The organism is Leadbetterella sp. DM7 (genome assembly GCF_040829825.2).
Classification (GTDB): domain Bacteria; phylum Bacteroidota; class Bacteroidia; order Cytophagales; family Spirosomataceae; genus Leadbetterella.
This window is the reverse complement of record NZ_JBFOLH020000010.1, coordinates 1-115343: the sequence shown is the minus strand read 5'-3', so window position 1 is coordinate 115343 and position 115343 is coordinate 1. Positions and strand designations below refer to the sequence as shown.

Annotated in this window: 88 protein-coding genes and 1 tRNA gene (1 of these 89 running past the window's edge); 52 read left to right on the top strand and 37 right to left on the bottom strand. The window is 50.5% G+C overall.

Translation table 11 applies throughout. From position 1 onward, the window contains the following. Together hemB and AB2U10_RS12580 are read left to right on the top strand one after the other, a co-directional pair. Positions 1-595, top strand: partial view of a porphobilinogen synthase gene (gene hemB / locus AB2U10_RS12585; RefSeq protein WP_367915240.1) — the 3' portion only. Its footprint begins 389 nt before the window's first position; 595 of the gene's 984 nt are visible here — the last part of the coding sequence; the start codon falls outside the window, past its left edge; it ends in the stop codon at positions 593-595. Positions 596-664: 69 nt separating this feature from the next. Continuing rightward, positions 665-1024: a VOC family protein gene (locus AB2U10_RS12580; RefSeq protein ID WP_367915241.1), complete on the top strand. Its 360-nt coding sequence runs from the start codon at positions 665-667 to the stop codon at positions 1022-1024. Positions 1025-1040: 16 nt separating this feature from the next. Here AB2U10_RS12580 and AB2U10_RS12575 read toward each other — a convergent pair whose 3' ends face one another. Next, complete coding sequence (locus AB2U10_RS12575) at positions 1041-1148, bottom strand: AraC family transcriptional regulator (RefSeq protein ID WP_493820568.1); 108 nt, start codon at positions 1146-1148, stop codon at positions 1041-1043. Positions 1149-1176: 28 nt separating this feature from the next. Further along, positions 1177-1365 (bottom strand): ATP-binding protein, encoded by a 189-nt coding sequence (locus AB2U10_RS12570; protein ID WP_367915242.1) that lies wholly within the window; start codon positions 1363-1365, stop codon positions 1177-1179. Positions 1366-1368: 3 nt separating this feature from the next. Between AB2U10_RS12570 and AB2U10_RS12565 the strand changes: the two genes are divergently transcribed. Continuing rightward, positions 1369-1698, top strand: coding sequence for a hypothetical protein (locus tag AB2U10_RS12565; protein ID WP_367915243.1), 330 nt, complete (start codon positions 1369-1371; stop codon positions 1696-1698). Positions 1699-1706: 8 nt separating this feature from the next. Here AB2U10_RS12565 and AB2U10_RS12560 read toward each other — a convergent pair whose 3' ends face one another. After that, complete coding sequence (locus AB2U10_RS12560) at positions 1707-2477, bottom strand: 3-keto-disaccharide hydrolase (protein ID WP_367915244.1); 771 nt, start codon at positions 2475-2477, stop codon at positions 1707-1709. 314 nt (positions 2478-2791) lie between these two features. Here AB2U10_RS12560 and AB2U10_RS12555 point away from each other — a divergent pair, with 314 nt between their 5' ends. From AB2U10_RS12555 to AB2U10_RS12540, 4 genes are all read left to right on the top strand, one after another. Beyond that, on the top strand, positions 2792-5077 hold the full coding sequence (locus tag AB2U10_RS12555; protein ID WP_367915245.1) for a PSD1 and planctomycete cytochrome C domain-containing protein: 2286 nt from the start codon (positions 2792-2794) through the stop codon (positions 5075-5077). A gap of 124 nt (positions 5078-5201) precedes the next feature. After that, positions 5202-6641, top strand: coding sequence for a DUF1501 domain-containing protein (locus AB2U10_RS12550; RefSeq protein ID WP_367915246.1), 1440 nt, complete (start codon positions 5202-5204; stop codon positions 6639-6641). A gap of 4 nt (positions 6642-6645) precedes the next feature. Then, entirely contained in the window at positions 6646-8727 is a 2082-nt protein-coding gene (locus AB2U10_RS12545) for a c-type cytochrome domain-containing protein (protein ID WP_367915247.1), read from the top strand. A 91-nt stretch (positions 8728-8818) separates the two neighbouring features. Then, on the top strand, positions 8819-9436 hold the full coding sequence (locus AB2U10_RS12540) for an alpha-ketoglutarate-dependent dioxygenase AlkB family protein (protein ID WP_367915248.1): 618 nt from the start codon (positions 8819-8821) through the stop codon (positions 9434-9436). 275 nt (positions 9437-9711) lie between these two features. Here AB2U10_RS12540 and AB2U10_RS12535 read toward each other — a convergent pair. From AB2U10_RS12535 to lgt, 3 genes are all read right to left on the bottom strand, one after another. Next, a tRNA-Arg gene (locus tag AB2U10_RS12535) sits at positions 9712-9783 on the bottom strand. A gap of 209 nt (positions 9784-9992) precedes the next feature. Then, on the bottom strand, positions 9993-11240 hold the full coding sequence (locus AB2U10_RS12530) for a glutamate-5-semialdehyde dehydrogenase (protein ID WP_367915249.1): 1248 nt from the start codon (positions 11238-11240) through the stop codon (positions 9993-9995). Between the two features lie 5 nt (positions 11241-11245). Further along, the gene (lgt, locus tag AB2U10_RS12525) at positions 11246-12064 is read right to left on the bottom strand and encodes a prolipoprotein diacylglyceryl transferase (RefSeq protein ID WP_367915250.1); all 819 of its coding nucleotides are present in this window, start codon (positions 12062-12064) and stop codon (positions 11246-11248) included. Positions 12065-12316: 252 nt separating this feature from the next. On the opposite strand from lgt, the gene argC reads away from it, so the two are divergent. After that, a complete protein-coding gene (argC, locus tag AB2U10_RS12520; protein ID WP_367915251.1) occupies positions 12317-13282 on the top strand; it encodes an N-acetyl-gamma-glutamyl-phosphate reductase in 966 nt (321 codons plus the stop codon). 2 nt (positions 13283-13284) lie between these two features. Further along, entirely contained in the window at positions 13285-14406 is a 1122-nt protein-coding gene (locus AB2U10_RS12515; RefSeq protein ID WP_367915252.1) for an aspartate aminotransferase family protein, read from the top strand. A gap of 221 nt (positions 14407-14627) precedes the next feature. Here the strand turns inward: AB2U10_RS12515 and AB2U10_RS12510 are convergent, their stop codons facing one another. Continuing rightward, positions 14628-15578, bottom strand: coding sequence for a sugar phosphate isomerase/epimerase family protein (locus tag AB2U10_RS12510; RefSeq protein WP_367915253.1), 951 nt, complete (start codon positions 15576-15578; stop codon positions 14628-14630). A gap of 197 nt (positions 15579-15775) precedes the next feature. Here AB2U10_RS12510 and AB2U10_RS12505 point away from each other — a divergent pair, with 197 nt between their 5' ends. Beyond that, on the top strand, positions 15776-16333 hold the full coding sequence (locus AB2U10_RS12505) for a YceI family protein (RefSeq protein ID WP_367915254.1): 558 nt from the start codon (positions 15776-15778) through the stop codon (positions 16331-16333). Positions 16334-16476: 143 nt separating this feature from the next. Here AB2U10_RS12505 and AB2U10_RS12500 read toward each other — a convergent pair whose 3' ends face one another. The 3 genes from AB2U10_RS12500 to AB2U10_RS12490 all read right to left on the bottom strand — a co-directional run bounded on the left by AB2U10_RS12500 (position 16477) and on the right by AB2U10_RS12490 (position 19936). Continuing rightward, positions 16477-17766, bottom strand: a complete 1290-nt coding sequence (locus tag AB2U10_RS12500) for an ATP-grasp domain-containing protein (RefSeq protein ID WP_367915255.1) — start codon at positions 17764-17766, stop codon at positions 16477-16479. Beyond that, positions 17750-18457, bottom strand: a complete 708-nt coding sequence (locus tag AB2U10_RS12495; RefSeq protein ID WP_367915256.1) for a WbqC family protein — start codon at positions 18455-18457, stop codon at positions 17750-17752. Before AB2U10_RS12495 ends, AB2U10_RS12500 begins: the two co-directional genes overlap by 17 nt. 207 nt (positions 18458-18664) lie before the next feature. Continuing rightward, positions 18665-19936 carry a DUF349 domain-containing protein gene (locus tag AB2U10_RS12490; RefSeq protein WP_367915257.1) on the bottom strand — a complete coding sequence of 424 codons (1272 nt, stop codon included), beginning with the start codon at positions 19934-19936 and terminating at the stop codon, positions 18665-18667. Between the two features lie 133 nt (positions 19937-20069). Between AB2U10_RS12490 and ettA the strand changes: the two genes are divergently transcribed. From ettA to AB2U10_RS12475, 3 genes are read left to right on the top strand one after another with little or no spacing between them, the layout of a single operon-like run. Continuing rightward, positions 20070-21731 carry an energy-dependent translational throttle protein EttA gene (gene ettA, locus AB2U10_RS12485; RefSeq protein WP_367915258.1) on the top strand — a complete coding sequence of 554 codons (1662 nt, stop codon included), beginning with the start codon at positions 20070-20072 and terminating at the stop codon, positions 21729-21731. Between the two features lie 3 nt (positions 21732-21734). Continuing rightward, positions 21735-22556, top strand: a complete 822-nt coding sequence (locus tag AB2U10_RS12480; RefSeq protein ID WP_367915259.1) for an aminotransferase class IV — start codon at positions 21735-21737, stop codon at positions 22554-22556. 47 nt (positions 22557-22603) lie between these two features. After that, complete coding sequence (locus tag AB2U10_RS12475) at positions 22604-23377, top strand: DUF3298 and DUF4163 domain-containing protein (RefSeq protein WP_367915260.1); 774 nt, start codon at positions 22604-22606, stop codon at positions 23375-23377. Here AB2U10_RS12475 and AB2U10_RS12470 read toward each other — a convergent pair. Beyond that, a complete protein-coding gene (locus tag AB2U10_RS12470) occupies positions 23350-24381 on the bottom strand; it encodes a hypothetical protein (protein ID WP_367915261.1) in 1032 nt (343 codons plus the stop codon). The genes AB2U10_RS12475 and AB2U10_RS12470 overlap by 28 nt on opposite strands. Positions 24382-24502: 121 nt before the next feature. Between AB2U10_RS12470 and dusB the strand changes: the two genes are divergently transcribed. The 10 genes from dusB to AB2U10_RS12420 all read left to right on the top strand — a co-directional run bounded on the left by dusB (position 24503) and on the right by AB2U10_RS12420 (position 36845). Further along, on the top strand, positions 24503-25531 hold the full coding sequence (gene dusB / locus AB2U10_RS12465; protein WP_367915262.1) for a tRNA dihydrouridine synthase DusB: 1029 nt from the start codon (positions 24503-24505) through the stop codon (positions 25529-25531). 159 nt (positions 25532-25690) lie between these two features. Continuing rightward, positions 25691-26950, top strand: a complete 1260-nt coding sequence (locus tag AB2U10_RS12460) for a TolC family protein (RefSeq protein WP_367915263.1) — start codon at positions 25691-25693, stop codon at positions 26948-26950. Beyond that, positions 26947-27954, top strand: a complete 1008-nt coding sequence (locus AB2U10_RS12455; protein ID WP_367915264.1) for an efflux RND transporter periplasmic adaptor subunit — start codon at positions 26947-26949, stop codon at positions 27952-27954. The genes AB2U10_RS12460 and AB2U10_RS12455 overlap by 4 nt, the downstream gene beginning before the upstream one ends. An 11-nt stretch (positions 27955-27965) precedes the next feature. Further along, positions 27966-28265, top strand: coding sequence for a DUF190 domain-containing protein (locus AB2U10_RS12450; protein ID WP_367915265.1), 300 nt, complete (start codon positions 27966-27968; stop codon positions 28263-28265). A gap of 3 nt (positions 28266-28268) precedes the next feature. Then, positions 28269-31400, top strand: coding sequence for an efflux RND transporter permease subunit (locus AB2U10_RS12445; RefSeq protein WP_367915266.1), 3132 nt, complete (start codon positions 28269-28271; stop codon positions 31398-31400). Positions 31401-31639: 239 nt separating this feature from the next. Further along, entirely contained in the window at positions 31640-33163 is a 1524-nt protein-coding gene (locus AB2U10_RS12440; RefSeq protein ID WP_367915267.1) for a M48 family metallopeptidase, read from the top strand. Between the two features lie 25 nt (positions 33164-33188). Next, on the top strand, positions 33189-34082 hold the full coding sequence (locus AB2U10_RS12435) for a hypothetical protein (protein WP_367915268.1): 894 nt from the start codon (positions 33189-33191) through the stop codon (positions 34080-34082). A 9-nt stretch (positions 34083-34091) separates the two neighbouring features. Then, positions 34092-34835 carry a caspase family protein gene (locus tag AB2U10_RS12430; RefSeq protein WP_367915269.1) on the top strand — a complete coding sequence of 248 codons (744 nt, stop codon included), beginning with the start codon at positions 34092-34094 and terminating at the stop codon, positions 34833-34835. Continuing rightward, positions 34810-35664, top strand: coding sequence for a hypothetical protein (locus AB2U10_RS12425; protein ID WP_367915270.1), 855 nt, complete (start codon positions 34810-34812; stop codon positions 35662-35664). Before AB2U10_RS12430 ends, AB2U10_RS12425 begins: the two co-directional genes overlap by 26 nt. Then, complete coding sequence (locus tag AB2U10_RS12420) at positions 35661-36845, top strand: caspase family protein (RefSeq protein WP_367915271.1); 1185 nt, start codon at positions 35661-35663, stop codon at positions 36843-36845. The genes AB2U10_RS12425 and AB2U10_RS12420 overlap by 4 nt, the downstream gene beginning before the upstream one ends. Before the next feature lie 46 nt (positions 36846-36891). On the opposite strand, the gene AB2U10_RS12415 is transcribed toward AB2U10_RS12420, so the two are convergent. From AB2U10_RS12415 to AB2U10_RS12400, 4 genes are all read right to left on the bottom strand, one after another. Then, a complete protein-coding gene (locus AB2U10_RS12415; RefSeq protein WP_367915272.1) occupies positions 36892-38112 on the bottom strand; it encodes a DUF2130 domain-containing protein in 1221 nt (406 codons plus the stop codon). Between the two features lie 125 nt (positions 38113-38237). Continuing rightward, entirely contained in the window at positions 38238-38591 is a 354-nt protein-coding gene (locus AB2U10_RS12410) for a four helix bundle protein (RefSeq protein ID WP_367915273.1), read from the bottom strand. Between the two features lie 65 nt (positions 38592-38656). Then, entirely contained in the window at positions 38657-39505 is an 849-nt protein-coding gene (locus AB2U10_RS12405) for a fumarylacetoacetate hydrolase family protein (RefSeq protein ID WP_367915274.1), read from the bottom strand. 12 nt (positions 39506-39517) lie between these two features. Beyond that, positions 39518-40291, bottom strand: a complete 774-nt coding sequence (locus AB2U10_RS12400) for an SDR family NAD(P)-dependent oxidoreductase (protein WP_367915275.1) — start codon at positions 40289-40291, stop codon at positions 39518-39520. Between the two features lie 207 nt (positions 40292-40498). Here AB2U10_RS12400 and rpsL point away from each other — a divergent pair, with 207 nt between their 5' ends. Then, complete coding sequence (gene rpsL, locus AB2U10_RS12395; RefSeq protein WP_367915276.1) at positions 40499-40912, top strand: 30S ribosomal protein S12; 414 nt, start codon at positions 40499-40501, stop codon at positions 40910-40912. Between the two features lie 109 nt (positions 40913-41021). Further along, entirely contained in the window at positions 41022-41489 is a 468-nt protein-coding gene (gene rpsG, locus AB2U10_RS12390) for a 30S ribosomal protein S7 (protein ID WP_367915277.1), read from the top strand. 127 nt (positions 41490-41616) lie between these two features. Here the strand turns inward: rpsG and AB2U10_RS12385 are convergent, their stop codons facing one another. Then, positions 41617-42252: a DedA family protein gene (locus AB2U10_RS12385; protein WP_367915278.1), complete on the bottom strand. Its 636-nt coding sequence runs from the start codon at positions 42250-42252 to the stop codon at positions 41617-41619. Between the two features lie 11 nt (positions 42253-42263). Continuing rightward, complete coding sequence (locus AB2U10_RS12380) at positions 42264-42767, bottom strand: phosphoribosyltransferase family protein (RefSeq protein ID WP_367915279.1); 504 nt, start codon at positions 42765-42767, stop codon at positions 42264-42266. A gap of 144 nt (positions 42768-42911) precedes the next feature. Between AB2U10_RS12380 and AB2U10_RS12375 the strand changes: the two genes are divergently transcribed. Continuing rightward, complete coding sequence (locus AB2U10_RS12375) at positions 42912-43406, top strand: YcxB family protein (protein ID WP_367915280.1); 495 nt, start codon at positions 42912-42914, stop codon at positions 43404-43406. A gap of 102 nt (positions 43407-43508) precedes the next feature. Here the strand turns inward: AB2U10_RS12375 and AB2U10_RS12370 are convergent, their stop codons facing one another. From AB2U10_RS12370 to aroB, 3 genes are all read right to left on the bottom strand, one after another. Then, a complete protein-coding gene (locus AB2U10_RS12370; protein WP_367915281.1) occupies positions 43509-45080 on the bottom strand; it encodes a SulP family inorganic anion transporter in 1572 nt (523 codons plus the stop codon). A 106-nt stretch (positions 45081-45186) separates the two neighbouring features. Beyond that, positions 45187-46551 (bottom strand): sensor histidine kinase, encoded by a 1365-nt coding sequence (locus AB2U10_RS12365; RefSeq protein ID WP_367915282.1) that lies wholly within the window; start codon positions 46549-46551, stop codon positions 45187-45189. A 23-nt stretch (positions 46552-46574) separates the two neighbouring features. Continuing rightward, a complete protein-coding gene (gene aroB, locus AB2U10_RS12360) occupies positions 46575-47600 on the bottom strand; it encodes a 3-dehydroquinate synthase (RefSeq protein WP_367915283.1) in 1026 nt (341 codons plus the stop codon). A gap of 89 nt (positions 47601-47689) precedes the next feature. Between aroB and rsmG the strand changes: the two genes are divergently transcribed. From rsmG to AB2U10_RS12345, 3 genes are all read left to right on the top strand, one after another. Continuing rightward, positions 47690-48316, top strand: coding sequence for a 16S rRNA (guanine(527)-N(7))-methyltransferase RsmG (gene rsmG / locus AB2U10_RS12355; RefSeq protein ID WP_367915284.1), 627 nt, complete (start codon positions 47690-47692; stop codon positions 48314-48316). 2 nt (positions 48317-48318) lie between these two features. Next, entirely contained in the window at positions 48319-48969 is a 651-nt protein-coding gene (locus AB2U10_RS12350) for a hypothetical protein (protein ID WP_367915285.1), read from the top strand. Positions 48970-49035: 66 nt separating this feature from the next. Next, on the top strand, positions 49036-49392 hold the full coding sequence (locus AB2U10_RS12345; protein ID WP_367915286.1) for a hypothetical protein: 357 nt from the start codon (positions 49036-49038) through the stop codon (positions 49390-49392). Here the strand turns inward: AB2U10_RS12345 and AB2U10_RS12340 are convergent, their stop codons facing one another. Further along, positions 49393-49722: an L-rhamnose mutarotase gene (locus AB2U10_RS12340; protein ID WP_367915287.1), complete on the bottom strand. Its 330-nt coding sequence runs from the start codon at positions 49720-49722 to the stop codon at positions 49393-49395. A gap of 37 nt (positions 49723-49759) precedes the next feature. After that, positions 49760-51007 (bottom strand): L-fucose:H+ symporter permease, encoded by a 1248-nt coding sequence (gene fucP / locus AB2U10_RS12335; protein ID WP_367915288.1) that lies wholly within the window; start codon positions 51005-51007, stop codon positions 49760-49762. Between the two features lie 279 nt (positions 51008-51286). Between fucP and AB2U10_RS12330 the strand changes: the two genes are divergently transcribed. From AB2U10_RS12330 to AB2U10_RS12315, 4 genes are all read left to right on the top strand, one after another. Next, entirely contained in the window at positions 51287-51862 is a 576-nt protein-coding gene (locus AB2U10_RS12330; RefSeq protein ID WP_367915289.1) for a hypothetical protein, read from the top strand. A 171-nt stretch (positions 51863-52033) separates the two neighbouring features. Beyond that, complete coding sequence (locus tag AB2U10_RS12325; RefSeq protein WP_493820546.1) at positions 52034-66727, top strand: T9SS type B sorting domain-containing protein; 14694 nt, start codon at positions 52034-52036, stop codon at positions 66725-66727. 100 nt (positions 66728-66827) lie between these two features. Beyond that, positions 66828-67871, top strand: a complete 1044-nt coding sequence (locus AB2U10_RS12320) for a 2Fe-2S iron-sulfur cluster-binding protein (protein WP_367915292.1) — start codon at positions 66828-66830, stop codon at positions 67869-67871. Positions 67872-67937: 66 nt separating this feature from the next. Further along, positions 67938-68402: a DinB family protein gene (locus tag AB2U10_RS12315; protein ID WP_367915293.1), complete on the top strand. Its 465-nt coding sequence runs from the start codon at positions 67938-67940 to the stop codon at positions 68400-68402. 7 nt (positions 68403-68409) lie between these two features. Here the strand turns inward: AB2U10_RS12315 and AB2U10_RS12310 are convergent, their stop codons facing one another. After that, a complete protein-coding gene (locus tag AB2U10_RS12310; protein WP_367915294.1) occupies positions 68410-69360 on the bottom strand; it encodes a helix-turn-helix transcriptional regulator in 951 nt (316 codons plus the stop codon). A 248-nt stretch (positions 69361-69608) separates the two neighbouring features. On the opposite strand from AB2U10_RS12310, the gene AB2U10_RS12305 reads away from it, so the two are divergent. After that, a complete protein-coding gene (locus AB2U10_RS12305) occupies positions 69609-74330 on the top strand; it encodes a T9SS type A sorting domain-containing protein (RefSeq protein WP_367915295.1) in 4722 nt (1573 codons plus the stop codon). A 42-nt stretch (positions 74331-74372) separates the two neighbouring features. On the opposite strand, the gene AB2U10_RS12300 is transcribed toward AB2U10_RS12305, so the two are convergent. The 3 genes from AB2U10_RS12300 to AB2U10_RS12290 form a co-directional block, all read right to left on the bottom strand. Then, positions 74373-74768 carry a barstar family protein gene (locus tag AB2U10_RS12300; protein WP_367915296.1) on the bottom strand — a complete coding sequence of 132 codons (396 nt, stop codon included), beginning with the start codon at positions 74766-74768 and terminating at the stop codon, positions 74373-74375. 109 nt (positions 74769-74877) lie between these two features. After that, a complete protein-coding gene (locus tag AB2U10_RS12295; RefSeq protein ID WP_367915297.1) occupies positions 74878-75288 on the bottom strand; it encodes a guanyl-specific ribonuclease in 411 nt (136 codons plus the stop codon). 129 nt (positions 75289-75417) lie between these two features. Further along, positions 75418-76233 carry a universal stress protein gene (locus tag AB2U10_RS12290; protein ID WP_367915298.1) on the bottom strand — a complete coding sequence of 272 codons (816 nt, stop codon included), beginning with the start codon at positions 76231-76233 and terminating at the stop codon, positions 75418-75420. Positions 76234-76449: 216 nt separating this feature from the next. Between AB2U10_RS12290 and carA the strand changes: the two genes are divergently transcribed. The 4 genes from carA to AB2U10_RS12270 all read left to right on the top strand — a co-directional run bounded on the left by carA (position 76450) and on the right by AB2U10_RS12270 (position 80179). Next, complete coding sequence (gene carA, locus AB2U10_RS12285) at positions 76450-77556, top strand: glutamine-hydrolyzing carbamoyl-phosphate synthase small subunit (RefSeq protein ID WP_367915299.1); 1107 nt, start codon at positions 76450-76452, stop codon at positions 77554-77556. Between the two features lie 108 nt (positions 77557-77664). Further along, complete coding sequence (gene thrC, locus AB2U10_RS12280) at positions 77665-78960, top strand: threonine synthase (RefSeq protein ID WP_367915300.1); 1296 nt, start codon at positions 77665-77667, stop codon at positions 78958-78960. 84 nt (positions 78961-79044) lie between these two features. Next, entirely contained in the window at positions 79045-79818 is a 774-nt protein-coding gene (locus AB2U10_RS12275) for a HipA family kinase (protein WP_367915301.1), read from the top strand. Further along, positions 79796-80179 carry a DUF3037 domain-containing protein gene (locus tag AB2U10_RS12270; RefSeq protein WP_367915302.1) on the top strand — a complete coding sequence of 128 codons (384 nt, stop codon included), beginning with the start codon at positions 79796-79798 and terminating at the stop codon, positions 80177-80179. The genes AB2U10_RS12275 and AB2U10_RS12270 overlap by 23 nt, the downstream gene beginning before the upstream one ends. A 750-nt stretch (positions 80180-80929) precedes the next feature. On the opposite strand, the gene AB2U10_RS12265 is transcribed toward AB2U10_RS12270, so the two are convergent. From AB2U10_RS12265 to AB2U10_RS12255, 3 genes are all read right to left on the bottom strand, one after another. After that, positions 80930-83770, bottom strand: coding sequence for a S9 family peptidase (locus AB2U10_RS12265; RefSeq protein ID WP_367915303.1), 2841 nt, complete (start codon positions 83768-83770; stop codon positions 80930-80932). A gap of 70 nt (positions 83771-83840) precedes the next feature. Further along, the gene (locus AB2U10_RS12260; protein ID WP_367915304.1) at positions 83841-85151 is read right to left on the bottom strand and encodes a M56 family metallopeptidase; all 1311 of its coding nucleotides are present in this window, start codon (positions 85149-85151) and stop codon (positions 83841-83843) included. Further along, positions 85148-85498 carry a BlaI/MecI/CopY family transcriptional regulator gene (locus tag AB2U10_RS12255; protein WP_367915305.1) on the bottom strand — a complete coding sequence of 117 codons (351 nt, stop codon included), beginning with the start codon at positions 85496-85498 and terminating at the stop codon, positions 85148-85150. Before AB2U10_RS12255 ends, AB2U10_RS12260 begins: the two co-directional genes overlap by 4 nt. 178 nt (positions 85499-85676) lie before the next feature. On the opposite strand from AB2U10_RS12255, the gene pheT reads away from it, so the two are divergent. The 4 genes from pheT to rny all read left to right on the top strand — a co-directional run bounded on the left by pheT (position 85677) and on the right by rny (position 90443). After that, positions 85677-88100, top strand: coding sequence for a phenylalanine--tRNA ligase subunit beta (gene pheT, locus AB2U10_RS12250; protein WP_367915306.1), 2424 nt, complete (start codon positions 85677-85679; stop codon positions 88098-88100). After that, a complete protein-coding gene (locus tag AB2U10_RS12245) occupies positions 88100-88486 on the top strand; it encodes a hypothetical protein (RefSeq protein ID WP_367915307.1) in 387 nt (128 codons plus the stop codon). The genes pheT and AB2U10_RS12245 overlap by 1 nt, the downstream gene beginning before the upstream one ends. 18 nt (positions 88487-88504) lie before the next feature. Continuing rightward, entirely contained in the window at positions 88505-88795 is a 291-nt protein-coding gene (zapA, locus tag AB2U10_RS12240; protein ID WP_367915308.1) for a cell division protein ZapA, read from the top strand. An 82-nt stretch (positions 88796-88877) separates the two neighbouring features. Then, positions 88878-90443 carry a ribonuclease Y gene (gene rny, locus AB2U10_RS12235; RefSeq protein ID WP_367915309.1) on the top strand — a complete coding sequence of 522 codons (1566 nt, stop codon included), beginning with the start codon at positions 88878-88880 and terminating at the stop codon, positions 90441-90443. A 98-nt stretch (positions 90444-90541) separates the two neighbouring features. Here rny and AB2U10_RS12230 read toward each other — a convergent pair whose 3' ends face one another. After that, on the bottom strand, positions 90542-92206 hold the full coding sequence (locus AB2U10_RS12230) for an N-acyl-D-amino-acid deacylase family protein (protein WP_367915310.1): 1665 nt from the start codon (positions 92204-92206) through the stop codon (positions 90542-90544). A gap of 260 nt (positions 92207-92466) precedes the next feature. Here AB2U10_RS12230 and AB2U10_RS12225 point away from each other — a divergent pair, with 260 nt between their 5' ends. The 4 genes from AB2U10_RS12225 (at position 92467) to AB2U10_RS12210 (ending at position 98949) form a co-directional block, all read left to right on the top strand. Then, positions 92467-95163 (top strand): DUF1553 domain-containing protein, encoded by a 2697-nt coding sequence (locus tag AB2U10_RS12225; protein WP_367915311.1) that lies wholly within the window; start codon positions 92467-92469, stop codon positions 95161-95163. Beyond that, positions 95163-96644, top strand: a complete 1482-nt coding sequence (locus AB2U10_RS12220; RefSeq protein ID WP_367915312.1) for a DUF1501 domain-containing protein — start codon at positions 95163-95165, stop codon at positions 96642-96644. The genes AB2U10_RS12225 and AB2U10_RS12220 overlap by 1 nt, the downstream gene beginning before the upstream one ends. A gap of 119 nt (positions 96645-96763) precedes the next feature. Next, complete coding sequence (locus tag AB2U10_RS12215; protein ID WP_367915313.1) at positions 96764-97651, top strand: sugar phosphate isomerase/epimerase family protein; 888 nt, start codon at positions 96764-96766, stop codon at positions 97649-97651. Beyond that, complete coding sequence (locus AB2U10_RS12210) at positions 97648-98949, top strand: c-type cytochrome domain-containing protein (RefSeq protein WP_367915314.1); 1302 nt, start codon at positions 97648-97650, stop codon at positions 98947-98949. Before AB2U10_RS12215 ends, AB2U10_RS12210 begins: the two co-directional genes overlap by 4 nt. A 78-nt stretch (positions 98950-99027) precedes the next feature. On the opposite strand, the gene AB2U10_RS12205 is transcribed toward AB2U10_RS12210, so the two are convergent. Further along, entirely contained in the window at positions 99028-99855 is an 828-nt protein-coding gene (locus AB2U10_RS12205; RefSeq protein ID WP_367915315.1) for an AAA family ATPase, read from the bottom strand. 131 nt (positions 99856-99986) lie between these two features. Between AB2U10_RS12205 and AB2U10_RS12200 the strand changes: the two genes are divergently transcribed. The 6 genes from AB2U10_RS12200 to AB2U10_RS12175 all read left to right on the top strand — a co-directional run bounded on the left by AB2U10_RS12200 (position 99987) and on the right by AB2U10_RS12175 (position 107430). After that, positions 99987-100865 (top strand): EamA family transporter, encoded by an 879-nt coding sequence (locus AB2U10_RS12200; protein WP_367915316.1) that lies wholly within the window; start codon positions 99987-99989, stop codon positions 100863-100865. A 138-nt stretch (positions 100866-101003) separates the two neighbouring features. Continuing rightward, a complete protein-coding gene (locus tag AB2U10_RS12195) occupies positions 101004-101573 on the top strand; it encodes a DapH/DapD/GlmU-related protein (RefSeq protein ID WP_367915317.1) in 570 nt (189 codons plus the stop codon). A gap of 97 nt (positions 101574-101670) precedes the next feature. Next, the gene (locus AB2U10_RS12190; protein ID WP_367915318.1) at positions 101671-102426 is read left to right on the top strand and encodes a type 1 glutamine amidotransferase; all 756 of its coding nucleotides are present in this window, start codon (positions 101671-101673) and stop codon (positions 102424-102426) included. Continuing rightward, positions 102423-102752, top strand: a complete 330-nt coding sequence (locus tag AB2U10_RS12185; RefSeq protein ID WP_367915319.1) for a DMT family transporter — start codon at positions 102423-102425, stop codon at positions 102750-102752. Before AB2U10_RS12190 ends, AB2U10_RS12185 begins: the two co-directional genes overlap by 4 nt. Before the next feature lie 41 nt (positions 102753-102793). Continuing rightward, positions 102794-106129, top strand: coding sequence for a DEAD/DEAH box helicase (locus tag AB2U10_RS12180; protein ID WP_367915320.1), 3336 nt, complete (start codon positions 102794-102796; stop codon positions 106127-106129). Between the two features lie 20 nt (positions 106130-106149). Then, positions 106150-107430: an NAD(P)/FAD-dependent oxidoreductase gene (locus tag AB2U10_RS12175; RefSeq protein WP_367915321.1), complete on the top strand. Its 1281-nt coding sequence runs from the start codon at positions 106150-106152 to the stop codon at positions 107428-107430. 3 nt (positions 107431-107433) lie between these two features. On the opposite strand, the gene dxs is transcribed toward AB2U10_RS12175, so the two are convergent. From dxs to AB2U10_RS12145, 6 genes are all read right to left on the bottom strand, one after another. Next, a complete protein-coding gene (gene dxs / locus AB2U10_RS12170) occupies positions 107434-109362 on the bottom strand; it encodes a 1-deoxy-D-xylulose-5-phosphate synthase (RefSeq protein ID WP_367915322.1) in 1929 nt (642 codons plus the stop codon). Positions 109363-109366: 4 nt separating this feature from the next. Next, on the bottom strand, positions 109367-110278 hold the full coding sequence (locus tag AB2U10_RS12165; protein ID WP_367915323.1) for a rhomboid family intramembrane serine protease: 912 nt from the start codon (positions 110276-110278) through the stop codon (positions 109367-109369). Between the two features lie 35 nt (positions 110279-110313). Then, positions 110314-110979, bottom strand: coding sequence for a rhomboid family intramembrane serine protease (locus AB2U10_RS12160; RefSeq protein ID WP_367915324.1), 666 nt, complete (start codon positions 110977-110979; stop codon positions 110314-110316). 6 nt (positions 110980-110985) lie between these two features. Further along, positions 110986-112800 carry a DNA mismatch repair endonuclease MutL gene (gene mutL / locus AB2U10_RS12155; RefSeq protein ID WP_367915325.1) on the bottom strand — a complete coding sequence of 605 codons (1815 nt, stop codon included), beginning with the start codon at positions 112798-112800 and terminating at the stop codon, positions 110986-110988. Positions 112801-112988: 188 nt separating this feature from the next. Then, on the bottom strand, positions 112989-113831 hold the full coding sequence (locus tag AB2U10_RS12150; protein WP_367915326.1) for a BRO family protein: 843 nt from the start codon (positions 113829-113831) through the stop codon (positions 112989-112991). 124 nt (positions 113832-113955) lie between these two features. Next, on the bottom strand, positions 113956-115209 hold the full coding sequence (locus AB2U10_RS12145) for a serine hydrolase (protein WP_367915327.1): 1254 nt from the start codon (positions 115207-115209) through the stop codon (positions 113956-113958). Positions 115210-115343: the final 134 nt, after the last annotated feature.

Below are 115343 nucleotides of genomic sequence, written 5' to 3'. Positions count from 1 at the left end.
ACACGACGGCATCGTGAAAGACGGGAAAATCCTGAACGATGAGTCGGTGGAAGTGCTGGTCAAAATGGCGGTAGCCCAGGCCAAAGCCGGTGCTGACATCATCGGGCCGTCTGACATGATGGACGGCCGGGTAGGAGCCATACGCCGGGCCCTGGACGAAGAAGGCTTCATCAACACCTCCATCATGGCCTACACGGCCAAATACGCTTCGGCCTTTTACGGGCCGTTCCGCGATGCCCTGGAATCTGCCCCTAAATTCGGCGACAAGAAAACCTACCAGATGAACCCGGCCAATGTGAAGGAAGCCCTGGTGGAAGCGGAGCTCGACTACGCGGAAGGCGCCGATATCCTGATGGTAAAACCGGCATTTTCTTACCTCGACGTAATCAAAACCCTGAAGGATAACTTTGATCTGCCCGTATCGGCTTACAACGTATCCGGTGAATACGCCATGATCAAAGCGGCCGCCCAAAACGGCTGGATCGACGGTGACAAAGCCATGATGGAAATGCTCATCAGCATGAAACGGGCGGGCGCCGATATTATTCTTAGCTACTTTGCGAAGGAGGCGGCAGCGCTGCTGAACCAGGCGTAATGTACAGGGAGCTCAGACCGTAGTTTCAGCCCGGGCAATTCCTTACTTTTGTTAAAAAAACAGGATACTATGACTACAATTGATTCGCAAAAGCTGAAGCACGAGCAGATACAATACATCGAATTTCTGTCAAAGGATATTAAGCAGGCCAAAGACTTTTATACGAAATGTTTTGGCTGGGAGTTCACAGATTACGGACCAGAATATACCGCATTTACGGGCGACTATGTGGATGGCGGCTTTACTCATGGAGAACCGGTTAACGGAACTATCCTGGTAGTGCTCTATACAAAAGATATAGAAGCAACGAAAAGTAAAGTAATAAATGCAGGAGGAATTATCGTTAAAGATACCTTCAGTTTTCCCGGGGGGAAACGTTTTCAATTTACGGATCCGGATGGTTATGAGCTGGCTGTTTGGTCAGAGTAATTGTTTTTTGTGAAGACTATCTCCCGGTTCTCCATTCCTGGGGCGTGACCCCGTATTCCTGCCTGAACACCCGTGCAAAATAACCCGGATCCTGGTAGCCGCACTCCAGCGCAGCGGTGGCAATGCTGTTTTCCGGGCCTAACAGCAGCGTTTTAGCCCTGTATGAGCTCAGGAACGGTGCCGTCCATTAGTTTAACCAGCTCTTTGGTCAGGGTCAGACCGATACCCGTACCTTCGGTTTTGCGGGTGTGGCTGTTATCGGCCCGGTAGAAACGGTCAAACACATAGGGCAGCTCTTCCGCAAGGCCATGTACGCCTGGGAAAGAGGAGATATTGATCAATACATGAGCTACTACGGCGAAAATGCCGAATTTTATGACATCAACACGGAATGGGGAAAAACACGCACAAAAGCGGAAGAAAGAGCCAATATCGGGCAATTCCGGGATCTTTTTGAAATCAAAAGCATAGACATGGTGGGTTACCCGGATTACCTGGAATATGAAATGGACAATGGCCGGGAAGTGCTCTCCTGGTGGAAAATGAACCTGGTACGGAAGTCGGATAAAAAGGCCATTACCCTGCCGGTACACCTGAGCATGGGTTTTGACGAAAACGGGAAGATCATTTCCGAATCAGCGTATTACAGCGAGAGCATGCTGATGAAGCAGTAGGTGATCTGTCATCTCTTTTTGCTCAGATCCCGGATCGTAATATTCCGGAAATCAATTTCCTGGCCTTCGCTCTGGAGCCCGATATAACCGGAGGTCAGCGGTTTTCCGGGGATAAAAATCTTCGGGTCGGCACCGTTCACTACGCCGCCGCCGATGGTGGGTTTCGTATATTCCAGCACCACTTCCCCGTTAATAAGGTGCTGCACCAGCGAATCGCCGTAAACGATCAGCTCGGCTCTGATCCATTCGTCGGGCTTATAGGTTTTTGAGCGGGAGTCGATGCAGTGGCGCGGGTCTTTCTGTCCCTGGTAAACCACATCGGTGCCCGGCGAGCACATGTTCCCGGTAGGGCGGGGTACGCCCGGCTTTTCTTCGGCCAGGAGCTGCATCTCCACCGAAATGGGCCAGTCCTGCTCTTTCAGGATAGTAGCCGGATCCTGGGAATGAAACATCACCCCTGAATTCAGGTGGGTGTACGAGGGGGCATCTTCCCGCCAGATGCCGTTGAACCGGTATTCCAGCGTCAGGTGAAAATGGGAATAGGGCGTCTTGTAAAACAGGTGACCGTAGCGTTCATTGAACTGATCGTAGCCGTCGTAGCGCACCTTGATGAGGTCGTCTTCCACCCGGAACGTGTTGGCATAATTGTCGCCATATTCATGGTGATGGATCTTGGGCGTCCAGCCGTCCAGGTTTTTACCGTTAAAAATCGATTTTTCTTTGGTGGTACTGCAGGAACACACCACTAGTGCAAGAATAAGTACACTCAATAATCGCATAAATCAGTTTTTTCAAGAGTAAAAATACCAGAAAATTATCGCCTTCTAAGTAAAATAAGAAGAAATGTACCTTATATCACAAAATAGTCCGTCTGTAAAATTTGATTTAGCTTAGGCATTTGAAAGTTTCTTAAATAGTTGGAAATCAAATTTTTCAGGAGGGCATTATTTTGTGAATGTTTTTTTGCTTACTTTTTTTTTATGAAAAAGTAAGTCCGTCTGAAAGACAAATTGCTTTTTACAAAGATTTTTTATAAATATCCCACGAATCCATAAAAATATTTACTAACTTTATTCCCAGGCATTTTCATTTCATGCGGATCAGGTATTTCTTACTCATCTTAACGGGTTGGGCAGCATGGGGCTGTCAGCACCGCGGAAGCCAACGGGCCGACAGCACCGCGGAGGTAGACTATAATTACCATATCCGCCCGATACTCTCGGATAAATGCTTCAAATGCCACGGTCCGGACGCCAATACCCGTGAAGCAGGCTTACGGCTGGACACACCGGAAGGAGCTTACGCCGCCTTGAAAGACAACCCCCATGGCCGGGCCCTGGTACCCGGTAATCCGGCTGCTTCAGAGATCTATTTACGGATCACGGCGAAAGACATTTCCCAACGTATGCCGCCGGCAGAGGCTAACCTCACCCTCACGGAAGAAGAGATCACGCTCATCAAAAAATGGATAGAGCAGGGCGGAAAATACAAGCCGCACTGGGCGTTTATCCCGCCCCGGAAAACCGGGCTGCCGGAGGCAGACAACGACTGGGTACGCAACGAAATTGATTATTTCACCTATTCAAAAATGCGGTCTGCCGGCTTGGAGCCGTCAGAAGAAGCCGGAAAAGAAGCTCTGTTGAAGCGGGTGAGCCTGGATCTCACCGGTTTACCGCCATCGGTAGAAATGCAGGACCGGTTTCTGAAAGACAAAAGCCCGGGGGCCTATGAAAAAATAGTAGATGAGCTGCTGCAAAGCCCGCATTACGGTGAGCAGATGGCCCTCGACTGGATGGATGTGGCGCGCTATGCCGACTCACACGGTTACCAGGACGACGGCCTGCGGACCATGTGGCCCTGGCGCGACTGGGTGATTCATGCCTTCAATGAGAATTATTCCTATGAAAAATTTGTGACTTACCAGCTGGCCGGAGACCTGATCAAAGACAGGAACGCCGAGAGCATACTGGCCACCGGCTTCAACCGGAACCATAAAATCACCCAGGAGGGCGGCGTTATAGATGAAGAATACCGTTCCGAATATGTGACTGACCGGACCAATACCTTCGGAAAAGCATTTCTTTCCCTGACGTTTGAATGCGCCAAATGCCACGACCACAAGTATGATCCCATCAGCCAGAAAGACTATTTCCGTACCTATGCCTTTTTTAACCAGGTACCTGAGAAAGGACTTTTCGGCACCATTGATGCCTCTTTTGCCGATCCACCTAACCTGAAGATCGGGCAGGACGAGATCAGGGGTATCTTGAACTTCATCCATAAGAAAGATACAGCTGACGTATACGTAATGGTCATGAAAGACTCGGTGGGATTGCGGAAAACCCACCTCCTGGAGCGGGGCAACTACGATACGCCCGGCGTGGAGGTAACGCCCGGCCTGCCGGAGAAAGTGTTGCCCTTTACGGCTTCTCGTTATGGCAATAACCGCGAAGGACTGGTGAAATGGATGTTTGATCCGAAAAATCCGCTGACCGACCGGGTGTGGGTGAACCGGCTCTGGGCCCGTTTTTTCGGACGGGGAATTGTGGCCACCACCGGTGATTTCGGCATGCAGGGCGACCTGCCCACGCACCCGGAGCTTCTCGACTGGCTGGCCGTAGATTTCCGGGAACATCATCGTGACGTTAAACGCCTCGTGAAAACCCTGGTCACCTCGGCCACGTACCGCCAGAGTTCAAAGGTAACCCGGCAGCACCTGGAAAAAGACCCGCTGAACCGCTACCTGGCCCGCAGCAGCCGCACCCGCCTGAAAGCCGAGCTGGTGCGCGACCTGGCCCTGTCTTCCTCGGGCCTGCTGAACCCGGAGATCGGCGGTCCCAGCATCAAACCCTACCAGCCCGAAGGCATCTGGGAGAAATCTACCTCCGGCCGCGGCAGCCTGGCCCGTTATGTGCAGGACGAAGGCAATGACCTTTACCGGCGCGGAATGTACGTCTTTATCAAGCGCACCGTTCCGCCACCCAATATGCTCATCTTTGATGCCAGTAACCGTGATCAGTGCGAAGTAAACCGCCTGGCTACCAACACCCCGCTCCAGGCGCTGGTCATGCTGAACGATCCCGTGATACAGGAGGCCTCACGGGTGCTGGCCCAGAAAATGGCCGGCCAGCCGGCCGACCAGGTGCTCAGGGAGGTATTCCGGAAGATCATTTGCCGGGAGCCGGACAGCCGGGAACTGAAAGTGCTGGCGGGCTTTTGGGACCAGGAGACCGCCCGTATCCGGAAGCTGAAAAAGCCGGACCTGCTGAAAGTAGGGGAGTATCGCGATATCCCGGTAAAAGAATATGAAAAAACAGTGGCGCTCATGTATACCGTTCAAATGATATACAACATGGAGGAGGCCATAGTACGGATATAGAATAGCCCTCAGCAATCAGCTGTCAGCAATCAGTTCTCAAAATGCTGATAAATAAAGCGAAGCGCCTCCCGGCGGTCCGCCGCGCGGCTGAAAGCTGATTACTGAAGGCTGAAAGCTTTTTACAATGAAAGAATTAATACAAAACCGGCTGAACATAAACCGCAGGCATTTCCTGGGGAAGGCCGCGGTAGGCATTGGCAGCCTGGCCCTGGGCTCGCTGCTGGTACCGGATCTCTTCTCCGGGAAAGCAGGTGAAGCCGGCCTGCCTCCGGGTTTACCCCACTTTGCCCCTAAAGCCAAACGTATAATCTATCTTTTCCAGAACGGGGCTCCCAGCCAGCTGGAATCATTTGATTACAAGCCGGCCCTCATCCGGATGGCCGGGCAGGACCTGCCGGAGAGTATCCGGGGCGGGCAGCGGCTCACGGGCATGACCAGCGGACAGAAATCTTTCCCCCTCGTAGGATCAAAATTTACCTTTCAGCAATACGGGTCTTCGGGGGCGTGGATCTCCGAGCTCTTTCCGCACATTGCCTCTGTTGCCGATGATATCTGTATTGTACGCTCCATGCATACCGAGGCCATTAACCATGATCCTGCGCTCACCTTCATGCAGACCGGTGCGCAGCAGGGAAACCGCCCCAGCATGGGGGCCTGGCTCAGCTACGGGCTGGGCAGCGAAAACCAGAACCTGCCGGCCTTCTGCGTGCTGCTTTCGCGTGGAAAAGGCAACGGCCAGGGGGTATATTCCAAGCTCTGGAGCAACGGCTTCCTCGATGCCACCCACCAGGGCGTGCTTTTCAGCAGCGGCGATAACCCCATCCTGTACCTGAACGACGCCGATGGCGTGGACCGCCGGGCCATGCTGGATAAGCTTTCGGAGCTGAATCACCTGGGCTTTGAAGCGTCAGGCGACCCGGCCATCACGGCTAAAATAGCCCAGTATGAAATGGCTTACCGCATGCAAACGGCCGTTCCGGAACTGACAGACCTGAGCCGTGAACCGGATCATATCATCAAAATGTACGGGCCTGAATGCCTGGTGCCCGGCACCTACGCCGCCAATGCGCTGCTGGCCCGCAAGCTGTCGGAGTCAGGGGTGCGCTTTGTGCAACTGTATCACCAGGGCTGGGATCAGCACGATAACCTGCCCGGTGAAATGGTGGGACAGGCCCGTGATGTAGATCGTGCATCGGCCGCCCTGATCAAAGACCTGAAGCAGCGCGGCCTGCTGGAAGAAACCCTGGTGATCTGGGGCGGCGAGTTTGGCCGCACCAACTACTGCCAGGGTAATTTTACAAAAGACAATTACGGAAGAGACCATCACCCCAGGGCTTACAGCATCTGGATGGCCGGCGGCGGCGTGAAGCCCGGCGTGGTGTATGGAGAAACCGATGAGCTGGGGTATAACATTGTGAAAGACCCCGTACATATCAATGACTTTCATGCCACGGTGCTCCATCTCTGCGGTCTGGACCATGAAAAGCTGGTGTACAAGCACCTGGGCCGGCGCTACCGCCTGACCGACGTGGCCGGAAAAGTAGTCCCGGGAATTATTGTCTGAACCTATGCGGAGAATCCCGGAATACCTCCTGATATTTTTGAACTGCCTGCTGGCCGTTCTGGTGATCTTTGAAAACCGGCTGCAGCTACCGCAGGCGCTGGCCTTTACGGGGCGTTTGCACCCGGTGATCCTGCATTTGCCCATCGGGCTTTGGGCCGGGGTGATCCTTCTTTACCTGCTGCGGCACCGGGTTACCGGGTACAGGGCCCTGCTGCTGATCTTCCTGCAGGTGACCGCTGTTTGTATGACCCTTACCGCCCTGGCCGGAATGACCCTGGCCCTCGGTGGCGATTACGATACAGTAGAGGTCGCCGGGCATAAATATGCCGGGGTAGTGCTCAGCGGCCTGCTCTGGCTCACGGTTATCTTCTTTGACCGGATCAGCACGCGGGGCTGGCCGGTGGTGCTTGGCCTGGCCAGCGTGCTCCTCGTTCTGACGGGCCACCGGGGCGGAGAGCTGACGCACGGCAAAGACTTCCTGTCGTTTCAGCCGGCAGCCACTCCCGTCCAGCCGGATGACGTATATGCGGCCCTGGTAGCCCCGCTTCTGAAAGAAAAATGCAGCTCCTGCCACAGGGCCGGCAAGACCAAAGGCGGCCTGAGCCTGGAATCGGTAGCGATGATGGTAAAAGGCGGAGAGAACGGCCCGGCCATAGAAGCGGGCAAAGCCCTTGAAAGCCACCTGATGAAACGGATCTTCCTGCCCCTGGAAGACAAAAAGCATATGCCGCCCCGCCAGAAAACCCAGCTTACAGAATCGGAAATGGAAATCCTGACGGCCTGGATTAACGAGGGTGCTCCTGAAAAAATGAGCTTTGCGCAGTTGCAGCCTGACTCGCCCCTGAGAAAATACCGGCAGCAGGAGCCGGAAGAAAAATACACTTTCCCGGCTGCCGGCCCGGAAACGCTGGCGGAGATCAATACCCCGTTTTGCAGGGTCACGCCCCTGGCGGTGAACAGCCCGGCTCTGCGGGCCTCGTTCTTTGTAAAGACTAAATTTGACCCGCAACAGTTGGAAAAGCTGCTGCAGGTAAAAGAGCAGCTGGTAGAGCTCAACCTCAGCAAAATGCCGGTAAAAGATGCCGACCTGAAAGTGCTGGCCCAATTTAAAAACCTCCGGCACCTGAATCTCAGCAGCACAGAGGTTACCGGGAGCGTCCTGGGCTACCTGAAAGATCTCAAAAACCTGGAGTCGGTCTCACTGGCCAATACACGCTTACAGGATCCTGACCTGGCGGTGCTGGCCCGGCTGAATGCGGTTTACCTTTGGGAAAGCGGCTTTACGGCCGCCGACAAAGACCGGCTGAAAAAACTGAACCCGGCCATACAGCTGGATACCGGCCAGAGAGAAAATGAGCGGATTGCCATCAATCCGCCCGAAAGCACACAGAAAAAAGCGTTCCTGGCCGCCGGGACCCCGGTAGTTTTAAAGCATGCTTTGCCCGGTGTGCTGATCCGGTATACCCGTGACGGTTCGGTACCCGACAGCACCCACGGAGAAACGTATACCCAACCCCTTACCGTGCACGGCCGTACCCAGATCAAAGCCCGGGCCTTTAAAGAAGGCTGGCTGGGCAGCACGGTGCTTGAGCTGGATTACCTCGTGAACGGTGTAACGCCCGACTCCGCGGCTCTCTCCACTCCGCCTGCTCCTCAATACACCGCCAAAGGCGCCCGCAGCCTGTATGACCGGGTGAAAGGCGATCCCGATAATTTCCTGGATAAAACCTGGCTGGGCTACCGGGAAAAACCGCTGGAAGCTGTATTTTTCTTCTTCAGGCCTCAGGAGCTGAGAAACGTAACGGTAAGCATGCTGGAGAAAGTGGATTCCTATATTATGCCACCCAAAAGTATTGAAGTTTGGGGCAAGGCTGTATCCGGGAAAGAGCAGCTGCTCGGAAAAATTTCACCTGTTCAGCCCACGGCCGGGCGTCCCCGGAAAACCACCTTTTGGGATATCGCGATACCCCCGCAGAAATACAGTGAGATCAGGCTCCGGGTCAGCAACGTGAACCCCTTACCCGCCTGGCACGCAGGCAAAGGCACTCCGGCATGGGTATTTGTAGATGAAGTGGTTTTTAACTGAAGGCCGTAGATGCAGAGCGCTGGTAAAAATGATCAAATAGCGGAAATGTTATAAATTCTTCGGAAATTGTCCCGGATATAGAAAAGCAGGAATGAACGTAAGAACCGACAAAGACCGGAACAGACTCCCTTACGACGGGACCGTAAATTATTACGGAAAACTTCTGAAGAAAGAAGAGGCAGACTTTTACCTGGAGAGATTGCTGGAAACCATTGAATGGCGGAATGACGAAGCCGTTATTTTCGGCAGGAGAATCATCACCAAACGGAAAGTGGCGTGGTATGGTGACAAGCCTTTTGAATATACCTATTCCAATACCACCAAATATGCTTTACCCTGGACAAACGAACTGCTGGAGCTTAAAAGCATTGTGGAGAAGGAAACCGGCGAAAGCTTTAACTCCTGCCTGCTTAATCTATACCATACGGGTGAAGAAGGCATGGCCTGGCACAGTGACGGAGAAGCCGATCTGAAAAAAAACGGGGCAATTGGTTCATTGAGCCTTGGTGCTGAAAGAAAATTTGCCTTTAAACATAAGCAAAGCGGTGAAAAAGCAGAGCTGATCCTGGAGCACGGCAGCCTCCTGGTCATGAAAGATACAACCCAGACCCACTGGCTTCACCGCCTGCCCCCTACCAAAAAAATAACGGCACCGAGGGTAAACCTGACCTTCAGGACAATTGTAGAGCCTTATACCCCTGCTGTATGACCGGGTCGTCAATCCGGAGTTCAAGATGCATTATTTTGCCGTCAGGTTTATCATATCTTCTCTGAACTTTGGCGTCAAATATGTCGGCCAATAGGTTAATCATTCTTTCCGCATCGTCCACCATAAACTAGGGGGAGACTGAATTATAATTTGCCGGCTTGAAATGATTAGTCATAATTATTTATGTTTTCTTTTTATACGCAGAACCGCCAGACAAAGAATTATCTCATAAAAAAACAGGAAAAGCGATAGTTGTAATCACTTTTCCTGTTTAGTGGTCCCAGCGGGAATCGAACCCACATCTAAAGTTTAGGAAACTTCTATTCTATCCGTTGAACTATGGAACCTTCTCGTTTCGGACTGCAAATGTCGGAAAACTTGCGCTAATTTGAAAATATACACCAACAAAAATCCCCGGCAGTACCGGGGATCTTTGAAGATTATTACCAATATGTATGAAGATAAATGCTGTTTGATCTCCGTTGCAAAATTGCATCGGCAGTATTAACTGAATATTACGGGAGTATTAAGAATTGCGACCGTTAGCTTATTTCATCTACCATCTCACCTGCCCCTCACCCACAGCCACCCACTTTTCTGTCACCAGCTTTTCGAGGGCAAAGGGTCCGCGGGCGTGGAGCTTCTGGGTAGAAATGCCGATTTCGGCGCCTAAGCCGAACTCGCCGCCGTCGGTGAACCGGGTGGAGGCATTGTGGTATACGGCAGCAGCGTCTACCTCGTCAAGGAAACGCTCTGCAAGGGCCTGGTCGCGGGTAACAATGGCCTCGGAATGCCGGGAAGAATATTCCCGGATGTGATCCAGGGCTTCGTCGGGACTGTTTACCGTTTTTACCGATACCTTGAAGTCGAGCCACTCCTTGCCAAAATCTTCTTCTCCGGCCCGGTTTACCCGGAAACCTTCCTGCTCAAAGTAGGGGAGGGCCGCTTCATCGGCAAAAACCTCAATAGCATATTTTTCGAAGCCGGCTTTCAGCTTGGGGATCAGCTCCCCGGCTATAGCCGCATCCAGGATCATGCAGTCGAGCGAGTTACATACCGATGGCCGCGAAGCCTTGGCGTTAACGATGATCTCAGCCGCCATGCCTGTGTCTGCCGTCTTGTCCACATACACATGGCATACCCCGGCGCCGGTCTCGATGGTCGGGATGCGGGAATTTTCGCGTACAAAGTTGATCAGTCCCTGGGAGCCCCTGGGAATAATAAGGTCTACGTACCGGTCGGCCTGCAGCAGCTCGGTCATAAACTTCCGGTCAGTAGGGAGCAGCAGAACCACCTCTTCCGGCAGCCCGTTTTGGCGTAATGCCTGGTGGATCAGCTGCACAAAGACCCGGTTGGAATAATCGGCTTCCTTCCCGCCTTTCAGCACGGCTGCGTTCCCGGAGAGAAGGCAAAGCGCTGCCACATCAATGGTCACGTTCGGGCGCGACTCAAAAATAGTGCCCACCACTCCCATCGGGGTAGTTACCTTTTTCAGCCGGATACCGTTAGGCAGGGTCTTTTCCAGCAGCACTTTCCCGGCCGGGTCTTCCAGCCGGCTGACTTCCCGGAGCGAACCTGCCAGAGAACGTACCCGGTCTTCGTTAAGCAGCAGGCGATCGTATTTGGGGTCTTCCCGGCCCATGCGGTCCAGGTCTTTCCGGTTTTCAGCAAGAATAAGGGCCGTATTTTCCGTGAGCAGGCCGGCCAGGTCGGTCAGCACTTTTGCTCTTCGGGAATGGGGTGTCCGCCGCAGCTTCGCCGCCTCCCTGCTGGTTTTCTGCAATTCAGGTAGTAGGCTTTCCATCGGTTTCAGGAGAGGTCAGGCCGGTTACGAAACGACCGCACCAGGAAATACAACCCGATCAGCACGGCCGGTACGCTCAGGATCTGGCCCATATTCAGCTTCATGCTCTCTTCAAATGCCACCTGGTTTTCTTTGGTGAATTCATAGAAGAAGCGAAGTCCGAATACCCAGATAAAAAATATACCGGTAAGCGAACCCTGCGGGGTTTTCTCCCGCCACTTGTTGTACAGGAAGATCAGAATTGCAAAAATGACAAGGCAGGAAACCGACTCGTACAATTGCGACGGATGCCTGGGTACCTGTGTAAATTCAAAATTCTGTTTGAAGATCACGCCGAAAGGCCCGTCGGTGGGTTTCCCGATGATCTCCGAGTTCATGAAATTACCGAAACGGATAAATGCACCGCCCAGCGCCGATACAATCACCAGCCGGTCTGTCAGCCAGAGGTAGCTGTATTCGGGGTGTTTCCTGCGGAACAGGAAAAGGCCGATCAGCACACCGAATGCTGCACCATGACTGGCCAGCCCGGCATAAGGCGGCATCAGCATATCGTAAATAAAGGCACCCGGGTGCTCAAAGAAATGATTGCCTTCATAAAAAACGTAATGCCCGATACGCGCTCCCAGCACAATAGAAAGGATCATCGTCAGCAACAGGGCATCCAGGTCTTTGCTGTCTTTCTTTTCGATCTTGAATGCCCAGGCAATAATCTGGTATCCGATCACGAAACCCAGGGCAAAAAGCAGGCCGTACCACCTGATTTCAAAGTTTCCGATTTTAACAATAGTGGGCGAAATATCCCACACTATCTGGGCTAAAGTCATATTTATTCCGATTTATAGAAGCGTAAAAATACAAGGAAAATGGTGAAGTAGGGGAAAGGGGCCGGTTTATTTTCTCCTGCGACCCGTAAAATAAAATTGGCCGGCCGTATGGTTTTTAATTTTAATTCCTACATTTGTGTTAAACTTCTGTTTGGCATTTGAGCGAGATCAGCTACATACAGACTCCCCGCGCCGGGCACCGACGATAGGTGCCGTGCATCTCTATTTGTTTCATCCGTTAATTGTTATTTCATGAATTCCATAAGCGTTGGAATCATAGGAGCGGCCGGGTATACCGGCGGAGAGCTTCTGCGAATCCTTATCCATCATCCGCAGGCGGAAATCGTCTTTGCCAACTCCCGCAGCCAGGCGGGCAAACCCGTGTATGAAACCCATACCGACCTGCTGGGCGACACCGGCCTGGTCTTTACCTCCGGGCTTCCCTTTGAAGAAGCAGATGTGATCTTCCTGTGCTCGGGTCACGGGCAGTCCCGGAAATTCCTGGAAGAAAACCGGGTACCGGAGACCGTAAAGATCATTGACCTCAGCACCGACTACCGCAATGAGACCGGGGGCTTTGTATACGGCCTGCCCGAGCTGAACCGCGAGAGAATCCGTGAAGCCCGTAAGGTGGCCAACCCGGGGTGTTTTGCTACAACCGTTCAGCTGGCCCTGCTGCCCCTGGCGCATGCCGGGCTGCTCGGGGAAGTGCATGTGTCGGCCATAACGGGCTCAACCGGTGCCGGACAGGCCCTGAGCGCCACCACCCATTTTTCGTGGCGCAATAACAATGTATCGGTTTATAAAGCCTTCACGCATCAGCACCTGGCAGAGATCCGCCAGAGCCTGAGCCAGCTTCAGGATGGCTTCTCGGAAGACATCAACTTCCTTCCTTACCGGGGGAACTTCCCGCGCGGCATCATGGCCAACGTGTACCTGGACTTTGAAGGAAGCCTGGAAGATGCCCAACATCTTTTTGAAACCTACTATGCAGAGCATCCGTTTACCCATATATCACACCGGCCCATTGATGTGAAGCAGGTGGTCAATTCCAACAAATGCATCCTGGAATTGCAGAAGCACGGTAAAAAGCTGCTGATTACCTCTGTTACCGATAACCTGCTGAAAGGAGCCTCGGGGCAGGCCGTGCAGAACATGAACCTGATGTTCGGCCGGGACGAAACAACAGGTCTTCATCTTAAAACCATTTCTTTCTGAAAATGAAATTATTTGACGTATATCCGATTAACGCCATTGAGCCTGTAAAGGCTCTGGGAAGCAAGCTCTGGGACAGGAACGGTACCGAGTACCTCGACCTATACGGGGGGCATGCCGTTATTTCCATTGGCCACTCGCATCCGCACTATGTGCAGAAAGTCAGCGACCAGCTGGCTAAGCTGGCCTTTTATTCCAACTCGGTTGAAATACCGCAGCAGCAGGAGCTGGCCAATAAGCTCGGCGAGCTTTCGGGCCTGGACGATTATTCGCTCTTCCTGGTGAACTCGGGGGCGGAAGCTAACGAGAATGCCCTTAAGCTGGCCTCCTTCCATACCGGCCGTACCAAAATAGTGGCCTTTACCAAAGCCTTTCACGGGCGGACATCCGCGGCTGTAGCGGTGACCGACAACCCGGCCATTAAGGCTCCGCTGAACTTTGCGGGCCATGTGCAGTTTGTGCCTTTCAATGACGTGGAGGCCGTTAAAGCAGCCGTAGACCAGGATACCTGCGCGGTAATTGTAGAAGGTATACAGGGCGTGGGCGGCATACAGGTGGCCAGTGAAGCATTCCTGGGAGCCATCCGCCAGGCATGTGATGAAAACGGGGCGGTGATGATCCACGACTCCGTGCAGTGCGGATACGGCCGCAGCGGAAAATTCTTTTCGTTTCAGCATTACAGCGTTAAGCCCGATATCGTGGCCATGGCCAAAGGCATGGGCAACGGCTTCCCCCTGGGCGGTATTCTTATCTCGCCGGAATTCCAGGCGAAGCATGGCCTTCTGGGCACTACTTTTGGCGGGAACCACCTGGCCTGCGCAGCAGGAATTGCCGTACTGGATGTAATGAAGCAGGAGAACCTGGTAGAAAATGCCGCGCGCACGGGTGCTCACCTCATCCATGCGCTGAAAAGCTTTACAGGCATCCGTGAAGTGCGGGGCCGCGGGCTGATGATCGGCATTGAGCTGGAGGAGCCCGTCAGCACGGTAAGGAAGAAGCTCCTGGAAGACGATAAAATATTTACGGGAGTGGCCGGCACCCATACCATTCGCCTGCTGCCTGCTTTGTCGCTCAGCACAGGAGATGCAGACCGGTTCCTGGAATGCTTCCGGCAATACGTGAAATAACAGGAAGTAGCTGGCAGATCGGGTAATGAGCAGGATTTTTGCCCGGTTCTCGACTACGCCCGGTTCTCGACTTCGCTCGAACTGGTTCTCGACTTCGCTCGAACTGACAAGCCACGAGCGCTACCTGTCAGTTCGAGCGAAGTCGAGAACCGGCTCGGGTGTAGCCTGGAGCCAGTTTGAGCGAAGTCGAGAACCGGGCGCATTGCAGCTAACCGGCCTGCTTACCCGTTAAAGGCCTTCCGGAGCAGGGCCAGGCTTTTGGGAACAGCCGTTTCCGCATCTTCTTTACCCTCCATTTCCAGGGAAATGTATCCCTTGAAGCCATGCTTACGGGCTATTTTTGCTATCCGGTCGTAATCGAGGTCAAGATCATAATAATGACCGCCGCCGTAATACGTTTTGGCCTGGATGATATCGGCGTATTGCACCAGTCGCTCAAATTGCGGATAAGGATCACCCACGTAGTTACCGGTATCGAGGTTCAGGCCCATAGACGGCGAGTCTTTTAAGGCCATATAGATGCGTTCAAGGTAGTCAATATTGGAAGAAAGGCCCCAGTGGTTTTCAATGGCCAGTATTACGCCTTCCTGCTCGGCATATTTCAGGCACTCCTTCATTCCTTCGATGCACCAGTTGATGGCATCGTTATCCGTATAGCCGGGAAGTGGCGTTTCCTTTCCTGTTTTGTAATAATCAGGGGCCGAACGGCCTGTTCCCCAGCTGCCCGTGTTCATCCGGATACACGGAATTCCCATTTGTACGGCCAGCTGAATACAACGGATGGTATGGGCTACGTCCTTCGCGCGGGCTTCGGCGTCGGTCTTTACAAAACTCTGGTGTATGGATAGCATGGGCAGGGCCAGACCGGCATCAAATGCCATTCTTTTCAGCTTGTTCATGTACGGTTTTTCTTCGCTTTCCATCTGGCGGTGCAGAATCTCCACCCCGTCAAAACCCAGTCGTGAGGCATTTTCGATCACTTTTTCAATCGGGTATTTTACTTTTTCAAAATGCCAGTACGAATACGTGGATACGGCAAAACGAATGGGTGGCCGGTCGGCGGCAACCGGTTCCGGCTCCGCAGCAAATGCTCCGGGGGCAGCTAATGCGGCAGCGCCTCCGATAGCGATGTTTTTAATGAGGTTTCTCCGGGAAAAGGCAGTGTTATTCATATGTATTAAGATTGATCGTTTATGCAATTTACAGAAAATACCGGCTCATTTCCATGCCGGTCAGGCTATTTTTAACAGGCTGAAGATGAAGAAACAGGAAAGAGCCGGGAATACCCCGAAATAATTTTTGTTTAAATTAGAATATTTTTAATTTAGCATCGTGTATATACATGAATTACATCTTTAAACAAACCAACATGAAAAAAATTATTTTGTCTTTTGCGGCCGCTCTGGTCACTTCGCTGACATTTGCCCAGGATTGGGCTTTGGATAAGGCACACTCGCACGTAGGCTTCACCATTGTCCACCTGAAAATTTCAGAAGTAGATGGAACCTTCGGAAAGTTTGACGCCAAAATGACCTCATCCAAAGATGATTTCTCCGATGCCGTTTTCGATTTTAGCGCTGAGACTGCTTCCGTGAATACCGGTAATGACAGGAGAGATAATCACCTCAGATCAGACGACTTCTTCGGGGCAGAAAAAAATCCGGCAATAACTTTTAAAAGCACTTCAGTAACAAAGGTATCGGGCAACAATTACAAAATTACCGGTAACCTGACCATGAAAGGGGTAACCAAGCCTATTACATTGGATGCTGTTTTCAGAGGCCCTATTGAAGGCAGGGGAGGCAAGAAAATTGTAGGTATCAAAGCCAGCGGTACCCTGAACAGGATAGACTTTGGTGTGGGTACCTCAGGCCCTACCGTAGACGATGAAGTAACCCTGAAAATATCGGGTGAATTCTCGAAATAAAAAGAGGATTATCGGTGCGTGATTCTTGATTACGCTCGATTTCCGTCCTCGCTCGAACTGGTTCCCGGCTACGGTCGAACTGACAAGGGGCAACGGCTCCTGTCAGTTCGAGTGAAATCGGGAACCGCATGAGCGCAATCTCCTTACTCCCGCCAGTCGATCAGCGTTGCCAGTGCATCCACATCAAAAACAGGCAGATTCAGCTTCCGTTTAACTTTCAGGCGTTCTCCGTAAGCGTTGTCTATAAAAATCACCCGTTCTTTCTCCGTAATGTAATTGTATTTTTCGTCTTCCATCGGGATGTGGTGGATGACGTCGAAAATACCCCGGTGAATAGACAGCTTATCCAGGGTTTCTTCCAGGTTGCCCTGGTGCTTGGTGATCAGCTTCAGGGTACGGCCTTTGTTTTTCTGGTGATACAAAAACATCATCACGTTCTGGTTTACACGGCCTTCTTTGGTGATGGTATCATCAAAATCAATATAAATGGTATCGTATTCCAGGTCAACGGTGTACCGGCTGAAAAGGGCGCGGTCTACTTCTATGCGGTAATCGTTGGGAATTACCTCTACGTCATAGTCCAGGTAATCGTATACCATCAGCAGCGGGAAATTTACCCCGATGCCCCTGAAAACATTCATATTACCGGCTACTTTAACCGATGCTTCCAGCAGCCGGAACCGGCCGTTCACGTCTTTTTTTACCTGGAAATACCAGGCGCCGCGTATGCCTATGGTATCTGAAACCATTCTCCCGATAGCCTCAACTTCCGGTGTGAGGGGTACGGAAGCACTGTTGACCGACACACCGTCAAATACCCGTTTCCGGGTACGCGGGCCCATGAACCGGATCTTCCCATGGCGGTCGGTGAAGCAGTCCACCGTCAGCTCTTCACCGGGCAGAAGCTCCATAAATACGTAATTTTCCGGATCGGGCAGGTCTTCCAGCTGCTGCCGGTTATGCACCACAAATGCCCCTTTGCTACCCTGGCCTTCGTCGAGCTTGGCGTAAATGGGATAGGCCGGGACAGCGTCTATGGAATCAAAAACGGCAGGATTAAAATCATGCTCCCTGAACAGCGCATAAATCTTCTTCTTGCTCCGGCATATCTCTGCCTGCCGCAGGCCGGGTACGGCCACCCGGGCACCAATCTTGTCGAGGTTGCGGGCCATATATACCAGAACGGTATCGTGTGTGGGGAGGATAAGGTCAATAGATTCCTTCTCAATGAGCCGGTTCAGCTCTTGCAGGAAGTTTTCTTCCGCAATATTAGGAAAGTTACCGTAATAATTGGCATACACCATGCGGCCGTGATCTTCTCTTTTGGAAGCACCCACCACACGGATATTCATCACATCTTTCAGGGCTAAATGGATTTCCATGGCGCTCTCGGCACCACATGGAAATACAAGCACATTAGTTTTCCTGTTCATCTTTTATAATAATGTCGAAGTTGTCCAGCCACCGGATCACCTGTTCCTTCGGGTTGAACATCAGCAGGTCGAGTACAGACAGCCAGGGTACAAATGCATCTCCGGGCTGGGGGTAAGTAAAAGGCCTGGCCTTATGAAACTGCAAAGTTAAGCCCTCTGCGCTAAAATCAGCAGGATGATAGAGATCAAATCCGCCGATGGGGTTAAGATAAATGCGACCGCCTGTCTTTTTGACCAAGGCAATGACCTTATCCTGTCCTTTCAGGGTGTGATCGATCTCCACGGTAGAAGAAACGGTCAGCGGAGTCGTAATGTCGAGGTACCGGCAGACGGTACGGAGGGAAGAAAAAATAAAATCAAAAAGCCCCTGCCCGGGAAAATAGAAAATACTTTCCACCATCGGGAAAATCGTTTCGAAGTAAGGCGCCTTCCGGTAGTTTTGTGCTATTTTCCGTACTATTTTTTCGCGGTCGGACGCCCAGCTGTCGCTCAGCCGGCGGTCACGTACATCCAGGAAATCGGAGTCTTTCTTCAGGGTCAGGCTGAAATATTCATCCTTCCCGTTCTGAAGCATCCGGTTGCGGTGAAACCATCCCTTTTTCGAAAACTGGATATTATCATAGACAATAAACTCGTCTACGGCACGAATGAGCTGAAAATAACCGATATACGGCAAAAAGTAGGGTTGCATTACGGCAACCTTTTTAGGCGTAAGTTCCAAGGATTTTTGTATGATGTTAAACAGATATCCGAAAAGCCTGGTGCTTAATTACGTTCGGTTCTTGACTTCGCCCGGTTCTCGTCTACGCCCGAACTGACAAACCACGAGGGCTACCTGTCAGTTCGGGCGAAGTCGAGAACCGCCTAGTCGAGAACCGCCTAGACGGGAACCGGGTAATTACAAGCTCGCGGCCTTCTGCCTGAGCTCTTCGAGAATAACTTCTTTCATCAGCAGCTTCCTTCTTTGGGTTTTCAGGTTGCTCTGAATCATTTTTTCCATTTCTTCATCCATGCGCTGTCCGTCATACGAACGGATCAGCTCGTCCAGGTCGGTGCGCGCTCTCCGTACAATATTGTCCATTTCACGATATTTGGTCAGATCTTTCTGCTTATCGGAAAGGAAATTAAATGTAGGATACTTACGGGCAATCACCTTATGCAGGTAGCTGAGCTCAAATATCTTGTCGCAGGCCGCCCTGAATCGCTCGGCGATATTCCTGTCGGCCAGGTGCGCCGGTATCCGGATGGTCTTCCACTCGTTGAGCAGGAACTTGGCCCGGTTGGTGGCAGCAAACATATCGTCAGATTCCGACAGCTTTTCCACCTCTTTTACCATATTCATCTGCGCTTCTACCCGGGGATCCAGCTTCCGTTTAGGCTGAATACCCTTGGCCTTGCAGTACTTTTCGTAGAATATGGAGGTAGGCCTCTTGAAGTTCTTGAACAGCGCCTTCAGAATCTTCGGCGGAATTTCCCCGATGATCTTCCATTCGGTCTGGTAGTTCCGCAAATCCAGGAATGCTTCGTCCCAGTCGGTACGGTCAACCAGCTCTTCTGCCTTGACGATCAGGTCGTTGTATTTGGCGACCCGCTCATCAATCAGCCTGTTCTGCTCTTCAAAGAATGCTTTCCTTGCCTGGTAGAAGGTATCCAGAATGCTCTTGAACTCTTCTTCAATGGCTGCATTCAGGTTTTTTTCTACCGGACCGGTGCGAATCCACCGGCTACGGATCTCCTGCAGGACATCAGCGGTGTCTTTCCAGTCGGTACTGTGCTCATAGGGTTTTGCCTCGTCAATAAGCTGGCGTTTGATCTGGAGGTTGGAGAGCTGATTCTGTTCGATCAGGCTTACCAGATCTTTTTCCATGACCTCCAGTTTATCCAGGAGAGGAAGGAAATTGCCGATCCCGTCAAAATTAAGGAGCCTTTTCCTCAGCTGGAGAAGTTTGGTCAGATACGACCCTTTATTCTGGGCGTTCGAGATCTCTTCTTCGAGTTGATTCACTTTTGATACAGCTATATCGTATCTTCTTTCGAAGTACTGAAAAGCCTCCTCATCCGTGTTTTTTACTTCGCCGATCTGTCTGTCGGGCATGCCCAGATACCCTTTCAAAAATACCTTACCGTCAAGAACGTAAGCGTATTCGTTTTCTAACGTAGAGCCTTTCATATTAATACCAGGAGTGGCCAGGTTAAATTTATATTGTTTATTTGGTTTTGAGGTGTAAAAAAAGGAGTTTTTTTGCACATTACAAAGTAAGAACGCGATATTTGTGTATTAAATTACATTTTAGTCAAAATATATGAGTGAACAGGTCATCTTTTCGATGGCTGGCGTGAGTAAAATCATCCCACCTAATCGTCAGGTACTTAAAAATATTTATCTTTCTTTTTTTTACGGGGCCAAGATCGGTGTGCTGGGCCTCAACGGTTCGGGGAAGTCCACCCTGCTGCGCGTCATTGCCGGAATCGATAAAAATATTAACGGGGAAGTGGTGTTTTCACCGGGGTATTCGGTAGGGCTGCTGGAGCAGGAGCCTCAGCTGGACCCTGAAAAGACCGTAAAAGAGGTGGTGGAAGAAGGAGTAGCAGAAATTGTGGCCCTTCTGAAAGAATTTGATACCATCAACGAAGCCTTCGGGGATCCGGATGCCGATTTCGATAAGCTGATGGAACGGCAGGGAGATGTGCAGGAAAAGCTGGATGCCCTTGACGCCTGGGAACTTGACTCCCGGCTGGAGCGGGCCATGGATGCCCTGAGATGCCCGCCCGGAGAAGCGAAAATTTCTACTCTCTCCGGCGGTGAGAAACGCCGGGTAGCCCTCTGCCGCCTGTTGCTGCAGCAGCCCGATGTGCTTTTGCTGGACGAGCCTACCAACCACCTGGATGCCGAGTCGGTGCTGTGGCTGGAGCAGCACCTCAATCAATATAAAGGTACGGTGATTGCCGTAACCCACGACCGCTACTTCCTGGACAATGTGGCCGGGTGGATCCTGGAGCTGGACCGGGGCGAGGGAATTCCCTGGAAAGGAAACTACTCTTCCTGGCTGGAACAAAAGCAGAACCGGCTGGCCAGCGAAGAAAAGAGCCAGTCTAAGCGTCAGAAAACCCTGGAACGTGAGCTGGAATGGGTGCGTATGTCGCCCAAGGGGCGTACGGCCAAGTCGAAAGCCCGTCTGAATGCGTACGACAACCTGTTGAACCAGGACACCCGGGAGCGGGAAGAAAAGCTGGAGCTGTATATTCCGCCGGGGCCGCGCCTCGGTAACAAGGTCATTGAAGCCCAAAATATTAAAATGGGCTTTGAAGACCGCCTCCTGTATGAAAACCTGAGCTTCAGCCTGCCGCCGGCCGGGATTGTGGGCATCATCGGGCCGAACGGGGCGGGAAAAACCACTCTCTTTAAGCTCATCACAGGCCGGCTTCAGCCCCTGGAAGGTACATTTGAGACCGGCGATACCGTAAAAGCCGCCTATGTAGACCAGGAGCACAACCAGCTGGACCCCGGCAAGACCGTATACGAAATGATCTCAGGTGGAAACGAATGGATCACCCTGGGCAACCGGCAGATCAATGCCCGGGCCTATGTGAGCAAATTCAACTTCGGCGGATCTGACCAGGAAAAGAAGATCGGTGTACTCTCCGGCGGGGAAAGAAACCGGGTGCACCTGGCCATGATGCTGAAAGAAGGCGGAAACCTGCTTTTGCTGGATGAGCCTACCAACGACCTGGATGTGAATACCCTGCGGGCCCTGGAAGAGGGCCTCGAGAATTTTGCCGGCTGTGCCGTGGTGATCTCCCACGACCGCTGGTTCCTTGACCGTATAGCTACCCATATACTGGCTTTTGAAGGCGACTCACAGGTCACCTGGTTTGAAGGTAATTTCTCGGAATACGAAGAAAACCGGAAGAAAAGACTGGGAGATATTACCCCTAAAAGAATAAAATACCGTAAACTGCAATAAGCAATGCATCACTGCTGGTTAAATGGAAAAATAACAGATGTAGCCTCCGCCCCGTTTCATTTTAATGACCTGGGCGTGCTCAGAGGCTACGGACTTTTTGATTATTTCAGAACCTATAACGGCCGTCCTTTTCAATGGGACTGGTACTGGGAAAGGTTTGAGCGCTCTGCCCGTATTCTGCGCATTCCGTGCCCGGTAACTCAGCAGGAGACCCGGCAGATTGTGTCGGAGCTCTTTGCCTTGCAGGGCGGCGAAGACTGTGCGTTCCGGTTCCTGCTGACGGGTGGCTTTACCGGTGATTCCATTTCCATGCATACGCCCAACTTTATTATTATTTCAGAAGACCTTCATCATGACGCACCGGGTGAGCACGAAAAGGGTATCCGGGTTATGACCTATGACTTTGTGCGGGATCTGCCCATGCTGAAAAGTACCGATTATAAGCACCTGCTGATTCTCCGTCACGAGTTCGGCGAAAGGGGCGTAACCGATGTGCTGTTTCACAAAGACGGCTATATCAGTGAGCTGAGCCGGAGCAACGTGTTTATCGTGAACGGTAACAAGCTGATCACACCCCACGAAAATATCCTGGAAGGTATCACCCGCCGAACGGTGCTGGAACTTGCCCGGCCTGATTTTGAGATCGAGCTGCGCCCCGTTACCCTGCAGGAAACCCTGGAAGCCGAAGAAGTCTTCACCACCAGCACCACCAAACGGGTGCTGCCCATTACCGGTATTGACGACCGGGTAATCGGTAGCGGCAGAATAGGGCCGAAGTCGCAGATTCTTCTTGACCGCATTAATGATCTGGTAAGAAGCTGGTGATACAATATTTCCGGGAATAAAACGTTACCTTTTTAAAGCTGTATTAGATGTATAAATCCATAACCGTACTGATCGGCCTTGTGCTTTTGATGCAACGATGCACGTCAGGGGGTTCCATGACCGAAAAAAAGGCCGTCCTGGCCGATTCCACTTCGTTTTATACCATCTCGGTAGAATACCCGGAAGACAAACGGGATAAGGAGCAGGTCATGAAGACCTTTGTGCTGGACCGCTACAATGCCAAAAAGGAAGAATGGAAGATCGGCGGGCCGCTCTACGAAGAAGAACGCAAAATAAGCCGGGCCTTTCCTGACCGGGCCAATATACGGTATACGTACGATATGGGGTTTGAACGTTTTTCGGCCGACAGCCTGAAGGCGGTTTCCTATCTTTTCACTACCTATGAATATACGGGGGGCGCAAACGGCAATACCTTGGTCAACAGTTACTGTTTCAATGCGGATAACCGGAAAGTAGAGATAGAAGATATTCTTGATTTGTCAGCCAATAAAGACATCCGGCTGTCGCGGCTGCTGGCAGAACGTGCGCTGTCAGATACCACGCTCTTCTTTAAAGACTTTGTGGAAGCAGGACTGGGCCTGGCCTATCTGAAGCCTGACGGAGTGACGCTGGACCGGGAGAAATGTCGGTGTGACGGATTTTTCTTCGGTTCCAACTTCCGGAATTTTGTAGTGGAAGACCGGGGCATGACCTTTTATTTTGATAAATACTCCATTGCACCGGGAGCTGCCGGCATCACCCACCTTACATTGAGCTGGGACGATCTCCGGCCTTACCTGAAAAAGCCCCTTCCTTTCTGAGGCGGAACATCCGTTTCGCCGGTTTTAAACCGGGCCTGCAGGGTGCCGTTTTTACGCGGAACCAGTATGGCGAAGGGCCACCAGACATCCGTAGCCTTTTTGAGCCCGGCAGGGTCATAATACCGCCGGTCTCCTTTCAGCTGACCGTCGGCATAGTGCTGGTCAATGGAATACGGGTCGTGTATTTCCAGCCACATTTTCCCGTCAATAATGCTATATCCTTTTACCAGGAGAAAATGTCCCCAGCCCTCGCTGTTGGCTGCGTAAAAGCGGTTGGTCCGTTCAGTGAGAACCGGGTTTTCCTTCACATAATACATATCCAGGCAGAGAATGGCCAGGTAGCCTGCGTTAATGATCTCTGCCAGCCTGGTTTCGTATTCGGTTTCGGGCAGGCTGGCGGGTAGGGGGTAATATCCCGGTGTAACCCCGTATTTCCGCAGGTAATCGTAAATGTTATTGGTATACCACCACCCGCCTTCGGGCAGGATGGCGTTACGGGCGTCCAGCGGGCTCAGGTGAAAAGTAGAATCGCTCCACCGCAGCGCCATGGTCACCACGGTTGGGCCACAGTTGATGTACTGGTGGGTACCGGTACCGTACTGGTCCAGGTAAAAAGAATAGCTCCGGTTCAGGCTTTTGTATTTCTCCTGGTTCAGGCCCATCCCGTATTCTTCAAATACCGACGATTTTTTCAGGGTATAGCTGCGGGTATGGCCGCCGGCTGATTTCAATACCAGCACTTCTGTCCCGGAAAGGTCGGCGATAGTGCCCGGCAGGAGCACGTTACCGTTCATCTCCAGCTGCGCATTGCCTGTAGCGGCATAATCTACGGTCAGTGACTCCCACACCTCGTTTTCTGCCAGCTTAACGGCAATGGAGAGGTCCTGGTTATTCACCAGGGCGGCCTGTCCGTTTACGGCAAAAGAAAGCAGGGTATCCGGTACTACCTTGTCTTCCCTGCAGGCGAAGGGGAGCAGGAGAAGGATATAAATGAGTCTTTTCATATATTCATGTCGAAGTTCCCGGTACACTTTAAACGTATAAAAGTACGCCGAATGTCTGCAAGTCGTGCTATTTTCAACGGTTTTCGAACTTTATCCCTTCAAAATGAATTATTTTTGCAGTATGATTAAAATCGGGAATATTGAATTAGGCGAATTTCCGTTGCTGCTGGCACCCATGGAAGATGTGAGCGATCCTCCCTTCCGGCAGGTGTGCAAGGAGAACGGGGCGGATATGATGTATACAGAGTTCGTGTCGTCAGAAGGACTGATCCGGAACGCCGTGAAAAGCGTACGGAAGCTGGATATCTTTCCTTACGAGCGTCCTATCGGCATCCAGCTTTTCGGGTCTGACGTAGACACTATGGCAGAATGCACCCGTATTTCCACAGCGGTCAATCCCGATCTTATTGATATCAATTACGGCTGCCCGGTGAAAAAAGTGGCCTGCCGCGGGGCCGGTGCTGCGCTCTTGCAGGATATCCCCCTGATGGCGGCCATGACCTCAGCCGTGGTGAAGGCCACTCCTTTGCCCGTAACGGTCAAAACCCGGCTGGGCTGGGACGATTCCACCAAAAATATAGAAGAAGTGGCTGAAAGGCTGCAGGATGTGGGCATACAGGCCCTCACCATTCACGGGCGTACCCGGGCGCAGCTCTATAAAGGAGAAGCCGACTGGAGCCTTATTGCCCGGGTAAAAGAAAACCCCCGCATTAAAATCCCGATTTTTGGAAACGGCGATATCGACAGTCCCGAAAAAGCCCTGGAATACCGGAACCGCTTCGGGGTAGACGGCATCATGATCGGCCGCGCGGCCATCGGCTATCCCTGGATCTTCAACGAGATCAAACACTATTTCCGCACCGGGCAGCACCTGGCCGCTCCCACCATGGGCCAGCGCGTAAGCGCCGCCGCCCGGCACCTCCGGTTTTCGGTAGAATGGAAAGGGGAGACCCTGGGCATCCTCGAAATGCGGAGGCATTATTCCAACTACTTCAAAGGCCTGCCCAACTTCAGAGAGCACCGCATGAAGCTGGTGCAAAGCATGAACCTGGAAGAAATTTTTGAAACCCTTGAGTTTGTACACCGGGAATACGAGGGTATAACCCTGGAAACCAAGGCAAAAGCGGTGGAATACGGGGGCGTGGATTAGCCGTACCGGGGTTTGTGCCTCTAATAAAAATCTAATATTTTTTTGTAGAATACAACACTTTTAATTACGTCTAATAGGATTCTAATATTTTTCTATAGGCTTTCTAACTGATTTTTCTACAAGCGATAAAGAACTTTGCGCCGACTTAAAAATAGTGCAATGGTATTTCGCTTCAAACACGCATTTTCAATACTTTTTTCTTTACTGCTTTGCTTCACAGCAACAGCACAAAGCAACTATACACTACAGAAGGCCCTGCAAACAGCAAGGTCAAATAACCCTGTTTTAAAAACAGAGCAATTTAACGTAGATGCAGCACAGGCAGAGGTTATTACAGCAAAGCTGTTTATCAACCCGGCATTCAATTTTAATTATATGAATGTTGCTGCCAAAAAATATGCAGAGCCTAATTCAAACTTATACAGTGCTATAAACAACCAATACGTATTTCAATTGGGCAAAACCTTTCAGGTGGCAGGACAACATAAATACAAAACAGACGTAGCCAATAAGAACGTTGTTTTTACCGAAAAAAATTACACCGAAACCGAACGCAATCTTTTTGCAGATGTAGCCGCAAAATGGTTGGAAGTATGGACAGCCCAAAAGCAGTTGGATATTCTGATAACTGCTAGAAACAATATTGAGAGCTTAGTTATTACCAATCAAAACCGGTACAAAAATCAGGTCATTACACAAACCGATCTGTATCGCACCGAATTGCTGTCAAAGCAATACGCCATTCAATACAAAACAGCTTTACAAGAGGTTGTTAACCGCCAAAATGAATTAAAATTTTTATTGGGCGTTCAGGACAGCATAAACATTGATACTGCCGATAATTTTCTTTTCCGTATTCCTGCAGAGATAGACAACCTGCTTACACAATCGCTGCAAAACCGCAGCGATATTCTTACGGCAAAATCATTCATTGAAGTTTCAAACAGCAACATAAAGCTGCAAAAATCGCTCGCCTTTCCGCAGCCTGAATTAGGTTTTTTTTATAATCCGCAAAATGCTGTTCCTTACTGGGGTATTTATGCCGCTATTGATTTGCCTTTTTTTAACCGTAATCAGGGCGAAATAAAAAAATCATATCTGCTGAAACAGCAAGCCGAGCAACACCTTTTCACGGTACAAAGCCAACTGCTAACCGAAATCACAACCGCTTATGCCAGCTATCAGTTACAGCAGCAGAACGTTCAGAATTTCCAGGCTGTTTTACAGCAATCGCAAACCATTTTAGACAACGTAAAATACGCTTACCTCAAAGGCGGTACAGCCATTATAGATTTTTTGGAAGCACAACGCAGTTGGCTGGAAACACAGCAACAATATTATGATGCTTTGCAGCAATACCGCCAGGGCTACATTCAACTGCTTTATACAACAGGTTTAATCAATCAATTAGCAAAATGATGAAGAATATAAGATACATGCTGCCAATACTTCTGCTTCTTGCTTCCTGCGGGAACAAAGAAAAAAAGAAAGAAGAAAAAAATACAACTCCTGTAATAAGCAGTAACGGACAGACAATAACCTTTCCTGATACGGAAACCCTTGCTTTCTTCAAAACCGGAAAGATAAACACTGACCATATCAATGCCGATTTTACCGCAATCGGAAATGTCGGGGCCACTATTCTTGCATCAAGCACAGGAGCAGCACAAAACATTGTGCTGTTTGAAAACCCCGAATTGGCAAGTAACTATACACAGCTTATTCAACATCAAATCAATATCCGTCAAATTCAGAATATCAACATCAAACAAAAGCAAATTGAGTTGGAACGGACAAAGGATTTACAATTACACGGCTCAGCCACAGGGCAGGATTTATTAAATGCCCAAACAGCATTAAGTATGGAGCAAACGGGTTTAGCCAATGAAAAAGCGGCTTTGATTGAACACGAAGCAAAATTGAAATCAGGCGGCTTTAACCCTGAATTACTGCGTAACGCAAAAGCAGGAACGGCATACATTATTTGCGACATTCCCGAAAATCAGATAGGAAAAATCAAGCAAAGTCAATCCTGCAATATCGTTTTTACGGCATTTCCAAATGAAAAATTTATCGGGAAAACAGATGCAGTTGCAGATATGGTAGACAATGCAACACGAATGGTAAAAGTCAGAATTTCAATAAACAATTCATCAAGTAAAATCAAAGCGGGAATGTTTGCCAATGTTTCGTTTGGATTGAGCGAAGGCAATTTTATCACCATCAGTAAAACATCATTAATAACCGTACAGGGGAAAAACTACGTGTTTGTAAAGAAATCTGCTAATGAATTTGAACGCAGGGAAATTCAGACAGGGCAACAAATTGGCGACAGGCTGATTGTTTTTAACGGACTGAATAGCGGGGACGAGATTGCTATTGAAGGCGTAATGCAATTAAAGGGATTATCATTTGGCTACTAAAATTTATTTCAATGTTACAAGCACAGATTTATATAGATAAAGACGAACTGAAGGGGACAAAGCCACTACATCAGTTTATTATGCAATTACTGATTGACAACGGAATTGCAGGAGCAACTGCATTTGTCGGGCATTCAGGTTTTGGCGGACATCAGCGCCTCAAGCAACCTGCACAACAATTCTCATTTGACGAAACGCCTATGCTTATCATTTTCATTGATGAAAAAGAAAAAGTAAAAGAAGTGTTGACCGAATTGCGGAAGCAATACAGGGGCGGATTTATTGTAACACATCAGGTCGAAAAATGGTAAACAATGATTAAAAATCTTCTCATATTCTCACTAAAAAACCGGTGGCTTGTAGTTACGGTAAGTTTTGTATTAATGGCAGTTGGCTACTATTGCTTCACACACTTAAAAATTGAAGCCTACCCCGATATTGCCGATACCAATGTAATTATCGTAGCACAATATCAGGGACGGGCAGCGGAAGAAGTGGAACAGCAGGTTACGGTTCCCATTGAACGGGCATTACAGAATACACCCAATGTATTAGATCGCAGAAGCCGGACCATTTTTGGTTTAAGTGTGGTACAGCTTACTTTCAAAGACGGCACAGATGATTATTTTGCAAGGCAGCAGGTAATGGAACGATTGGCAACAGCCGAATTGCCCGAAGGCGTATCGCCTGAGCTTGCACCGCTTTCCACTGCCGTTGGTGAAATTTTACGTTATGTAGTGGAAGCATCGCCAACCTTTTCGCCCATTCAGTTAAGGGATTTGCAGGATTGGGTAATTAAACCCTACTTACTGCAAACCGCAGGAATTGCAGACATTACCACCTTTGGCGGACCATTAAAACAATTCCATATCCTTGCTTATCCCGACAAATTACGCAAATACAATCTGACAATTTCCGATGTAGAAAATGCCATTACAGCCAATAATCAGAATACAGGCGGAAATATTATTGAACGTGGCGGACAAGGCTTTGCCGTTCGTGGATTGGGAGCAATTAAAAACGAAAGCGATATTGAGAACATCGTACTAAAATCAGAAAGCGGAGTACCTGTTTTTGTTCGTGATGTAGCAAGTGTGGAAATAGCACCGCCACCACCAGGCGGGGTTTTGGGCTATACCGTTGCAGACGAAAATGTGAATGTAAACAACGGAGTAGAAGGAATTATTTTGCTTCGCAGGTACGAGAACCCAAGCGAAGTATTGGCAGAGCTGAAACAACGTATTGCTGATTTACAGGAACACGAACTGCCCGAAGGTGTAAAAATCAGAACGTTATATGACCGTAGCTTTTTGATAAACCATTCCATACATACGGTTGGCAAAACTTTATTCGAAGGCGTTAGCATTGTAATCATTATTCTGATTTTCTTTTTGGGAAGTGCAAGAAGCGCGTTAGTTGTGGCACTCACTATTCCGTTCTCATTGCTCTTTGCCTTTATTATTATGCGGTTTACAGGCATACCTGCTAACCTGCTTTCATTGGGAGCTATTGACTTTGGTATCATTGTGGACGGTGCGGTAGTAATGGCGGAACATCTTATCCGGAAATACAGAACAGCTACACCCGAAGAAAAAGAAAACGGTATTGTGCATATTACTTTACTTTCTGCACAGGAAGTAGGCAGGGAAATTTTCTTCTCCGTAACGATTATCATTTTAGCCTATATGCCCATACTTTTAATGACAAGGGTTGAGGGCAAATTGTTTTCGCCTATGGCTCTGACATTGGCATTTGCGGTTATCGGTTCCATGATTGCTGCATTGACATTCATCCCCGTATTGATTTCATTTGTTTATAACAAAGTCATTTCAAACCCCGGCAAACCATTCAAAGAGCATAAAAACAGGGTACTTGAATTTTTAGAAAACAGTTACGGAAAAACCCTTTCCAAACTTTTAAAACATTACAAAAAAACGGTTTTGATGGGTTTTGGAATAGTAGTATTGCTTATTTCCTTTGGTCTGAAATTAGGGACAGAGTTTTTACCCGAATTAGACGAAGGCTCTATTTTTCTTCGTGGCAACTTTCCTGCGGGCATTACCATTCAGGAGAATGCCAAGTATGCTCCGAAAATCAGAAGCATTATTGCCAAATATCCGCAAATCGCTTTTGTCATTACCCAAACAGGCAGAAACGATGACGGTACGGATCCTTTCCCTGCCAATAGAAACGAAATCTTAGTGGGGTTGAAAGATTACCACTTGTGGAGCGACACCATTTCCAAAAAAGAATTGGTAACACAAATCCGTACCGAATTAGAAAAAGAATTACCAGGTGTGAAATTCACATCAGGGCAACCCATTATTGATCAGGTAATGGAAATCGTTACAGGCAGTGCTGCCGACCTCGCCGTTTCTATCGTGGGCAATGATCTGGTAATGATGCGGAGCAAGGCAGACAGTATTGCGAACATCATAAAATCTATGCACGGAAGCGAAGGCGTAAACATTGAGCAGGAAGGAACACAAGAGCAAGTAGCCATTCAAATAAACCGTGAACAGGCAGCCCGATACGGCATCAATGTTTCCGATATACAAAATATGATTGAAGCTGCCATAGGTGGTAAAAACATTTCCGTATTGTATGACGGAACAAAGCGCTATGATATTGTAATCCGCTATTTACCACAATTCCGAAACAATATTGATGAAATCAAAAAACTGCTTGTGCCTTCTGCCAGGGGTTCTTTAATTCCTATGGAACAACTAGCCGACATCGGTTTTACGGAAGGGCAAACCAACATTTACCGTTACAACAATAAACGAATGGTAACGGTACGAACCAATATCAGAGGCAGAGACCAGGGTGGATTTGTAAAAGAATTGAACAGTCGCGTTGAAAAGGAAATTCAAATTCCGAAAGGGTATGAATGGGTATATGGCGGTCAATACGAAAACTTAGAACGGGCAGGAAAGCAGTTAGCATTTACCATTCCATTGACCCTGATAATGGTTATTGTGTTTCTTTTTATGCTTTACAAAAATTTCAAACATACACTGATAACAACAAGCTGTGTTTTGTTTGCATTAGCGGGGGGCATAATAGCCCTGCTTATCCGCGGCTATTACTTTAATGTTTCGGCGGGTGTTGGCTTTGTTTCTATTTTCGGAATATCGGTCATGTCAGGGGTGTTATTGGTTTCTGCATTGAACAGGGCAACATTTAATAATACCATCTCACGGTCACTTATTAACCTTACATCCAAAGAACAGCTGAGGGCATTATTATCTATCCTTGTCTTAGCCATTTTCGGGCTTATCCCTGCTTCTATTTCAAGCGGCATCGGTTCTGACGTTCAAAGGCCATTGGCAACCGTTATCATAGGTGGCCTGACAAGCACATTGCTTTTTGCACCGCTATTGATACCGCCTTTGTATTGGTGGACAAATAGGGTTAAAAGCAAGGCTGAAAAAGTGACATTGTAACCGATGCAGGGCGTGTGGTACCCCAACAGGTATTTTTAAATAGTTCGTGCTATTTTTTTTGTTATTTTCAGAAAAAATAGTAATTTAGACTGTTAATACCTAAAAAACCAATGAAAAACCACTATTTAACCCTGTTATTTTATCTGTTCATTTCCATTCATTCATTTGCGCAGGTTGAGGTTCCTATAAAAACCACTCTTACAGGCTTTATTATGGAGTCTAAACCGCCTTATCACTCATTGAGAGTATCTTTTGAAGGCCAGGTAGATGAATTCTTCTCCCAATTAATGTTTACAGATACAACCCTGATCTTCAAAACAAAGGCAGAAATGAATGCCTATGAAAGGTTGATGAATAAATACAAAAATGAGGTAAACAAAAAGGCAAAAGCAGAGGCCAAAGGAACCCGGCTGAAGGATAATCCGAAAGAATTGGAAACACCGGATATCAGCGGGTACCTGGATGAAAGAGAAATGTTACGGCCGGGTATAGAAGTAGAGGTTACGTTTGACAAATATACGTACACCCGGAAAAATGTAATTCTCATGATCCTGGTCAAAACAGACTTTAGCTCAACCGTAAAAGTGAAAGGACTGTATGAAAAGCTGGATGGCGACGTGGCGACCATTGACGGTCAGGCGGTATCGCTCAAAGAAAATGTTGCTTTGGTCGGGAAAAGCGGGTTTGAAGGAAAAACCTTTTCGTCGTTTAAAGAAATGATGTACGGCATGGAGATAGAGGCCAAAGGGAAAAGAAAGACGAACGGGGTGATAGAGCTGGAATCGGGCACGGTTACTGAAAATGAATTCTCGGAAGTGGACCGTAAAATAGCCACTTCGTACAGAAATATAATGAAGAGATCGGCCAACCAGGAAGAGATCAATATAGCCGATACGCTTACCTTGCAGCTGCTGAACAATGTAACGATCCAGACGTATATTAACCGGGTGGCCTATGCGGTAGTGCCGAAATACATGAAAACCCTGCCTGACGGTACGCCGGGAAAAGTTGACTTCTCATTTTTAGTGATCAAGGATAAATCGTTTAACGCGTGTGCTTACCCTGACGGCACTATCCATATTTATACGGGCCTGCTGGAAAAAATTGAAAACGATGCTCAGCTGGCCGCAATTATTGGTCACGAGATTGCCCACGTGGTTTATAAGCACTCCCGGAAAAACTACCAGAAGCAGAAAGCGCCCCTCATCTTGTCTGAGCTAAGTGTCCTGGGCATGATTGCCGGTATAAAAGGGGCCGATATAGCCGTGGTAGCCACTGCCCTGGGCGGGCCCATCCTGTTAAGCAGCTACAGCAGGGACATGGAAGAGCAGGCAGACAGGATAGGTTTAACGTATTTGTACGATGCCGGGTATGACCCCAGGGAGGCCCCGAAAATATGGCAGATGCTGGCCCATGAAGCAGATGATGAGCTTCCTTCCGGGTCATTGCTGCAGGCGGTTTCCCTGAAAGGCGCGAAAAAGCTCAAATCAATCTACAATTCTCACCCGGAAGCCGAAAAAAGATACCGGAACCTGAGCCTGCTCCTGGCGCAAAACTACCAGGAATCTGACCTCTCGGGCCTGAAGGTAGGTACAGAGAGCTACCAGAAAATGAAAGCAACCTTAAAGAGGGTAATGAAAGGACTGCCCGAAAAAGAGGAGGTAAGGGCTGAAGTACCTAAAAACAACACGAAAACACCAAAGCAAACGCAGAAAACCCCGGTAAAAGCCAAGACCGGCACCTCCTCCGCCCGGAAAAACTAAACAATTTCACCTCATTTGAAGACCTATGAAAGCAAAAGAAGAAGAAGAAGAAGACTGGTTTGACAAATTGTACAAGAAAAAGCCGGTTAAAGCAATAAGCCTGGTGGTTGCCGTCATGACCTTTATAACCGGCTTCCTGATCCCTGTAGAAACCTTTGAAAAATGGAAAAGCGGCATAGCCGGTATTTTTTCAGACAAAACAGGGTTTATTTTTGAGTCTCCTTATGTATTTTACCTGGAAACCACAAGTAACAGGCCGGCTTTAAAAATAGAATTGCCGGTATTCAGCATTGAAAACGCAACCAACGGAGAAGCAGACAGCCTCAGGCGGATCATCGTATATAAATTGATAGACTATCTGAAAGAAGACACCTCTTTTAAGGTTAGCAGCCTGTTGCCGGAAGACTATTATGATCTCGATAAAATTTTACATAATTATAACCCCGCCATAAGTTACACAAGGGCTATAAAAGTTACGCTGGATAAAAAAAATATCCGGCCGTTGCAGCCTGTGAGAGGAAAATTAAGCGGGTACCTGTATATGACCGTGCTGGAATCAGGCAACATGGCTTATTCAGACACCCTGAGCCTCGATTATATCAACTTCGACAGAGAGAAAATGCAGGTGCTCTCTCTCGACAGCCTGGTTGAGCCTTATTTCAGAAATTACGTATCCCGCGTGTATACCCATACCTTAACAGATAAGGAGAAAAATATTTTTTTTAACGAATTCTTTTTCCTGCCGCCTGCATTTTATCTCACCGATAAAGATATATGCTTTCAATATGTCAGGGAAAAGAACAGGGAGGAGTACCAGGGTGCGCGTACAAACTACCTTTTCCGGGTTCCTTACGACTCCATAGTAAACGGAGCCTTGATCCGGAAAAATGGGAAATTGAAATTTTTACTCAAAAATTAAAGCTACATCATGAAAAAGATCATTCTGCTGCTCGTTCTCTTCTCCGCTGGTACAAATGTATTTGCCCAGGGCTTCCGGCTATACAGTTTTATAGACCAGCGCCTGGCTACGCAAAAACTGGATAAGGAAAGCATAGACGATATGGAAACGCACCTGCCCAAATTATTGGGTATGTCCATTGAAGCAGGTATTTCGGCAGACCCGGTCCGGTCGAGCTATAATGAGCTGGTATCAGCCTTGGATCAGATCAATAAAGGAGATGTGGTTATTTTCTATTTTGCCGGAGCCGGGGATGGGAAAGGCACAGAGACAGGCAAACAGAAGGTTTATATAGGCGGTAAGCCCGTTACCCACCAGGAAATCATTGACCGGGTGACCCGAAGGGGGCCTAAACTGGCCGTTATCCTGATGGAGGGGAGTAACAGTCAGGCACTCACCAAGGAAGGAGAATACAAGCATGATCATGCAGGAGCTGTTTCAAAAACCAGCACCAAAAAACTTTTTGACCAGCTTAAGTCTCCGGCTGATAAAGGCATGCTCGTTTATATGAATGCCACAGAGCCGCCCAAGCCGGCCCAGAAAAATTATAAGACGGGCTCCTACTTCTTATCCTCCTTTAAAAATAACCTGTACGATGAGCTGGGAGAATCGAACCCGGACTGGAATAATATAATAAATAAAGTCAGCGCCCAGGTGAGAGAATTTTCAAGAAATGTACAAAAACCCTATGGTAACACGTATTCGATCAGGTAGCCGTCTGCTCCTGGCCATTTTTATTTTTTCCGCGCCCCGGGTAGCGGCCCAAAAGCTGTACTTTTTTTCAGTGATCAATACCGATAATTTTTACCGGCCCGACCGGCAGGTGGATGCTGAAAATATAAACCGGATGGCCGGTAATATATCAAAATACCTGAACATGGAAAAATACACCTATGACTTCGGGGATAGCGTTAATTTTAACCCGGAGACGGTAAAACGGACTCTCAAGAGCATTCCGGTAGTACCCTGCAGCAACGACATCGTATGGTTTCACTACAGCGGAAACGGGGGGAATTACGGAGGAGGCCCCGTGCCTGCCCTGCAGCTGTTTGGCGGGAACCTGGAAGTAAGCGATGTAAAAAAAATAATAGCGGAAAAGAACCCGAAGCTGCTTTTAATCACTATAGATGCCCCCAATAAATCAGCATCTGCTGAGAGAATGAGCGGGAAATACCTGTCTTTAAGCAAAATTCCGGGAGCGCTGTCTCCCCGGGTCTCATTTATATCTTCTGACGAAATCCCGTATTACCTGGTTCTGGAAAATTATGATGCCCTGTTCAGGAACTTTGACAACTCACGGGTGATCGTGATCACCTCTTCTTCGCGGGGAGAAGACGCGCTCTCCGACAGGTACAAGGGTTCCTACTGGGTTCAGGCCTTCAGCAGGGCCATAGACGAGACCGTAAACGGTAAAACGGGGAAAGACATCTGGGTAGAAAATGTATCGGTCAGGCTGGATAAGCATTTAAGCAGGTTATCCAAAAACATGCAGCATTCGCGAATTTCGGTTATCCCCTCCAGCATAATTTGTGACGAAGAATGAAAAAGATATTGTACGTATTTATCCTGCTCTTCTGGGGCGGCCGGGTATCGGCTCAGTCCCCGGTATTTCATTGCCTGTTGTTTTTAGACACTGACGACATCAGGTTAAGCAACTCTGTCCGGCTGACGGAAGCCCGGATAACCGACCTGGCCGGCAAGATGGCGAAGAACGCAGAAATGAAATGCAAAGTTACGGTAGTGAAAGGGGCTGATCTGTCGGTGGCCTCAGCCGGTAAGGCCATTGACCTTTTGCAGGCCGATGAAAAGGATGTCATTTTTTTCTATTTTGCAGGACATGGATGGAATAACCTGCAAAGTGAATATCCGATGTTGAAGATGGGAAGCGGCGAGACCACCGAAGAAAACGCTTTAGGCCTGGAGGCCATCTATCGCCGTCTTTTAGAAAAAAAGGCACGAATGACCCTGGCTTTTGCCGAGGCCTGTAACGGCACAAAGAATTTAAAGCAAAAAGTGATCAGAGATGGCGAAGCCGATCATTTGATCTACAATATGAACCCCAATAAGGTACGTGAGCTTTTCCGGCAGTCAAAGGTAAACCTGATCATGACCAGCAGCCGGCGGGGGCAGGCGTCGTATAGCAACAATTTCGGCGGGCATTTCACCAATGCTTTTTGCGATGCTTTTGAGCGGATGACCTCACGCGAATACCTGGAGGCGGTTTCATGGGAAAAGGTGGTTGCAGAAATTACGGAGGAAACATGGACACTGTCAAAAGGCGCACAAGACGTAATCGCTGAAATAGAATACAACGAAAGCAATAATGCAAGGGTGGATAAGCAGGGGCCCTGTGCCATGAACCTGGTGGCTTTCCATAAGATATCAGAAGACTATCAATTTCTGGAGAGATACTGGCAGAATCTTCAGCGGTACGATAAGGATAAAGCGGTAGAGGTCTACGAAGCGTTTTTCCAGGCCGAAGTGCCTGAGTTTTATGAAAACCTGGTGGCAAAGCTGAATCTCAGCAATGGGCTTCCGGATAAAGATAAACAATGGTTTGCAGAAACAGCGGGGGAAACCGTTTCTTTTTTAAAGCAGATAAACCGGTACAAAAATGATGGCAATTACCGCGATAAAGCCTTTGCCAAGATGTCTATTCCGGTAGATAACCTGAAGCAGATGTACGAGAAGCTGGATGACCTGCGTAAGCGCTGTAAGGAATGACACCCGGCCGGACGGGATATCACTGCCTGCAGCGCTCTGAGCGGCTTCATTCTGTCTCCTCTCCGGTTTCTCCGGCCTCCAGCTCCAGCGGCTGAATGGGCGCTATGGCGTTGCCGGCAATGCCTTTGATGGAGCCGTACATGTCAATGGTATTATCGATCACCTTTTCGATCTGCACTTCACGTTCCTTCCAGATCTTCTTCATGGCCCGCTTTTCCCGTTCCAGCTCGGTTTTCATGCTGCTGAAGCCTTCCACAATGGCCTCGAGCTGCTGGCGGAACTGCGTGCCGGTGAGATAGTTGTAAAGCAATCCCATTTTATCGGTTTTATTTTCCTGCACGGCGCGTGCGCTTTGCGAGCGCACCAGGATCTGCCTTAGCACAAATACCAGGCTGATCACCTCCTGGTAATTGCAGATCCAGATGCCCTCGCGCTGGCCGAAACGCTCCATGTCTTTGGGCATCACCTGGCTCACCAGTACGGCAATTTCCGCGCCGAGCGCCCTTTGATCGTCCTTCAGCTTATCGATCCAGGCATCCTGCCAGTTCTGGGTACGCTTGCTCTCAAAAACGATCTTCCCGCAGATCTGCCCGAATTCGTTGATGACGGTCTGGATAGCGTCGGCTCCGCGGATGCCCTTACTGACTTCCTCTACCGTATCGTATACAAAGGCCCGCCGCAGGATCTCCTCCAGCGCCAGCTCCTGGATCTCGCCCTGGAGCTGGGTAGAGCCCTGTTCGGCCTTCCGCTTCATTTCGTTGATCAGGTTTTTCTGGTCTTCGAGCTTTTTTTCGAACTCTTTCCGGGTCAGCTCAAACTCTTCATCCTTCTTCTTTTTGGCGGCCTCTTCTATCTGGGCGGTCTTTTCGATCAACTCTTTCTGGATCTGGATCTGCATCAGCTCCTGCTGGCTTTTGAGCTCCTGTTCCCGCCTTAAAAGCTCAATTTCCTTTTCCCTGCTTTTAAGAATTTCCTTTTGCTTGGCCTCGTTATCCTGCTTCAGCGCGGTCAGCTCGGCGGCATTTTTTTCTTCCATGCGTTTTTGCGCTTCCGAAAGCGCCACGGCCCAGAGTTTTTTCTTTTCGCTGATCTCAAACTCTTTCTTCTCGGTTTCCAGTCTTTTCTTAAACTCGTCCATCCGGAGGGCATACTCCTTCTCTCTGAGCTCCATATTCTTTTTCAGCTCAATCTCCAGGTGCTTTTGCATAGCCTCACCGGCATCAAATTTGTGGCCGCAGTTGGGGCAGGTGGTGGTGTTTATTGACATAACAAAAAGTGAACAACTAACAGGGAACAACTAATAGTGAACAATTAACAGTGAACAACTAATAATGAATAACTAATAATGAACAATGAGCAGTAAGTAGGAGATACATGTTTTGTCGGTCTATATCATAAGTTTTTTGATGTTTTTACTGTTGAAATCAACATTCTTAGTAACTCTCCGCAATCTGCCTGAATACTCTCAAATGATTTTGGATCTATAAATTCAGTATCTTTTAACAAGTTTAACCAATACTCAGTTTCATTCGTTTCTTTAAGCGAAATAGACATTTTACTGATAAAGTCAGCCTTACTTTGGCCAAACTCTGCTTCTCTGATTAATGCTCCTATTGCTGTTCCGCTTCGCAGCAATTGCTTACTTATTACATACTCTTTTTTTTCGTTTTGTAGAAATTGAACTAACCTTACAATTCTGATTGCAAACCTATAGCTTTTATCCTGTAAAACATTTTTTTCTTTCATTCTAACTGTTCACCGTTAGTTATCCACTATTAGTTGTTCACTGTTAATTATTCACTGTTAGTTGTTCACTGATAAGCTACTGCCGTTTGCTTCTGACTCCCCAGCCCTTCAATCCCCAGCTCCACCACATCGCCGGGTTTCAGGTAACGGGGCGGTTTGAAGCCGAGGCCCACACCGGCAGGGGTGCCGGTAGAGATCACGTCGCCGGGCAGCAGGGTCATGAATTGGGTGAGGTGCTCTATCACCTGGGGAATATTGAAAATAAAATCGCTGGTACTGGAATCCTGCAGCTTTTCCCCGTTTACTTTCAGCCAGAGGTTCAGGTTATGAGGATCGGCGACCTCATCTTTCGTGGCCAGGAAAGGCCCTAACGGCGCGAAGGTGTCGTTCGACTTGCCTTTTACCCATTGTCCGCCCCGTTCCATCTGGAACTCGCGTTCCGAGTAGTCGTTATGCGTGCAGTATCCGGCAATATAATCCCATACGTCAGCTGCGTCTACATACGAAGCCTTTTTACCGATCACCACGGCCAGCTCCACTTCCCAGTCGGTTTTTACCGAGTTTCTCGGGATGATCACGTTGTCGTTCGGACCGCACAGGGCAGTGGTGGATTTAAAAAACACCACCGGCTCTTTGGGTACCACGGCACCGGTTTCAGCAGCATGTTTGGCATAGTTCAGTCCTATGCAGACGATCTTGGAAGGCCGGGCAATGCAGGAATCCAGCCGGTTGCTTTTAGATACTTCCGGGCAGGACGCTGTCTTCAGCCATTCGCCGAGGCGGCTCAGCCCGTCATGGGTAAAAAATGCTTCGTTGTAATCCTCTCCGAAAGCCGACACGTCCAGCCAGCGGTCATCTGCAGTGATAATGCCGGGTTTGATTTTCCCGTCCTGCTCAAAACGTATTAATTTCATTTAGATATTTTATTAATTATTTAATTTTATAAATCCTCCATCGATCGGGTAATCCGACCCGGTAATGAACGAGGCCTGGTCAGACACGAGGAAGGCCGTGAGGGCGGCAATTTCTTCGGGTTTGCCCATACGGCCGATGGGTTGGGTTTTCGACAGCTTGTCGAACATCTCCGCTTCTTTTCCCGGGTAGCTTTTCTTGATAAACCCGTCAACAAACGGCGTATGTACCCGGGCCGGTGAAATGCAGTTGCACCGGATATTGTAGGAAAGGTAATCGCGGGCCACCTGGAAGGTGATGGCGCGTATGGCCCCCTTGCTCATGGAGTAGGCGAAGCGGTCGGTCAGTCCTACCGAGGCGGCAATAGAGGCCATGTTGACAATAACCCCGCCGCCGTTTTCCTTCATGACGGGCACAACGGCATGAAGGCAGTTGTATACCCCCTTGATGTTGACATTATACACCCGGTCGAGGTCGGCTTCCGTGGTGCTCTCCACCGTACCCACATGCGAGATCCCCGCATTGTTGATGAGTATGCTGATGGGGTGGAGGTCGTTTATTTTGGCTACTTTCCGGAGTACCTCTTCCTGCCGGGCCACGTCTACCCGGTGGGCATAGGCCACCCCTCCGTTGGCATTGATGAGGTCGGCCTCGCGCTCGGCCAGGTCCGGGTTAACCTCGAAAATATGAATGATGGCGCCGTTCCGGGCCAGGGTGCGCGAGATCTCAAGACCGATACCGCTGGCACCCCCGGTAACGATGGCTACTTTTTGCTGAAGATTGTACATGATTAACCGTTAAAATAAAGATCAAAAATAGGGAGTATCGGGCAGACTACGAACAGAGTGACCCTATATTCTGGATATATCTGTGGTCAGGCCCTGTAAATCTGATTATTTTGACGTAAACGTTTCATAATTAAATAAAAACTACTATCTTTGCACTCCCAAAAAAGGGGTAATTTATTTTAATTAATTAATTTTTAACAGTTTACAATGCCTACTATACAGCAGTTAGTAAGAAAAGGAAGAGAGACCTTACAGTACAATTCTAAGTCTCCGGCATTGGATTCCTGCCCTCAGCGTCGTGGTGTATGTACACGTGTATACACGACTACTCCTAAGAAGCCTAACTCGGCTTTGAGAAAAGTAGCCCGTGTGCGTTTAACCAACCAGAAAGAGGTTAACGCTTATATTCCCGGCGAAGGTCATAACCTGCAAGAGCACTCGATCGTACTGATCAGAGGCGGCAGGGTGAAAGACCTTCCGGGTGTACGTTACCACATTGTTCGCGGGGCCCTGGATACCGCCGGTGTGAATAACCGTAAGCAGGCTCGTTCCAAGTATGGCGCCAAACGTCCTAAGCCGGGACAAGTGGCTGCAGCTCCTGCAAAAGGTAAGAAAAAATAATTCTTTATAGCTTCTGATTATCAGATATATAGGGAAGTAATATTCAGTTTTTACCGAATGTGAATTAGTTTAAATCGTTAAACGAAACCTTCTTAAAAAGATTTAAGAAATGAGAAAAGCAAAACCTAAAAAGCGTTACGTACTGCCTGATCCCAAGTTCAGGGATGTTACCGTAACCAAGTTTGTTAACAACCTGATGTACGACGGTAAAAAATCGCTGGCTTACAGTATTTTCTACGGTGCGTTGGAGATTGTGGAAAAAAGAACCAGTGAGAACGGTCTTGAAGTATGGAAAAAGGCTTTAAGTAACGTTATGCCTTCTGTGGAAGTGAAAAGCCGCAGAGTAGGGGGCGCTACTTTCCAGGTTCCTACCGAAGTAAGAGCCGAACGTAAGCAGTCGCTGGGTATGAAATGGATGATCGGTTACGCACGTAAGCGTGGCGAGAAAACCATGACAGAACGTCTGGCAGGAGAGATCGTAGCCGCATCCAAGGGCGAAGGTGCTTCTGTGAAAAAGAAAGACGATACCCACAGAATGGCCGATGCCAACAAGGCATTCTCGCACTTCCGGTTATAATCGGTATACAAGAGATTATGAAGAGAGCTTCCTCCGGGAGCTCTTTTTTTGTGACCACATAGATACATAGATTTAGGGTTTCGTTTTAATTCTATGAATCTATGTGGTTAGAAAAAACGCACCACACTCACTCTTCATCAAATTCCTTCCTCGCATTCAGATACCCCTTAATCACGGTAAACGTAGTAATGGCCAGGAAGAACATAATGATGTAATGAACGTAATCGATGATGAAGGGGAAGCGGTTGCCAAGCAGGTACCCGCCACCTACCAGCGTCATGACCCATACCCCTCCGCCTATCATATTGTAGATGCTGAACTGCAGAAAATTCATCCGGACCAGCCCGGCAAGAATAGGAGCAAAAGTGCGCACAATGGGCAGGAAACGGGCAATGATCAGGGTACGGTTACCGTATTTTTCAAAATAATTGGCCGTTCGGGCCAGGTATTTCTGCTTAAAGAAAAGAGAATCTTTTTTATTACGGATCTTATCGCCGAAAAACCGCCCGGAGATATAACCCGTATAAGTACCCAGAACCGCTGCGGCAAAAACCCCCAGCAAAACAAGGTAAATGGGCTGGTCCAGGTGCTGGGAAGAAACAAATACGCCGGTGAGGAACAAAAGATAGTCGCCGGGCAGGAAAAAACCGAAAAACAGGCCGTTTTCTATATATACGATCAGCAGAATAGCCAGGAGCCCGCCGGTTTGTATGATCTCTTCCGAGTTCATGATGTAGGTAAGGAAAGAGCTGATTTCTTCCATTTATCCGCTTTTTAATAAAGATAGACCCCCGCGTTTTCTTCGTCGGATAAAATAACCCGGACGTGATCGGACAGCGTGGTCGACAGGCTGTATCCTACGAAGTCTGCCTTGATGGGGTACAGGGGGTGATTCCTGTCTACCATTACGGCCACCTGCAGCTTCCGCAGGGGAATAGACAGGAAAGGCCGCAGGCAGAAAGCCAGCGTTTTCCCGGAGTTGAGCACGTCATCTACAATCACCACCGACTTGTTCCGGAAGGTGTCTACTTCACTTTCAATGGTAATGTCGGGTTGCGAGCCGGCCGTTTTGTCAAAGCTGAGCCTGGCAATGGTGACTTTGAGCCCGGAGATCTCCTGCAAAAAGTTCACAATGATCCCGGCCAGCACGTACCCCTCGCCGCCGATGCCCGCTACCACTACTTCGTTTTCTGAGGTGTTATTCTCCAGGATCTGGTAGGCTATCCGTTTGGCTTTCTGAAGGGTTTTTTCACGGGTGAGGAGCAGCGCCTTAGACATACGTTGAAAATTAACATTATTGCAAAAATAACCAATCCTCGCTTTGGTAGGTGAAAATACTTTCTAAAAAGGAGAAATATATTTTTGAACAGCGGGGGCTATTCGGGGGCTTTTTTATAATTTTGCAGGTCGAAATAACGGGATATGATAGTAAAAACGAAAAAATTTGCTTTAGATAAAAAACATTACATCAAAAAGGCCTTTGCCGGGCAACTGGAGAAAGTGAAGCTCTGGTTCCTGGTTCCGGCGGCAATAGCCGTGCTGGGTCTGGTGCTCAACTTTACAGGGGTATATAAAAACTGGTGGATACTCATTACCGCCATCATCGGCGCTATCCTTTTTGCCGCTTTCTGGTACCTGCAGTTCTATGCCGCTACCCAGATGGATCAGAACAAGCAGATGTTTGATAAGTTTGCGTATGAAGTAGACAGCCGGCAGATCCTGGTAAAGCTGAACGCCAAAGAAGGCGGTGTGATCAAATGGGATATGGTCAAATCAGCCGAGAAAGACAAAACAGGCTTCTACCTGCACATGGGGAGAGGCCAGTTCCTGCATTTCCGGAACGATGTGTTCAACTCCGAGCACGACCAGAAGCTCTTTGAATCTATATTGAGAAGAAAGAACCTTCTTCCTGCGTAAAGAAGAGGACCTTTTCCTAACCGTAAAAGCAGATGCCACCCGAGCACAAACCTACTGTTTGTATACGGGTGGCATTGGGTTTTCACCGGCTGACGTTCTGCATCAGTGAGCGGCGGCCGGAACTTCTTCCAGCGAAAATTGCTTGTCAAAGCCCACCAGCCGGCAGGAAATATTCCGGTATTTCGATTTATAATCCACAAACTCCTTGATGCCCTGCAGCACGTCAAAATCAATGTAGGAAGAATTCGACGCATCAATAACAATGGAGCTGTTCCGGGGTATGGCCTCCAGCGACTCTTTGATATTGGCTTTGTTCAGGAAAGAAACCTCCTCCGACAGCACCATCCGGACAGGCCCCGATGTACCCGCTTCCGGCGGATAGTAAAAGAACGCATTCCTGAAATTTCCTTTCAGGATATAATATACACTATAGGCCAGGCCTATGCCCACACCCGCCAGCAGGTCAAACATGACCACGCTGATCACCGTAACCAGGAAGGGCTTCCACTGGTATTTGCCGTTGGCAAACATCTCTTTAAACAGTACGGGCCGGGCCAGCTTGTAGCCGGTATAGATCAATATGGCGGCCAGCGAGGCCAGCGGGATCTTGTTCAGCACCACCGGGATCAGCAGCACCGACGCAAAGAGCAGCACCCCGTGAAAAATAGCCGATACCTTGGTGCGGGCGTTGGCATTCAGGTTAGCGCTGCTTCGCACAATCACGGAGGTGATGGGCAGGCCGCCGATCAGCCCGGAGGTCATATTGCCGATGCCCTGCGCTACCAGCTCGCGGTTGTTATTGGTAAATCGTTTGTGGGGGTCAAGCTGGTCAACGGCCTCAATGCACAGCAGGGTTTCAATAGAAGCCACGGCCGTAATGGTAAGGGCCACCATCCATACCTGCGGATTCAGGATAGCGGTGAAGTCAGGGAAGGTAAACAGCGCGGCGATCTCGGAAAACGAACCGGCTACCGGAACGTTAACAAGGTGCTCAGGCGAGATGGTCAGGGCCGGGATATGCCGGAAAACCAGCTCACTGATCAGTACGCTGACCACCACGGCTACCAGCCCGCCCGGAATAATCTTTGAAACTTTCTTCAGCCTGGGGGTCTCAAAGGCGGCCAGGATGCCCAGTCCGATGAGGCAGATCAGGGTAGCCCCTGTACTGATGTGGCTGAACGACTCCCACAGGCTTTGGAGGGCATTTCCACCGTTTTTCTTAAAAAAGCCGGTCAGCTCGCTGAATGCTTCCGTGTCGTACCCCAGGGCATGCGGAATCTGCTTCAGGATAATGATGATCCCTATCCCTGAAAGCATGCCCTTGATCACGTTGGAGGGGAAATAATAGGCCAGCACCCCGGCCTTAATAAAGCCCAGGATAACCTGGAAAACCCCGGCCAGCACTACGGCCAGGAGAAAGGTTTCAAAACTGCCCAGCGTGGCGATGGCAGAAATCACAATGGCCACCAGGCCCGCCGCGGGCCCGCTTACGCTCAGCTGGCTGTTAGAGAGCGTGCCGATCACGATGCCGCCGATGACGCCGGCAATGATACCGCTGAAAAAAGGAGTTCCGGAGGCCAGGGATATGCCCAGGCAAAGAGGTAGCGCCACAAGAAAAACCACCAGGCCCGCGGGCAGATCGTACTTCAGATTCTTCAGATACTTTGAATTCATACAATGAGTTTTAACGGTTGTATACACCATGTTTCGAGAGTGTAAACACCGCTCCGGAGAGGCGGGTTTCATGAAAAACCCTGGCTGTGAGGATTCTAATTGGATTCTAATTCCGTCTTAATGGGATTTTAATTTCGGCGGTAACTCCCTGCCCGGCGGCCGAAGAAACCAGCAGCTCTCCCTTGTGCAGGCGGATGATGTTCCGGGCCAGCGGCAGGCCTATGCCGTACCCTTCAAACTCACCGGTATTGGAGGCCCGGAAGAAGGGATCATAAATGAAAGGCAGCTCGCTTTCAGGAATACCGATGCCCCGGTCTTTGATCCGGATCACGATATCGTTTTCTTCCCATTCCAGGCTGATCTCTACCACCTCGTTTTTGGAATATTTCAGCCCGTTGCCAATGATATTGGTGATGGCCAGCATGAGCAGCTGCTTGTTTCCCTGTACCTGGAGCTGCTGGTGCTGCTCGGGCAGGTTGGTGAAATCAATGACTACATTGTTGGAAGGATCAATTTTATTGAAGGTCTCCTTGCATTCCAGCAAGATCTCGTCTATGCGCAGGGGTTCAAAAAGCAGCTTTGATTTCCTGAAGCCCGTTTGGGCAAGAAACAGCAGGGCCTGCGTTTTGTTGTTGAGCTTTTCAGCCTCCCGGAGTATTACGCGGAGGGTTTCGCGGTAAAATTCGGGGTCGCGCCCGCGCGAGAGTGCCAGGTCGGCTTCCGCAATAATGGCCGTAAGGGGTGTACGAAACTCGTGCGAGGCATTGGATACAAAATTCTTCTGCGCCTCAAAAGACGTTTCCAGGCGGTCAAGCATCACATTGAACGACTTCGACAGGATCTCCAGCTCGCGGGGCAGGTCTTCTTCGGGAATGCGCAGGTGCAGCTTGTCGGTGCCGATCTCATTGACCCGTGTGCTGATCTCCTGCAGGGGCTTGCTGATGCGGCTGGAAATCCAGTACGACAGGAAGAAAATGAGCAATACGGCAAAAATAATGGTTCCGGCCAGCAATTGCCGGAGATACACCTCGTGGTGGGTATGGTAATAATTTTCAGCAGAAACAATAACCAGGTACTGCCCGTCAGCATGATCCGTGCGTATGGCATTATAGAACGTGTTTCCCTTTTTATAAAAATGGTCGCCGTCGCGCAGGGTTTCCTCAAAAAAGTGTTGCGGTATGTCCAGCTTATCGCTGAGTGCTGCCGGGTTGAGCGTATCTGTGCGGATAATAAAATGCCGTTCGTTGGTCAGCTTTTCCAGGTATTCGGCCTTGAACTGCTTCAGGTAGTCGGCTTCGTTATCGGTTTCCAGCTCAATGCGGGCGGTGGTCAGGGCCCGGGTATGGAGGCGTGCGTGAAAATCAGCGTAAGAATACTGGATGAGGTTATAATAAATGAACCCGCTGAAAAGAAGGATGATCGCAAACAGGGAAGCGAAGAGCAGAATCACCAGTTTCCGGCGGGTTGACATATATTATTTTAATATTTGTATAATTATAAAATTCCGCAATAATATTTCAACGACTTCAGGATATCTTTCCGGGTAATGGGGATATCGTACGTACAGCTGCCTATCCCGTCCAGGAGGGCGGCCCGCACCGTATTACCCCGGTTCTTTTTATCCTGGGCCGTAAGTGCGGCGATAGCCCCAAAATCCTGGGGATCGACCGGCACCGTACCGTATACCGAGAAAATGTACTCCTCGATCTCTGCCAGCCCGGCCTCGGGCAGCATTCCTTTGGAATACGCGATATACGCCTCGCAGATCATGCCAATGGCAATGGCTTCGCCGTGCAGCAGGCGGTCTTTGTCAAGGTAGAACGTTTCAACCGCATGCCCGATGGTATGCCCGAAGTTCAGGATTTTCCGGAGCCCCTTTTCGGTAGGATCCTGCGTAACAATTTCTTTTTTTGTTTCTACCGAGTGCGTGACCAGGTCGCTCAGGGGCACCTCTTCCGGTTCCATGCGCCTGATTTTATCCCACATGGCCCGGTCACGGATCAGGCAATGCTTGATAATCTCGGCAAAGCCTGACCGAAGCTCCCGGCCGGGAAGGGTGGCCAGGAAGACCGGGTCGATCAGAACCGTACGGGGTTGGGTAAAAACACCGATGTGGTTTTTCAGGCCCCGGAAGTCGATGCCCAGCTTTCCGCCCACGCTGGCGTCTACCTGGGCCAGTAAGGTGGTAGGCACCTGGATAAAGTCGATTCCCCGCTTGTACGTGGCGGCACAAAAGCCACCCATGTCGCCGATAACGCCCCCGCCCAGGTTAATGACCAGGGCATGCCGGTCAAATTCAGCCTCTGTTAATTTTTGCCAGATAATTGTACAAGTATCTAAATTCTTGTGCTCCTCGCCGGCCGGAACCGTGATCAGCAGGTGCCTGGGCAGCAGGTCTTTTATCTTCGGGTAGCAGTCTTTCCGCGTGTTTTTATCTGCTATAACGGCTATGGCAGAATAATCCTTTCCTTCCAGGTATTGGGGAAGAAGCTGCTCAACAGAGCCTTGTAATACCGACATACGTTTCTTTTTAAAATTCAAAAATACTGGAATTAACCCGTTTATGAAAGCGCCGAAACCACTTATCTTTGTGAAAAACGACCTGGTGCGTGAAGTCTGAGATAATATACAAATACTTTCCGGAGCTAACGGAAAAGCAGCGGCAGCAGTTTGACCGGCTGGGCGAACTGTATGAAGAGTGGAATTCCATGATCAATGTGGTATCCCGGAAGGATATCGATATGCTCTATGAAAGGCATGTGCTCCATTCGCTGGGCATAGCCAGGGTCTGCCGCTTCGCCGATGACTCCGAGGTGCTTGACGTAGGCACGGGTGGCGGCTTTCCCGGTATTCCGCTGGCCATTCTTTTCCCGGAAGTATCTTTTCACCTGGTAGATGCCGTGGGGAAAAAGATCAAAGTGGTGGAAGAAGTGGCCGCAGGATTGGGCCTGACCAACGTAAAAGCCGAGCACCAGCGGGTAGAGCAGCTGCGCGGAACCTACGATTTCATTGTGAGCCGGGCCGTGACCCGCATGGCACCTTTCCTGGCATGGGTACAGAACAAGATCAACCGGAACCATTTCAGCCCGCTCGATAACGGTATCCTGTACCTGAAAGGCGGAGACCTCCGCGAGGAGCTGGCAGAAGTAAAGCGGAAGTTCCGGGTATATGAGCTGAAAGATTATTTTGAGGAGGAATTCTTTGAAACGAAAAAAGTGGTTTACCTCCCGTTCTGAGCATGTCTGCCATAGCCTATATCGAAGAAGGGGAAATACGGGTCAAAGCCGTGATCTTCCTGTACGGCAAGTATGCTGACGCCCCGCTGGCACAGGCCATAGAAGCGGAGATCAACCGGATGTGGAACGCCCCGGAGGTGGTGATCCCGGTACGGATGCAGCTGCTGACGGTACGCTTCCGGGTAGAGGTGGAGCCTGTAAGCCTGGAAGAAGCCAGGCAGAAAATGCAGGATAACCGCTCGCATGAAGTGAACTTTGTACGGGTAGAAGATGCCAATATCGTGGAACGGTCTATGATGGGGAGAGGGCTGGGACAGAACTCGGGCCATTGGCTGATCACCGACCAGCTTGGACAAAGCACCACGGCGGCCCATGAGTTCGGGCATGCGCTGGGCCTGCCGCACCCGCACCAGCTCGACTACCGCGGCACGGGGTACCCGCCGCTTATGGCGCCGAGGGGCACCCTGGTAGATGCCGTTTTTCAATGGAACCCGCTGGCCGAACCCGGCGCTTACGGCGGTACCATGAACCCCGTTCACCGGCGGGTGAGGCCGGAGGAAATCATGGATGTACTGGCACGGGCGGAATTTAACGGAGATTATTTTATAATTGGCGAAATATCTAATTACTTTTACGACGAAACAGGCCGCTGATTTAAACCTTTTCAGAATTTTGGTATCTAAGTATAAAATGTTTCTCAACAATTAAACAAAGAAAAAATGAAAAGATTATGGGGAATAGCGCTGACAGGTATGCTGCTGGCATCTTGTGCTACCGGAGGTGGTTTGACCACGGGCGGTGGCGGTGGCGGACAGGCGTCGAGCCAGACTTCCAGCGCCGAGGCGCAGGCAAGAGACCTGACGAACCGGATGAAAACGGTATTGAGCCTCGACAAGACGCAGGAAGAGAAGGTGCTCACCATTAACGTGGTTAACCAGAAGCTTTTGCAGCGGATCCGGGAGAATAACGACCAGGGACTGGCGGCTTCTACCAAAGAGAACTACCACAAAGAGCTCAAAGCCGTGCTGAGCACAGACCAGTTCTCGAAGTTCAGGACTTCCTTTCCTGGCCTTTGATCACATATGAAAGACAAGCTTTGCCGGTAGCCATTTCGCCCCCGGCGGAGAGCCCGGCAAAGCCTGTTGATATTTCCACATCAGCTCCTCCCATTCCTGCACCTTCGGGTTCAGGTTGTCCATTTCTGCTTTTTTCTCAAAGCTGAAATCGTCTTCGGTTTCCATCACCATGAACAGGCGGCTATCAAACCGGTAGATATCCATGTGCCGTATGCCTGAATCACGGATGCTCTGAATGATTTCGGGCCATACTTCCCGGTGGTATTTTTCGTATTCGGCAATGAGCGCAGGGTCATTGACGAGGTCCAGTACGAGGGCGAATTTTTGCATTTGTGTTTCGTTTTTTGTGATTTTGTCTTTCTGCTTTTTACTTCCTTACTTCCCTCACATTCCTGAGCGCAAAAAGCAGCACCACTACAAAGCACACCAGCGGAACATAATAGCCCGGCTGGATATCATCACCGGCACGGTCAATGACATATCCCATAAGTACGGGGAAAATAGCTCCGCCTATAATGGCCATAACCAGCAGCGATGAGCCCGCTTTGGTATGCTGCCCCAGTCCTTTAATGCCCAGCGAGAATATAGTAGGAAACATAATTGAGAGGAAGAACCCGAGTGCTCCGAGAGCAAATACCACCAGGTTTCCCTGGAGCGAAATGGCCATGATACACAGGATTATAGCAGCTACGGCATAGGCGGCCAGCAGGCGCGCCGGGGCAATGATACGGGTAAGGGCGGTACCGGCAAACCGGCCGGCCATAAACAGGAAACCGTAAATACCCAGGTACCAGCCGGCTTCTTTTTCGCTCATTCCGCCACCGGCCATGGCCATCCGGATAAAGAAGCTGGTGATGCAGACCTGTGCGCCCACGTAGAAAAACTGGGCCATGACCGCTAAGCGCAGGCCCGGGAATTTCCATGCGGTAAGAAAGCTGCCTGACTCCCCTTTATTCCCGCTTTCTTCAATATCGGGAAACCGGATCAGGTAAAACAATACGGCCAGCACCAGCAGGATCACACCTATATATATATAGGGCCCTTTAACAGAGGCCGCCTCTTCGGTAAAATACTGTATCTTTTCTGCTTCGGGCATCAGGGCCAGCTCTTCAGTGCTGAATTCCTTTCCTGAAAGAATAAAAAGGGTACCGATGAAAGGTCCGGCGGTGGCGGCCAGGCCGTTGAACGACTGGGCCAGGTTCAGCCGGGTGGTAGAAGTTTCTTCCGGCCCCAGCCGGGCGGCATAGGGGTTGGCGGCTGTTTCGAGGGTAGCCAGTCCGGTTCCGATAATAAATGAGCCCAGCAGGAAGATGGTGAAATCGCGGTTATTGGCCGCCGGTATGAAAAGAAAGCAACCCAGGCTGAATACCAGGAGCCCTGTAATGATGCCGTTTTTATACCCTGTTTTTTTCAGAAGCAGTCCGGCGGGAATGGCCGCAATAAAGTAAGCCAGGTAGGCGGCGGTATCTACCAGCGTACTTTGCGCATTGCTCAGCTCAAGGGCTTTCCTTAAATGCGGGATCAGCACCCCGGTAAGATTATTGGCCAGTCCCCACATAAAAAACAGGCTGGTGACCAGAATAAAAGGAATCAGGTATTGGTTTTTTTCTTTCATGAATAAGGTTGAAAATCTGGCTGCTAAAATAGGGGAAATCCGGTTAAGTTTTCTTTTAGTAAGGAAAAACTAATCGAAAACCACTCTTCATGTGCCGTTCGGTTCCTCTTCAGACCGGGCAGACAATCGCCGGGGGAATATTTTCCGGGTTCTTTTGTGAATGTGCGATCATATATGTGGCATGGAAATTGCAGTATTTAAAGATATTTTGGCTTTGTGCGGCTTCTTTAAAAAAATAGCTGCAAACAGGTGAAATACTGAACCTAAATAATAAATGATATGAAGTACTGTTTACTCCTGGTTATTTCTTTGATATCCGCGATCAGCGGGTCGGCCCAGGGGACACTCAAGTTAACCATTGACTGGAACCAGGAATCGGCCAGGTATGAGGTATTTGCCATATCGCCTTCCACACAAAGGAACTTCGCTTTTGGTAAAGCACAGATCGCGGTGGTAGTGCCTAAATCTTCTCCTGATACCCGGTTAAATGTGGTCAGCTATGCGGGTGGCTCATGGACGGATGAAAAATTTATCACCGATCCGGCATCATCGCCGGGCAAAGACTTTCACGCAGTAGCAGCTCACGGCAGCACGGTAAACTTTACCGCCAACCAGAAGCTCCTGCTTTTCAGTTTCACGTTTGCTGACGGCCAATGCAGAGAAGGCGTCAGATTATTCAATAACGGTGCAGACCCCGGTGCTTCGGCCCAGGGATTCAACGGCATTGATTTCAGCAATTCAATTTTGGGAGGCGGGAATGTACAGATTTACCATTCCAATACATCCAATTCAGGTACCACCTGCATGGATTGTCCTGTAGAATTTACAGTACCTAAATTGAAAAAACAATCATAACAGATATGAACCGGATCGCTGCTATCGGAAAGCTACATCAGCCCATAATAAAATTTGGGAATGATTTTTGTGCCGGGGCTTTCAGAGCCTCTGAACAGACCGTAACCGCGAAGCCCTATCCGGGCAGTGAATATATCTATCCAATTTTTGAAACACTTAACTGAGTTTTGGATGAAACCTACGTTTACCATCAGGAAAAATTTCCACTATCAAAGTATTCTCATACTGTTCCTGCTTCTGGCAAGTGCAGTAGCGGGGTTTTCCCGGGAGAGAGCTGACCTTAGCGTTAATCCTAATCTAAGGTCGAATTCGGTTAACCCTTCCTACCTCGAGAGGTACAAGGAGGGGCTAAGAACCCTATATTCCTTCAAAAATATTCTTGCCGGGTTCAGGGAGAATACCTCTGAAGAAGTAAAGAATAACACGGCCCACACCGTATACGCCAGGGCTATACCGGCGGATACCACGATCGGTGGCAAGTGCTATTCGGATATTTTCAGGTATTGTGCCGGCCAGGAGATTGAAATTGAGGTCGAAGCGGAGGGAGGATACCAAAACTATAAGTGGTTCAAAAATGACGTGGAGATTGCGGGAGCAACCGGTGCCGTATATACGATTACCGAACCCGGATCCTATTATTTTACGGCCGAAGACGCAGAGACCTGTGACGCCAAGCTGTGTTGTCCTTACCTGGTAACACAGGAGCAGGAATTTGACGCGGTGGTCACCAAAACCGATGCCGTGTGTGCTACCGGTACTACCGGCTCTATTACCGTAACCCCAACCGTGGGTGAAATAAGCGATTATACCTACAGTCTGAACGGAGGACCTTCGCAGGCCTCTAACCTGTTTACTAACCTGGCCGGGGGATCTTATACGGTAACCGTTAAAAATGCAGCCGGTTGTTCTGTAGAGAAAACCGTTGAGCTGGTTCAGCCGGGCGGTATCACGGCTTCTGCTGAAACCGCATGTGTTAATGATTCAACTACGGCCACTATAGTGGTTTCTGGAGGGGTAAAACCCTATATGTATAGTTTAGACGGCGGAGCTTTCGGAAGCGACTCCGTTTTTGCTGCTTTAACTGAAGGCCAGCATGAAGTGCTGGTGAAAGATGCCAACAACTGTACCTATAAGGTCACTGTGGATGCCTATTGTGAATGTACTCCGGAAATCTTTGAATATTGCCCGGGTGATACCATTCAGATCCTGGCAGAAGCGCTTCCCGGACAAGGGAATTATCAATGGTATAAAAACGGGGAAGCCATTGCAGGCGCTACCGACAGTGTGTATACCATTACGGCTGCTGGCACCTACCATTATACATCGGGTGGCGACGACACCTGTGAAGGGGAGCTTTGCTGTCCTATTATAGTAAGAGAAAAAGAGGCGCCTTCCGTTAACCTTACGGGCGGCGAGCTGAGCTGTACTATTACCAGTATTCAGCTGGCCACCGGTTCAGACCCGGCCAATACTTTCAGCTGGAGCGGACCAAACGGTTTTACGGGCAATACCCCGTCAGTAACCGTGGCCGAGCCCGGAACCTATATCGTGACCGTAACGGGTGCCAGCGGATGTTCCGTATCGGATACCGCGATAGTTACCCGTGACAGCGACGTACCTACCGTTGCCGTGAACGGCGGCGAGCTGACCTGTGATGTAACCAGCCTGGAGCTGACGGCTACCGGCAGCGCAGGAGTGACCTACAGCTGGTCAGGTCCCGGCAGCTTTACCGCTACCACTCCAACCGTTACGGCTACTGCCGCCGGGGAGTACGTAGTAACGGTGACTTCCGTAAACGGATGTATCGCGAAAGATACCGCTACCGTTACGCAAAACAGTGAATTACCAACGGTTGCTGTAAGCGGCGGCGAGCTGACCTGTGATGTAACCAGCCTGGAGCTGACGGCTACCGGCAGCGCGGGGGTGACCTACAGCTGGTCAGGCCCGGGTGGCTTTACGGCTACCACACCGGCCATCACGGCTACGGCTGCGGGTGACTACGTGGTAACGGTAACCTCAGTAAACGGATGTATCGCGAAAGATACCGCTACCGTTATACAAAACAATCAATTACCTACCGTTGCCGTAAGCGGCGGCGAGCTGACCTGTAAAGTAACCAGCCTGGAGCTGACGGCTACCGGCAGCGCAGGGGTGACCTACAGCTGGTCAGGCCCCGGCGGCTTTACGGCTACCACGCCGGCCATCACGGCTACGGCTGCGGGTGACTATATCGTAACGGTAACTTCCGCAAACGGATGTATCGCGAAAGATACGGCTACCGTTACGCAAAACAGTGAATTGCCTGTGGTTGCCGTAAACAACGGCGAGCTGAACTGTAAAGTAAGCAGTGTGGAGCTAACCGCTACCGCCGGCGCAGGGGTGACCTACAGCTGGTCAGGCCCCGGCGGCTTTACGGCCACCACGCCGGCCATCACGGCTACGACTGCGGGCAACTATATCGTAACGGTGACTTCCGCAAACGGATGTATCGCGAAAGATACCGCTACCGTTACGCAGAACAATGAATTACCAACGGTTGCGGTAAGCGGCGGCGAGCTGACCTGTAAAGTAACCAGCCTGGAGCTGACGGCTACCGGCAGCGCAGGGGTGACCTACAGCTGGTCAGGCCCCGACGGCTTTACGGCAAATACACCCAATATTTCAGCTACTGTTGCGGGCAACTATATCGTAACGGTGACTTCCGCAAACGGATGTACCGCAAAAGATACCGCTAAAGTTACGATGGCAGGTGCCCCTACGCTGGCAGTTACGCCTTCATGCGTAGATAATAAAGGTACTGTAACCCTCCTGGCTTCAGGAGGTAAGGCCCCTTACCAGTATAGCAAAGACGGCGTGACCTTCCAGGCAGAGGCGTTGTTTACCGGCCTGGCCAACGGCAATTACGTATTTACGGTAAAAGATGCCAACGACTGTATTTTCACGGCTACTGCGGCAGTGAAATGTGAAGTGGAATGTGTGCCGCAGATCTATACATTCTGCGACAAGGAAGCCATCGATGTGACCATTGAAGCAGAAGAAGGCCTGACAAATTACCAGTGGTACAGAAACGGGGAAGCGATAGCAGGAGCTATCAACCGGATATACACCGCTACCGAACCGGGAAGATACCATTATACAGCCGGAACCGGCGACCAGTGCGACGGCATCCTGTGCTGCCCGATTGAAATTACCCGTTATCCCGGATTTGTGGCTACGGCTGTAGCGGGAGTCCTGGATTGTAAGAAAGGGCCTTTGGTGCCGGTAACCATAAGCGTTACCGGGGGCACTGCGCCGTTTGCTTACAGCATGGATGGAATTACCTATATCTCTGCTGCGGTATTCCAGGTAGGTTCAGGAACACACAAATTCTATGTTAAAGATGGGAACGGATGTGTTAATGAGACCAACGCTGTAGTAGTTCCTGAAATAGTATTGCCTAAAGCACCGATCGTGACCGTGAACAAAACCATGGTTTGTGGTAATGAGCTGGCTACTTTAACGGCAGCTTGTGCAGTAGGGGAGACTATCCAGTGGAATAACGGCATGATAGGGATTACTATCCAGGTAGGAGTCGGAACATATACCGCCATTTGCAGCGATAAATGCGGAGAATCTCCTGCATCTGCACCGGTAACGATCACCAACAAACCTGTACCGGATGCTCCTATTGTGGGCACCGACAAAACCTTTCTTTGCGGTACAGAGCTGGCAACACTGAGCGGCAACTGTGCTGTAGGCCAGGTGATCGAGTGGAATAACGGCAAAACCGGTATCACGATCCAGGTTGGTATTGGAGTGTATACCGCAGTTTGTAAAGATGAGTGTGGAAAATCTGTGGATTCAAGACAAATAACCATTACCAAAGACAAAGTGCCTGGTCCGCCGGAGGTAACCACCAACAAGTCGTCGGTTTGTGGAGATGAAAAAGCTACCCTGGGCGCAGAATGTGCGGTAGGAAGCTACGTGGTGTGGAATACCCATGAAGTAGGCAACATGATCCAGGTGGGTGCAGGAATTTATACCGCAGTTTGTAAAAATGATTGTGGTGAATCGGAGAGCTCAGGACATATAACCATTAATAAAGGAGAGAATCCCGCTCCGCCTATACTCAAACCATCCAAGGTGTTTGTATGCGGGGATGAGAAAGCTTCTATCACGGCCACCTGCCCGATCGGAACAACCGTTTTGTGGAGCAACAAACAGGGTGGAGAAACTATATACGTAGGTGAAGGGGTTTACCGTGCAGTATGTGTGAACAGCTGTGGCCAATCTGAAGAATCGATCCCGGTAATTATCAGTAAGGACAAAGCTCCTGACGCACCGCTGGTAACGACCGATAAAACTACGGTTTGTGGTAACGAGAAGGCGAAGCTTTATGCCCATTGTGAATCAGGTATCGTGGATTGGGGCAACGGTTCTTTTGGGAATGAAATCGAAGTGGGCGAGGGTACTTACTCGGCTAAATGCTCTAACAGTTGCGGCGTGTCGGTATCTTCTATGCCAATCACGATCTCCAGGGGTGGAGCACCGGATAAGCCGACCATTTTCGCTGAAAAAACCAATGTGTGCGGTGACGAGCTGGTGAAGCTTGTAGCTTACTGTGCTTCAGGTACCATAACATGGAACGGCGTAACCGGGTATAATTCTACGGTTTATGTAGGTCAGGGTATTTATTCAGCTACATGTACCAATGCCTGTGGAACCTCAGCGGCTTCTGAAAAGGTAGTTATTACCAAGGGAGGAGTACCGGCCAAACCTATTGTCAGTGCAGATGTAACCAGTGTGTGTGGTGAAGAGAAAGCCACATTGACCGGTAGCTGTCCTACAGGCGGAGTACTGACCTGGAATGACGGCAGCACCGGCAGCCCGATCCAGGTGGGTGTTGGCTTCTATATTGCTACCTGTGTGAGTGCCTGCGGTACTTCTGCAGCAGCAGACAGGATTGCCATAGAACCGGGTGTAAAACCGACCCGGCCAACCATCGTTACCAATAAAACTACCCTTTGCGAAGGGGAAGTGGCTACATTGAGCGGCTCATGCTTATTTGGTGAGCTGAAATGGAGTAACGGCCTTACCGGTACTTCAATACAGGTGAGTGTAGCGGGGTCGTATACTGCCGTTTGTGTTAACAGCTGCGGTACTTCAGATGCCTCCAGCACAATACTCATCAACAAAGGGCCGGTACCGACACAACCGGTTATACAGACCAATAAACTTACAGTTTGTGGTACAGATAAAGCTATGCTGACCGGTTCCTGCCCTACAGGCGGAACCCTGAAATGGAACAACGGCAGCACGGGCAGCCCGATCCTGGTGGGAGTAGGAACCTATACGGCTACCTGTGTGAACAGCTGCGGCGTGTCAATAGAGTCAGCACCGGTAACCATTGGTAACGGCGCTACGCCTTCAGCACCGGTCATTACACCAGTTCAGGCCTATGTATGTGATAACGATAAAACTACGCTTACAGCGACCTGTGCCAGCGGAACAGTCAGATGGAATACGAATGCAACTACGGCTTCGATCAGCGTAGGTGCCGGAAGCTATTCTGCCGTTTGTGTAAGCGACTGCGGAGCTTCGGCCTCTTCTGTATCCGTAACGGTTGAGCAGAAACATAAGCCGGTACCGCCGATAATTGTGGTGGCAGATAACAGCATCTGTGATAATACTACTACTACCCTGACGGCTACATGTCCTGAAGGAAGTACCGTAGTGTGGGACAACGGCTCAACCGGGAATAAACGGATAGCCGGACCGGGGAAATATACGGCTACCTGTGTCAACGAATGCGGAAGCTCGCAGACACCGATTCCGGTAGAAATTTATGGATTGCCGGCGCCGAAAGCACCTGTTCTGACCGCAAGCAAGACCGTACTTTGCGGTACAGAGATGGCTACTCTTACAGCGACCTGTACCAGCGGAACTGTACAGTGGAACGACAATACCACGGCTAACCCGAGACAAGTGGGAGCCGGAACATACACCGCAACCTGTGTAAGCAGCTGCGGAACTTCAGTAGCTTCAACACCGGTAACGATCACTACCCAGCCAGCACCGACTGCGCCACAGATCACCGCCAACAAGCTGAGCGTATGTGGTGATGAGAAAGCGACTCTGACCGGTAGCTGTCCTACAGGCGGAGTGCTGACCTGGAATAACAGCAGCACGGGCAGTCCTATCCTGGTAGGAGCCGGAACGTATACCGCAACCTGTGTAAGCAGCTGTGGAACCTCACCGGCTTCAACACCGGTGGTGATCGGCAGCGGAAGCACACCAACAGCACCGTCAATAGTGGCAAGCAAGACCACACTTTGCGGTACAGAGATGGCTACCCTTACAGCGACCTGCACCAGCGGAACTGTACAGTGGAACGACAATACCACGGCTAACCCGAGACAAGTGGGCGCCGGAACATACACCGCAACCTGTGTAAGCAGCTGCGGAACTTCAGTAGCTTCAACACCGGTAGTGATCACTACCCAGCCTGCACCGACTGCACCACAGATCACAGCCAACAAGCTGAGCGTATGTGGTGATGAGAAAGCCACCCTGACCGGTAGCTGTCCTACAGGCGGAGTGCTGACCTGGAATGACGGCAGCACGGGCAGTCCTATCCTGGTAGGTGCCGGTACTTACACAGCAACGTGTGTAAGCAGCTGTGGAACTTCAGTAGCTTCTACACCGGTGGTGATTACCACCCAGCCTGCACCAACAGCACCGTCAATAGTGGCAAGCAAGACCACACTTTGCGGTACAGAGATGGCTACCCTTACAGCGACCTGCACCAGCGGAACTGTACAGTGGAACGACAATACCACGGCTAACCCGAGACAAGTGGGCGCCGGAACGTATACAGCAACGTGTGTAAGCAGCTGCGGAACTTCAGTAGCTTCTACACCGGTAGTGATCACTACCCAGCCTGCACCGACTGCACCACAAATCACCGCCAACAAGCTGAGCGTATGTGGTGATGAGAAAGCGACCCTGACCGGTAGCTGTCCTACAGGCGGAGTGCTGACCTGGAATAACAGCAGCACGGGCAGCCCGATCCTGGTAGGCCCTGGCACGTATACCGCAACCTGTGTAAGCAGTTGTGGAACTTCACCGGCTTCAATACCAGTGGTGATCACCAGCCAGCCAGCGCCGACAGCACCGTCAATAGTGGCAAGCAAGACCACACTTTGCGGTACAGAGATGGCTACCCTTACAGCGACCTGCACCAGCGGAACTGTACAGTGGAACGACAATACCACGGCTAACCCAAGACAAGTAGGCGCCGGAACGTATACAGCAACGTGTGTAAGCAGTTGCGGAACTTCAGTAGCTTCAACACCGGTAACGATCACTACCCAGCCTGCACCGACTGCGCCACAGATCACCGCCAACAAGCTGAGCGTATGTGGTGATGAGAAAGCGACCCTGACCGGTAGCTGTCCTACAGGCGGAGTGCTGACCTGGAATGACGGCAGCACGGGCAGTCCTATCCTGGTAGGTGCTGGTACTTACACAGCAACGTGTGTAAGCAGCTGTGGAACTTCAGTAGCTTCAACACCGGTGGTGATTACCACCCAGCCTGCACCAACAGCACCGTCAATAGTGGCAAGCAAGACCACACTTTGCGGTACAGAGATGGCTACCCTTACAGCGACCTGCACCAGCGGAACTGTACAGTGGAACGACAATACCACGGCTAACCCGAGACAAGTGGGCGCCGGAACGTATACAGCAACGTGTGTAAGCAGCTGCGGAACTTCAGTAGCTTCTACACCGGTAGTGATCACTACCCAGCCTGCACCGACTGCACCACAGATCACCGCCAACAAGCTGAGCGTATGTGGTGATGAGAAAGCGACCCTGACCGGTAGCTGTCCTACAGGCGGAGTGCTGACCTGGAATAACAGCAGCACGGGCAGCCCGATCCTGGTAGGCCCTGGCACGTATACCGCAACGTGTGTAAGCAGTTGTGGAACTTCACCGGCTTCAACACCAGTGGTGATCACCAGCCAGCCAGCGCCAACAGCACCACAGATCGCGGCGAACAAAACGAGCGTGTGTGGTGACGAGAAAGCTACTCTTACGGCTACCTGCACCAGCGGAACTGTACAGTGGAACGACAATACCACGGCTAACCCGAGACAAGTGGGCGCCGGAACGTATACAGCAACGTGTGTAAGCAGCTGCGGAACTTCAGTAGCTTCAACACCGGTAACGATCACTACCCAGCCTGCACCGACAGCACCACAGATCACCGCCAACAAGCTGAGCGTGTGTGGTGATGAGAAAGCGACCCTGACCGGTAGCTGTCCTACAGGCGGAGTGCTGACCTGGAATAACAGCAGCACGGGCAGCCCGATCCTGGTAGGCCCTGGTACGTACACCGCAACGTGTGTAAGCAGCTGTGGAACCTCACCGGCTTCAACACCGGTGGTGATCACCAGCCAGCCAGCGCCGACAGCACCGCAGATTACAGCAAACAAAACAAGCGTATGCGGTGACGAGAAAGCCACTCTTACGGCTACCTGCGCCAGCGGTACTGTACAATGGAACGATAATAATACCACGGCTAACCCGAGACAAGTAGGCGCCGGCACGTATACAGCAACGTGTGTGACTTCGTGCGGAGCTTCACCGGCCTCAACACCGGTAGTGATCGGCACGGGCAGCACACCGGCAGCACCGGTCGTAGCAGCAGAAAAGACCACTGTTTGTGAGGGTGAGACTACCCTGCTTACTGCAGCTTGCGCTACCGGCACCGTACAGTGGAACGACAATACCACGGCTAACCCAAGACAAGTGGGCGCCGGAACCTATACGGCCGTCTGCGTGACTTCGTGCGGTAACTCACCGGCTTCAACACCGGTAGTAATTACCAAAGGAAGCAAGCCGGCTGCTCCAACCGTAACCACCAGTGTGACTACGGTGTGTGATAATGAAACGGCTACCCTGACCGCTACCTGCGCTACAGGAACCGTATTGTGGAACGACAATGTAACGGCTAACCCGAGACAAGCGGGAGCCGGTACCTATACCGCAGTTTGTGTAAATGCCTGCGGTGGTTCGGCTAACTCCAATACAGTGGTGATCAACCGCGGACCGGTACCTTCGAAACCTACTGTACAAACCAACCGGAATACGGTATGTGGTACAGAGAAAGCTACCCTGACCGCCACCTGTGCTACCGGCGGAACCCTGACCTGGAACACCGGTCAGACCGGTAGCCCGGTACTGGTAGGAGTAGGCACTTATACAGCTACCTGTGTGAATGCCTGTGGTTCATCAGAAGCATCTGCACCAATCGTAATTGGTGACGGAAGCAAGCCGGATGCACCTGTGCTTACTACCAGCAAGTCGGTTCTCTGCGGCAGTGAAACCGCTACCTTAACCGCTACAGGTTGTGCGGGCGGAACGATCCACTGGTCGAACGGCGGAACCGGTACCACGCAGGTGGTAACTGCCGGAACGTATACGGCTACCTGTGTGACCGTGTGTGGTACATCAGCGGTTTCAGCTGCGGTGACCATTACACAGGAGAGCGCACCGGCTAACTTTACCATAGCAACCAGCACGGCTAAAGTGTGTGGCACAGAAAAAGCTACCCTGACCGCCACCGGTTGTGAAGGTGGAACCGTAACCTGGTCAACCGGTGCTAAAGGAAACAGCCTACAGGCAGGTGCCGGAACATACACCGCTACCTGTACTACCAGCTGCGGAGGCACCGTATCAGCAGGACCGCTGGTTATCGGCCAGGAAAATGCACCGGTAGCGCCATCGGTTACTACCAATAAAGGAGCCGTTTGTGGTGATGAAAAAGCTACACTGACCGCCACCGGCTGTACAGGAACCCTGACCTGGTACAAACCGGGAACAACCGCACCGGTTACGATCGGGAACGGTGCAACGGTGCAGGTGGGAGCAGGTACGTATACCGCTACCTGTACAACCAGCTGCGGAACCTCTCCGGCCTCTAACCCGGTAACCATCGGAACCTCTGTGAAACCGGCGGCTCCATCGGTAAGTGCCGACAAGGCTACCGTATGTGAAAGCGAGAAAGCTACGCTGACCGCCAGCGGCTGTGCCGGAACCGTGACCTGGTCGAACAGTGCCACCGGCACCAGCATCCAGGCAGGCGCGGGTACCTATACCGCCACGTGTACTACAGAATGCGGAACGTCATCGTCTTCGCTGCCTGTAACCATCGGAACTTCTGTGAAACCGGCAGCTCCGTCTGTAAGTGCAGACAAGCTAACGGTATGTGATAATGAGAAAGCCACGCTGACCGCCAGCGGCTGTGCCGGAACCGTGACCTGGTCGAACAGCGCCACCGGTACCAGCATCCAGGCAGGAGCAGGTACGTATACCGCCACCTGTACCACCAGCTGCGGAACATCAGTGGCTTCGGCTCCGGTAACTATCGGAACCTCGGCTAAGCCGGCGGCTCCGTCGGTAAGTGCCGACAAGGCTACTGTATGTGAGAACGAAAAAGCTACGTTGACCGCTACCGGCTGTGCCGGAACGATTACCTGGTCAACCGGCCAGACCGTGAGCGTGATCCAGGTAGGCGCAGGTACCTATACCGCTACCTGTACCACCGGCTGCGGAACATCTGCAGCATCGGTACCGGTAACTATCGGAACGTCGGATAAACCGGCAGCTCCGTCGGTAAATGCCGACAAGGCTACCGTATGTGAAGGTGAGAAAGCCACCCTGACGGCTACCGGCTGTGCCGGAACGGTTACCTGGTCAACCGGCCAGACCGTGAGCGTGATCCAGGCAGGCGCAGGTACGTATACCGCTACCTGTACCACCAGCTGCGGAACGTCAGCAGCCTCGGCACCGGTAACCGTAGGAACATCGGATAAACCGGCAGCTCCGTCTGTGAGTGCAGACAAGGCTACCGTATGTGAAAGTGAGAGAGCTACCCTGACGGCTACCGGCTGTACCGGAACCGTAACCTGGTCAAACAGTGCCACCGGCACCAGCATCCAGGCAGGAGCAGGCACCTATACGGCTACCTGTACCACCAGCTGCGGAACATCAGCAGCCTCGGCACCGGTAACCGTAGGAACATCGGATAAACCGGCAGCTCCGTCTGTGAGTGCAGACAAGGCTACCGTATGTGAAAGCGAGAGAGCTACCCTGACGGCTACCGGCTGTGCCGGAACCGTAACCTGGTCAAACAGTGCCACCGGCACCAGCATCCAGGCAGGAGCAGGCACCTATACGGCTACCTGTACCACCAGCTGCGGAACATCAGCAGCCTCGGCACCGGTAAGCATCGGAACGTCAGATAAGCCGGCTGCTCCATCGGTAAGCACAGATAAGTCTACCGTATGTGAGAGCGAAGTGGCTACCCTGACGGCCAGCGGCTGTGCGGGAACCGTGACCTGGTCAAACAGTGCCACCGGCACCAGCATCCAGGTAGGAGCGGGTACCTATACCGCTACCTGTACAACAGGCTGTGGTACATCAGAGATTTCTTCTCCGGTAACCATCGGTACCTCGGAAAGACCGGCTAAACCGGTAATTACCGCCAGCGGTTCTTCCGTATGCGGTACAGAGCAAGTTACCCTTACCGCCAGCGGCTGTTCAGGAACCGTGACCTGGTCTAACGGTGCCACCGGCACCAGCATCCAGGCAGGAGCAGGTACCTATACCGCTACCTGTACCACCGGCTGCGGAACGTCAGATGCCGCTACCATCACCATCTCTGAAGGTGGCTCACCGGAACCTCCGGTAGTAACGGCCGATAAAGGCTCGATATGCGGAAGCGAGAAAGCTACCCTGACCGCTACCGGCTGTGTGGGTGGAGTGATTCGCTGGTCAACCGGGGAAACCGGCTTCCAGATCCAGGTAGGTACAGGCGTATATACCGCCACCTGTGTGGATGCCTGTGGTAATGAGTCGATCGCATGTATCGCCGTAGAGGTAGATAACAATGCCACTGCTCCGGAAGCGCCGGTAATCTCTGCCAGCACTGATGGCGTATGTGGACAGGAGCTGGCCACCTTAACCGCTAACGGTTGTACAGGCGGAACGGTGATCTGGTCGAACGGAAGTGAAGGCCATAGTATCCAGGTAAGTGCAGGCAGCTATACAGCCACCTGTAAGACCGACTGTGGAGAATCAGCCGTATCGAACAGTGTGACCATCCAGGCGAAAGGCGGAACATTGAGCATCTCAAGTGATAAGACCGCGTATTGTGTAGGTGAAACCGTAACCCTGACGGCCAGCGGATGTGCCAACGGAACAGTAAGATGGTCTAACGGCGCCACCGGTAACAGCATCACTGTACAGGCAACGGCTACCACCAGCATGACCGCCGTATGTTCTGAAGGCGGGGCAGGCAGCTCGTGTGACTTTGCCGTGGGTAACGTGGAATTCAACTACGAGGCACAGCAGAATCCGAACGGTATGAATACCCGGTTCCTGCTTACCAATAATGCGTATGAAATATTGCAGGTGAAAACTACACCTAAGTTTGAAAATGTACAGGAAGGAACCTACAAGGTGATCACCCTGGTATACATTGGAGACATTCAGGGACTGGTTTCAGGAGCGAACTACAGTGACCTCAATAAAGGAGCCTGCTACAGCGATGAAGAAACAGACATCTCCGTATGTACACCGGCTACTCCGGGCAATGATTGTGAGGCGGTAGGTTCGATCACCGTTCGTGTGAAACCGGCAGGAGAATGCAACGGAAACGGTACAGGATCTTGTGAAACCGCACCTGTTGTGATGTCTTCTGTAGGTTCAGCGACCTGCCTGGGCACTTCAGTAACGCTGACCGCTATGAACTGTAGCGCTCAGGTGGTATGGAATACCGGGGCTACCGGAGCATCGATCAACTTTGTTCCTACAGAAACCGGCGCCTACAAATTCTCTGCGAAATGTGTAAACAACGCAGCAGGATGTGAAAGCGAGAGTTCGGAAGTAGTGACCGTGAATGTGGTGGATGCCCTGCCTAAGCCTACGGCTATTGAGACACTGAATAACATCTGTCCTCTGGCCTACGTGGATCTGAGAAATGCCATTCTCGGGGCACCGACAACAGGCGGAACGTTCGAATTCCGTTACGGAAACTCGCCGTCTGCCGCCCTGGTGACTTCTGCCCAGGTGACCACCGGTGTGTACTACCTGTTTGAAAGAAATACTGCGGGATGCTACAGCGAGGGAACTCCGGTGAATGTAGTGATCTCAGACGACTGTCAGAACCCGGTTTACCCGACATCTGTTGATGTAGCCGTTCAGAAGACAGGCGATAAGGAAACTGCCGAAGTGAGCGAGGAAGTGACCTATACCGTAACCGTATCCAATGCCGGTACAACCGGGGCCTCCGATATCCGGGTGAGAGACATCATCCCGTTAGGCCTGGAGATTACGCAGGTGGGTGATCATGCCTTCCTGGAAAACGGTGAGGTGGTGATCAGTCTTGATACCCTGGCACCGGGAGCTTCTGTAGACGTTAACTATACCGGAACAGTTACCCGGACCGGCAGAATAGCCAACAAGGCTCAGCTGGAATCGGTAGCTCAGAACGACACGAACCAGGCCAACGACTCCTCTACATGGGTGATCAACAATGTGGCCCGGGTAGATTCGCTGATCGGACTGGCCAAAGCTGTCGGAACAATTACCCGGACCGAAGGCAATGCCTATAAGGTACCGTTCGTGTTCACCCTGACCAACATGGGTCTGAAAGATCTGGATCACATCAGGCTGACCGATACGCTTTCACTGACCTTCGGAAGCGCTGCCGTGATTGACTCGATCTACCTGGAGGCCGACAACGGACTGACCGTGAATCCGGAGTACACCGGTAAAGGGGAAAGCACCGACCTGCTGATTGCCGATCAGAGTGCCATAGCTGCGGGTGCCACACTCAATGTTCGCATGGATGTATATGTGAACATGGGCAACAATGCTTCGGTAAGCTTCGCTAACTCGGCCACCACGTATGCCGGTACCAACGGAGAGCTTTCAGACCGGTCAACAGACGGTGTGAATCCGGATCCGGATAACGACGGTGATCCGACCAACAACAGTACGCCGACCGAGTTTACGATAGGCGGAGACGGCACACCGGGTTACGGTATCGGAGCGGCCCTGGCCATTGTTGACTCTGCGTTTGTGAACGACGGCAAGGCCTACGAAGTGAAATACCTGGTACAAATCAGGAACTACGGCGCAGATACTGTGAGAAATGTATTTATGACCGATACCCTGATGAATGCATTTGCCAATGCCCCTGAGTTCAACGTGACCGGTACACCGGTGATCACCTCGCAGGGAAGTACCCTGGTGGTTAACCCGGACTTCAACGGTAAGGATGACGTGAGGCTGCTGTTGCCGGATACCAGCGCGGTGCTGGCACCGGGTCAGACAGATACCCTGGAATTCAAGGTGACCGTGGTATTCGGAGACAACTTCGGACCTTACAGTACAAACGTGATTGCCTTCGCTGAAGACAGCAGCAACGTACTGACCGATACGTCTAACGCCGGTCTCGAGATCATCAAGCACCTGAGTACGCCAACCGTATTCAACATCGCTGACGACGACGATCCGAGAAGCATGGTAAGTGTTCCGGAAGGATTCTCGCCTAACGGTGACGGAGTGAACGATAACTGGAAGATCACGCTGAAAGGCAACGCACAGATCGAGAAACTCATTATTGTGAACCGGTACGGTGCTACACTGTATGAAGAAGACGGTGAAACCGTTACCACTTCAGGCTGGGATGGTAAGGCAAATAAAGGGGTGATTCCGGGAACCGGAACCGTACCTACAGGCACTTACTATTACAAGCTGAAGCTGGTAGGCAAGGATAAATACATCATCGATTACATTACAGTAGAAAGATAACCGTAAGGAGGGGGGCAACCCCCTCCTTTTTTATTTTAAGTCCGCAAAACATGCCGTTCGCGATTCACTCTTCATAAAACCTTGCGTAACTTTGTACCCTATGAAAACCTACTTTCTTCAGGTACAGAAAATTGTGCGGGAAACAGAAGATACCGTCTCCATTCACTTCTGGCATCCTATCAGTGAACAGATCAAATACAAGGCCGGGCAGTTCCTGACCGTGCTGATTCCGGGCAGTGACGGGAAGAAAGTGAGACGAAGCTATTCCATGTCGAGCTCGCCGGCTACCGACTCCTCGGTAGCCATCACGGTGAAGCGCGTGGAGGGCGGACTGGCCTCTAACTATCTCAACGACCGTTTACGGGAAGGAGACTTCCTGGAGGTGATTGAACCCATGGGCCGTTTTGTGTATGAGCCGGAAGAGCCGCATCACGGCAGCCTGGTGCTCATAGGCGCCGGGAGCGGCATAACGCCCCTGTTTTCTATCCTGAAAACCGTTCTGAAAACGACTGACCGGAAGATTCTCCTGATTTACGGAAACCGCGACGAAGAGAACATCATCTTCAAAGAGAGGCTGCAGCAGCTGGAATCGGAATATGCCAGGCGTTTCACCGTGGTGTATATCCTGAGCCGGCCTTCAGGGGTATGGGTAGGCCACCGCGGCCGGATACACCAGGCCAACGGTGTCTGGTTTATGAAGGAAAACCGGGTGGATTTTAAGAATGACTATTTCTATATGTGTGGCCCGGAAGAAATGATGGACCAGATGCAAAAAATTTACAAGTTGTTTGAAGTTCCGGCAGAGCATATCTTTTACGAGCGTTTCAATGCTCCTGCCCAGGAGGAGGAGGAGCACCTGCCTGACCTGAAAAAGCAAACCGTTACGGTACACTACGACGGGGAAACCCACGTTTTTGAGGTAGAGCCGCACCAGACCATCCTGGAAGCCGCCCTCGAGCTGGATATTGACCTGCCGTATTCATGCCAGGCCGGGATGTGCACCGCCTGCCTGGGGAAATGCCTGGAAGGCACCGTGAAAATGGATGAGGACGAGGGGCTTACGGAAAAGGAAATTGCAGAGGGGTACGTGCTGACCTGCGTATCGCGGCCCATGTCAGAAGGAGTAGTGATTGAAATTGACTGAGCCTGCTGACACACTGCTGTCAATGCACCGGGGTAGATTTGCAGCATCATCAAAACAAATACTACCATGAGCGAAGTTATTTCATCCGGCAGCCTGCTGGAAATATGGCAGGGGAACCGCCGGCTTACCCGCAGGGTGATCGAGGCCTTTCCCGAAAAAGAATTATTTGAATTTTCTATAGGCGGCATGCGCCCGTTTTCCGAGCTGGCCAAAGAGCTGCTGGCTATTGCCGTTCCCGGCCTTACGGAAATAGCCGGCGGAGACACCGGCTCTCTTAGTGAAGATCTCCAGGTTCATTCCAAAGCTGAGCTGCTGCAGCTGTGGGACGAGGCCACGGAGGGTATCAACGGCTTTTGGCCCCGGATCAGCCCGGAGCGTTTTGGAGAGACCATCCGCCTTTTCGGCCAGTATGAAAATACGGTGACCGACTCTATCTTCTATTTCATTGAAAATGAAATTCACCACCGCGGGCAGGGGTATGTATACCTCCGGGCGTTGGGTATTCAGCCGCCGTTCTTCTGGGAGAGGTAAGCCATGTTCACTGGTTTTGTTCTATCCGTTGAATCAGCTTTCGTACATTGTCTTTCAGCTCCTGTGGTTCCAGCACCCGGATATAATCTGCAAAACTAAGGATCCAGCGGGGGAAGCCCTCTGCAATTTCAATGGTGTGGAAGGTCATTTCCACACCATTTTCCGTAACTTGTTCCGATACAAACCCGTAGTTGTTGCGCGAATTGCCCAGGTAGCGGGCAATGCGCGGCTCTACCAGCAGCCGTACGGTAATACGCGGCAGGGTCTCGTGGCGATCCAGGTGTTCAGAAAGCTTGCCGTGCCGGCGGGTGAAGCGGTTCGTGGTGCTGCGGATAGCCAGGATCCGGTCCGTACGAAACTGCCGGTAATCTCCCCGCAAAAGGCAATATCCCAGGATATACCAGTTGTTGTTCTCATGAAAAATGCCCACCGGCTCAATTTCCCGTTCGGAAATGACATCTGTGATGGCCTTGTATTCCAGGATAACCGACTTCCGGTCAGCTATACCGTGCAATACCGTGTGCAGTGAATCTTCAATATCGCTGTTAAAGAGGGCCTTGGGCGGGCGCACCCGGATGGTTTCTTCGAGGGCGTCGAGCCATTCGCGGTCGTAGTTTTTAAGGACCGACCGGATCTTCACAATGGCTGACTGGAAATGGTCGCCGAGGCTTTTGTCGGAGAAGCTGCGCATCAGCTTTTCGCCGGTGACCAGGCTTCCGGCTTCTTCACGGGTAAACATCACGGGCGGCAGGCGGTACCCTTCCATGAGCGAATAGCCTATACCGGCCTCGGAAAGGACGGGCACTCCGGCGCTTTCCAGCGTTTTGACGTCGCGATAGATGGTGCGGAGGCTCACTCCGAAACGGTCGGCCAGCTCCTGGGCTTTTACAATCCTTTTGGCCTGGAGCGAGGTGAGAATAGCAATGATGCGGTTGATTTTTTTAAGGCTGTCATCCATTATTTAAATACGTGTATTATTATATTTATATATAATTTCATAATTATATATATGCATATTTAGTTAAATAATTAAATTTCTTAATTCAGGAATAAATACGAAGCCGGATCAAAAAAGGGAGGCCTCCTGCAATATAATCAATCGGTATCCGGCTATTTGATTTTCCTGCAAAATAATCCTGCATCGCTATAGGCGAATATGTGCGTTTTGTAGCTAATTTCGCGGTTTATCCGGTACCAGAAACCTTTATGAGAACCTTATATCGAATAACCTTGCTGTTTTTAGCAGGATGCAGCACTGCTTTTGCACAACAGTCCCGGTTCTATGCTTATTTTGATTTTCAGGAGATCGAATGCGGTGGCCGCTACCTCACCGGTAAGATTGACTATTACTTCAGCGATAGTACCTCTTCCGAGCCGGGCTTTAACGAAGACAACCGGTTCCTGCTGGAAATAGCGGCGGCTGATTCGGAAGAATACCGGCTGCTGCCGGAAGGACAGGCCAATAAAGGGCAATCGGGACAGGCGCGTTTTCTGTTGCCCGATACACTGGTGAGCGGGAGACGCTATAAGCTCCGGATGAGCTCTACCAGTCCGCGATACACAGCAGAAGAGCCTGCTTTCTTTACCTACGCACACCTTCTCCAGCCCTTTACCGCAAAGTTCGGGCAGCAGCAATATATAGAAGGCGAACAGCAGGCATCGCTTCGGGTCACCCTGGAAGTTCCTGAAAATCACTACGGGGATTCGTATCAGCTGTATCCCTACGAGGTTCGTTTGAGTGATGGTTCAAAGTTTTTAAAAGATGTTTGGCAACCCGGCAATTACCTGGAGTTAAAAGTGCTGCCGGCAGATTCTTTGACGATTTACCGGATCAGTGAGATCACCAATCAGTGCGGGACGAAAGGTAACGTAGAGGGCGAGGCTGTGGTCGTGAAAAGAGATAATCTCCGGCGTATCTACATCCGGACCGTTTCCGGGATTCCGGAAATCTGCAAGGGTGTGCCCCTGGGGCTGAAGATAGAAACTCAGGACATTTCCGGCAAAGAGCGTTTCCGGGTGGAATTTTCGGCTTCTTATCAACCGGAAGGTTTCATTTCTGCGGGTTTATATACGCCGGATAAAGATAATAACGTTTGGGTAAAGCCTCCTGAGACCCTGGAAAACAACCAATACCTGTATTGCCAGGTGGTACAGGAATCTACCGGGGAGGTCAGTCATCAGCTCTTTCTCAACCGGGTGGGCCGGACCAGGCAGGTAACCGGTTATCTTACCCAGCCAGATATGGACAGGCTGTTTCTTGTCTTTTACCCCCAAATTGATTTGGAATACCCCTACAGTCCGAAGATAAGTACGGTAGTGGTGAATGGCAGGGAGCTCCGGCAGGGGGAAGAAATAAATAACGGGATCTGTATACTTCCTGTTCCTGCAGGCGATACCTCGTTCGTTGTATCTCACGCCAGCACCTCCTGCGAAAGTGTTCCTTTTGAGCCGGCTAAAATAGATTATGTAAAAGAGAAATCACTTTTTTATAGCTTCACGGCGGATAAAAAAGAGTATTGTGAGGGCGAGGAAGCGGAGATCCGCTATGCGCTTTCAGATCCGGGAAAACTGGATGAACAGGGATTTTATGCAGTCATTTACGCCAGGTCCTACCTGTACGATAAAGTGACTGGCGAACCTACATGGAACGGAGTTTATTATCCCTCGCTGAGTCCTGAGATGAAAATTAACCGGGACAGGGGCACCTTGTCTGTAAAAATCCCTAAGAACCTGTACAGCCTGATAACCGGAGGGGTAAGGCATGAGCCCAATTTCATGTACAAAATTATATTGAGTGTAGGATATACCGGCAGCAGAGGATCTGAGGTTGAGCTTTGGGGCAACAACCTGGAGAAAGATATACGCGTCCGGCCGGAGCTTAGCCTGACGGCTTCCGAAATCCAAAGTGTTCCGGGGCAGGCTCTGGTACCCCTGAAGTTCAGTGGCGGGGAGCTTCGTTATGAGCTTTCCAACGGGGGGAGTGGAGAAATCCGTCAGCTTATACCCGGCTGTTATGGCTGCCCACCGGTTGTGGCCGGTGAAGTGCTGATCCCGGTACCGGTGAATGATGACACGGTGATCCGGGTCAAATCAGTGAATAACGCCTGTGGCACAGGCACCTCTGATGGGGAAACCCGGATCCGGATCAACAAAGCAACGCCCTACCTGAGTATAAATGAAGCCGCCATAGGTCAGGCGGTATGTGTAGGCAAGGCGTTTGATGTGCCTTTTTTCGTGGGAAATCTGGGTGGGGCAGAGGTGCTTATCAAAGACGATGCCGGGACCATAAGGAAACTTACGGAAGAGGAGATCCTGTCGGAAAGATTTCAGCTGACGCTCCGTACTACCGGCCACCGGTATGAAACCTCTTTCTGGCTGCAAGCCGGTAATACCCGCTCTAATACGGTAAAGGTCAGGCTGGAAGAAACGCCTCTTTCATTCGGGCTCTCTGTAGGAGATAACTATACCTGGTTTTCTGAGGGTAATACGGAAGTTTACCAGGTGCTGGCCGGTTCTCTGACCTCTCCGTCAATTAATGCTATTGGTTCGGTAAGTCGTTTTAAAGTTAACGGGACTGATTACGTTCCCTATCATAATTCCGGAATAACCACTCAGTTATACCTGAGCGATATAAAGGAGGCGTCTCATTATACGTTGAACAGTGTTACCAATGCCTGTGGTACCACAGAAGTGAATTGGAAATTCATGATCCGAACCAGAACCGGTCTGGTAAAAGCAGAAGACGTAACCGAAAAAAAATTTATGCTGAAGAAGGACTGCCCCGGAGCCTTGCGGTTTTATGAGGTGAGTTATTCCGGAAGCATCCCCACAGACGACTGGCTGACAGTGGAGCTGCTTTCCTCATCAGGAAAAATCACACCCATCCCTTTTCAAAAAGAAGGAGAGACGTTGAGGGTGGAAATTCCTAAGGATCTGGAGGGCAGCTATAACCTCCGGGTAAAGTCGGAGGCAACAGATTCTTATTCCAGTGTACTGTACCTGGGTTATTTCAGGCCCCAACCGGAAGTAAAGCTGGTATCCTTTACCGGAAAAACGGAAGTACTGGGTGCGCCCGGCGCCATTCTGCGGCTGGAATCCAATTATGAGAAAGCCGGCGAATTTTCCGTAAAAATGAATACTGGTGAAATATTTACCAGTGATGATTTCGGGATCTATTATACGTATTCAAATATAGAGGGTACGAAAGAGGTGATTTCCTCCCTGCAAAATTACGGCCTTATGTTTGCTCCTGCGCAAACAACCACCTACCGGGTGGAGTCGGTTTTCACTCATTGCGGACAGGGGAAAGCCTCGGGTAATGTAAAGGTGATCATTCCTCCTTCTGTAAAATTGAAGTACAGTGATCCTGCCCGGTTTGGACAGGCTTTTTGTTCGGGAGAAGAAGTGGAGGTGGACCTGGCCTATACCGGTGGCTTTCCGCAGGATTCGCTCCTGGGCCTGTACCTGCATCATGCAAATGTGGTTCAGACATACCGGGAACTGGCCACCTTTAAAGCTCCGAAAGACCGGGTTAAATTCCGGATACCCCTTGACCTGGAGCAGGGAGAGTATTCTCTGCAGGTACGGAAAAGAAGCCGGGCTGATGCAGATCTGACCCTGGGCCGCATGCGGGATTCCCTGGCAATTGCCAATCTCGACTCGCCTCTTCTTCCGCTTACCCTCATTACGGCGCCCCATGTACGGCTGAGCGGCAATACCGAGATCTTTACGGGGGAATCGGCAGATCTGAAGCTGGTTTCGCTGGATATAAACGGGGAGAAAAGGGTATATACCTTGGAAGGAGCAGAAAGTTATTTCACGCTGAGCAACGGCCGCACCTATTCTTTGACCAACACGTACATTTCTGTTTCACCGCCGGTGACCGAAACATTTTCGCTGAAATCGGTGAAGAACGTTTGCGGCACGGGGAAAGGCTACGGACAGGCCACGGTAGTAGTGCACCCGGGTTCGGGGAAAAGGGTACAGACGAAGGGATTTCTCCGGTCTTTCCCTGAGTTTAATGAATGGTACTACGAAACCGGGATGCGCTTGTGTGGCGGAGCGAAAGATTCGCTTGATGTAATCCTCTACGGGTGGAAGGAAAAGGAAGTCCCTGGCCCGTTCCGGGTGATGCTTTCAGACGGAGAAGGAGGCGCTTACCAGGCAATCCCTGTTTCCCGCTCGCAGGAGGTGGTTTTCCCGCCTTCCCCAAAGGGAGCCAGAACCCTGAGGCTGTGGTTTGAAATCCCGGAAACGATGGCTCCGGGCGATAGCTACCGCATTAAAGCCGTACCTGAAGACTTGGCCGTACCCGGTACGCCCCTGATGGAACCGGGCCGCTTAAGGCAGCCGCCTGCCGCCACGCTGTCGGGAAGTGTGCTGGCAGAAGCCGGTGGACAGGTAGAAGCCCTGGTGAAATTTACAGGGGATGCCCCCTGGTTTTTTACTATCAGCGATGTGTCTGACCGGGTGGTTTTCAGCACGATTCCCACTGCAAAAGACTCTTCTCTGAGACAGTATACCTTTTCACCTCTTTATACCGATAACTATCTTTTGAAGCTGAAGGCGGATAGGGCAGGAGAATTCAGGGTAAGCAAAGTATACAACTGGTTTTGCGGCTACGGAAAAACGGAAGGGGTTTTCAGGATAGAGCTTATCCTGGGTAATGAAAAAGTTGCACCGCTGGAAGTAAGCCTGTATCCTAACCCGGTGCAGGACAGGCTCTATTTCAACCTTTCAGGAACAGAGGCCACCGTACAGGTAGAGATTTTTGACCTCCAGGGAAAAAGGCATATGACGGAAACCTTCCGGGAAGGTGATCTTTTGCAAAAGCAGACGCTGGACCTTCGGAAGCTTCCGGCCGGCACTTACCTGGTGAAGCTCAGCTCGGGCGGCCAGCGGCAGACAAAAAGGATTTACAAGTACTGAGCAGCGCCGGGTTTCCCCAACAGCAGCATAGCCGCAGGAAGGTTATTCCAGCAGCCGTTGTATTCTTTCGCCCGGTGAAAAGCGGACCAGCAGCTCTTTTTTCGGGATATCCTCATCGGCTTCCGCCCATTTCCATTCCTCGCAGGTAGCATCGAGGAGGTCGAGCAGGGTGAGGATCTTGCTTTCATTGCGCTCTTTTTCCAGGAATTTGTCCGAATGGGTGAAGTAGATCAGGATTTTTTCGTTTTCGATCCAGGAAAGATCATTCATCATTTCGTCGAATGAATCGAGGTTGTATCCGAAATAATCGGGAAACTCAAATACTCCGGCCATTGTCTCGTAAAACTCCCGCAGCGTGGTTGTTTTGGAAGCATCAATTTCCGCGATTTCGAAATTTTCCGGCAGCTCTTCCCGCCGGGCTATGGCAATGTTTTTCATAGGGTATACTTTTTTAGCTTTTAGTTATTAGCTGTTAGCAATTAGATTTATTTATGGGTCATTATCCTGCTAATTTCTAATTCCTAACCGCTGATTTCTCATCACGCCATCACCTGATTCTCGTAAAAGTCCCGTAATGATCCCGGGTATAATGGGCACTTTTGTCATCACCGGTCACCAGGCGTTCGGCGCCCCGGTTCCTGCCTTCTTTTTTGGGATTTACGTCCCACTCCCGGTACATTATTTTCTTTTGGGTTATCTTATTCTTTTGGGGCAGGTGTTTTTCATAGTTACCGAAACGCTTTCCGCCCGCGTACCCCTCCGGTGCTTCCCCGTGCTGGTCAATGTAGTCCAGCACCTCGTAAACTTTGGCCGGAATGCCGGGTTGGGGCGTGGCCGTTGCCCGGGGGGAATCACCGGCTGATCCTGTAAAATTTCTTTTCCCCTGGTAATACCCGAAATAGTAGAACAGCCCGAGAGCCAGGAGAAATAAGAGGCTTTTTATGAGATTTTTATTCAACGCCGTATACAGTTTTGAGCAAAAATAATACGCCCTGCGTCAAATTGTGTAAACGGCAGGAGAAATTACGGTGAAAAAAAAGCTCACCACATATGCAGTGAGCCTTTCGTATTTACAGCCTCATTAGATTCATTCTGTGTAATTGAACACTACCACCGGGATCTTCGTGTCGTTGATCATTTTCCGGGTTTGGGAAGGATCAATAATGCCCTCGAAGAAGCCCCGCTTACGGGCAGTGACAAAGAGCAGGGATATTCCCTCTTTTTCGATGAACTCTGCAATGCCTTTCTTATAGACATCAGCAGCAAAGTTTTTATAAACGTAACCTTTGTTCTGAAAATCCCGGTCAATAGACGCCATGTACTGCTCATTGGCGTTGATGTCGAGCGGGAAGTCTTCAATAATATGCCCGATGATCAGGTCGGCATCCGAGTATTTCCGCCAGTTAAGCGCCTGGGCCAGGTAGATTTTCTCATTAAACTCCATTTGAGATGCGTAGCACAGCTGCCCGAAGAGATCGCCGGAGAAATCTTCCGGGATTACCAGCAAAGGCGGCGCAATATGATTGATCAGGTTCTGTGCCGTAGAACCGATCAGCCGGTCGAGGAAGGTGCGGTGTCCTGTTTTACCGATCACTACCAGGTCGGCGTCTTCGGCCTCGTTGATGGTAGATATAATGTCTTCAAAGGAAATGATGTAATCGGCTGCAAGTCCCTGGCCTTTATCCTCTTCCACGATTCTTTTCAGGCGGTCTTCTGCTTCGGCCTTCAGGTCATCAATGGTGTCGTTGACAAAGGTGGTGGTCACCATCGGATCCACTACGGGGAGGGTAACGATATGGAGGTAGGTCAGCCTGCCGGAGGTCATCCGGGCGAGATTCCGGGCATACCCGGCTGCATTTTCAGCTCCCTTAGAGAAATCAGTGGCTATCAGAATATTTTTCATGATGTTTTAATTTGAATATAAAATTAACTATTGCTCCTGATATAAAAACTGATGCAGACGTTAAATAATTATGATTATTCTCATAAAATATGTTGAATTTAAGGGGATTTTAATTTTGAGGCTGTGAAGGCAGGAACATAATAAGGTAAAAGGTAGCCGTAAACCCTCGAAAATAATTTATCTTTGCACTCCGATACCAGTACAAATCAATAGCAGATGACTTCACAATCTCAGGCGGCCGTTTTATTGCTTCAGGACGGTACCGTTTTTAAAGGAAAAGCACTCGGAAAAATTGGAACTACTACAGGCGAGATCTGTTTTAACACCGGAATGACGGGTTATCAGGAGCTTTACACCGATCCGTCGTATTTCGGACAGATCATTGTTAATACGACGGCGCATATCGGTAATTATGGTGTAAAACTGGATACGGAGGAAGAGTCAGACAGCATTAAAATCAAGGGAATGGTCTGCAATGCTTTTGAAGACGAGTATTATTCCCGTGCTACGGCTGATGGCTCATTGCAGGATTATTTTGATAGGAACGGAATTGTAGGGATATCGGATATCGATACCCGGCAGGTAGTGCGGCACATTCGTGATAAAGGAGCTATGAACTGCCTTATCTCTTCAGAATCGGAAGATATGGCGGCACTACAGGCTATCCTGAACGACTGTCCGGATATGGAAGGACTGGAGCTCAGCTCGGTGATCAGCACGGCAGAACCCTATTTCTTGGGCGACCCTGGCGCAAAAACCCGCCTGGCGGTAATTGATTACGGCTGTAAGCGGAATATCCTGAGAAACTTTACGGGACGCGATTGCTACCTGAAGGTTTTCAATGCCAAATCTCCTGCCGCCGAGATCATTGCCTGGAACCCCGACGGCTATTTTATCTCGAACGGCCCCGGTGACCCGGGTTCAATGGATTATGCGGTAGATACGGTGAATGCGCTGCTGGAAACCGGCAAACCTCTTTTCGGTATCTGCCTCGGACACCAGCTGCTGGGCCTTACGCAGGGTATCGGCACGTATAAAATGCACAGCGGGCACCGCGGACTCAACCACCCGGTGAAGAATCTCCTGACAGGCCGCTGCGAGGTCACTTCCCAGAACCACGGCTTTGCCCTGAAACCGGATGAAGCCAACAGCCATCCTGAAGTGGAAGTAACCCATATTAACCTGAACGATCATACCATTGAGGGCATACGCCTGAAAAACAAGCCGGCTTTCTCGGTGCAGTATCACCCCGAAGCCGCCCCCGGCCCGAACGACGCCAATTACCTGTTTGACCAGTTCCTGGAGATGGTCAGGGAAAGTTAAAAACTAAAAGTTAAAAACTAAAAGTTAAGGTACATTTAGTATTTAATATGCAGGAATGTACCTTAACTTTTAGTTTTTAACTTTTGACGAATACTTACTCACGTATATATGAAGCTCTACAGTACCCATCGTCTTAGCCCCGAAGTAAATTTCCGGGAGGCTATTTTTCAGGGGCTCCCCCCGGATAATGGCCTGTATATGCCGTCAGAGATTCCTGCTCTGCCACAGACATTCTGGGATAATGTGGAAAATCTCAGCTTTAACGAGATAGCCATAGCGGTAAGCGAAGCTTTACTGGGCGGGGATATCCCGGAAACGGACCTGGAAACCCTTATTCACTCGGCGCTGGACTTTGAGGCACCGGCGGTCAGGCTCGAAGAGGATTTGTATTGCCTCGAGCTGTTTCACGGCCCTTCTATGGCGTTTAAAGACTTTGGTGCCCGTTTTATGGCGGCTGCGATGTCGTATTTTTTGCGGCAGTCGGGGCAGACGCTGAACATCCTGGTGGCTACTTCGGGAGATACCGGTGGTGCGGTGGCGCAGGGCTTTTACCGGGTGCCGGGCATTTCGGTGACCATCCTGTACCCGAAAGGCAAAGTGAGCGCTATACAGGAAATGCAGCTGACTACCCTGGGCGAAAATATACAGGCCCTGGAAGTAGAAGGTACGTTTGACGACTGCCAGGCGCTGGTAAAGCAGGCCTTCCTGGATGAGGAGCTGCGGAGCGGGTATCACCTGGCTTCGGCCAATTCAATCAATATAGCCCGCCTGATACCGCAGGCATTTTATTATATCTCAGCGTATGCGCAGCTGAAGAAGCTGGGAAAGGAAATAGTATTTTCTGTACCCTCGGGCAACTTCGGTAACCTGACCGCCGGCGTGCTGGCTATGCGTATGGGTATGCCGGTTCGCCGGTTTGTAGCGGCTACCAATGTGAACAATGTGGTGCCTGAATTCCTGAGAACAGGCGTTTATACCCCCATTTCTCCCTCTGTTTCTACCATTTCCAACGCCATGGATGTAGGGAATCCAAGTAATTTTCCGCGGCTGAACGACTTGCTGGGCAATCAGATGAAGGAGTACCTCAAAGGATATTTCTATACCGATGCCCAAACCCGTGAGGGCGTCCTGGAGATCTACCGGAAATACAATTATGTGGCCTGCCCGCACACGGCCATAGCCTACCTCGGCCTGGAAGATTACCGGAAGGAAACCGGGGCAGAGGTAACCGGTGTTTTCCTGTCTACCGCGCATTTCGGGAAGTTTTTGCCGGAAATGGAGGCCATACTGGGCTTTACGCCGGAAATCCCGGAGAGGCTTTTGCTCAAGGGAGAAAAGAAAACCACGGTGGTGGATACCTCGTATGCTGCTTTTAAAGCGTATCTGAAAAGAAATCTTATTTAAATCCGGGTACGGTATCCAGGAAAGGAGGCCGAACAGATTTTTAGCGTTATATTCGCGGAAGTCAGATGACCCTGAAAAGGGCAAATGAAGATAGGATTGAACCTGAGAGAAGTACATATCACCCGGTACGTCACCCCGCTGCGCGAGGGCGGCTCGCTGCCGGCCATTGCCGAGGCCGATGACGCCTTTCTGTATGTCCTGAAATTTCGTGGCGCAGGCCAGGGCACCAAGGCCCTGATTGCTGATTTTGTGGGCGGAGAAATAGCCCGGAAGCTGGGCCTGAGAGTGCCGGAAATGGTTTTTGCCTACCTGGACGACCGTTTCGGTAAGACCGAACCCGACGAAGAGATCCAGGACCTGCTGAAATTCAGCGTGGGCCTGAACCTGGGCATTCATTATTTGTCGGGGGCCATTACCTTTGATCCCGTACTGCATCCCGTAGATGCCGGAACCGCATCAGAGATCGTATGGCTGGACGCCTTCCTGACCAATGTGGACCGCACCGCCAAAAATACCAATATGCTGATATGGCACCGCGAGCTGTGGCTGATTGATCACGGGGCATCGCTGTATTTTCATCACAACTGGGATACCTGGGAGAAACAGGCCATAAGCCCGTTTAAACCCGTTAAAGATCACGTTTTACTGAAATATGCTACCCGGCTGGAAGCCGTTAATGCCCGTGCACGGGAAGTAATTACGGAATCGTTTATCGACGAGGTAGTAGCGGCAATCCCGTCAGACTGGCTGCTGGAAGATGACGACAGGAAGGTATACGGCGACTTCCTGAAGATACGCCTGAAGAATTCGGAAATATTTGTAAAAGAGGCGGAAGATGCAAGAGAGGCACTTATATGAATATGCGGTGATCCGGGTAGTGCCCCGCGTGGAACGTGAAGAGTTCTTCAACGTGGGCGTGGTGCTGTATTGTAAATCACAGGGTTTTTTAGCGGTAAAATACGAAGTCAACGAGCTGAAATTTCAGGGGTTCTGTACCGGCATGCAGCTGTCTGATCTCAGGGAATATCTGCACACTTTCGGGAAGATCGCCCATGGAGGGAAAGATGCCGGTCCTATAGGCAGGCTCCCCGCTGCCGAGCGTTTCCGATGGCTCACTGCCACCCGCAGCACCGTTATTCAGACCTCAAAAATTCATCCGGGCCTGACAGCAGATCCGGCGAAGAAACTGGAGCAATTGTTCAGCGAGCTGGTGATTTAGATTTGAAAACCAGGAGCCGGGAGCTTTTAGCTGAAGAGTACTGGATTTTTATAATTTTCTTGTTTTTTCTCTGGCAGAAAGCTGAACTTTCTGGAGTTTCCTTTGGATCTTATCTTTCCGGATGAAATTACTTATTTCCTGTTTTTCCTGTTCTGATGGTATATCAGGAATGAAAACGAAGTCTTTTTCATCTATTTTCGAATAGTTGGGCATAATTTAATCAGTTTTCAAAAATTTAGTAATCAATCTCATTGCTGCATTTGTATCCAGAATCATTTTTAATCCTCCGATAGAGCGTGCTCCCAGGGTTTCTTCATAATGCCTGATTAACCTGCTTTTGGATCCTTTTAAAGTACGCATTGCTACAGGGCAGTTGATTCGTTGATGGATTTAAAGTAAAGTTAGAATATTTCAGGTTTATTTCAAAGGATTACCTGGGGAATATTAGCCTATGGAAACTTTCCTGAAAGATATTCGCCACCGTCAGTAAATGCCGTAATGCTGGGGCACTTTTAAAATCTTTTACCCTATAGGTTTGGTAGATTTAATAGACTGTGCTATTTTTGTACCGTCATTAAACAGTATGGTCATGGCGTACTTCACGATAGCATTAGGAATAGGCCTGATAGGGTACATTATCTACGGCACCTATTCATTTATAAACATTGACCGGGAAGCCTGAAAAAAATGTCTCCTGCATTTGAGTAAACAAGCACAGGAGACACTTTCTAAAGGGTGGGGAGGGGTTTTTTAATCCCCGAATCCCCAGTCAATTCCTTTCAACGTAGCCGGAACTCCGCTTTCAATCCATGGAGCCGCCGGTTTTCCTTTCAGGAAATGATCAAAAAACTGTTGCTGGCGGCGCTGGATGTCTTTCCGGTTCTGGCGTTGTACCAGGTTATGGTCATCCCCGTTATAGTTCAGCAACCAAACCGGCTTCTGCAATCTTCTCAGGGCAGTAAACATTTCTATTCCCTGGTACCAGGGCACGGCGCCGTCCTGGTCGTTACTCATGATCACCACCGGGGTTTTCACATTGGGCAGGTGAAACAGCGGTGAGTTTTCGATATACAGCTCGGGTTTTTCCCACAGGGTGGCCCCGATCCGGCTCTGGGTTTTTTCATACTGGAACTGGCGGTTCATGCCGCTGCCCCACCGGATTCCCCCGTAAGCCGAGGTCATGTTCACTACCGGCGCGCCCGTCCAGGCGGCATCGTACATATCGGTTACGGTGATCAGGTGAGCTACCTGGTAACCGCCCCAGCTCTGGCCCTGGATAGCCATTTTGCCGGCCCATTTGTTCTTTTTCAGCTCAGCCATGCCCGAATTGATGTATTCTTCGGCTGATTTGCCCGGATGCCCTATGGTATAAACAATATCCGGTGCCAGTACCACGTAACCGTTGCTGACAAAGAAAGAGATGTTCAGCCTCGAAGGCGTAGGAGCCGGTGCCTGGTAACGGTACAGTCCGTCAGACAGCTTTTCGTAAAAATAAGCGATGATCGGGTAGGTCTTGTTCGGGTCAAAGTCTTCGGGCTTATACAGGATACCCTCGGCAGCATGGCCGTTAGGGGTTGTCCAGGTATACAGTTCTGCCGTACCCCAGTTGTATTGCTTTTGCTGAGGATTGGTGGCCGAAAGCTGTGTTTCCGTTACAAAATCTTTGCTGAAGAACAGGTCGGGCGACTGCTCATACCTTTCTTTTGTATAAATATAGGCTCCGCCGTCTTTGGCTTCTTTGACCTGTCCGTAGTAGGCTTTCGCCCATACTATTTCTTTGAAGGGCTCTTTTGGTGCCTTTTTGCCCGTTTGCAGGGTCATCCGGTAGAAGCCGTTTTCTTTATTCGTGTTGTTAAATGCGCTTAAGATAAACGGCGTTTTTTCGTCGAGAACGGTTGGCGAGAAGCGCGATTTACGTTCTTTCCAGTCGTCATACCGGTAGGTAATGCGGTTATCCCGGCCTGCGGTCAGCTTAACGGCTCCGGAGCCATCGGTTTTAAACGACCAGATATCGTATTTGTCGTAGATCCATACTTTATCGTCTCCGGCTGTCCAGCCCGCTATCCCGTAAGCAGCTGGGGTGTCGGGCGAGTCGTTGTCTTCATCGGCAAAAGAAACCGGGATATCTTTGTTGAGCTGTACGGTAGCACCGGTAGTCAGGTTATGGGTATACCAGTTCTGGTTTTCCCGGTTATACCATAACAGGTATTTCCCTTCGGGAGAGAGCGATACGTTTCCGCGTATATCTTTAACGATCAGCTTCCGGGAGCCGTTTACGGTAGAAACGGCATATACATCCTGTACGCTTCCGGTCTGCCATTGGGTTTCTATTCTCCTGCCCACGTCAGTGGTGGCCAGTATAAACTCATTGTCGGCGTCTTCGGTAATGCGGGTATCGGGAAGAGCCTCATCGGCCAGGGGAATCACTTTCCCGTCAGCATTCATGTCCACTACGGCCAGGTAGCTGCGGTTCAGCTCCCTGCGCAGGTTAACCAGCTGCTGGGGTTGCAGGTAGTCGTCTTTCCAGTGCCAGATGTCGAGCCTGGCGTTTTCAAATTCCACGAGCGTGGTATCTTTTACGCGGGGAACGGGCGCCAGGCCGAGGAATAGCTTTTCGCCGTTTTTACTGAAACGGAGGTTGCCCTCGCCGCTGACATACCATTTCTGCGGAACACCCGGGGTGGCTGCCGATACCAGCACTTTTGCCGAGTCGGCGCTGGTGCCGGTATGATAATAAATTCTGAAATCTTTCTGCAATGACTTTTCCGGTGATTTATCGGCCAGGAAGGCCAGCTTTTCGCCGGTTTCGTCAAAAGTAAAGCTCTTGAAGGTTCCTTTTCCGGAGGTCAGGTGAACCAGCTGCTTATTGGCCAGGTGGTAACGGAAAACCCCGCCGGTGGTTCCCAGGCTGTCTTTTTCTTCCGGTTTCCGGGTGAAAACCAGGTAGTTTCCTTTTTTATCGATATCGTACGACTCCACATTGGTGAAAAGCGTGTCTTTGCCCGTTCCCAGGAGATAAACCACCAGGTTAGTGGTTGGCTTTTTCGGCTTTTCATTCTTCACTTTGGAAGAGTCGGCGGCGGGTTTTGCAGATTTGGCTGTTGAGTCTTTCCGGGGTTTCTTCTCCGGCACTTCATCGTACAGGTACACCAGGTAGCGGCCGTCTTCTTCGGCCAGCTGGTACGATTTTACATTCGGGAATTTGACCCAGCTTTTCGTGGCAAAAGAATAAATGGCCAGCGAATCTTTGGGCATGTCCTCTCTTTTCTTTTTGTCGATTTTGGCTTTGCGCGTATCTTTATAGAAAGGAGAAATGAGGCTCACAAAGTGTTTTTCGTCAAAGCTGAGCTTGGGAACGGAGGCCCGGGGAAGGCTTAGCAGGGTCTCGTTTTTGTCGGTTTTAAGAAAGAGCTCTCCGTCGCCCTGCTGGGGAGAAACAACGTAGAAAATCTTATCTCCTTTTTTGGAGATAGCGGTGTTGCCCAGCGACTGCCAGCCGTCGTAGACGCTGTGGTCAAGGGGCTTTTTCTGGGCCGACGTCTCCGCCGCCAGAAAGAGAAAAAATAAAAATGCGTAAAAGACTTTCATCATAATCAGGTTTTAAAGCCCTAATATAAATAATAAAGTCTTTTACGCAGGGATTGTTTCGACCAATGAGCGGTTATTGTCGAGTACGTGCCTTAGTTACAATATAAACCACCCCGTTTTTGGCTTTTTCCCCGTAAACAGATTTGACGGCATCGTTTTTAACCACAGACATGGACTCGATCGTCTCGGGGACCAATTTCACAATTTGTTCTTCAGTAACCGGCTTGCCGTCGAGGATGAAGAGCGGCGATTCGGAAGAGGAAGAAAGACCCCTGAAAATTACCGGTCCTTTTAAGGAGAGCTGATCCTGGTCATCGATCTCATATGCTGCAGCTTTGAAAGCAATGCCGGCGTCGGTTTTCAGTTCCACGCTCTCTATCATGGCTTTCTTTTCGGCCTCGTTATAGGTGGCGGTTACCGACCGGGTCAATCCTGACCGGGTCAATCCTGACTGTGTCAATCCTGACCGGGTCACTCCTGACCGGGTCAACCCTTCACTTTCCTGAGCTTTGGCCAGGGTGTCAAGCGTTTCTTTCTGGCAGGAAAAAGTTAGTAACCCGGCAAATGCCAGCACCAGCGGAGTCAGCAGCATATAGGCTATCAGCCGGGATTTCGGAGATTGGTTTTTGTTCATCATATGTATTCTTCTTTTTAAGGTTTTGAATGCAAACTGGTTCCCGGGATAGCTTCCCGGGAAATTGTTCAGGGATATACCCACCAGGCTGTGCTGGTAAGAGACGCGGTCAATGCCCGAGTTCAGCACCCCGGCATCTACCAGGAATTCCAGGTTGTCTTTTACGCTGAGGTTAAGGAGCTTCACCAGCGGGTTATACCAGCAGATAATGCTGCAGATTTCGGCAATGATCACGTCAAAGCTGTGCCGTTCACGGGTATGGATATGCTCATGCGCAATGATCTGGTCCATTTCCGTATCGGAATGGGCTTTCCGGTAAATATAGATCCATTTCCAGAAAGAAAACGGGCTGATCCTGTGTTGGGTGTCCCGGTAGGTGTGCCCGTTAAACCGGGCTTCTGTAGAGCGGGCATGGATTTTTCCGAGGCTGACAAAGCGCAGGGCAAAGCGGAGGAACAGCAAAATAAAGACGCCGGAAAAGAGATATACCAGGTAAGGTTCCCAGCGGGTGCCCCCTGCAGCGCTGAGACGGGTAAGGTCAGGAAGGGCGATGGTCACGCCTTCGGCCGGTATCTGAACCATTTTCCGTGCTTTGAGGAACGGGTAGATTAACGCTGTGAGCATGCCTCCCAGCAGGTAAAACCGGGCCCACCTGAAAAACGTCAGGTTTTTAAGGAGCAGGATATAGCCCAGGTATACCAGGCTCAGGATCAGGTTGATCTCCAGGAGGTTGGTCCAGAATGTGCTCATTTTTTGATCATATTTAAAATTTCAGCCAGCTCTTCGGGTTTAAGCTTTTGCTCTTCGGCAAAGAAGCTCACCATGTCTTTGTACGAATTGCCAAAGTATTCTCCCACAAAGCTGCTCATGAAGCTTCGTTTGTACTCGGTTTGGGAAATGCACGGAAGGTATTTCTTGGCATTGGCATGCCGTTCATGCATGACGTACCCCTTTTTCTCCAGGTTTTTAACGGTAGAGGCCAGGGTGGTATAAGGTGTATTCGAATTCATTTCTTCCAGGATGTCTTTGACAAACCCGCCATTGAGCTTCCATACGGCCTGCATGGCTTCTTCTTCCTGTACGGTTAATCGTTCCATAATTACTAAATTTTCGTAAATCTACGAAATGTTCGTAATAATACAAATAGCGGGAAGGTTTTTTGTTTTTGGCGGATATAGGCCTGTCCTTTATGTTGCGTCTTTTATTACATTTCAGCAGGCTTTGACGTATAATTTTGCAGGTCTACGCGTATCTTTGTGAAATTTTTGGGAAAACATGAAAATTTCGTATAAAAATCTGCAGAAGCTGATTCATTTTACCGAAACACCGGAAGAGCTGGGTGTTTTACTGACTTCTACAGGTTTGGAAGTGGAAGGAATAGAGAAGGTGGAAGCCGTAAAAGGCGGGCTGGAAGGCCTGGTTATCGGGAAGGTGGTGACCTGTGAGAAGCATCCTGACGCCGATAAGCTGAAGGTAACCACTGTAGACGTGGGGGGTGAAGAGTTGCTGGATATTGTGTGCGGGGCACCGAACGTGGCGGCCGGGCAAAAGGTGATCGTGGCTCAGCCGGGTACTACGCTATACCCGGTGGAAGGGGAGCCCTTTACCATTAAAAAATCAAAGATACGGGGAGCGGTATCTAACGGGATGCTGTGCGCCGAAGACGAGATAGGGCTGGGGAGATCACACGCCGGCCTGCTGATCCTGGATACCGAATTGCCTCTGGGTACGCCCGTTTCCCAGTATTTTAACCTGGAAGCCGACTACGTGTTTGAGATCGGGCTGACCCCCAACCGGGCCGACGCGGCCTCGCATTACGGGGTGGCACGCGACATCCGGGCGGTGACCGGCCTGCCGCTGAACCTGCCGGAGGTAAGCGGTTTTGCCCTGGGCACTGAGAAATCTACCATTGACCTGGGCGTGGAGGCTACCGATGCGTGCCCGCGTTTCTGCGGACTGGAGATCCGGGGTGTGGAAGTGAAGGAGTCGCCCGACTGGCTGAAGACTTTCCTGAGAACGCTGGGCATGAATCCCATCAATAACATCGTAGACATCACCAATTACGTGTGCCACTTCCTGGGGCAGCCCATGCATATCTTTGATGCCGATGAGATCCGCGGAAACCGGGTGATCGTGAAAAAGCCAACCCAAGATACGGAGCTGGAAACGCTGGATGGAGTGAAACGTAAATTTACCGGGAATGACCTGGCCATCTGCAATACGGAAGGCCCGATGGCCATTGCCGGTGTTTTTGGCGGAAATGCTTCGGGAGTGAAAGATTTTACCCGGAACATCTTCCTGGAAGTGGCTTATTTTGACCCGGCGCACATCCGCCGTACCTCGTCGCATTTCGGCCTGAAAACCGATGCGTCGTTCCGGTACGAAAGAGGCACGGACCCGAACATGCCGCCTTTTGCCATCCGTTTTGCTGCCCTGCTGGTGCAGGAGCTGGCGGGCGGAATGCCGGTAGACCGGATTTTCGATAATTACCCGTCGCCAATTGACCGTTTTGAGTTTGATGTAAAGCTCCGGAACATTGACCGGCTTATCGGGAAAGCGCTGGGAGAGGAAAAGATCACGTCTATCCTGGAAAGCCTGGACATTAAGGTTATGGCTTCAGAGAACGGCGTCCTGAACGTTTCTGTACCGCCGTACCGGGTAGATGTAACACGGGAAGCGGATATTGTGGAGGAAATTCTCCGCATTTACGGTTTTGATAACGTGGAGCTGTCCGAGCACCTGCGCTCCGATTTCCTGTCGGATTTCCCGGTGAAAGACGAAGAGTCGTTGCGTGTACGGGTGTCGGAAGCCCTGGCCGCCCGGGGTTTTAACGAGGTACAGAGCCTGTCGATTGTGAGCCCGAAAGAAAACGAATGGACCGGCAACCCGGACACGGCCGTGAAGCTGATGAACCCGCTGAGCGAGGAGCTGTCGGAAATGCGGCAGTCGCTTCTTTTCTCCGCCCTGAATACGGCGGTATACAACATTAACCGCCGGAACCGCGACCTGAAAATATTTGAATTCGGGCGGGTGTATTCGCGGTCGGTCAACCAGGAAGGAAAGACCCGTGTGAAAGAACGCAAGGTGCTGAGCCTGTTGCTGACGGGGAAAACTTCGGCGGAGTCGTGGGCGGAAAAACCGGAGAATACGGGGTACAGGCATATTCACCAGGCCGTTCACCAGGTGCTGAGCCTGATGAAGGTTCACCAGACGGAGAATAACGAGACCTCCTCGGCTTTATTTGCTTACGGGCTTGACTACCTGGTCCGGAATAAGGTGCTGGTCAGCTTCGGGCCGGTGAGCAATGATCTGCTGAAAAAGGCCGATATGAAGCAGGCGGCGTATTATGCCGAGTTCGACTGGGAGCTGCTGCTGCAGGTGTATTCGCCCGATTTTAAATATGCAGAAATCCCGAAATACCCGGAGGTGAGGAGGGATCTTTCGCTGGTGCTTCCTGACGAAGTGAAATTTGAGACGATCCGGAAGCTGGCGTATCAAACCGAGAAAAAGCTGCTGAAGCAGGTCAATATTTTTGATGTATACAAGGGAGACAAGCTGGAAAGCGACCGGAAGTCGTATTCGGTGAGCTTTATCCTCCAGGATACGGAAAAGACGCTGAACGATCAGCAGATTGACCGGACCATGCAGCGGCTGATGGATGTTTTTGAAAAAGAAGCAGGAGCTTTAATCCGGAAATAATGCAGGACGATGACTTTTTAAAAGAAAACGGTTTTTTGCTTTCCAAATTTGAGGAAGTGCAGGGGCAGTTTTTGCTTTTAAAAAGCCAGGTAAGGAGCCAGAAGGCGGTAATAGAGGGCCTGGAATACGATATTTCGAATTACAGGAACCGGGAGGAGCGGCTTTTGCAGAGCAACCGGCTTTTAAAGGAAAAGGTGGCCCAGCTGGAAGCAAGGATAAGTGAACAAAGTATTTTAGTTCCCGAAAACTTTAAAATACGAAATAATTTTGTTAAAATTGTAACCGATATTGAAGAAAAAGGATCAGTGGAAACCATGAATCTGAGAGATTTCCTGGATACGCTGATTGAAGAAATAGATATTTGTATTAATCAATTGTCCGGATAATATATCGTAAAAAACCGCATGGTAAGTGCTGAAAAGGAAAAGGTAGTTTTTAACCTGAGTGGTGAAAAGATCCCCTTCCTGGTGCCGAGGGAGGAAGAGGCCTTTTATGTGGAAGCGCGTGATATGTTACATGAACGGTTGGCTGTGTTAAAAAATAAATACTCCGCTTCGGCGAACCTGAATCAGCTGCTGACGGCCCTGGCTGTAGAGGCGCTGGTAGATGCCCTGAAGGTAGATGACCGCTATAGTAAGTTGAAAAACGAAGTGGATCAGCGGTTGGATTTGATAAGGAACAGCTTACCGGATTGATTTTCTCCAAGTCTACAATCTTCTTTTTTGATATCAAGTGAAACGGGATGTTTCATTTTTTAATCATTAAAAGAAATTTATAATGTCTGTTTATTTAATTGCAGCAATAGCGTTACTCGGAGGTCTGGCCCTCGGGTACTTTCTGGGCAATAGCCTGATGAAAAAGAATGTTGCTAACTTCGAAGAAGATGCCAGGAAGAAAGCCGATGAAATCATAAGAAATGCCAATCATAGCGCTGAAAGCGTCAAAAAAGACAAGATGCTGGAAGCCAAAGAGCATTTCCTGAAGCTGAAAGCCAATTTCGATGAGGAGTCGAATAACCGCAAAAACCAGATTCTCCAGAACGAGCAGAAAGTGAAGCAGATGCAGCAGCAGGCTGCGCAGCAGATCGAGCAGAACAAGCGCCTGGAAAATGAGCTGAACAACAAAACCAATAAGCTGAATGAGCAGATCGACCTGGCCTCCAAAAAACGGGAGGAAGCCGAGAAAATGCACCAGCAGCAGGTGGTTCAGCTGGAAAAGATAGCCAACCTCACGGCCGAGCAGGCCAAGAAAGAGCTGGTGGAAGCCCTGAAGCAGGAGGCGGAAACCAAGGCTTCGAGCTACATCAAGCAAACCATGGAAGAAGCCAAGCTCTCGGCTACCAAAGAAGCCAAGAAGATCGTTATTGAAACCATACAGCGTACCGCGGCCGAACAGGCCATTGAGAACTGTGTGTCGGTTTTCAATATTGAGAGCGACGAGATCAAAGGCAAGATCATTGGCCGGGAAGGCCGGAACATCCGTGCCCTGGAAGCCGCTACGGGCGTGGAGGTGATCGTAGACGATACCCCTGAAGCCATTGTGATCTCCAGCTTTGACCCGGTAAGAAGAGAAGTGGCACGGCTATCCATGCACCGCCTGGTGCAGGACGGACGGATCCACCCGGCGCGTATTGAAGAAGTGGTGAACAAGACCCGCAAGGATATTGATAACGAGATCATCGAAATCGGTGAGCGTACGGTGATTGACCTGGGTATTCACGGGCTGCACCCTGAGCTGATCAAGATGGTGGGCCGGATGCGTTTCCGTTCTTCGTACGGACAAAACCTGCTGCAGCACTCGCGTGAGGTGGCCAAGCTTTGTGCGGCCATGGCCTCTGAAATGGGCCTGAACGTGAAGCTGGCCAAGCGTGCAGGTCTGCTGCACGACATCGGTAAAGTCAATAACGAAGAGTCTGACCTGCCGCACGCGCTCCTGGGCATGGAGCTGGCCAAGAAGTACAAGGAGAACCCGGAAGTCTGTAACGCTATCGGAGCTCACCACGATGAGATCGAAATGACTTCGCTGATCTCGCCGATCGTGCAGGTGTGTGACGCTATCTCCGGCTCAAGACCGGGTGCACGGCGTGAAATGATGGAGTCGTACGCACGGCGTCTGCGTGACCTCGAAGACCTGGCGCTTTCTTTCAAAGGGGTGGAGAAATGTTATGCCATCCAGGCCGGCCGTGAGCTACGGGTGATCGTAGACTCGGAAAATGTTTCGGATGAGGATGCGAACATGATGTCATTCAATATCTCCCAGAAGATAGAGAAGGAGATGCAGTACCCGGGCCAGATCAAGGTGTGTGTGATCAGGGAGATGCGGAGCGTTAATTTTGCGAAGTAATGATTTTAGTGAAAAACTAAAAGTGAAAAGTTGCGGTACATTAGTATTTAACATAAAAAGCAATGTACTGCAACTTTTAGTTTTTAACTTTTATCTTTTCACTTACCCGCGCCCGGCCCCTTCACGAATTTCCCCGGAAACGCCCCGGTATGCTCACCGTCTCTGAGCACCTGCTTCCCGTTTACAAATACCTGCTCCATTCCTTCAGATAGCTGATGGGGTTTTTCATAGGTACTGTTTTCTTTCATTCGGGCGAGGTCAAAAACAATCACATCGGCAAAATAACCCGGCTTCAGGCGACCCCGGTCTTTGATCTTTAAGCGCTCGCAGGGCAGGGCAGTGAGCTTATGGATGGCCTCCTGCAGGGAAATGACCTTTTCATTACGAACGTATTTTTCAATCAGGCGGGTGAAGTTCCCGTAAGCGCGCGGGTGAACATTCGATTCAAGAAAAATGCCTTCCGGTGCCAGGGAGCCCGCATCTGAGCAAAAAGTAATGTAGGGCAGCTGCATCTGGCGCTTTACATTATCTTCCGACATCAGGAAATAAACCACTCCCACGCGGGAGTCGTCCTGTACGACCAGGTCCATGGCCGTTTCGTACCAGGGTGTACCGCGCATCTCCGACACTTCGGTCAGGGTTTTCCCTATATATTTTTTGAGGGAATCCTGTTTGAAGCCAATGAGGAGTGACTTGTCGGGCCCGGCAGCCAGGCAGAGGTTTTCCCAGTCTTTTTGCGGAGCCTGCATTTCCAGGCCTATTTTTTTGCGGATAGCCGGATCCTGAAGCTTTTTCCGCCATCCGGCCAGTCCGCCCTCCTGCACCCAGGTAGGCATGGCGGCATCGAGACCGGTAGCTCCGGCGGTGTAATTGTACATGTCGGCGGTGATGGCCAGGCCCGTTTTATTGGCGCTGTCTATTTTTTGGATAACGGCACCCAGCTTGTGCCAGTTGTCTTTTCCTGCCATTTTGAGATGGTAGATCTCTGCCGGTATCCCGGCTTCGCGGGCAATGGTAATGAGCTCGTTCAGGGCCTGGTCGATACGGTTTCCTTCGCTGCGCAGGTGAGAGATATACATGCCCTTATAGGGGGCTGCGGCTTTGGCCAGGGCAACCAGCTCTCCGGTGTCGGCATAGGAACCCGGCGCATAGATCAGGGCGGAACTCAGGCCCATAGCTCCTTCCTGCATGGCCTGCCTGACCAGGTTCTGCATCCGTTCCAGCTCCTGCGGAGTGGCTTTCCGGTTGGTAAAGCCCAGCTCGTGCGACCGCACGGTGGCAGCTCCTACGAAAGAGGCCACATTGACCGATACTCCTTTGTTTTCAAGGTACCGGAGGTACTCACCGAGGGAGGTCCAGCTAACCTTGTACCGGATATGCCCCTGGGTTTCTTCGGTATATTTTTTCAGGGCATCATTGAAGGGGCCCATGGAGTCGCCCTCGCCCATGACCTCCAGGGTGACGCCCTGCTTTATCCCGCTGAGCGAACGACCGTCGTGAATAAGGTTTTCATTGCTCCAGCTTAACATGTTGACAAAGCCGGGCGAGATGATTTTGCCCGTGGCATCCACTACTGTTTTAGCCCTGGCATTCTTCAGGGAGGGGCCGGTGTACACTATTTTTTCACCGTTAATGGCTACGTCTCCTGTGAAAGGCTCTCCCCCGGAGCCGTCATAAATGGTGCCGTTTTTAATCAGGATGTCGTATTCGGCCGGTTTCTGGCAGGAGATCAGGAACAGGAAAATGATGGAGAGGTAGCGCATACATGAAGGTTATAGGGATATAAAAATACGCAGGAAAAGTAACAATCTTTGTGTTCTTTGTGCCTTTTACTTTGTGCAATATATTTTTTCACCAAGAACACAAAGATGTTTTCACCAAGAACACAAAGACAAAATATAGCCTTATCTACTCCATCAGGGGTTATGCCAGAAGACTTATTTTATTGTTTATTGAATAAATAATTGTAATTTTCAGGGGTAAATTAAATTTTTGCGATTTCCGCAAAAAGATTCCAACCCTGATGAAAGCAAACTTGCTGAAGTTCATTGTATCAGCCCTCTGTAGTTTAGGTATTTTTCTGACCGGATGTACCGGATCAGGAGAAAAGGTCGACTATATCACCCAGGTTAAACCCATCCTGAATAAGCACTGCATAAGCTGCCACGGCGGTGTAAAAATGCAGAGCAACTACAGCCTTCTCTACCGGGAAGAGGCGTTGGGAAAAGGGAAATCGGGGAAATACGGCATTATTCCGGGGAATGCCTCCGGGAGCGAGTTTATCCGCCGGCTTACCCTGCATGACCCGGAAGAACGTATGCCTTACCAGAAAGATCCGCTGAGCGAGGAGGAGATCGGCCTGCTGACGAAATGGATAGACCAGGGCGCGGAGTGGGGGAATCACTGGGCCTATGAGCCGGTGAAAAAACCGGCAGTACCTTCTGTTAAGGGAAGCTGGGCCAAAACGGATATCGACCGGTTTATTCTTCACGAGGCACAGAAACAAGGATTGAAACCCTCAGCACAGGCGCCTGATGAGGTGCTGCTGCGCCGGGCGGCATTAGATGTTATCGGCCTGCCGGCGCCGGACAACCTGAAAGCCGAATACGCAAAAAATAAAAATTATACCGCCTACGTGGATCAGCTTCTGGCTATGCCGGCCTATGGAGAAAAATGGACGTCTATGTGGCTTGACCTGGCCCGGTATGCCGATACCAAAGGATATGAAAGAGACGGCCGGCGGAACATCTGGCGGTACCGCGACTGGCTGATCCGGGCATTTAATACGGATATGCCGTATGACCGCTTCCTGACCGAGCAGCTGGCCGGCGACCTGCTGCCCAACGCCACCGAAGACCAGCTCATTGCCACGGCCTTTCACAGGAATACCATGACCAATGACGAGGGTGGTACCAACAACGAGGAATTCCGGACTGAGGCGGTGATTGACCGGGTCAATACTACCTGGGAAACCCTGATGAGCACCACTTTTGCCTGTGTGCAATGCCACAGCCATCCCTACGACCAGTTCCGGCATGAAGAATACTATAAATTCATGGCCTTTTTTAACAATTCCCGCGATGAGGATACCTATGCCGACTATCCCGTTTTTCGTCATTACGACAGCACCGGGAGGCAGAAGCTGCAGGCGCTGAGCGGCTGGCTAAGAGAGAAAGTGTCGCCGCAGCAGCAAAACGAGCTGATGATGTTCCTGAAAACGCTTCAGCCCTCGTACAATTCCATTGTATTTGATGAATTTGTGAATGCCGAGCTGGCCGATACCAAATGGCTGGCGCTGCGAAATCATTCTTCCGCCCGTTTGCAAAACGTCAATCTTTCGGGGAAAAATCTCCTGATGATCCGGCTTTCATACCCTACAGACGGGCGGCTGGAGCTTCGGCTGGACAGCCCGAAAGGACCGGTAGTGGGGCAGCTGCAGGTAAAAGAAAGCTCCCGGGGATGGCAGCTGATGGAAATTCCCCTGAAAAGAACAGAAGGCCGGCATAACCTGTATACCGTTTATGCAAGTCCGCGGCTGAAAGACCCCAATGCTACCGGTATGATGTTCGACTGGCTGCATTTTATGGAGGATCTTCCGCAGGGAAATGATGCGGAAAGCCGGAATTATGCCGCTGTTTTCCGGGATCTTCTGAATGCTGACGTGGAGCAGACGCCTGTAATGATAGAAAACCCAGGAGACTTTGCCCGGAAAACCCATCTCTTTGAGCGGGGCAGCTGGCTGAGCCCGGGAAAAGAGGTCACACCCGGCGTGCCTGCCCTGCTGGGAGGCCTGAAACCCGGTCAGCCCCGGAACCGCCTGGGTCTGGCGCAGTGGATGACCTCTGACAAAAACCCGCTCGTAGCGAGAACCATGGTTAACCGGGTCTGGGAGCAGATCTTTGGCCAGGGACTGGTGGAGACACTGGAAGATTTCGGCTCCCAGGGAGCAGCACCGGTTAACCGGGAGCTGCTGGATTATCTTTCGTATCAATTTATGCATGAATACGGGTGGTCGGTAAAAAAGCTGATCCGGGCTATCCTGGTTTCGGAAACTTACCGCCAGAGCTCGGAAGTAAACCCGGAAAAGCTGGAAAAGGATCCTTTTAACCGTTACCTGGCCAGGGGGCCGAGGGTACGTCTTTCTGCCGAGCAGATCCGTGACCAGGCCCTGGCGGTCAGCGGTGCCCTGAACACCCGGATGTACGGTCCGCCGGTGATGCCCTACCAGCCTGATGGGATCTGGAACAGCCCTTACAACAGCGACCGCTGGAAAATGTCTGAAGACGGCCAGCAATACCGCCGGGCCGTATATACCTTTATGAAACGAACCAGCCCTTACCCGTCTATGGTGACCTTTGATGCCACAGGGCGTGACATCTGCCTGTCGCGGAGAATCCGGACCAACACCCCGCTCCAGGCGCTGGTAACCCTGAACGACTCTGCTTTTGTAGACCTGGCCGTACACCTGGCCCGGCGGGTGCAGGCGGCGGGTGTGCCTGAAAAAAGCATTGAAATGGCGTATAAAGCGGCTACGGGAAGAAGCCTTTCCGCAGAAAAGCGTAAAGTGCTGCTGGACCTGTATCAACAGGCGCACGCCGCCTATCAAAAAGACCCGGCCCTGTGCAAGGCGCTGGCGGGCGGTACCGATGCCCGTTTTGCGGCCCTGGTACTGGTGGCCAACAGTATTCTTAACCTGGACGAAGTAATTACCAAAACCTGATGGAAAAGATTTTAAAAGAAGCTTTTTGGCGAAACCTGGAAAGAGACACCCGGAGGAATTTCCTCAAGGGCAGCTTTATGGGTCTGGGCGGGCTGGCGCTGGGCTCGTTGCTTTCCTGTGAATCTACAGGGAAAGCCGCCGGGCCGGTATTTGACCCGCGGAACCCGCTGGCGGCCCGGCCGCCGCATTTTGCTCCCCGGGCGCGGTCGGTTATTTACCTGCACATGGCCGGGGCACCGTCTCAGCTCGAGCTTTTTGATTATAAGCCTGACCTGGCAAAGCTCGACGGGCAGGATTGTCCGCAATCTTTCCTGGAAGGCAAGCGCTTTGCGTTCATCCGGGGTGTGCCCAAAATGCTGGGGCCCCAGGCCACCTTCCGCCAGCACGGACAGTCGGGTGCCTGGATCAGCAATTACCTGCCGCATTTAAGCGGGGTGGCCGATGAGCTGAGCTTTATGAAGGCCGTGAGCACCGATCAGTTCAATCATGCCCCGGCGCAGCTGCTCATGCAAACGGGCGGTGCCCGCTTAGGCAGGCCCAGCCTGGGCTCATGGGTAACCTATGGGTTGGGTACAGAAAACAGCGATCTGCCTGCATTTGTGGTGCTTACTTCCGGCGGGCAGAATCCTGACGCGGGTAAGAGCATCTGGGGCAGCGGCTTCCTGCCTTCGGTTTACCAGGGTGTGCAGTGCCGTTCGGAAGGAGATCCCGTGCTTTTTATCAAAGACCCCGACGGCATAACCCGTGATCTGCGTAAGGCCTCTATTGAAGCCATCAATGAAATTAACCGGCAGGAGTACAACGAGTACGGCGACCCGGAAATTCTCAGCCGGATCAGCCAGTATGAAATGGCATACCGCATGCAGATTTCCGCACCGGAAGTTTTTGATATCCGGCGAGAGCCCGAATATATTCACAAAATGTACGGCACGGAGCCCGGGAAAACCAGCTTTGCCAACAACGCCCTGCTGGCCCGGAAGCTGGTGGAAAACGGGGTGCGGTTTGTACAGCTGTACGATTGGGGCTGGGATACGCACGGTACGCAGGCCAGCGAAGCGGTAGACATCGGCCTGATCGACAAATGCCGCTCGATAGACCAGGCCGTTACGGCGCTTATCCTGGATCTGAAGCAGCGCGGGTTGCTGGATGAAACGCTGATTGTGTGGGGTGGTGAATTCGGCAGGACTCCCATGGCCGAAAACCGGGAAGGCAAGCCCAATGCCTTTAAGGGCCGTGACCACCATGCCGAGGCATTTACGATGTGGATGGCCGGTGGTGGCATTAATCCCGGGGTAACGTACGGAGCAACCGATGAGATCGGGTATTCGGCGGTTTCGGGCAAGCTGAACCCGCACGATGTGCACGCTACCGTGCTGCATCAGCTGGGTTTTGACCACGAAAAATTCACGTATGAATTCCAGGGGCGGCCGTTTCGCCTGACCGACGTGGCGGGAAAGGTGGTGAAAGAAATTACAGGATAAGAAGTTAATTGTTAGAAATTAGACAGGTGTTTGTCAGCGATTAGTCAGGCCGTTTGCTTACGGCCGGTTTTCCGCAGCCCTTTTCTAATGTCTAATAGCTAACAGCAAAAATTAAAAAAATGAACAGAAGAGAATTTATGGGCCACTCGGCCGGAGGGGCCGTGGCATTGACGATGGCCGGGCCGGCAGTGACCCGTCTGCAGGCTGAAGTGCTGGTGCTGGCAACCAACTGGGGATTTGAAGGCAATACTTATGCTTTCTGTAAAAAAGCCCGGGAAGCCGGCTATGACGGCATTGAGGTGTGGTGGCCGGGCGATCCGGGAGAAAGGCAGCGCCTGCGGGAGGCATTGAAAGAGCATGATCTGAAGGTGGGTTTTTTGTGCGGAGGCAGCGGTGCAGATTTCAGGACCCACCTGGAGCAATACAAAGGAGCCGTGGAGCAGGCGCTGGAATGGGATCCTCTTTATATCAACAGCCATTCAGGGAAAGACTTTTTTACATTTGAACAAAACAGCCGCTTCATTGAATTCAGCCTGGAAAAGAAAGGGCCGACCGAAATACTGCACGAAACGCACCGCAGCCGGATGTGTTATTCCGTTCCGGTAACGACCGCTTTCCTGAACCGTTACCCGGAAATGAAGCTGACGCTCGACATCAGCCACTGGACCAACGTGCACGAATCTCTCCTCGACGACCAGGCGGAGGCGGTGAATAATGCCCTCCGGCATACCCGGCATATCCATGCCCGGGTGGGTCACCAGGAGGGGCCGCAGGTGAGTGATCCGAGGGCACCGGAGTGGGAAGATGCGGTGAAACATCACCTGGAATGGTGGGATACCGCTGTAAAACACCAGTTGGAAAGCGGTAAAAAGCAGATCACATTCCTGACCGAATTTGGCCCGCCCACCTACCTCCCCACACTGCCCTATACCCGGCAGCCGCTGGTGAACCAGTGGGAGGTGAATGTGTATATGTTAAACCTTCTGAAGGCCCGGTACCGGAAATGATCGGAAAACTTCATCCTCTCCTGGTCCATCTGCCCATCGGTTTCTTTTTCCTGGCCCTGTTGATACGGGTCCTTACCGGGCTGAAGAAAATTTCGGTTTCGGAATCATTTTTCAGATGGGTATTGCCGGGCACTTTCCTGGTCAGCCTGCTTAGTGCGGGTACGGGCCTGCTGCTGGCCGGGTCAGGAGAATACGATGCGGCTACGCTGGACCGCCACCGCTGGCTGGCCCTGCTTTTCTGCGCCCTGCTTGTTCCGCTCTTATTGACGCGAAACCGGGTTCAGGATGTACTTTGGGCTGTAACCCTGGTTATTCTTACCTTAGCGGGGCACTATGGCGGCACACTCACCCACGGTACTGACTTTCTGCAGGCTGCCGCCGTACCTGAGAAGCACGTTATTGCCGATGTACAGGAGGCCGTGGTGTATGAAGAGCTGGTTCGGCCCATCCTGGAAAAGAAGTGCTATTCGTGCCACGGCAGCGGTAAGCAGAAGGGTAAGCTGCGGCTGGATTCTCCGGAATTCCTGTTGAAAGGGGGGGAAGACGGACCTGCTTTGGAAGCCTTTCACCCCGGCAAAAGCCTCATGATGATGCGTATGCTGCTGCCGGATTCAGACGAAGACCACATGCCGCCCAAAGGGAAACCGCAGGTTACCGACGAGGAGAAGGCATTGATAGAATGGTGGATCCATAACGGAGCTGATTTCCGGAAGAGAAGCCGCGAGCTTGCGCAGGAGGAAAAGATACAGAAAATACTCCATGGCCTGGAAGCACCCGCAGGAGAAGAACAGGAAGGGGTAATTCCGGAGAAAGAAGTGAAAGCCGCTTCTGTAAAGGATCTGGAGATATTGAAAAAAGCCGGTATCCTGGTAAATCCTGCCGGCCTGAATACAAATTACCTGGAAGTCAATCTCAGGGGTATTTCTCCCGGAAAAGCTGAGCGGGGAGCCCTGGAAAACCTGAAAGACCAGGTGATCCGGCTGAATGCCGCCGGTGTGCAGCAGGTGGAAGAACTGCCGGAGGTCATCGGGAAGCTGGAGAACCTGCGGGTTTTGCATCTTCAGCGTACGCCGTGGAGCGATAAGGAGATGATCGTGCTGAAGGGCTTGTCGCATCTCCGGGTATTGAACCTGAGCTTCACACGGGTGACAGATGCGGGTGTGAAAGAGTTGAATGAACTCAGGCAGTTGAAAAGGCTCTACCTGTTTGGCTCCGTAATACAGGATAAGGAGGGTGTTATCCAGGCTCTGCCACACGTGAATACCGATACCGGCGGGTATCATCCGGAGCCTGTTTAACCCTATAAGACATATAAGGCACATAAGATATAAGTAAGAAATGGGTTGCATGAACTTATATGCCATATAGGGTTATATTCAATATATGGGTTTATTCAATGCTTCGATATATCTTTCCGGGGCCTCCATAAAAGCCTTGGTTAACCGGTAATGATCGGTTTCCGTATAATGGCGCCCGGTGATGGTCCCGCTATCAAAATGCAGGATCTGGGCATCCGGCATGGCCATGATGATAGGAGAATGGGTGGCAATGATAAACTGGGAGCCTTTTTCTTTTACGGCATCCATGATGATCTTGATCAGGCTTAGTTGCCTTGCGGGAGATAGGGCGGCTTCGGGTTCATCAATCAGGTAAAGTCCTTTGCCCGTGATGCGCTGGTTAAAGAAACGAAGAAAACCTTCGCCGTGCGACATGCCGTCGAAGTTTTCCGTATACCGGTCGGTGTAGCCTTGTCGCTCTGCTTTCAGGGTGGCCAGGGCTCTTTCCAGGTCCCCGCCGGTCCAGCTATCCCGGATCTCCTGAATTTCAGCATCCAGCTCTGCTATGCTTCTCAGGATATTTTTTACAAAGCCCAGGAAATCTTCAGCCCGCACAAAAAAGCCGGCGGTGGTTTTTTCTCCGAACCGGAGGCTCATCATTTTACCCAGCCGGCGTGCCGGTTCCATGAGCGGATCTTCCTCCAGTGAAATCCCGCCTACAGTAGGTACGCGGGCAGCATAGGCCAGGGCCTCCAGGAGGGTGGATTTCCCCGAGCCGTTTTCTCCCACCAGGAAGGTGACCGGCCGGGTTAAGGAAATGGCCGGCAGGTTTTCTACCAGTTCCAGTGTAAACGGGAATACTTTTTCGTCGGGAATATTTCGCAGTCCGAAGCCGTTAAGAATCATGTTCCGGGTAAAATAAATCACAAAGTTAATTTAAACCGGATAGGTTGTATGGCTTCCGTAAAGTTAATCCGGAAGGATATGCGTAGTTTTGCCCCTTCAAATTTTTAACGGGTATGGGTAACGCGGCAGTTTTAACACCAAAGCATCTTCTTTTGGCTCTTTTGATTGTTATTGTCTGGGGACTTAATTTTATTGGTATATACCTGGGCTTAAAAGAGCTTCCCCCCTTTCTTTTTTGTACCCTCCGTTTCGGACTTTCGGCATTGCCCTTTGTTTTCTTTCTGCCTAAGCCGAAGGCCCCGTTAAAATACATTCTCGGCTTTGGCGTATTTAATTTTGCCTTGCAGTTCGGGCTGCTTTTCAGCGGCATTTACCTGGGATTATCTCCGGGCTTATCTTCGCTTGTTCTCCAGGTGCAGGTATTCTTTTCCATAGGCCTGGCGTTTTTGTTCTTCGGGGAAAAGCCGGGTTTCTTAAAAATACTGGGCTCGCTGATCTCGTTTGTCGGCATCGGGGTTGTTGCCTCCAACGTAGGCGGAGATGTTACCATCACCGGGCTTGTATTGACCTTGCTGGCTGCCTTCTCCTGGGCCGCCGGAAATATGTTTACGAAGAAAGTAAATGCCGATTCCCCGCTGTCGCTGGTGGTTTGGGGCAATCTTGTGGCGCTCCCGTTTATGATGGCGGCCTCTTTTTTCATAGACGGTAAAACGGCTATAGTGAGTTCATTTCAGCATATGTCGTGGGTTACCCTGGCAGCGGTAGCCTATGTGGTTTACGTGTCTACGCACCTGGGCTACGGTCTCTGGGGCTTCCTGATGAAAACCTACTCCACATCAGCGGTGGTTCCTTTTACTTTGCTGATTCCGGTGGTGGGTTTTCTGAGCTCGGCCCTGTTTCTGGGTGAGCACCTGACTACCTGGAAGCTCTGGGCCTCTCTTTTTATTATGGGCGGACTGATCTTCAATTTATTCGAAAAGCAGATCGGAAAACTGACGGAAAGGGTAAAAATGAGCTTCACGGCAAAATAAGACAGGAGAAAAGTTTTACATTTGTATGAGAGCCGGAAGATGTGATACCGGCCGGAGAATACACATTCATCCGGCGGAATCATCGCTTGGTCATGTATAAAAACAGCTTGATAAGCCGGAAGCCTTTTTGAAAGAAAAATGATGACAAACGATAAAGATATTTTTGAGCGGTTGCAGAACGGTGAAATCATACCGGCCGGTGACCCGCAGGCTTACCGGATGAGGGAGGCCTCTTATGCTACGAAAAAGCTGCTCATTCAGATGAACAATTCTTCTGATCCCGCAGAGGTCAGGGAATTATTAAGCCGGATCACCGGATCGGAGATTGACGAAAGCGTGGCCGTGTTTACGCCCTTGTACATCAATTACGGAAAGCATACCCGGATCGGTAAAAATGTATTCATCAATTTTGATTGTACTTTCCTGGACCTGGGCGGCATTACTATAGAAGACGGCGTACTGATTGCCCCTAAGGTCAGCTTATTGTCAGAAGGACATCCGCTGTCGCCTGATGACCGGCACGCGCTTATCCCCAAGCCCATTCATATTAAAAAGAATGCCTGGATCGGGGCCGGCGTCACCATACTCCAGGGTGTAACCATCGGTGAAAATGCAGTTGTGGCTGCAGGCGCGGTGGTTTCAAAAGATGTTCCCGATAATACAGTGGCAGGGGGGATTCCTGCTAAGGTGATACGGACTATTGAATAAATACAGGCCGGGAGATTATGCGGAGAGAACCCCGCCTAATCTCCGCATAATTTGCGGAGATTAATCTGTATTTTTGTATAAACAAAAACACAGAACAGTGCATATTCATTTTATACAACACGAAGTCTTCGAAGCACCCGGTGCCTGCCTGGAATGGGCAAAGGACAGAAAACATGACATTACATTCTCAAAAGTCTATGAGAATCAACCTTTGCCCGAAACGGCAGATAATATCGATATCCTCATCGTAATGGGTGGCCCTCAGGACCCCGGCACAACCCGTGAAGAATGCCCTCATTTTGATGCACATGCCGAAAAAGCCCTGATACAAAAAGCAGTAGAGGCCGGCAGGGCAGTAGTAGGAATCTGCCTCGGTTCTCAACTTATCGGTGAGGCATTGGGAGCCCGGTTTGAGCATAGTCCTGAAAAAGAAATAGGGGTATTTCCCATCCGGCTTACAGCAGATGGCTTGAAAGATGAAAAGCTGAATCACTTTGGGGCAAGCCTGGCGGTGGGGCATTGGCATAACGACATGCCCGGCCTTACTCCACAGAGTAAAGTAATGGCCACAAGTGCAGGTTGTCCGAGACAGATAGTGGCCTACAGTAACCTTGTTTACGGCTTCCAGTGCCATATGGAGCTTACACCCGAAGTGGTGGAACTGCTTATTGCGGAGGAACTGGATTTCCTGGAAAACAATACGGTTCATGCGTATGTACAGAAACCAGAGGAAATCTGTAAGCACAACTTCAGCGAAATGAATGAAAAACTGTTTCAGTTCCTCGATAAACTTGCAGAGGAATACAGGCTGACATCTTCTCTATTTCCGGACTTAGAAAAAACTAAAAAATGAACTGGATTATTTTAATTCTTGCAGGCCTCTTTGAAGTAGCTTTTGCATTTTGCCTGGGTAAGGCAAAGGAAACCACCGGAAATGAAATGTATTTCTGGTATGCCGGATTCCTGGCAGCACTGAGCATAAGCATGGGACTTTTGATCAAAGCCACCCAAACACTGCCTATCGGTACTGCTTACGCCGTATGGACGGGCATCGGAGCCGTGGGTACGGTACTGGTAGGTATCTGGGTGTTTAAAGAACCGGCGGGCTTTTTGCGGTTGCTTTTTCTTACCACGCTGATCGGTTCTATCATTGGACTTAAGGCCGTATCTTCGCATTAATAACGCGTGGTTTACCTTATTTCCTGCTTACTGGCAACGTTATGACAGGCCCGGTCAGAGAATATATATTACCCGATACAGACATCGGTACACTTTCCGTATTGGAGCTGCTCAGGCATACGCAAAACGGTAGCTTTATCGAAAAGAAAAACTTTTCTGATATTTACCCGCTTGCCCTGGAGTTGAATGCCGGTGTTTTTACCAAAACGGCTGCTGCTGTGGGTTTTCCGAACGTTTCGGTCAGCCGGCGGGGTAGCTCGCTGGTTTCTTCCTGCTCCTGTGAGCATGAAGGCCAGAAGCTTTGTGAGCACCAGGCCGAGATTATCTATTGCCTGCTGGAAGAAAGAAACTACCGGATATTCTTTGACCATGCTTTGCGTCATAAGACTTTGCTGGAAAGGGCCAGGGGCTATGGCCTGGAAGCTGAGCCCAACCTCGATGCCTATTTCCGGTTGACCTATACAGAAGGCAAGCTGCATGTGGAAACCAGGGTAAAAGAGCTGCTCGCTATAGATGGTCAGATGCTCAGGAAAACACTGATCCCTCCGGCAAGACCGGTGGTCACTGACCTGGCCGCCCGTGAAACCGGTAAAAGACCGGTGCTGGTGATCAGCAGGCACCGGTACTACAACCACCTGAATTTCCTGCTGATGGAAGCGGAGGTAACGCAGACCGGGAAAATCAAAAATCCCGTAAGTCCGGTTGATCCTGCGCAGCGCCTCTGGAAAACCGATAACCCGGCAGAGCTCAGGTTCTATGCCGCAATGATGACTTTCCGGAACCAACAGCAGGAAGACCCTGCCGATGCAGTGCCGGAAGCATTACGGCAAATTACCGCTAATCCGCTGAACCTGGAGGTTTACTACCACGACAGGGGCATTTCAGAAGCCATTTCAGCCCGGTCACTGGTCGTTTCGGGACTGAACGTACTGAACGCGGAAATACAGCTCACGGTCTTTAAAAAAGAACCCTTTTATGAGGTTACGGGCGAGCTGCTGTTCAACGATATTTCCCTGCCGTTCAAAAATGTGGTGTTCCGGAATGACTATTTTGTACTTCACCAGCAGGTTTTCCACCTGATAAGTCATCCTGACCTGCTGCGGGTGGTACGGTTTTTCAAGGCCAATCACGAGATCCTGCTGGTACACGCTTCCAAATACGACGAATTCCTGCAAACCGTGCTGGCCCCGCTGGAGCAGCTGGTGCATATTAACTACAGCTATATCCGCCGGGCCACTCCCGCGCAGCTGGCTGAAAAGAGCTTTCAGACCGAGCGCATTATCTACCTGCAGCAGGAGGGAAATTTTGTTTCTCTTACACCGGTAATGAAATACGGCTCGCGCGAAGTGCCCGTATATTCCCGCAAGCAGCTCCGGGACACCGACCAGAACGGCAACGAGTTTACCATTGAACGCGACAACGAAGCGGAGGCCCGCCTGACCGCGCTGATCATGAGTCAGCACCCTGAATTCAGGGAACAAATAAAAGAGCATCACTATTTTTACCTGCATAAAGACAAGTTCCTGGATGAGCAGTGGTTCCTGGACGCTTTTGACGTATGGAGAGAAGAGGGAGTGACTATCCTGGGATTCAACAAGCTTGAGAAGAACACGCTCAACCCGCACAGGGCCAAAGTCAGCGTGACGGTCAACTCGGGTACCGACTGGTTCAATGCCCGCCTGAAAGTGCGTTTCGGAGATAAAGAAGCCTCGCTGAAGCAGGTGTACCGGGCTATACGGAACAAAAGCCGGTTTGTTCAGCTTGACAACGGCACCCGGGGCATTTTACCCGCAGAATGGATCCGTAAAATTGCGGGGTATTTTCGGCTGGGAGAAATAGATGAGGAGCTGCTTAAGATTCCGAAAGTGAACTTTTCAGAGGTAGAAGAGCTTTTTGAAAAGGAAGTGCTGAGCGGGCAGGTGCAGCACGAAATTGCAGCATACCGCAGGCAGCTTTCCCTGCCTGTCCCCGAAGTGCCGGTTCCTGCAGCACTGCAGGCAGAGCTGCGGCATTACCAGCGGGAGGGACTGAGCTGGCTGAGCCATCTCGACAACCTGAACTTTGGCGGCTGCCTGGCCGATGACATGGGGCTCGGGAAAACCCTGCAGATCATTGCGCTGATCCTGCTGAAACGGGAGAAGTACGGCCCTGCCACTCACCTGGTTGTAGCACCTACCTCCCTGCTGTTTAACTGGCAGGAGGAGCTGGAAAAGTTTGCGCCTTCCCTGAAAGTAGGCGTGCATCACGGCGCAGGCAGGCAGAAGCACACAGAAGGTATGCACCACAATGAGGTAGTGCTCACGAGCTACGGTACCATGATGGCCGATATCCGTTTTCTGAAAACATTCCGGTTTGATACGGTATTCCTGGATGAATCGCAGGCCATTAAAAATCCCGGCTCGGAACGTTACAAAGCGGCCTGCCTGCTGCAGTCGCGTAACAGGATCGTGCTGACCGGCACTCCTGTGGAAAACAATACGTTTGATCTTTACGGGCAGCTTTCTTTTGCCTGTCCGGGCCTGTTGGGAAGCCGGCTGCATTTCAGGGAAATATATTCTACCCCCATCGATAAATTTGAAAGCAGCAGGCGGGCGTTTGAGCTCCGGCAGAAAATCAGTCCTTTTATTCTGCGCCGCACCAAAAGACAAGTGGAGCAGGAGCTGCCTGAAAAAACAGAAATGGTGATCTACTGCGAAATGAATGCTGAGCAGCGAAGGGTCTACGATGCCTGTGAGAGGGAACTGCGGGAGTTTATCTCGGTGACTGACGAGGAGGAGATTCGTAAAAACAGCATGCATGTGCTGAAAGGTCTGACCCGGCTCCGGCAGATCTGTAATTCCCCGGTATTGCTTAAGGAGGGGTACCCGGGAGAAAATGCAGTGAAGATCGACGTGCTGAGCGAGCAGATCGTTAATACGTCTAAAGAACATAAAATATTGGTGTTTTCGCAGTTTGTGGGAATGCTGGAGCTCATCAGGGCGGAACTGGAGGAGAGGGACATCCCTTTTGAATACCTGACCGGGCAAACAAAAGACCGGGGAGCTAAGGTAAGGAACTTCCGGACAGATGCCGGCATCCGTGTTTTTCTCATCAGCCTGAAAGCAGGTGGCGTCGGACTGAACCTCACAGAGGCAGACTATGTTTATCTGGTAGATCCCTGGTGGAACCCGGCGGCCGAAAACCAGGCCATCGACCGGGTTCATCGCATCGGGCAGGATAAGAAGGTGGTGGCTGTGCGGTTGATCTGCTCCGGTACTCTTGAAGAGAAAATCATGCATCTTCAGCAGAAAAAGAGCCGGTTGGCCCGGGATCTGGTCAGGACAAACGCTGATTTCCTTAATGGTTTGTCAAAGAGCGAGTTACTGGAAATTTTGTAGAACTTCTTAAACAATCCCGTATGAACAGGAAAATAGTGATCATCGGTGGCGGATTTGGCGGAATGAATCTTGCGAAAAGACTGGCAGGGGTAAAGGGCATAGAAGTGATGCTGGTAGACCGGAATAATTATAATTTCTTCCCGCCGCTCATTTACCAGGTAGCCTCAGCGTTTATTGAACCTTCCAATATCAGCTATCCTTTCCGGAAGATGTTCCAGGGGAAAGGCAATATACGTTTTTACCAGGCAGAATTTTTGCATGTAGAGGCAGAGGAACACCGTATCCATACCGACCGTGGCGTGCTTTCTTACGATTACCTGGTCTTTGCCCAGGGCACGCAAACCAACTACTTCGGGCTCACAACCATCAGTGAAAAGGCCCTGCCTTTAAAAAATATTGAAGACGCGCTGAAAATCAGGAATACCATCCTGAACCGGATGGAACAGGCCTGTAAAACGCGCGATCCGGAAGAAAGGCGGAAGCTGCTGACCTTTGTAATTGCCGGCGGGGGGCCTACGGGTGTGGAACTTTCGGGCATGTTATCAGAGATGAACCGGCATATCCGTAAAAAAGACTATCCCGAACTGACCGATGACCCCATGCACATTTACCTGGTAGATGCTGCGCCCACCTTGCTGGGAACCATGAGCCGGAAGTCACAGGAAGAAACCCTTGCCTCACTTGCTAAACTGGGGGTAAAAATCAGGCTTTCGTCTGCGGTTAAAGATTTTAAAGAAGAAGTGGTTTACCTTTCAGATGGCAGTGAAATAACTGCCGGCACGCTGATATGGGTTTCCGGGGTAATGGCCAACGAGGCAAAAGGATTACCCGCAAGCGCCGTAGTGAAAAACAGGCGGTTAGCGGTAGATGAGTTTAACCGGGTGAAAGAAACCACCGATATTTTTGCCATAGGTGATATCTGCTACCAGGATACCGACAAGCCGTACCCGAACGGCCATCCCCAGGTGGCCCAGGTAGCTATACAACAGGGTATCCTGCTGGCAAAGAATCTTACAAACAAGGTGAACGGTGCGCCTCTCCGGCCTTTCCGTTACGTAGATAAGGGCAGCATGGCTATCATCAGCAAGTACAAAGCCGTGGCCGAGCTGCCGGTAGGCTTTTTCAAAGGAATTCCGGCCTGGTGGATGTGGCTGCTTATCCATATCCTGCCCATTGCAGGGTTCAGGAATAAGCTGAAGCTGGTGAGCAGCTGGCTCTGGAATTATATTTCGAACGACCCCACCCTGCGGCTGATCATTCCGTCAGGCGATACCCGTAAAGGCAGTCCTGACCGGTTATAGCTCTTACAGGGTCTGATTGACCGGGGTATGCAGCATGGCATTCACAGCCCGGAGGATACCTTCCGCATCAAAACCGCATTCGGCCCAAAGCTGGTATTGTTCCCCATGCTCTACAAGGCGGTCGGGAATACCCAGGCGTTTCACCCGTGAGGTGTAGCCGTTGTCGGTCATGAATTCAAGAATGGCAGAGCCTATTCCGCCCTGCAGGCAGCCGTCTTCTACCGTGATAACATTTTCAAATTTCCGGAATACTTCGTGCAGAAGCTCTTCGTCAAGGGGCTTGGCAAACCGCATATCGTAATGGGCAATGCTGTGCCCGCTGTTCCGGATGGCTTCAGCAGCCTCATTCCCGATAGGGCCGAAAGAGAGTATGGCCAGCTCATCGCCGTCTTGCAGTTTGCGGCCTTTGCCTACGCTTATCCGGGAAAAAGGCCTGCGCCAGTCGGGCATAACGCCTTCCCCTCTCGGGTACCGTAGGGTAATGGCCTGTTTGCCGCTCTGAAAGCTATCTGACTGGGCCAGGAACATCAGGTTGCGCAGCTCTTCCTCGTTCATGGGGGATGCTACCACCATGTTAGGAATGCAGCGCATATAGGCAATATCGTAGGCTCCGTGATGGGTGGGGCCGTCGGCACCGGCAAACCCGGCGCGGTCGAGGCAGAAGATGACCGGCAGGTTCTGGATACACACATCGTGGATCACCTGGTCATAAGCCCGCTGCATAAACGAGCTGTAAATGTTGCAGAAGACGGTCAGCCCCTGCGTGGCCATCCCGGCAGAAAGGGTTACGGCATGCTGTTCGGCAATACCCACATCAAAAGCCCGGTGTGGCATGGCCTTCATCATAATATTCAGGGAAGAGCCGGAAGGCATAGCCGGGGTGATGCCTACAATTTTCGGGTTTTTCTCCGCCAGCTCCACCAGGGTGTTTCCGAACACATCCTGGAACTTGGGAGGCATCGGGATGGTATGTACCTTCTTTTTGATCTCACCCGTTACTTTGTCGAAGAGGCCGGGAGCGTGCCATTTGGTCTGGTCTTCCTCGGCCGGCTTGTAGCCTTTTCCTTTTACGGTGATGCAATGCAGGATTTTCGGGCCGGGGATATCCTTCAGATCGTTCAATACGGAAACCAGGTGGTCAATGTCGTGACCGTCAATGGGACCGAAGTAGCGCAGGTTCAGGGCCTCAAAAATATTGCTCTGGCTCAGGAGCGCTCCTTTTACGGCGTTTTCCACTTTGGCTACTACTTCACGCGCACTCTTACCGAAAGCGCTGAACTTGCCCAGGAGGTTCCAGACATCGTCTTTGACCTTATTGTAGGTTTTTGAAGTGGTGATGTCGGTCAGGTATTCTTTCAATGCCCCCACGTTGGGGTCAATGGCCATGCAGTTATCGTTCAGGATGATCAGCAGGTTGGCATCTTTCTCCATACCGGCATGGTTCATCCCTTCAAAGGCCAGTCCGGCGGTCAGGGCACCGTCGCCGATCACCGCTATATGATGTTTGTCTCTGATCCCGTTATGCCGGGAGGCCATGGCCATGCCCAATGCGGCAGAGATAGAGGTGGAAGAGTGGCCTACGCCGAAAGAATCGTACTCACTTTCTTTCATTTTCGGAAACCCCGAAATGCCGCCGTACATGCGGTTGGTAAAGAAAACGTCTTTCCGGCCGGTAATGATCTTGTGGCCGTAGGCCTGGTGGCCCACATCCCAGATGAGCTGGTCATAGGGCGTATTAAAAACATAATGAAGGGCCGTGGTAAGCTCCACTACGCCCAGGCTGGCTCCGAAATGCCCGCCGTTAACAGACACCATATCAATGATGTATTGCCGGAGCTCCCGGCAGAATACGGGGAGTTGCTCGGGAGTCAGTTTCTTCAGGTCATCGGGAGTGCTGACCTTTTTCAGGAGTTCGCCTTGGTTTATTATCATGTTTTTAATCTGCACTCTGGCTGGCTTTGTGCAACCTGTTTTTTTCTTCATTCGTGAGGCTGGAGTAGCCCCCTTTGTTTATTTTGTCCAGCAGATAGTCTATTTCCTCTTCTGTAGGAATGGTCTCCTTGTTGAACTCACTGAATTTAATGATCTTGCCCTTGTCAACGCTCTTATTCTGGCTGTATTTCCGGAAAACAGAACGTTTTTTAGGTTGAAGGACCTCCGTCACCCATATAGAGAAACGTTCCAGTCCGTAGGTCAGGTTAATGCCGGTTCTGAGCAGCTTCATTTGTACGTAACCGAATACCGCTCCGCCCAGATCCAGTACACCCAGGGGTGGGTTCCTGAAAATAGACAATACCAGCAGGGCCAGTACCAGGAGGCGGGTTTTGATCCTCATGGTGAAGAACATGATCTCGCTTTCCGGGTTCAGCGCCACATAGGCATACATGAGGGCAAACCCGCCGGCAGAAGCACCGTACAGGAAGCCGTTAAAATTAAGTTCTTTATTGAGCAGGGTGAAAAATCCCCATACCAGCATAAAAAAAACGATGGCCGCGTAAGAACCCGCCAGGTAGGTGATGAGCATTTTCCTTCCCCCGATAAAATCGGCCAGCATGTTCCCGAACCAGTAAATAATGATCAGGTCAAAGAGCATGGAGAAGAGGCCGTCCTGGGTAAAGGGGTGGAAGAGGAGGGTCCAGGGGTGCCGGATCAGCTCCATAAAACTGCTCCCGGTAAGGTAATTCCGGGAAACGGTTTCGGCAGTAAGTACGGCATCAGGAAAAAGGCCTACCCCGAATTTGATCAGGGTAAATCCAAAGAAAACAACCAGGTTGATGATGATCAACTGGGTAGCCTGGTTGCTGTTTCTTTTGAAAACGTCCACTATGTCAGTGAAAACTTTGCCCATTTAGGATGATTTGCTTACCGAAAACAAGTACGAATTTAATAAAAGTTTCTTTTTTTGAAGCTAAAAAACTGCAATAAAATAAAACCGGTGATCAAACCGCCGATGTGCGCCCAGTGCGCAATACCCGTGGCGGCGCTTCCGAATGCCTGTACAAGTTCGAAAATGGCATAAAGCGCTACGAAATATTTTGCCTTGATGGGCACCGGGAAGAAGAGCAGGAGCATTTCAATATTGGGAAACAGCATGGCAAAAGCAACGAGGATTCCGAAGATAGCCCCTGATGCACCTACCATGCTTTTTATAGACAGGTAGTGGATCTGCGCATCACTTTGCGAGGTTTGAAAGAAAGCAAGGTAATCCATTCCCATATTGAAAAATGCGGCTCCGATACCGCAGATAATGTAGTATTTCAGGAATTTCCCCGATCCCATGTAGGCTTCAATGGCGGGTCCGAAGATCAGCAGGGCAAACATGTTGGAAAACAGGTGCATGTAGGTATCTCCGCTATGCAGGAACATGTAGGTGATGATCTGCCAGGGCTTGAAATTGGGGTTCCACAGCTCGGGCGCACCGGGTAAAATAGGGTTATGGAAGGAAAAAATCTGCCGGATAAAGTCATCGGGAACCATATTGGCCAGCAAATGGATCACGATATTGACGATCAGCAGGTTTTTTACCATCGGAGTTATATTCGAGAACATATCTTTCTAGTTTAATTTTCCGTTATTAAAAATGAGTTCGCCTACTTTATCCAGGGCAAGGATGGTCATGACGGGTTTGCCGTCAGGGCTGATAGCAGGCATAGCGGTTTCGAACAGCTGGTCAACCAGGTTGGACAGCTCGGTTTTATGGAGGGTTTTGCTCATCCGGCCGGCATATTTTTTGGCCAGGGTGCGGGCCAGTGTTTCTTTTTTGTCGGGCGTACGGTTATTTTCGTTTTCCTTGAACGACTCCAGGATGCTCCTGAAGAGAACGGCCTCGTCTTCGTCAGCAAACTGCGAGGGTACCCCGTTGATCAGGTAGGTGTTCGTGCCGAATTCTTCTATGCTGAAGCCGATGTTCCGGATCATATCGATGATGTCGAGGCTCAGGGCGTAATCCAATGCGCTTAGCGTAACGGTTTTCGGGAACAGCAGCTGCTGGGAATGGGCCTGAGGGGACTGGATTTCTTTCAGGTACTTTTCATAGAGCACCCGCTCAAATGCATGGCGCTGATGAATGATCATCAGTCCGCTTTTTACCTGGGTCAGGATATACGTGTTATGAATCTGGATGATCTGGGTTTCGTCAGGGATATCCTCCGTGCAGTTCAACTTGCTTGAAAACAGGACCTGTTGCTGGGGCTCGGCCTCGGTATTGACCGATGAGCTGAAAGACTCAAACATTTTCTCCCAGTTCTCCAGGTTATCGCGCTTGTTCATTTCAGAGGCGCGGTAAACGGTGGCCGGCGCCGGGCGGGCAGGCCGTTCAGCCGGTGCGGGGGCAGAGAAATGAACCAGGTTGATATCGGCATCAAAATCAATGCTGGGGGTGAGGTTATATACCCCGATCGACTGCTTCACGGCTGAACGCAGAACGGCATAAATGGCCTGCTCGTTATCAAACTTGATCTCTGTTTTGGTGGGGTGGATGTTGATATCGATATTTTCCGGGTTGATTTCCAGGAAAAGCGTGTAAAAAGGGTAGGTTCCCTCAGGGATAGCCGATTCAAAGGCGCTCACTACGGCATGGTGGAGATAGGCGCTTTTAATGAAGCGGTGATTTACAAAGAAATACTGGTCGCCCCGCGTTTTTTTAGCCGACTGGGGTTTACCCACATAGCCGGTAACTTTCACGATGTCGGTTTCTATTTCACATTTGGCCAGCTGATCGCGGTACGATTTATCGAGGGTGTCGGTAATGCGCTTGCTGAGCCGGGCTGCGGGCAGGGTGAGAATTTCAATGTCGTTATGAAAGAGCGTAAACTGCACTTCCGGGTGTGCCAGGGCTACCCGTTGAAACTCTTCCAGGATGTGTTTCATCTCCACCGGGTTGCTTTTAAGGAATTTCCGGCGGGCAGGAACGTTGAAAAACAGGTTTTTTACGGCAATGCTGGTGCCCGGTGCGGTCTGGATGAATTCCTGTTCTTTTACTTCCGATCCCTCAATACGCACCAGGGTGCCCAGTTCATCCTCTTCCCTGCGGGTGCGCATTTCTACCTGGGCCACGGCAGCGATAGACGCGAGGGCCTCACCGCGGAATCCCATGGTACGGATATTGAAGAGGTCGAGCGTTTCCCGGATTTTGGAGGTAGCGTGCCGCTCAAAGCTCATGCGGGCGTCAGCCGGAGACATGCCCGAGCCGTTATCGATCACCTGGATCAGGGCCTTTCCCGAGTCTTTTACGATCAGGGTGAGCTGGGTGGCGCCGGCGTCAATGGAGTTCTCCAAAAGCTCTTTCACCACCGATGCCGGTCGCTGAACCACCTCACCGGCAGCGATCTGGTTGGCCAGGGCATCTGAAAGAAGTTTTATTTTATCCATTCTGTACTATTTACTGCCTGCCTGAGGGCAAATCATGCAGATCAGCTGCAAAGTTCTTGATTTTTAAGGGAAAAACCGAATCCTGTCCCCGGGAAGTTCTAAATTAACAATAGTCAAATATTTGCATAATTTCATAAATATCTAACAGCTGTTCTCAAATTAAGCGTGCTGACGAACCAGAGGAGGAGCTATCTCTTTTCATTTAGTTTTTTCTTTTCAGTGGCTGGTGGTAAGAAGTTTTCAGATGTTACCACTTTTTGCCCTGTCTTTTGCTCTAATGCAAGTCTTGCATCTTTGGCAATTTTCCCTCCTTTTTTCCCGGCTATTGCATTTTGCTGAACACCTTTTGCGTTTTCAGTTTCTGCAATTTGCCGGGTAGAAAGTTCCGCCAATGCTGTAAATATGAGCTCAGCCTCATTCATGTGGTCTCGCAGGTTTTGGCTTTGTAATCCTTTTAAACCTTTATGTTCCTTTACGGTCAATCCTGTCCACTCCTGATGAATGATATTGGTAAGCAGTGCAAATTCATCTGATTTTTCAACCCCACTTTGCTTCCAATAGTCGGTAAGTTTGTTTCGGGTTTCCTGCCCCGACATACGTTGCTGTATCCATTTTTCGCTTCTCCCGAGCTTTTGCCAATTTTCTCTTGCTCTGTCTATGCTTTGTTCGGGGTCAGCAATTTCCTGCATACGTTCGTAGCCTACTTTTGCCAGCCATTGCTTAAAAGGTTCGGCTTTGGGGGAAGGAACAGATTGAATGATACGAAGTATAGTTTCAGTATCGGCGGTGTCGGTTTCACGCATTTTTCCATCTTCAGCTTGCATTTTCAACCGTACGATTTTATCGTACGCTTCACTTCCCTCTGCTGTCAGCTTCTTTTTCAGGTCAGACCAATATCGCTTTGGAATGCTGCTACCTGTCAGAACTTCGATTACATCAATTACAGAAAAATACCATTTTTCCTGTTGTTCATTCCAATGGGTGCGGACTTGCTTTTGTTCAAATATTTTTATGGTGTTTTCTTCGCTCATTTTTGTGGTATTGTTGTGAAAGACAAATATACAAAATAACTGATCAATGTAAAGCTGATGTCATATAGTTAAGAATCGGTTATTCTTCCGGGTCATCCTTACTTTGGAACAGAGAGAATAAACCTCAATTATCTACTTCAGATTCCTTCAAAGCAGGTCTTCCGTCATTTACCCTTTGTTCATAATCTATCTTAAATGCACTGAGGTCCGGTGGGTAAGTTCGTTTCCTGGATAACTCGTGGCGGTAGATCGTTTGTCCGAGCTCGTACAGAAACGGGTAGCCCAGTTCGTTGTAGTCGTATTTACCGTCATTCAGCACCTCGTCTTCGTTGACATAGACCGTAGCTGCCAGCATGTATTCTACCCGGTGGTCAAAATCTGCCACATACGAGGCATCGGTCAGGAATCCATAAGCCCAGCCCACCTTATTGAAAATACGCAGTCCCGGCGGCTGTTGCAGCACGGTACTGTCGCGAAAGAAAAATTTAGCATACGACGGATAAAAATCCTTTTCGTCATATTTCGGGTAATTGGTCTCTCCGGGTGATTGTGACAGGTATTGGTAAAGAAAACGGTAGTCCTCATCATCGAGATGATATCTCTGTTCGGGCGAAAAAGACATCGGGAACATCAGGCGCTGCAGGATCTGCTGCAGGTCAGAAAGCGGTAAATTATTGGCCCGGCTGAAGTCCATCCCTTCAGGAATCAGCGTGTTATTGCTGTAATGTGCGTTGCCGATCAGGGGCAGCTGCGGGTATTCAAACGAGATAGTGCTTGTTTCCGGTGGCTGTGCATAGAGCAGGCTGCTGTCTGCCCGTAAGAACCGGAACGGGTTGGAACGACGGTTTTGCTCCTCATCGTTCGGTTCAAAACGACGTGTGATACGCACCTGATTGTGCCCCAATTGCCACAACCGTTTGTTCAGGTACTCCTGTCCTGTGAACTGGTAAAGGCGATTATACGCCTCGTTCTCGCTAACCAGCATAGCCTGCCTGATCAGGTGGGCCAGGGTGGGCTTTCGGCCGGGAGCGCCCGGTTCTTCTGTCAACGGCCTCTGGCCTCTGAAAGCACTGTCGATCTGCAGCCAGGTATCCCGGGTAACTCCCCCGGGAAGGCCATGGAGCTTCTCCAGGGCAAGTATAGCGGCCGGTAGCTTAACGGTTGATGCCGGGTTAAAGTAAGGATGGACGTCTGTCTGAAAAGTATGATGCGTAAAGTGAGGAACATTATCCTGATCCCGGTCTATGCGCGTATAAATGATCTGCACACGATATTTTCCGGGGTTATCCATCACCTGCCGGAACCGGGGATGGGTATTCCCGGCCAGCAATTCTGCGAGAAGCGGGGAATTTTGTGCGTGTACCTGCGGTATAATCACAACTAAATAGGGTCTGCTGGGAAAGTCATTTGATTTACGCTACCAATTTTGTTTGATATGGATGATGGTTTCCCATTAGATTACTATTTTCTCTCGTACATTGAGTGAATCCAGATAGCCATAGGGGGCTACCC

Excerpts from the sequence above, each read along its gene's own strand:
- aroB (WP_367915283.1), bottom strand. The coding sequence starts at position 47,600 with ATGTCGGTATTACAAGGCTCTGTTGAGCAGCTTCTTCCCCAATACCTG.
- AB2U10_RS12540 (WP_367915248.1), top strand. The coding sequence starts at position 8,819 with ATGAACGTAAGAACCGACAAAGACCGGAACAGACTCCCTTACGACGGG.
- AB2U10_RS12340 (WP_367915287.1), bottom strand. The coding sequence starts at position 49,722 with ATGCAAAAATTCGCCCTCGTACTGGACCTCGTCAATGACCCTGCGCTC.
- AB2U10_RS12475 (WP_367915260.1), top strand. The coding sequence starts at position 22,604 with ATGTATAAATCCATAACCGTACTGATCGGCCTTGTGCTTTTGATGCAA.
- rpsG (WP_367915277.1), top strand. The coding sequence starts at position 41,022 with ATGAGAAAAGCAAAACCTAAAAAGCGTTACGTACTGCCTGATCCCAAG.
- AB2U10_RS12385 (WP_367915278.1), bottom strand. The coding sequence starts at position 42,252 with ATGGAAGAAATCAGCTCTTTCCTTACCTACATCATGAACTCGGAAGAG.
- AB2U10_RS12455 (WP_367915264.1), top strand. The coding sequence starts at position 26,947 with ATGATGAAGAATATAAGATACATGCTGCCAATACTTCTGCTTCTTGCT.
- AB2U10_RS12320 (WP_367915292.1), top strand. The coding sequence starts at position 66,828 with ATGAAAACCTACTTTCTTCAGGTACAGAAAATTGTGCGGGAAACAGAA.
- AB2U10_RS12415 (WP_367915272.1), bottom strand. The coding sequence starts at position 38,112 with ATGTCAATAAACACCACCACCTGCCCCAACTGCGGCCACAAATTTGAT.
- AB2U10_RS12365 (WP_367915282.1), bottom strand. The coding sequence starts at position 46,551 with ATGTCAACCCGCCGGAAACTGGTGATTCTGCTCTTCGCTTCCCTGTTT.
- AB2U10_RS12345 (WP_367915286.1), top strand. The coding sequence starts at position 49,036 with ATGAAAAGATTATGGGGAATAGCGCTGACAGGTATGCTGCTGGCATCT.
- AB2U10_RS12505 (WP_367915254.1), top strand. The coding sequence starts at position 15,776 with ATGAAAAAAATTATTTTGTCTTTTGCGGCCGCTCTGGTCACTTCGCTG.
- AB2U10_RS12230 (WP_367915310.1), bottom strand. The coding sequence starts at position 92,206 with ATGCGCTACCTCTCCATCATTTTCCTGTTCCTGATCTCCTGCCAGAAA.
- AB2U10_RS12470 (WP_367915261.1), bottom strand. The coding sequence starts at position 24,381 with ATGAAAAGACTCATTTATATCCTTCTCCTGCTCCCCTTCGCCTGCAGG.
- AB2U10_RS12425 (WP_367915270.1), top strand. The coding sequence starts at position 34,810 with ATGGTAACACGTATTCGATCAGGTAGCCGTCTGCTCCTGGCCATTTTT.
- AB2U10_RS12445 (WP_367915266.1), top strand. The coding sequence starts at position 28,269 with ATGATTAAAAATCTTCTCATATTCTCACTAAAAAACCGGTGGCTTGTA.
- AB2U10_RS12325 (WP_493820546.1), top strand. The coding sequence starts at position 52,034 with ATGAAACCTACGTTTACCATCAGGAAAAATTTCCACTATCAAAGTATT.
- AB2U10_RS12480 (WP_367915259.1), top strand. The coding sequence starts at position 21,735 with ATGCATCACTGCTGGTTAAATGGAAAAATAACAGATGTAGCCTCCGCC.
- AB2U10_RS12510 (WP_367915253.1), bottom strand. The coding sequence starts at position 15,578 with ATGAATAACACTGCCTTTTCCCGGAGAAACCTCATTAAAAACATCGCT.
- AB2U10_RS12300 (WP_367915296.1), bottom strand. The coding sequence starts at position 74,768 with ATGAAAAACATTGCCATAGCCCGGCGGGAAGAGCTGCCGGAAAATTTC.
- AB2U10_RS12420 (WP_367915271.1), top strand. The coding sequence starts at position 35,661 with ATGAAAAAGATATTGTACGTATTTATCCTGCTCTTCTGGGGCGGCCGG.
- AB2U10_RS12500 (WP_367915255.1), bottom strand. The coding sequence starts at position 17,766 with ATGAACAGGAAAACTAATGTGCTTGTATTTCCATGTGGTGCCGAGAGC.
- rpsL (WP_367915276.1), top strand. The coding sequence starts at position 40,499 with ATGCCTACTATACAGCAGTTAGTAAGAAAAGGAAGAGAGACCTTACAG.
- AB2U10_RS12580 (WP_367915241.1), top strand. The coding sequence starts at position 665 with ATGACTACAATTGATTCGCAAAAGCTGAAGCACGAGCAGATACAATAC.
- AB2U10_RS12260 (WP_367915304.1), bottom strand. The coding sequence starts at position 85,151 with ATGAGCACATTCTGGACCAACCTCCTGGAGATCAACCTGATCCTGAGC.
- AB2U10_RS12165 (WP_367915323.1), bottom strand. The coding sequence starts at position 110,278 with ATGGGCAAAGTTTTCACTGACATAGTGGACGTTTTCAAAAGAAACAGC.
- AB2U10_RS12270 (WP_367915302.1), top strand. The coding sequence starts at position 79,796 with ATGCAAGAGAGGCACTTATATGAATATGCGGTGATCCGGGTAGTGCCC.
- AB2U10_RS12210 (WP_367915314.1), top strand. The coding sequence starts at position 97,648 with ATGATCGGAAAACTTCATCCTCTCCTGGTCCATCTGCCCATCGGTTTC.
- AB2U10_RS12545 (WP_367915247.1), top strand. The coding sequence starts at position 6,646 with ATGCGGAGAATCCCGGAATACCTCCTGATATTTTTGAACTGCCTGCTG.
- AB2U10_RS12560 (WP_367915244.1), bottom strand. The coding sequence starts at position 2,477 with ATGCGATTATTGAGTGTACTTATTCTTGCACTAGTGGTGTGTTCCTGC.
- AB2U10_RS12225 (WP_367915311.1), top strand. The coding sequence starts at position 92,467 with ATGAAAGCAAACTTGCTGAAGTTCATTGTATCAGCCCTCTGTAGTTTA.
- dxs (WP_367915322.1), bottom strand. The coding sequence starts at position 109,362 with ATGATAATAAACCAAGGCGAACTCCTGAAAAAGGTCAGCACTCCCGAT.
- AB2U10_RS12160 (WP_367915324.1), bottom strand. The coding sequence starts at position 110,979 with ATGTTCTCGAATATAACTCCGATGGTAAAAAACCTGCTGATCGTCAAT.
- AB2U10_RS12370 (WP_367915281.1), bottom strand. The coding sequence starts at position 45,080 with ATGAATTCAAAGTATCTGAAGAATCTGAAGTACGATCTGCCCGCGGGC.
- dusB (WP_367915262.1), top strand. The coding sequence starts at position 24,503 with ATGATTAAAATCGGGAATATTGAATTAGGCGAATTTCCGTTGCTGCTG.
- AB2U10_RS12185 (WP_367915319.1), top strand. The coding sequence starts at position 102,423 with ATGAACTGGATTATTTTAATTCTTGCAGGCCTCTTTGAAGTAGCTTTT.
- AB2U10_RS12305 (WP_367915295.1), top strand. The coding sequence starts at position 69,609 with ATGAGAACCTTATATCGAATAACCTTGCTGTTTTTAGCAGGATGCAGC.
- pheT (WP_367915306.1), top strand. The coding sequence starts at position 85,677 with ATGAAAATTTCGTATAAAAATCTGCAGAAGCTGATTCATTTTACCGAA.
- AB2U10_RS12375 (WP_367915280.1), top strand. The coding sequence starts at position 42,912 with ATGATAGTAAAAACGAAAAAATTTGCTTTAGATAAAAAACATTACATC.
- AB2U10_RS12405 (WP_367915274.1), bottom strand. The coding sequence starts at position 39,505 with ATGAAATTAATACGTTTTGAGCAGGACGGGAAAATCAAACCCGGCATT.
- AB2U10_RS12435 (WP_367915268.1), top strand. The coding sequence starts at position 33,189 with ATGAAAGCAAAAGAAGAAGAAGAAGAAGACTGGTTTGACAAATTGTAC.
- AB2U10_RS12490 (WP_367915257.1), bottom strand. The coding sequence starts at position 19,936 with ATGAAAGGCTCTACGTTAGAAAACGAATACGCTTACGTTCTTGACGGT.
- AB2U10_RS12450 (WP_367915265.1), top strand. The coding sequence starts at position 27,966 with ATGTTACAAGCACAGATTTATATAGATAAAGACGAACTGAAGGGGACA.
- AB2U10_RS12380 (WP_367915279.1), bottom strand. The coding sequence starts at position 42,767 with ATGTCTAAGGCGCTGCTCCTCACCCGTGAAAAAACCCTTCAGAAAGCC.
- thrC (WP_367915300.1), top strand. The coding sequence starts at position 77,665 with ATGAAGCTCTACAGTACCCATCGTCTTAGCCCCGAAGTAAATTTCCGG.
- AB2U10_RS12515 (WP_367915252.1), top strand. The coding sequence starts at position 13,285 with ATGAAATTATTTGACGTATATCCGATTAACGCCATTGAGCCTGTAAAG.
- argC (WP_367915251.1), top strand. The coding sequence starts at position 12,317 with ATGAATTCCATAAGCGTTGGAATCATAGGAGCGGCCGGGTATACCGGC.
- AB2U10_RS12220 (WP_367915312.1), top strand. The coding sequence starts at position 95,163 with ATGGAAAAGATTTTAAAAGAAGCTTTTTGGCGAAACCTGGAAAGAGAC.
- fucP (WP_367915288.1), bottom strand. The coding sequence starts at position 51,007 with ATGAAAGAAAAAAACCAATACCTGATTCCTTTTATTCTGGTCACCAGC.
- AB2U10_RS12215 (WP_367915313.1), top strand. The coding sequence starts at position 96,764 with ATGAACAGAAGAGAATTTATGGGCCACTCGGCCGGAGGGGCCGTGGCA.
- carA (WP_367915299.1), top strand. The coding sequence starts at position 76,450 with ATGACTTCACAATCTCAGGCGGCCGTTTTATTGCTTCAGGACGGTACC.
- AB2U10_RS12530 (WP_367915249.1), bottom strand. The coding sequence starts at position 11,240 with ATGGAAAGCCTACTACCTGAATTGCAGAAAACCAGCAGGGAGGCGGCG.
- AB2U10_RS12195 (WP_367915317.1), top strand. The coding sequence starts at position 101,004 with ATGATGACAAACGATAAAGATATTTTTGAGCGGTTGCAGAACGGTGAA.
- lgt (WP_367915250.1), bottom strand. The coding sequence starts at position 12,064 with ATGACTTTAGCCCAGATAGTGTGGGATATTTCGCCCACTATTGTTAAA.
- AB2U10_RS12410 (WP_367915273.1), bottom strand. The coding sequence starts at position 38,591 with ATGAAAGAAAAAAATGTTTTACAGGATAAAAGCTATAGGTTTGCAATC.
- AB2U10_RS12430 (WP_367915269.1), top strand. The coding sequence starts at position 34,092 with ATGAAAAAGATCATTCTGCTGCTCGTTCTCTTCTCCGCTGGTACAAAT.
- ettA (WP_367915258.1), top strand. The coding sequence starts at position 20,070 with ATGAGTGAACAGGTCATCTTTTCGATGGCTGGCGTGAGTAAAATCATC.
- AB2U10_RS12245 (WP_367915307.1), top strand. The coding sequence starts at position 88,100 with ATGCAGGACGATGACTTTTTAAAAGAAAACGGTTTTTTGCTTTCCAAA.
- zapA (WP_367915308.1), top strand. The coding sequence starts at position 88,505 with ATGGTAAGTGCTGAAAAGGAAAAGGTAGTTTTTAACCTGAGTGGTGAA.
- AB2U10_RS12400 (WP_367915275.1), bottom strand. The coding sequence starts at position 40,291 with ATGTACAATCTTCAGCAAAAAGTAGCCATCGTTACCGGGGGTGCCAGC.
- AB2U10_RS12275 (WP_367915301.1), top strand. The coding sequence starts at position 79,045 with ATGAAGATAGGATTGAACCTGAGAGAAGTACATATCACCCGGTACGTC.
- AB2U10_RS12175 (WP_367915321.1), top strand. The coding sequence starts at position 106,150 with ATGAACAGGAAAATAGTGATCATCGGTGGCGGATTTGGCGGAATGAAT.
- AB2U10_RS12460 (WP_367915263.1), top strand. The coding sequence starts at position 25,691 with ATGGTATTTCGCTTCAAACACGCATTTTCAATACTTTTTTCTTTACTG.
- AB2U10_RS12330 (WP_367915289.1), top strand. The coding sequence starts at position 51,287 with ATGAAGTACTGTTTACTCCTGGTTATTTCTTTGATATCCGCGATCAGC.
- AB2U10_RS12310 (WP_367915294.1), bottom strand. The coding sequence starts at position 69,360 with ATGGATGACAGCCTTAAAAAAATCAACCGCATCATTGCTATTCTCACC.
- mutL (WP_367915325.1), bottom strand. The coding sequence starts at position 112,800 with ATGGATAAAATAAAACTTCTTTCAGATGCCCTGGCCAACCAGATCGCT.
- AB2U10_RS12550 (WP_367915246.1), top strand. The coding sequence starts at position 5,202 with ATGAAAGAATTAATACAAAACCGGCTGAACATAAACCGCAGGCATTTC.
- AB2U10_RS12555 (WP_367915245.1), top strand. The coding sequence starts at position 2,792 with ATGCGGATCAGGTATTTCTTACTCATCTTAACGGGTTGGGCAGCATGG.
- rny (WP_367915309.1), top strand. The coding sequence starts at position 88,878 with ATGTCTGTTTATTTAATTGCAGCAATAGCGTTACTCGGAGGTCTGGCC.
- AB2U10_RS12315 (WP_367915293.1), top strand. The coding sequence starts at position 67,938 with ATGAGCGAAGTTATTTCATCCGGCAGCCTGCTGGAAATATGGCAGGGG.
- AB2U10_RS12290 (WP_367915298.1), bottom strand. The coding sequence starts at position 76,233 with ATGAAAAATATTCTGATAGCCACTGATTTCTCTAAGGGAGCTGAAAAT.
- AB2U10_RS12255 (WP_367915305.1), bottom strand. The coding sequence starts at position 85,498 with ATGGAACGATTAACCGTACAGGAAGAAGAAGCCATGCAGGCCGTATGG.
- AB2U10_RS12265 (WP_367915303.1), bottom strand. The coding sequence starts at position 83,770 with ATGATGAAAGTCTTTTACGCATTTTTATTTTTTCTCTTTCTGGCGGCG.
- AB2U10_RS12180 (WP_367915320.1), top strand. The coding sequence starts at position 102,794 with ATGACAGGCCCGGTCAGAGAATATATATTACCCGATACAGACATCGGT.
- AB2U10_RS12495 (WP_367915256.1), bottom strand. The coding sequence starts at position 18,457 with ATGCAACCCTACTTTTTGCCGTATATCGGTTATTTTCAGCTCATTCGT.
- AB2U10_RS12565 (WP_367915243.1), top strand. The coding sequence starts at position 1,369 with ATGAGCTACTACGGCGAAAATGCCGAATTTTATGACATCAACACGGAA.
- AB2U10_RS12350 (WP_367915285.1), top strand. The coding sequence starts at position 48,319 with ATGTCTGCCATAGCCTATATCGAAGAAGGGGAAATACGGGTCAAAGCC.
- AB2U10_RS12150 (WP_367915326.1), bottom strand. The coding sequence starts at position 113,831 with ATGAGCGAAGAAAACACCATAAAAATATTTGAACAAAAGCAAGTCCGC.